This window comes from Peribacillus kribbensis DSM 17871, from assembly GCF_000430765.1.
Classification (GTDB): domain Bacteria; phylum Bacillota; class Bacilli; order Bacillales; family DSM-1321; genus Paraperibacillus; species Paraperibacillus kribbensis.
In genome coordinates this window covers 270,213-384,195 of record NZ_KE387240.1, presented here as the reverse complement: position 1 = coordinate 384,195, position 113,983 = coordinate 270,213, and the positions used below count along the sequence as shown (strand labels likewise).

The following is a 113,983-nucleotide window of genomic DNA, read 5'->3' as shown; positions in this document are numbered from 1 at the left end:
CCTCCAGCGTTTTAAACAGCGTTTAGGCTGTTCCTTTCCAATCATCTCTAAATCAAAACCCTGTTCAATAAAAATTTGAGAGGGAGTTTTCCCACTTTTGTATTCAGATACGGCCTTCATCTTAAATTCTGGACTGTAGGAGATGGATCGGTCAGACGCACTTAAAACATTCGGGTTTTTCTCCAATTCTTTGATTTCAAAATCATTATAGATCTTCCTATTCATACAAATCCTCCGCCCACATGTATTAAATCTATTGAAACACAAAAAACCCCGGATAGGGGCACTTTTTTATCAGTGTCCGCTATCCGGGGTATAGTTCAATTGGCCAGGCTTTCTTTTATTTATCGTCAATATTTCATGGCTTCCACTTTGTTTCTTACTTTTTCAATGCTCGCCATTTTGTTGTCCCAGCATTTTTGGCTTAAGTCAACAGGATATTCCTGCGGGTTCATGGTCCGCAGATACTCTTCCCATAAGTAATCCAGATTGCCGAGTGAGTATTCCTGGATCTCTTGGATATCCGGGAGATTGTATACAACTTCACCGTTTTTAAAGATATCGTGATGAAGCATCCTCGCTTCGAAGTTGTCTACATATTTTGAAATGTACGTATGAACCGGATGGAACATTTTGATCCTATTTTCTTCTGCAGGTTTTTCAGAGGTTAGGGTGATATAATCTCCTTCAGATTTACCGGTTTTTTTATTTATAATCCGGTAGACGTCTTTTATGCCAGGCGTCGTCACTTTTTCAGGGTTGGAGGAAATTTTGATGGTATCCTCCATTTCCCCATTGCTGCCTTCAATGGATACAAGCTTATAGACAGCTCCCAGTGCGGCCTGTTCATAGGCCGTAATCAGCTTGGTCCCGACTCCCCAAATGTCGATTTTAGCTCCCTGCTGCTTGAGGTTGATCATGGTATACTCGTCCAGATCGCTTGACGCTACGATTTTTGTTTCTGTAAAGCCGGCTTCGTCCAGCATTCTTCTGGCTTCCTTCGAAAGATAAGCCATATCTCCGCTGTCCAGTCTGATGGCCTTGAAATTTATTTTATCTCCCAGCTCTTTGGCCACTTTTATCGCATTGGGAACCCCCGAGCGGAGAGTATCATAGGTATCTACAAGGAAGACGCAGTCTTTATGTCTCTGAGCATATTTATAAAAGGCTGTATAGTCGTCCTGATAGGCCTGAACCATGGCATGGGCATGAGTACCGGAGATTGGCAGCCCAAACAGCTTTCCTGCCTTCACATTGCTCGTACCATGGAAGCCTCCAATGTATGCGGCCCTTGTCCCCCAAAGAGCGGCATCAAATTCATGTGCCCTCCTGGTCCCAAATTCAAGCAGCGTTCCATCTCCTGCGACATGTTTTATTCTGGCTGCTTTTGTCGCAATCAGGGTCTGGTAATTGACAATATTCAGCAGCGCCGTTTCAATCAGCTGGGCTTCCGCAAGTGGGGCTTCGACCCGCAGGATGGGCTCGTTCCCAAATACAAGCTCTCCCTCCCTCATGGATCTGAGGCAGCCGGTAAATCTTAACTCCTTTAGATACGCAAGGAAATCATCCTGATAGCCCTGGTTTTTCAGGTAATCGAGATCCCATTCAGAGAACTTAAAGTCCTTTAAATATTCAACGATCTTTTCCAATCCGGCGAAAACCCCAAATCCATTTTCAAAAGGAAGCTTTCTAAAATATAAATCAAACACTGCTCTTTTGTTATGGATTCCATCCGCCCAATAGGTCTCCGCCATATTAATCTGGTATAAGTCTGTATGTAATGCAAAGCTAGTATCCAAAACCAGTCACCACCAAAAAATTATTAGATTGTACTGCCTGCTTTATGTATCCAGGCATTTTTACTGTATCCTCTTTTTTCCCAGTAACCTGCATGCTTATGGTCAATCACTTCAATACGATTCAGCCATTTGACTCCTTTATAAGCATACATTTTGGGAACAATGAGCCTCACTGGCCCGCCAAAATCAGGAGAAATCGGCCTGCCATCCTGAAGGACGGCCACCATCACATCATCCAGCAGAGCCTGTCCTATGGATAGAGAATCTGTATAGACCCCATCTCCGGAATATAATTTCACCTGAACGGCTCCGCTTTTGATTCCGGCTTCCTGTAAAATATCCTTCAAGAGGATTCCCTCATACGTAATATCGAACACGCTCCAGCCTGTTATACAGTGAAAGTCGCTCACCTGGACCTTTCTTGGTATTTGTACAAATTGTTCCCAGTTATAGACCCTTGGATTCATGACGAGCCCATCAATTTTGAAACACCAGGTTTCTGACGTGAAGACCGGAATTTTTGTCACCGTATAGGGGCGGAAAACACCCTTCGCTCCGCCGCCGATTGGTTTTAGCGATTCTTTGGAAGGGACAGGTGCTGGAATCATTGCGCACTTCTTCCAGCCCATGTTCAAGTCCTCCCGGATTAAACCGACATTCCTATATTACTCTTATTACCTGCAGGAAAGAAACTGAATTGCTTACTTCATTTTTACCAACAAAAATACAGACTTATAAGGGATTCTGTTCCGCATAAAAGCATATGAATTCTGCCTTTATGGAGAGCAGTTCCCTTGTAAGCCTGCTTTTTACATATTATTCTAGCTGCCTGCGGTTTGTAAAGCGGTTGAGGACTCGAAACGGACTAAAACACTTTCTTGTTCCTCATCCTCTTGTAAAATCGTGAAGGTCCAGAGGCTTGTAATCATGGAGGATATTTCAGGAAGCCATTTTTTTTTCAATCGCACTCTATCAATATACGTTTGATGGAATTCCAGATCGGTCCCATTTCTCAAACCATATTTAAGTATAAGGAAGTTTTTTAGTCCCCTGATAGTCAAAAATTTGAAAGAGTATCCATCCCTTACAGCAGATAGGCATTCTTCTGGTTGACTTTCTGCATAATGGAAGAAATAAGAGAGATCGGTTTCATTGCCGCCTCTAAAAACAAGTTCATTGTACTGATTTTTTTTTAAACTCAAAATGAGTTCCTCTCTCGTAATTCCCTGGGACAGTATCGCCTCCAGCCGGAGACCCACTGGCAGCGGGAGCCTGGCAGCAGTCATTGTACACCTCTTTACCATATGATTCTATTATTATAGCAGACTATGGAAAATTATGTACGAACAATTACCCATCGAAACAGGGTTCCTTTTAGGAGGTATACCTAGCTCCGATGGGCCGGCTTGTTAAGTGCACCTAATAATCGCTGGCTGTTTTTCACAAGGCTATCCAGCTTTTGATCAGATGCGGCACGGGATAGTTTTTTTGGTGTTGATGCCACCAGGACGGACTTATTCTTTTTCAACATCCAACCCTCCAATTAAATCGGCTGCAAAATCCAGATATATTCTTTCTTTAAGTATAGCAGAAAAAATTTCTTCTTGTAGTGCAGCCACTTCATTTGAAGACCAAAATTCCTGAAAAGGAAAATGTGCACATAGGACCATCTCTCCAATCCTCTTCGTTAAATATAACTGATGCTTCTCTTCATTGAAAAATAGATATTCCACTTCTCCATTTAAGATATACGTTTTGGAAACATATGCTTCCTCATCAGTCAAAGAAAACTCTTCTTTTGGAGTGATGCTTCCGAAATGTGAGACGTACACCATTTTGTTTCCTTTTCTACGGTAAAGGGATATTGCGGTGCAGTCATTGAAGGAAGCGATTTCTTCTTTTACATAATACCCCTTTCGGTTATAAATATTCGCACCTTTTAAAACTTGTGCAAGCTCATTAAGGATAACCTGAAGATCAGGCACCCCATTTTTAAACGAACGGATGAGCTGAAAAGAATAGTCTTTATATTTTTTTAATTTCGGTGCCAGATTAAGGCTTTCTCTGGTTTCATCTTCATTCTTTAAATATTCTATGCCCTTGTGAAGGTAATTACTTAAATAAATATTGACAGTTTTGCACAGCTCATCAGCGTTCGCCAGAACAATGTCGTATAAAAACGGACAGCTTTGATCGACATCATATAAAAAGGCCCAGACAAAAGGGTCGATGTCTTTAATCCTCCGGTACAAATATTCACGGGTCTGCTCAATTTCTTTTACCAGCGGTTCCACTATATCATAAATATGTCCGGGAAATCTGTAGAATTTTGAACGGAATTTATAAAGTTCTTCTGTGATGAGCTGCTTCATATCGCTAAAATATATGCTTTTTATCCAGTCATTTACAAAAGGAAGGATCAGTTTCTTCTCTTTTTTGGCATAATGAAATTCAACATATGTGGCGGTCACACGAGGGTCTCTTTCTGTGAAGCTCCCGCTTTTCTCTGAAATGAAGAGCAGGAAGAGGTCGGATTCTTTTACTTTATTGATGCAGGTTTCTATTTTATCCTGGCCCCATACACCGAAATTCTCCTCAAATGCGAGCGGAAAATGGCCGGCCAGCTCCAACGACTCCATCAGCTTTTTCCGTAAGGGCTTTAGTTCATTCTCATAAGCAGAACTAATAAAGATCTTGGTACCTGTTTGCATTTCTACACCTCCAAAAAATTAGTCCTTGGACGGTCCGCAAAAGAAAGGTTGCAGCAGAAAGTGCATAGCTGGCCTTTACAGGATGTTTTGTTAATTTTTATTATTCTATTAAAGTTATGTATTTTCCTTTTAGAGCATGCCCCATTTAGCTGGCTTTCTTATAAAATGAGAGAAAACACCTAGTTTTATCAATGGCTTGAAGGCCGAATGGGAATGTATGTGCGCCTCAGGTCCTATTACCATTTTCTTCATAAAAACTTTTATGGCAAAAGTATTTAACTCGAGGATTTAGGGATATGCTGATGATGTATGATTCAAAGTGCCAAATTATGACTCTGTTAGAGCACAAGTAATTCATTGGATTGCCTATTACAATGCTGTACTCATCACATTATTACATTCACCATAAAAAAAAGGTCTGGATATAAATTCCAGACCCCTTTTTATAAATTTACCTGGAGGCTCCAGGCATTTACATACTATTTACCGCTGAATGTATCTTTTAAATCGCCAATTTTATCCTGCAGGCCGCCTTTGGCTTTATCCGCTTTCCCTTCTGCCTGCATATCGTGATTGTCTGTCGCATTTCCCAGCTGGTCCTTTACTTCGCCTTTTACTTTGCTAACGGTACTTTTAAATTTATCAGAGTTACTCATGTCAGCATCCTCCTCTTAGTGGTATACTGTATGTTTACCCTGTCAACCGGGATGCAAACGTCTTTTGCCTCCCCGGTCTGTAAGTACACTGCTGCCAAGTTTTCACAGCCACTTGACCGCCACAACGACAGTCCCGCGGCCGACTTCTGAATCAATGCTGAATTCATCCATAAGCCGTTTTACTCCTGGAACTCCTGCCCCAAGCCCTCCTGAAGTGGTATAACCGTCTTCCAATGCGAGCTTAATATTTTCAATGCCCGGGCCCTGATCGGCTGCAGTGATTTTTAGTCCATATTTATTATTCTCGTGAATTTCTTCTACTATAATATTTCCAGGCATGGCATATAAAAAAATATTTCTGGCCAATTCCGAGATCGCTGTAGTGATCCTGGCCTGGTCTACGGTTCCAAAGTTCATCTTTTTTGCAGCTTCTCGTCCTGCCTGCCTCGCAGCAACAATATCCCATTCACTGATGATAGGAATATTACTTTTTATGGTCATTGCACACCACTTTTGCCCAGTATTTCGATACCTTTTTCCAGATCGATGGCAGTATTGGCGTCATTCAAATAAATTCCAAGTTCGACAAGAGTAATGGCGACAGCAGGCTGTATTCCAGTAAGTACCACCTTGCTGCCCATCAGGCCTGACATGCTGACGATATCACCAAGTACCTTGGCAATAAAGGAATCAATCATATCCAAGGAAGTAAGATCTATTACAACACCGCCTGCACTCGTCTGATGGATTTTTTCCAGGAGATCTTCTTGCAGCTGCAAGGCGCTTTGGTCATCAAGTTCAATTTGTATTGAAACTAAAAGTAAATTATTCAGCTTTAGTATAGGAATTCTCATATATTTCCCCCTCGCTTACCTATAGAGTATTGTACTATACTTTTTGTAAGCTAAGTAAGATGGTACCAAAATTTCCTTGTGCGGTAAAGGAATCTTTCCTTTACCCTCTGAGAACTCTTGGTATGTTTTTGGATAAAGCAGGAGGGAGAGCGGGATATTATAAAAAAAGGAGTTCAGTGATGTGGGATTTTCCATTGATACAAACCAACTTCTGGGACGGAGTGGCGGCAGTTCCGATCATTCTTGCGTTTACGCAGCTCTTTAAGATCCTGGTGAGAGTGCCCAGGCATTATGTACCCTCAGTTGCCCTTATTTCAGGGCTTGCAGTATCCCTGTTTTTCAGTCATCCTCATAACTTCTGGGGAGCTTTGTTTATGGGTTATTTTTATGGATATGGAGCAATCGGATCTTATTCTTCCCTAAAATGTTCCCTGCAAGCACTTCGAAAGGATAAGCATATCTATTCCTCCAAGAGATAAAGATATCTATTATTTAATTGAATTATACTTTACCCAAATTCGGAATAATCCTTCTATAATATCATGGATCACTTCCTGGGAAGTAAAGTAACCGTTATGGGAGAGAGGATTCCAGCTTGTAAAAATAGTACCGCAATTTACCTCTTTGTCCTGGTCAACAGCTAGGGCATAGCTTGGACTGATGCTTTTTAGCGGAAACGAAAGGACATCATCCCGGTCATAAAAGTTGATCCATTCCCCTTTCATGTCAGGATGTTTCTGTTTCCATTCCGGGGATGGGATGGTGATGGGACGGTCAAAGTCATGATACCTAAGGCTCCAAAGCGGCATCGGTGTTCCCAGTGTATAAAACAGCGAAAGAGTCTCCCCTTTTTCCAAGGGGCTGGACGGGTTAACATCATCTGCAGCTTCTGTCTTAAACTGCAGATCATAAAAATAATTGCTCGCAATCACGGTTCCAAGACTGTGTGCGATCACACATAACGGGGAGTTGTCCCCTGCTTTCTCTGACAGTTGTTTAAGTCCGGAGGCGACCTTTTCATGCACTCTGTAATAATTATGTTTAGCCGTTTCAACCGGCTGATAGGCAATGGCATCTCCAAAGTATGAAATCACAAATTTCCTTAGCTGTTTGAAATTCAAATCATAACTTGCCACTGTTTGGTCGTATAATTCTTCCTCACCCTTTGAAAAAACATCTGCCCAAAAAATCGGTTTAATGATCAGCCCGGCTGACTGGTCCCCACATCTTTCTTTAAACCTTTTTTGGAGCGCCTCACTGAGCTTGAAAGCATAATCTTCGGGCTGGTTTCCCATACCATGAATAATGGCAACCGCTATTTTCTTCAATTTTTCCACCTGCCTTACTTTATTCCCTCCTGATTCATTCTCTTAAATGTCTCACTTTCCTTCTGCCTCTTTAACATTTTCATATTTCTTTTTTATGCAGTTATAGCTGTCTTCAGCCCATAATTTCATTTTCACCCGATTATTTTTGTTCATTACAAAGTATGCAGCTGTCCCGGCAGCCAATGCAGGCAATAGGAAATTCCGTTTACTCATTCATCCTTCCCCCTTTTTGCTTTTTCTTTTAAAGTAATTCCCCTGCTAGGGGAAATCAAACTTGCTAAAAAGATCAAGATTATATTCTTTTTCTTTTTTCTCCTAATGTGTACTATTAAGAAAACCGTATAAACTTTACCCCGTACTTTCAGAAAGGAGCAGGTGATTGTGTTCTCCCTTGACCATATTGTTCATTTAGCAAAAGATAAGGTGTCCGCACAAAAGCAATTCCATCAGGAGGGGTTTACTGTATTTCCTGGGGGAAAGCATGATACATGGGGAACAAGCAACTTCCTCTCTTACTTTGGGCCAAGTTATATTGAATTCATATCCGTCGATGAGCAGGAAAAAGTTCGGGTCAGCGATAATCCGCTTATCCAGCTTGTTCATAAAAATAACAGAAGAAATGGAATTATCCAAACTGCCATAAGAACGGATCATATAGAAGGAGATGCGGTAACCTTCAGCAAATTGGGACTCCATGTCACAGGCCCCATTGAGGGCACCAGGATCACAGAGCAGGGAAAACGTTTATCGTGGAAAATGCTGTTTGTACGCTCAGAACGATCTTCCTTTGAACTGCCGTTTTTTATAGAATGGAATCAGACTGTACCGGAAAGATTACAAGACCTCACGGATAGCGGCGTCCAGCTTGAACATCAAAATGGGGCCCAGGCAGTAAAGAATGTTTATTATGCAGTTAAAAATATCGATAACGTTTATACCCACTGGAAAAAATGGTTTAACTGTAAAAAAATTAAATCGTATGCAAATGATCAATGGAATGCTATATGTACAGAGATCAAGCTTGGAGAAGCATTTTTCACCTTTTTTGAACCAAAGGGAGAAGGACCCGTTAAAACGATTTTGCAGGAAAACGGAGAAGGCCCTTTCGGTGCAGAGCTGATCTGCAAGGGTTCAAGCGGCCATACCCTTTTAATCGATGGCGGTTATTATTCGGTAATCTCTCCGGATAATCCGGCATAAAAAATAGAAAGCCTACTGGAAGCTGAGATGCTTCCAGCAGGCTCCTTATATTGGCTATTCTTCCGTAAACCGGCTAAACAGCTGGTAAATCGCGGATAGGCCGATCAGCCAGTAAATGGTCTTCACTAAAGCAGGTACGGATCCAAATAATTCTGTAACTAAATTAAAATCAAAAGCTGTGAAAATCCAGTTCAGACCGCCGACGAACAGCAGAATCCAGGTAAGATTGTATAAAAATTTCATATAGCAGAGTCCCCTTTCCTCCGAAATGAAAGCGTTGTCTGTATACTATATTCTCCTTCATTAGAACGTGACAGCCCTTTTTGCAAATTTACCGGGGGGGAAAAGCACAAATCGCTTCAAAGCAAAATCCCCTAAAAGCCGGCTCTTAGATTGGGCTGACTCCAAATAAAAAGCATCCCTGAGGATGCTAAATAAGATTGACACGAATGAATACTGAGTCAGATTGTAAACCATGATCTCTAAGCTCAAGCTTGCCATCCACCTCTAGTTCTTTGGCTAGCTCTACTACTCGCTCACCTTCCCCGATGGAATCAATCGGCAAAATTAATGTAATACTGCTTTCCCCCATTTCGAGCAGCTGGTGATATAGGTTGTTTGTTTCCATAGAATCCTCCCCTTTTTCTAATGTTTTCTATAGATTCTTTCTATAAAAGGAAGGCATTTTCCTGTTTCCTGAAGGTTATTTCATCAATTTATTTAACCATCCTGTGAACGTCATTTTCTATAGCGCACAAAAAGGCTGTAGGTAAACCCTACCTCATGGTTTTGCCTGCAGCCAAAAGAATTTCGTTCTTTAATTATTCTTTCCATCTAATGACTTTGTGCTCTTCCTGATGATGATCTCCGTCGGAACCGTAATGCATTTAGGAGAGCTGTTTTCATCTTCAATCAATTCCACCACACTGCGGGCAGCCTCATAGCCCAGCTGATAGATATTCACTTCCACTGTTGTAAGGGGCGGGGAAGTGAACTCAGAAAAGAACAAGTTATTAAAGCTGACTACGTTCATTTCATTCGGAACGGAAATTCCTTTCTCATTCAGGGCATTCAGGATCCCAAGGGCTAAAACGTCATCCGTTACAAATATAGCGGTTGGAGGTTCTTTAAGGGATAAAAGATCATTTACCGACTTTTTCCCTCCGTCCATAATGAAATCGGTATGCTTGATATAAGTTTTCGGGACAGTGATCTTTGACAGAAGCAAAGTGTCCAAAAAGCCGGCCAGCCTGTTTTTGGTCACCAGCAGTTTTTCATGCCCTCCAATGAAGGCGATCCTTTTGTGGCCGAGGGAAATCAGAAAGCTGGTGAGTTCCCTTGATACTGCATAATTATCATTATCTACATAAGTGATATTCTTTATATCTTCGGGAGGCTTTCCTACAAGTACAAACGGAAAATTTTCATCGACCAAATACTCCATGACCGGATCATTATCACTGGAGTATAATAGGATAATTCCATCCACACGCCTGCCTTTTACCATTTTCATCACATCAGAGTAAATTTCCTCCTCAGCTTCCCCAGTTGTGATATAAAGAGAGTATTCCTCTGAATGGGCAAAGGCGCTAATTCCTTTGATTACATCCTGAAAGAAAGGATTTTGGAACGTAAGGTTTCCCTTGCGGACCGAAGCCGGCATAACGATCCCTATCGACTTAGTCGCCCGGTTAGCCAGATTCCTCGCATGGAAATTAGGATAATAGCCAAGCTGGTCCATGACTTTCCTTACTTTCTTCTTCGTTCTCTCTGTTATTTTGGGACTGTCGGCTATGACTCTTGACACAGTAGAAGGTGCAACCTTTGCTTCCCTGGCAATATCCTTGATTGTTACAGCCATACTACACCATTCCTAAGGTTCATTTTTATTGTACAGTTTATAACATCATATAATAGTTTCAAGATACAAAGCTAGTAGATTTTTCTATTAAATCCTTCTGGATACTTACTAAATATTCATATTACTGGAAGTTAATAGGTTTTATCCTAAATGTAATCGGGAAATGCTGTTTTATATCCTCTGTCCAGGTAGGATTCCTATCTTTAACAGAATTTTTTATTTTTGCAATTATATTTTTCTTAGTAACACGACTCTCCGAAGGTTTACAATTTTTCCATAGGTTTACAAAGATATTTTTCATTGGCCCTATTTAAAAGGAGGAACAGTCATTGTTTAAGGAAGCCATTTACCATCGTCCTAAGAATAACTTTGCGTATTCTTATGACAACCAGACACTTCATATTCGACTAAAAACAAAAAAAAATGATTTAGAGAGCGTGGACCTGATTCATGGGGATCCATATGTATGGAAGGATGGAAAGTGGTGCATTGAAAAAACTCCCATGAAAAAGAGCGGTTCGACCGACCTCTTTGATTACTGGTTCATTGCCATAAAACCTCCTTATAGGAGACTAAGATATGGATTTGAATTAAATGACGGAAAGGAAACAGCCATCTATACGGAGAAGGGGTATTTTAAAGAAGCTCCCCTCGATGACAATGCCTACTATTTTGTCTTCCCGTATCTTAATAACATAGATGTATTCACCTATCCAGAATGGGTTAAGGACATTGTCTGGTATCAAATCTTTCCTGAAAGATTTGCGAATGGAGATTCTTCCATTGACCCTGATGGGACGCTTCCATGGGGAAGCGCTGAGCCAGAGAAAGATAATTTCTTCGGAGGCGACTTTCAGGGCGTGATTGATCACCTGGATTATTTAGAGGAGCTTGGGGTTAATGGGATTTATTTCACCCCCATCTTTATGGCTTATTCCAATCATAAATACGATACCATCGATTACATGGAAATCGATCCCCAGTTTGGAGATAAGGAAACGTTGAAGCTGCTGATCGAGGAATGCCACAAGCGCGGAATAAGGGTGATGCTGGATGCTGTATTCAATCATTGCGGCTTCTATTTTCCAAAATGGCAGGATGTCTTGGAGAACGGCGAAAAATCCGCTTATAAGGAATGGTTCCATGTATGGGATTATCCAGTGGAGACAAAGCCTGCCCCAAATTATGATACATTTGGTTTCTTTCCGGAAATGCCTAAATTGAACACCGAAAATCCTGAAGTAAAGGAATACCTGCTGGGGGTTGGCAGGTACTGGGTGCAGGAATTCGGCATTGACGGCTGGAGGCTGGATGTTGCTAATGAAGTCGACCATGCTTTTTGGCGGGAATTCAGGAAGGAAATTAAGGCCATCAATCCAGATGTCTATATACTTGGAGAGATCTGGCATGACTCCATGCCATGGCTTCAGGGCGACCAGTTTGATGCCGTAATGAACTATCCTTTTACAAACTCGACCCTGAAATATATTGCCGAGGACAAGATGACTGCATCTGAATTTAAGACAGGCATTACAGAGCTTATTAATATGTATCCTCAGAATGTGAATGAGGCGGCCTTTAATCTGCTGGGCAGTCATGATACACCAAGAGTACTCACGACTTGCGGCGGAAATAAGGACAAGTTAAAGCTCCTGTACGTATTCCAGCTTTCGTTTACAGGGACTCCCTGTCTCTATTATGGGGATGAAATCGGATTAACCGGCGGCCAGGATCCAGGCTGCCGCAAATGCATGGAGTGGGATGAAGATAAACAGGATCGAAATCTATTTTCATTTATCTCCAGGCTGATTGCATTGCGTAAAACGAATCCCGCCTTTGGCAATCAGGGAGAATTTGAGTTTCTTGAGGCAAGTGATGAAACTAATTCGATTATCTATACAAAATCGTATGGAGAAGATAAATTATTATTTATTCTCAATAACTCCAAAGAATCTATCAACTTGACTCTGCCAGAGGAGTTTAGGGGCCGCAGGCTGTCAAATTTGCTGACAGAGGAAGCTGAAGAATTTGGAAATAACGAAATCCAAGTTCCTGCCGAAGGATTTTATATTTTAGGTTAAGAAAATAAAGGAAATGGGCATGCCCATTTCCTTTATTTTTTGCGGAATTCTCTATTTTTAGAAGGTGGTCCAGCTGCATCGGCAAGGGTATCAATCTTTCTCTTGTTTCCTGTTTCGTATTGTCCATCCATTTTAGCCTCTTCGTTTCGCTTGGCCATTTTACTGCCTCCTCGTTCCAATTTTGAAAGCAAAAAGAGATGTCCCATAATCCCAGGCGCGGGCCCTATGAGACACCTGCTTTAAAATGTGATTTTTAGCTCAGTCTGTCTTCAACATGACTGCAAACTTCCTCGGCCGAAAGCCCGTTTGCTTCAATCACAGATCCCTGTATAGAAGTGTCGGAAATTCCCATCATATTTGAATCCAATCCTGTAACAACACACGCATCACAATTTTGGGCATCTGATTCCTGCTTCAGTTCCACAACCTCATGGCCCCTGCTCCGTAATGCTTCAGAAACATTGGTCAAAGACTCTTCTACTCCAATTCTTGCCATGATCACACCTCCTTATTTATGTAAATTGTCCCGTAACCGCACTTTCTATTCCTTTTGAATTAAAACCTCCGCTTTTAGGAGAAAGTATGCCAAGGAGGTGAAATCTAAATTGAGTAAAATTAAACAAGACCCTTCCACAGCCGGACTGGGCTCTCCTAATGTTGAGGGACAGGGCACAACAAATAGAGAAACAGGCAGCTATCAAAAAGATTCTTCCCGAAAGAAACAAAAGCCTCATTCAAACTGAACAGGCAGGGCCCCCTCACCTTTATACACATATCCTTTGATTTCTGTGTATACTGGTATTACTTGTGGCTGGGGGGATTACATTGCCAAAAGAACATATCGATGATTATTTACAGCAGGGAATTCACGGGGTCAAAGAGATAAAACCGGAAGAAAAACGAAAATTTTTAGGGACTTTCCGAGAGAGAGTGATCCTGGCCCTAACAATCGGCCAGGTGAAAGAAAAACTGGTTTATCAGCAGGTTTTAGAAGAAGCAAAAAAATACCCAGGCGCCACCGTTTTATTGAATGGATCCATACCTTATACGTATCTCAGCAAATATTCCCATATGGCCAACAAAAATGGGATACCCTATAAAGTGGTTCATAACTTGGAACAGACTACAGACATTGGCCTTGTAGCTGCAGCAAAAGACGCTGTCGATAAGGAGAAAATTTACGTGATGGAAGAGACTGTCAAGAAGCCTCTCATGGCGGGCAGCCCTTCTAAGAAGAAGACATTCCCGCGGATGATCAGAAGAGTTTTTTCTTTTTGGAAAAAAAAAGAGCTTTGATTTTTTTCAAAGAAAAGGAAATAAGCATGGCGGACTATTTAATAATAGGTTGATCTATAGTCCAGGTGCAAAGACTCCTATTCTGCTGATTGACATATGACCCCTGGTTCATTGGCAATCAGCCAATGGGAAGGAAAAAGCAGGTGGAGAAACTTGAAAAGGTTTCTCCCCTGCTTTATTTTTAAGGACTGACAACCGTTTTACTATGCCTGGTTTATCAATACACTTACACCCATTTCAGCTTCACGCCTGAAGAGCCTTGAATAGACTCCATCCTCGGATTGGAGGAGCGTTTCATGAGCACCCTGATTGACCACGGTCCCATTTTCTATAACAATGATTCTATTGGCGGATAGGACGGTTGAAAGTCTGTGAGAGATAATAATGACGGTCTGCTGGGTCCTTCTCCTGGCAATGGCCTGGTTGATCTGTGTTTCCGTAATCGGATCCAATGCAGAGCTTGCTTCATCCAAAAGTAAAAATGGAGAATTTTTCACCAATGCCCTGGCTAGGGACAGCCTTTGCTTCTGCCCTCCTGAAAGCAGACTTCCTCTTTCACCAACGGAGGTTTCAAGTCCCTGCGGAAGATTTTCATAAAAGTCCTTTAGGCCGCTGTCATACAGGGCTTGTATCAGTTCCCCGTCAGACGCTTCAGCATTGGCTATCCTTAGATTTTCAGCCAGCGTCCCGTTCCTGAGCTGAATATCCTGGGAGACGATCGCAAACTGGGAACGCAGCCATGAAGTATCAAGGTCCTTAAAATTGATTCCATCCAGTAATATTTCCCCATGATCTGGTTCATACAGGCGAAGAATTAAATCCACGGTTGTGGATTTACCTGAACCGCTCGGCCCGACTAAGGCTATAGCTTCTCCTTTTGAAACAGAGAAAGAAATATTTTTCAAAACAGGATCTGTTTTTCCTGGATATGTGAACTTTACTCCCCTAAATTCCAGGCTTCCCGTAAATTCTTCCAATACAAGGCCTTTGGTGCTTTCTGCGTCTGAAGCATTCTCAGAAAGCAATTTCTCGGACCGGTCAAGTGCCGGCCCGGTTCTTCTTACTGACAGCCAGTTTCTTAGAAGTCTTTGAATTTCATTGGCTGCGATGGTCACAAGTCCGCCTGCTGTCAGCATCTGCCCTGTAGTCAGCTCTTTGTCCCAGATCAAAAACAGGCTGATGCTGTATACAGCCGCAAGCACAAAGCCGTTGAAACTCCCTATGACCACCACCGATTTCATTCTCGCAAACAATTCCTGTCGTGATTCTTTTACGAAGGACTGCCTGATTTCTGTGACACTGTCCACCTCAGAATCGGATACACCTAAAACTCTGGATAGGTGGATTCCTGTAACCGACTCCCTCAGCCGTTCCAGATATCTTGACGCTTCCTGCCTTGCATTTGCAGAGGCAGATCTCATTTTTGAACCAACGAAATTGGAAGCTAAATAGAAAAGTACACCGAGAACAACACTTGCTATCATCAGATAGGGGTGGATAAAGAACAGTACAATACTGTACAGGATAACACCCTGGACAGCCGCCATAAACGTAGACCCTTCCCATGCGAGAAAGTTATGGAGGGTGTCTGGATCATCAGAGACCCTTGCCAGAAGTTCACCTGTCTGGCTGTTATGAAAGAATGAAAACGGTAAAATCTGCAGATGCCGGAATAATCTAAGCTTCTGCCAGTTTGTAACCGTTTTGGCCACCTGATGGCAAAAATATTCATCGAGAACCATTAAAGATAAATCAATGACTGCAGATAAGACCAGCAGCCACATCAGTCCCCAAAGAAGACGGTGGGATTCGTTGGGAAGAATATGGTCAACGAGCCAGCTCAGCGCAAAGGTTGGAATCAGGGCTGAAAAAACCTGGCTTACGGCTATGACAAAGGAGTCGGCAAAGACCCATTTTTTATGGGGCTTTAAAAATTGGAGGACTCTCCTTCCGTCCCCGGATTTTTTGGAGGCTGTAACAGTCCGGCTGCTCATACGGCACTCTCCTTTTCCAGCTCACTGTACTGAGCCATGTACAATTGATAATACTGACCTCTCATAGCAAGAAGCTCTTCATGAGTTCCCTCTTCTGCCACGATTCCTTTATCCAATAGCAGAATTTTATCGGCCTTCCTGACGGTGACTAGTCTATGGGCGATTGTGATCGTAGTCCGCCCAGGAATCAGCTGTTCGAGCGAGGATTGAACACGTTCTTCTGTTTCTCCATCCAAGGAAGAAGTCGCTTCATCAAAGATCAATATCGGCGGGTGCCTTAAAATGGCACGTGCAAGGGCCACTCTTTGGCGCTGTCCGCCCGAGAGCTTCAAACCTCTTTCCCCTACGATCGTTTCATACCCATCCTGAAGTGAAGATATCAGGTCTGTCAGACCTGCAGCTTCGCATGCCCGGTTGAGTTCTTCCTGGCCTGCCTCCGGCTTACCGTACAGAAGGTTTTTCCTAAGAGTACTGTTCAGCAGGAAGGTTTCCTGTGAAACCACTCCCACCTGCTGACGGAAGGAATTCCGATTATAGGCATATAAGTCCCTGCCATCGATATGTATGCTGCCTTTATCCGCATCAAAAAGGCCCAGGAGAATCTGAATAAGCGTGCTTTTGCCTCCGCCGCTTGTTCCTACAATTCCTATGTGGCTTCCTGCTTCTAAATGAAGATCCACTCCCTTTAAAACATATTCTTCCGTTCCCGGATACTTAAACCAAATATTTTCCATACGGATATTCCCTGAAGTCTTCCCCATTACCGGCAGCTGTTCATCATGCTCAAGCGGAAGATCAAAGTATTCGTAAATCCTCTGCAGCGCAGGTATCGCCTGCTGAATCACCAAAGCATTCTCGGCAAGCGATCTGATCGGCTGGAACATAATGGGGATGAAGCTTAACGCCGCAACAAGGGTCCCTACCGAAATCTTCCCCTGCCAGACTGACAGGCCGCCGACCAGCATAACAACCCCCGGCGCTGCTATATTAAATAAATTTCCCAGCCGCCAATTCACCTTGCCTAAAAGGGCAAGCCTTATGGAAAATTCTTTCCACCTGGCCATCTTGCTGGTCTGCACCGCCATCTCCTGATCCTGAGTCTGAAAGGTTCTTACCAGTCTGATCGATTCAATGCTTTCCTGAAGGTGGCTATAAATGTCTGCGCTCATATCCCTTTGAATGGCACCCATTTTCCTCACTTTTTTTCCAAGTCTGAAAGATGGGTAAAGATAAACGGCAAATACTCCGGCCATCACGACTGCTGCCGGCCAGTATAGGGAAATAACCGCAGAAAAAGCGGCAATTGCACTGATCAGCTGCTGTATGAATCTAGGTATCACGGTATTATTTAAGTTTTGCACGGATTCCACATCATGAGTCAGCCGATAAAGCATATCCCCCCTGGGCGTGGTCGTAAAAAAAGACATAGGTGTCTTATGCAGCCGCCTGAACGCCCGCAGCTGCATATCAGTAATCACATCTAGACCAATTCTTACCTGGATAAGCTCCTGTAGAGACTCGAATACCGACTTGAATAAAAAGGACAGCATCACACCCAGGATCATGACAGCAATGACTTTTCCGCTGGAGCTTTTTACAATTCCGTCCACGATCCTCCCGGTCAATACCGGAGGAAGGATGGTGAAAAGCCCTCCGATCAGCGAGCAGCCGAATGCAAGAAGAAGTCCCTTCCAGTATGGCTTAAAATGCCTCAAAGTGATTTGTAAGATGTTCAAAAAATGGACCCCCTTTTCCACAACAGCCTATATTTTACATTAAATTTCAAAAATTATCACTATTGAAATAATCATCCGTACTATCTATGAAAAAAATTTAGAAACGCTTGGAAAATTGGACTATAATGGGAAGAAGAAAAAGAAGGGGGGAAATCTCATGAAAGGCATATCCGCGGACGATTTATACCAATTATATTCTGTTACTGATCCTCAATTGTCACCCGATGGAAACAAGACAGCATATGTCCAAACCATTGCGGAAAAAGAACTCCGTACATACATTTCAAATATTTATATCCTCAATATGGAAAGCAAAGAAACCAAACAATGGACATTCGGCAGGGATCGTACGTTTTCTCCCCGCTGGTCTCCTGATGGCAAAGGCCTTGCCTTTCTTTCAAAGAGAGACGGCAAAGCACAGCTCTATCTTTTAAAAACAGCAGGTGGAGAAGCCCGCTGCTTAACGGAGGTTCCCCATGGCATTGAAAAATTGATCTGGTCCCCCTGTTCCGGGAAGATTTTATTCTCAGCCCTTGTGGATTCAGCTGAAAATGGCAGCAGTGAAGAATCCCGTCTGAAATCTGGAATCTACAAATCACTTCGATTCAAATCAGATGCAAGAGGGTATCTGCAGGAACAGTATCTTCAGTTGTTTATTCACGATTTAAAAAAGAATGAAACAAAACAGCTTACACATGGAGACTATGACTGCACACCAGAAGACTGGTCAGCGGACGGCAGCTGGATTGCCTATACGGCAAGCGCAGATAAGGACCGCGACTTTCAAATAGTCTCAGATATCCATATTCTAAATCTGGAGAGCAAAGAAACGCAGATTATTACGGATGGTAAAGGTCTCTTTACAACAGCGAGCTGGTCCCCGGATCAGAAATACCTGCTTATTACCGGGCATCGCAAAGATTTCATGGGGGCAACTCTCTCAAAAATCTGGCTGTATGACATGGAACTGGCACAGCTTTCTTGCTTAACTGAAGAGTGGGATGTTTATGCAGGTGATGCAGCCATCGGGGATTTTCATGTCGGCGGCTCAAACGCCAGCCCTCAATGGACATCAGACAGCCAGGGTTTTTATTTTATTATGACCGACTATGGAAGTACAGGTTTGTATTATGGGAATATTGAAGGAGCCATGTATACTTCCAGGCAGGAGCAGGAGCATATTTATGGATTTTCCATCCATCCTTCAAGTCATACTGCTGTGGCTGCAGTCAGCTGTCCAGAGAATCCCGGTGATTTGTATGATCTGAATTTGATGAATGGTGAGTTCAACCGATTGACTTCTGTGAACGAAGAGGTCCTCAGTACGAGGAAAATAGCGGAGACCGAACCTATTTCCTGGACCGCACCTGACGGACTTACCCTTCATGGATGGATGATGAAGCCTGCAGACTTTGATCCTGGTCAATCCTATCCCCTCCTTTTGGAGATTCATGGCGGGCCGCATGCGATGTATGCCAATACCTATTATCATGAGTTCCAGGCTCTTGCAGCCCAAGGGTTCGTGATCCTTTATACCAATCCCAGAGGAAGCCATGGATATGGTCAAACGTTTGTGGATGCTGTCAGGGGTGATTATGGAGGGAAGGATTATCTCGATCTTTTATCAGGTGTCGATTACCTTCTTAACACATACCCCTATTTGGACCAAAGCCGGCTTGGGGTTACGGGAGGAAGCTATGGAGGGTTTATGACCAATTGGATCATCACGCATACAGACCGCTTTAAGGCGGCCGTTACCCAGCGCTGCATCAGCAACTGGATCAGCTTTTACGGAGTCAGCGATATTGGCTATTACTTTACAGAATGGGAGCTCTTAGGGGATGCCATCCATGATCCTGAAATTCTATGGAATCACTCGCCGTTAAAATATGTTTCTAATGTCAATACTCCTCTCCTTCTCCTTCACGGGGAAAAGGATTATCGCTGTCCCGTCCAGCAGGCAGAGGAATTTTATACAGCCTTAAGAAGGCAGAAAAAAGAGGCCGTACTCATTTCCTATGAAAATGAAAATCACGAGGTTACCAGAAGCGGAAGCCCAGCCTCCCGGATCGATCATATCAAGCAGATAAGAGACTGGTTCCTGAAATATGTAATGTAAGATAAAGAAACCACACGCCTCACACACCAGGCAGGTGGTTTTCTTTTTTTAATCTAATATAAAAACTCAGAAGGATTCAGGTTCAGCACCCTGCAGATATCCGATACCATCTGCTGTTCTTCGTAAGAAAAGTGGCCGTCTGCATAACCTACCGCAACACAATACCTCACGACCAATCGAGCCAGATCCGGCTTGCTTCTCAGCTTATGAAGCTTTCCAAGCGCTGCTTCCTTCCCCCGATACGGATCACGCGTGATAGTGGCCACCGCCGCTTCGAACTTAGATAGAGCCTGTCCAGGTCCAAAAGAATTCAACTCAGGGTTTTGAGTAATAAATTCCTGGACCTTCTGTCTTTCAGCAGGATCCAATACTCCGTCCGCCATTGCGGTCAGTGCAAGGCCTGCTGTGATGGCGTCCAGCGAATCAGATGTTTTGTATTTCTGAATCAGATTTTTGGCTTGGTTCTTCAGTGTGTCTGTAACACGGGAAATTTCAGATTGTCCCGGTTCCCATGAAAAGCTGCAGCTCACACATGTCAGCTTAAGCTTGTTTCCGCCAATAAAACCACCCAGGAGACCAATTGGCCCTAATACCAGTCCACCGATTGCAGCCTTTCCGAGCCCAAATCCCTTTTTACCCGTCATGATATTCTGCGAAGCGCAGCGGGGGCAGGTAAAGCCTGAGCTATGCTGTCCTGCTCCGCCAGGTACAGGGCTGCCCATGGGCTGTGCTGCCGGATAAGAAGGGGAATAGCTGGGCTGTGAGTAGCTTTGCTGTGCAGGCTGCCCGTAGCTTTGCGGATGCTGGGAGTAATTCTGCTGTACAGGCTGCCCGTAGCCTCCATTATTCTGCATGCTGTTCATTTGGTTTGCGCCAGCCGAAACAGGAGGGCTTTCTACTTCGATTCCAAAGTTATGGCACAGGGCTGCCAGTCCGCCGCTGAATCCGCTGCCGGTTGCAGAAAACTTCCATTCTCCTTTATGGCGGTATAATTCCGCAACTACAATAGCGGTTTCCACTGAGAAATCTCTGCCAAGGTCATAATGCACCTGGACCTGCCCGCCATTTTCATCAAGAACACGTACATATGCATTTTGGACTTGTCCAAAATTCTGCCTTTTAACCTCACCATCATGTATGGTAATCGAAAAGGCGATTCTATGTACATGCTGAGGAACCCTGCCAAGATCGATCCTGATCTGTTCATCATCCTGTACTCCCTGGCCGCTCCTGTTATCTCCGCTGTATATAACAGAGCCCTGGCCTCCCTGCGGGTTATTATAGAAGATAAAATCCTGTTCTCCCGTTACCTTTCCATTTTCACCAAGCAGAAAAACAGAGGCATCCAGATCCATACCTGCCACCGAAGGATCCCATCCAAGACCCACCAGCAGATTGTTCAATCCGGGATGGCCTTTTGTTAAATCGACCTTTTGGCCTTTGCTTAAAGAAACAGCCATATTTCCAGCTCCCTTTATAAATTCATATTTTCTACTTTACGTACCAGCCTTATAAAAGGTTTCATTTTTCATCTTAACTGCCATTCCAATATATGTCCCGGGTCCCTTCCATTAATAAATATCTTTTTTCGTAAATACAGTAAAGGAAACAATCATGGCCAGCAGCCACCACACCGCCAGGACCATTAATGAAAACGTCAGGGTCATTCCAGAGATAGGAGGCGGGCTTCCATTCAGGTAATCTGTCAGCCGGAGATTCAGCATGAACAGATATTTAGCCGACGTCCAGGAGGAAACCATATTGCTGAGAATAGCCCCAGCAATCAAGAGGGCAAGGATGATTCCCATACCGGCAGCGGTACTTCTTACAAGGACAGAAACCATAAACGAAAGTGTCCCTACTACCACTGCAGCAAACCAAACCACCCCAAAGTCCATCAATAAAAATCTCCACTGGGGAATCACATTAGCGGCGCTTGTATCAAAGCCCGTATCGGTGATTTTAAATCCAGCAAAGACAGGTGCTGTCCATCCCTTATAGCCAAATACAATCCCGGATATCAGATATGAAACCACTCCAAGCAGCGCAAGGATGACTGAGATGGCCAGCAGCAGGGTGATGTATTTGCTGAGAAGGATCTTCCAGCGCTTAACTGGCCTTGCAAGCAAGAGCTTGATAGAACCTATGCTGAATTCGGAGGAAACCAAATCACTTGCAATGACCATGATAAGCAGAGGAAGAAGCAGATCAATAGAGTTTTCAAGAAACTGCCTCGTGAAACTCGGGGCACCGGGAACAGCAGGATTAATATCATTATCCAAATAATATTGCTGCTGTTTTACACGCACTTCCAGCTCTTCCTTAAAATCATCCGGGATCCTGCTGTTCGTCATCCGGTTCTGGGCATCCACGATCTGCTGCTGAAGGGCTGTCCTCCAATCTGTTGTCCCGAGCTTTTTCAATTGAGTCTGGACTGTCTGAAATTGAGCGTAAGTAAATAAAATCACCAATACAGAGAGGATGATTCCCACTATAACCAGGCGTTTTCTCGCAAGAAGCTTCAGCATTTCATTTTGTACGAGGTTAATCAATAGAATCACCGCCTGTCAGTTCCAGGAATAAATCCTCCAGCGCAGGCAGCTTCCTGTTCATTCCAGTAACCCGAACTCCAAGGGAAACAAGCTCCCTGCACCATTCAGCCGCTTGGTCTTCATCAAATTCCGTGATGAGCGTTCCTTCTCCCCGGGTAACTTCTGTATATTTGGAAAGAATCTCCTCCCCCTTATCGATCGGATTGAGATTCCATATCATTTTTTCCTGGGAGGAAAGAAGGGCCTCCACCCTGTCGGTCTTAATGACCGTTCCCTTCGAGATAATGGCCACACGGTCACACAAAAGCTGGATTTCGCTCAAGAGATGGCTTGAAACAAGCACACTCAGCCCTTCCCTTTCGGCCAATTCTCTAATGAACTGTCTCATCTCACGAATACCGGCCGGATCGAGTCCATTTGTCGGCTCATCCAGGATCAACACCTTCGGGTTTCCAAGCAGGGCCTGGGCGATCCCCAGCCGCTGCCTCATTCCGAGTGAATAGGTCTTGACCTTATCATGGATCCGTTGATTCAGCCCTACGAGTGAAATGACTTCATTCATCCGATTATTTTCAAATCCAGGTATCATTCTCGCGAAATGAACCAGATTCTCATATCCTGTGAGGAATCCATACAATTCAGGATTTTCCACGATGCATCCCATATTCATCATCGCTTTAGTAAAGTCTTTTTTTAAGTCCCAGCCGCAAATGGAAATGCTTCCGGAAGTCGGTTTAATTAAACCGGTAAGCATTCGTATGGTCGTTGTTTTCCCTGCTCCATTGGGACCGAGAAAACCAAAGACTTCCCCATCATACAATTCAAAATTAATTCCCTTAATAATTTCTTTTTTCCCGATTCTTTTTCTTACGTCTTTGACAGCAAGTGTGATCATGAACTACCTCCTTACAAGGAAACTAAGCTTGCGACACGGTCGGCAATCAGCCGGTATCCTTCCGCATTTGGATGAAAATGGTCTGAGTAGAGATATTCATTGGTTTTAAATTCAAAAATATCAAAAGTAGGCACAAATAATAGATTTTTCCGTTTGGATGCTGCTTCAGCGCTCTTGAAATTCCATTCCCGGACAATCCTTGAGGTTTCTCCCCCATCCGCCATTTCAATAAAAGGATTATAGAGACCGACAAAAAAGATCATGGAGTCCGGGCTTGCTGACCTTATATACGAAAAAATCGAGTCCAGATTCTTAAGGTATTTTTGTTCGAGGGAACGGACAGAAGCGGCATCCAGATTCTCCAGCGTCTGGCCGCCCTGAAACAAATCATTTCCGCCAATTGTCATAAAAATATAATCTGCTTCTTTTAGCTCCCTTTTCACGGATGCACCCTGAAGCTGTGCCAAAAGACCTTCTGAACGCAGACCGCTGATTCCGAGATTTTGCATCACAATCTGCTTGTCGGTCTTTTTCTTTAACTGGTCCGATAGGTATCCGATATATCCTTTACCGGAATTATCTCCAACACCTCTAGTAAGGGAATCTCCTATAGCAAGCATTTTAATATCGCGTGTTTTCCCTTCCCGTTGAGAGTCATCTGCCATGCTTGGCCGTCTATCTTCCTGACTTTTTCCTGCAGGACGCAGGTTTGCATCCACAGCATAGACGAATCCTCCAAGCCAGACTAGCAATAGAAGCGACGAGACTACAATCATTGCATTTTGAATAGGCCTTTTCAGTGTAATCACTCCATTAGAGAATTTCCTTATCTCTTATTAAAGCACAAACTATAATAGGAAAAAAATTTAAGGTGAATGATGGGACAAAAAAAATTCGGAAAATAAAATTATTCCGAATTTCTTTTTTACAGAAGAATTAAAGGGATTTTACTCAAGATTCCCAACATTTCATTCTCCCGTATTATGCCTTTGCTTTTCTGCTGTTGAGGGCTTTCTTTACGATTGGGTAAACAATTGGGGCCCATTTAATTGCTGTCTTGATGAATTTTCCCATGGAAATGCCTCCTTCATTTTGACGAACAGCCTTTTGACAAAAAACAAGATGGCTTATTAAGGCTAATTCCCTTTTGGAAAACAAAACAAACTTGTTATTCACTCATGCCTTTTTTCTTCATCAGGGCAGCCACCTTTTCCTTTGGGACCCAGCAATTGAATTGATACTTGGGATGAGTCTCATAGCAAAGTCTTGAGCAATAATACTTCATACCTTTCTCTGCTTTTACAGCCCTAAAATGAATACAAGAGGCACAGCAATGAAATTTTTCCATTTTTTACTCTCTCCAATTACACGGTACTGTACTATATCATTCTCCGTGAAAAAGTGACGTGTATCAATAAAAAGTTTTTTCTAATCTTGACGATCAATTCAGCTTTTTTTTACATCCAAATGATTTAAACGAGATAATAAAACTGCAGACAACTCCATCATGAGCAGCCTGCAGCCTGAGAAATTTCGTTATTGAAAGGTTTTAATCCCTGTCATTCTCATTTTCAATGGTTCCGTCCTCATAATAATCGACAACCTGCTCATGAGTTTTGGCAAGTCCCTGATCGGTTTCATTCTTCTTATCCTTATTTTCGGGACTAAAGGTGGTTCCAGCAATCTGGCTGGATTTTGTTTCTTGGTTTTCTGCCATAAGAATCGCCTCCCTTTATGATATTCTTTATGTACCCTCTATATAGGAGGATAATCCTTCATGAGTACCAGATATCAGGAGCTGGACGAAATGACCCTGAAGTCCTGCCACAGTTCCGGTAGCATTGCCAGGTATTTCTTTGTCAGATATCTGTCATCTATCAATAGGATCCGCCCGCTGTCATTCTCTGAGCGTATCAGCCTGCCACCTGCCTGGAGTATTTTATTCATGCCTGGAAAGACATAGGCATAATCATAGCCGTTCCTTCCCTGTGCAGAAAAATAGTGTTTCATCAGATCCCGCTCCAGACTTATTCCGGGCAGTCCGACGCCTACGATCGCCACCCCGTTCAGCCTGTCTCCTTTTAAATCGATGCCCTCTGAAAAAATGCCGCCTAATACTGCAAACCCGGCAAGGCTTTCATCAGAAACCTCTTGAAATGATTCCAGAAAAGCTTCCCTTTCCTCCTCTGACATATCAGGATTTTGGACCAGGATCTTCCCCTCATAATGTTCAGCTGTTAGAACAGTCAGGACATCATTCATATATTTATAGGAAGGAAAGAAAATTAAATAATTTCCTTTTTTTGCACCAATAAAGCGGGTGATGCTGCTAGCTATGGGCTGAATGCTTTTTTCCCTGTCCAAAAACCTGGTGGAGACAGGATAAATGGATACTGCTGCCTGCTCCTTCGCAAAAGGAGATGGAATGGAAAGGATAAAGTCTTCTTCATTCATGCCTAGCATGGAAGTATAAAATTTCATAGGCTGCAAGGTTGCTGAAAAGAAGATCTTGGATTTAAAGTTTTTTCCCATTTTCATTAAGAGATCGGACGGATCCATGCATAGCAGCTTGACAAATGTGTCGCTTTTTTCTTTATAGCTAAGAAAAATAAAATCTTGGTTAAACAGCTTGGTTATACGAATAAAGTCCGCAGCAGAAAAATACGTCTGCAGCAATGCTTCATCAGGTTCTCCAGTTTGCCGGCCGGCCAGAACTGCTTCAGCCCTCTCCAGGAAGTCCTCCAGCAGGATAAGTAAATCATCATTCATTTCCTGCATGACCTGAAAACCGCTCTCAGGAAGCTCTTTTTTTATACGGATGAAAAAGTCATTGATATCCTTTGCGCTTTTATAGACAGAAGGATTCCGTTCTTTGTATTCCCTTTTGATCGATAAAAAATCAGATTTATTGATCTGTGCGGAGAACATGCTTCTGGCTCTTTCGACGAGATTATGTGCTTCGTCCACCAATAGGACCGTTTCCTTTTTCTGCTCATCCACCAGCCGCTTTAAGTTTACCTTTGGATCAAAAATATAATTGTAATCGCAGATGACTGCATCGCAAGCATATGCAAGATCGAGGGAAAACTCAAAAGGGCATACTTTATGTTTAAGGGCATACTCCTCAATGGTTTTACGGCCCATCCTGGTCTCGTTTTCCAATATATCTAATACGGCTCCATTAATCCGGTCATAATATCCATTCGCAAACTCACAGTTTTCTTTATTGCAGGAGAGTTTCTCATTCAGGCAGACTTTTTCTTTGGCCGTGATTGTGACCGCATAAAGTTTCAGTCCGCCCTTTTTCTCAAGAATGGCAAGGGCATCCTCTGCCGCCTGTCTGGTAATTGTTTTAGCAGTCAGATAAAAAAAACGCTTTGCCTGTCCTCCTCCCATTGCCTTTAGTGCAGGAAAAACAGTGGAAATGGTCTTTCCTATACCTGTAGGAGCATCCGCATATAAATTTTTCCCTTCTGCTATCGTTTTATAGACAGCCCCGGCAAAATGCCGCTGCCCCTTTCGATAGGATTCAAAAGGGAATTCCATTCTTCCAATGCTTCCATTCCTTTCTTCCGTATGCTCCAGTCTCAATCTCGCATAAGGCAGATAGGTTTTAATAACACTAAAAATAAACCCCTCAAGATCCGCCTTGCTGTATCGTTTCCTAAATACCCGCTGCTTTCCTTCAGGAAGCTGGACATAAGTCAACTGAACTATTATCCCGGGGAGCTCACGGTCTTTTGCATACATATACGCATAGCACTTTGCCTGCGCCCAGTGCACTTCATAGGCATCCTCCTCCAGCAGACCGATATCCTGCTTCGTGGACTTTATTTCATCTATAATGACGGTTCCATCCTCCTGCAGGATCCCGTCACACCTTCCATCCAGCTTAAATGAAATCCCTCCGCATTCGAGCTCGGTATGAAGATATACCTCTTTCCTATCCTGCTCCTGGTAATTTTTCTGAATCTGCTGATGGGCTTTCGTTCCTTCTGTCATGGAAGCAGATGAACGAAACCCCGTCTCTATACTGCCGGTTTTGAATACATATTCAACCAGCGGCCTCACCGAAATACGGACTTCATCAAGCATTTAATCACCGCCAAAATCTAAGGATGTTCCAGTGGATTACTCGATCACCTGAGGAGCAGGCTCACCGGACTTTTGCAACAATTCCATTATGGACTTTGATGTAACCGTGACGAAGGATGTCCAGACCATTTTCATAGCAATACAGACCCATTTGTTCAATGGTCATAAGCTCCCGGTAAGTATGATTCATGATATCAGCCATGATTTCATAATAAAGCTTGGAACGTAATTGTGCACGTGGCGTGGTCATAATAACATATCCCCCGGGCTTTAGAAATTTCCTGTGCCAATCAATAACTTCAGATTTCAACTCATCCGGAAAATGTTCGAGAAGCCCCACACTGAGCACAATATCGAACTCATGGCCAAAAGGAAGACTGCGGATATCGTCCACCACATATTCTATATGAAGATCGTTTTTGTAATAAATTTTCCCCCCTCCTGTGGCAGGACTTCCCCCCAGGAAGGGATAAGATTCCGGGAATTCCCCGAATCGGGTATCCCTGCAATATGCATCATAATCTACCAGGCAGATCTCACTGCCAGGATATAATGCTCCCAGCTGCATGGCTTCATAGCCTTCTGCCGCTCCAAGAAAAAGTACTCTTGGCTTTTGAACATCAAGTCCTTCAAACAATGCACGCTTTCCGCGCGGATCCCAAATGCCATCCTGTATTCTGTGAACATAATTCCAAAGATGGAGCCTTAAATACTCGCCGGCAAGCGCTTTCGCTTCTGGGAGTCTAAACGTCCTCAAGCTTTTAAAGAGAGCCTTTTTTGAATCTGACAGCTCCTGCGGAACATCCTTGATAAACCATTCGTGAAAGGATTTATTAAACAATTCCCATGACGTATGAACAGGGAGGTCCATCCCGTTCTCCATTTCCCAGTGTTTTTTTTCTTTTGCATAGGTTGTAACCTGATAGGGTCTTCCTACAGCTTTCCAATTCAGCATGGACCAGTCCCGTACGGGATTCAGACATACAAACTTATTGTATTCCTTTTCTGAAAACCTCCTAGTATCCACCCTAAAAGATGGCCCAACCATTGTTTCCTCTTTCACTTCATTCTGCCATTCCATCTCCATCATTAGACTGCCAGCTCCTTTTTTAGCCGCTATTCTTTTAGAGAAAAATAGATATACTTATAATTCCATACCGCAAGGAAAAAACCTTCATTCACTGCCGCTAAAAATGGAAAAAGGTGCTGCCCTGAATCAGGGAGCACCTTTTTTATACACGCTAGTTCATAGTAAATATTTAGGTGAGAGTAATCAACATTTCAAAACCTAAATATGAAAGCCCTACCTCTCTTCCATCCTGCGACTCCTAGGTCGCGCCAGTTGAAAAATAAGGTTTTGACTCTTTCAGCAAAATTTTATATATGCGGTAATACCGTCTAATTGTAATATTCGAAAGCTAAAAATTATAATTGATCATTATGCCTGTCTAGGAGCAATAGGTATTACCCCGGCTTAATAAGTGCGCAGCCAGCACCTGGGTTTCTATTAAGCGGAAATATCTTTCTTGTAATTAAAATTCTGCTATTTAATTACCCTCGATATTTCATTTAATATCGCAACAAATATAAATGAAACAGAAATTTATTATAACCTTTAGCTTATCATTTGTCAACACTAAATCTTTCTGAAAGAATGATTACCCTCTGTTAATTTGTTTGATAGTAATATGTTCCCCGCAGCTGCCTTGATTAAACCCGATAATTACTCATCCTTAGATTTTCAAATGTCTGTTCTTTCCTTTTAATATCTCAAAAAGTCCGTAAAGAATGAAGCCGGCTGAAATCATCGCAAGAAGAATCCTGCCATGAGGCTGCTCTAGAATTTTTTCCAGAGCACCGTCAAGACTTTTAGGATGATTCGGGTTTGCTTCAATGGCCATTTTCATAATGAAGAATCCCAGGACTCCAAATACTGCACCGCGTGAAAACAATCCAATTCTGCCTGAAGTTCTGGCAGCTGTTATTTCCTTCTCGCTCATGTCCGCCGTTTTAAATTGATCCATATATTTTTGCTTATACCCTGAATATATTTCGTGGATTCCGAAGAGGAGTATCCCGGCACCAATTCCTCCAATCAGCCATTGACCGGCCTGGTATTGCAAGATCCTGGCCGCCCACAGCTCCTTAGCACCGCCTGAATGCCCGCTATGAATGGCTAGGGACACCGCCTTTCCTGTCAGCACTATATAAATACAACACGATATGGAAGCGCTGCTCCTTTCCGTCCATTTCTTTCCCTTTTGCGGATGGAAACAGCGGATGATCTGCCACATACTGAAACATGCCAGGCCCAAAGCAATCATCCATAAAACGACTTCTCCAAATGGAGAAGAGGAAAGGGACGCAAACACACCATTTGTTCCCTTTGCTTTGTGCCCCACACCGAGGGACGCTAGGAAGGAAAATATTCCAACTAAGATGAACACACTTCCCTTGGCCATAAATCCCGCACGCGCAGACCTTTCAATCCAAGGTTTCACGTTTTCAGCTGCTTTATAGGCATGATCCTTCACTGACTGTCTGGTATTATAATCAATCACAAGAGGCGCTCCTCTCTTAGCATACTGCCTTCCATTTACCTTTCCCGTTTATGACTTAACAGAAACACAGTAGGGCAATGTGGCAATCTTTACATGCATTGGAGAAGATATTCACTGACATCAGGATAAAAAAAAAGGACTGGCATATCGCCAGTCCTCTGATCATTTATTTTATAACAGTTACCTTCACTGTTTTTGTACCCCAGGCAAGCGCATTTTGCTGGTCTGGGATAAACACGTCAATCCGGTTACCCTTGATTGCTCCTCCAGTATCATCTGCAGTGGCATATCCATAGCCTTCTACATATACTTTTGAGCCCAGCGGGATAACCTGCGGATCAACTGCAATTACCTTTGCCCCCGGATTATCCTTAATATTCACGCCTGTCGCTGTAACGCCTGAGCAGCCTTCGCAATTTGCTGTATATGCTGTAGCCTTCACACTGATCACCTTGGAATTTTCCTGTGATGCAGGCTGAGCGGCAGCGGTTCTGACTGCAGGTTTAGCTGCAGCAGGCTTTGCTGCTGCTTGCTTCTGCACTTCTTGTTTTGCAGGTGCCTGCTGCTGCGGTGCGCTATATGACCCTGAATTCACCTTAAGGCTTTGCCCCGGCTGGATGATATCAGAATGGAGATTGTTCCATCCTTTAATATTATAAACGGATACACCATATTCTTTTGCAATCTTCCAAAGTGTTTCACCTTTTTGAACCGTATGTCTTCGATCTGGAGAAACTGTTAAATGCTGCTCTGGATAAATAACATCACTTTTTAATTGATTCCATTCCTTAAGATCTGAAATGGAAGCTCCATGATTCTGTCCGATCCTCCAAAGGGTATCTCCCTTTTTCACTACTATTTCTTCCGCATGTGCGTTTGCTCCCACCGTACTCGTAAGCGCCGCCGCAGCGACTAATGAGAATAATGTCTTCTTCATATGTATTTTCCTCCCTAGTGCTTCTTTGTTCGCTCTTGTACTTTATGATAACAGAAAAAGTAGCGTTATAAAGAACAGGGAGATATTAATTCAATGACTTTATTAACATAAATATAACGAGAGTTTTACAAGCTGTTTGAATTTTCAGATATCTTAATTTGTTATTTTAATATGAAATTATCCTATTCTCCATTTATGAAATTGCTGATTTCAGACTGTTGAGGTTCGCTGGAACTGCAGTTGCAGCGGCTTTTAAGTTAGATGAAAGGATGTGCAGACCCTATGATCTGATACCGGCTGTAGACAGGTTTTTTTTGCCTAAACCTCCCAGGTGACAGTAAAGCCATATCCGTGTGCTTCAGAAGTCTTTATAAAAATAATATGTTAGTTTGGATTTACCTTCCTTCCCGGTTCATCAGCTGATTTTACATATAATTAAGAAGATAGTAGTCATATTTATAATAAATGAAAATAAAACAGTAAAGAGACAAGCCTGGTTGCCCTTATGTTCAACTATTCCGGAGGTGGAAGCATGAGACTGATTGCCATTAAAAAAGAATGGCTGATAACAGCACTGTTTATTGTTATTTTGTCATCACTTGCCCTTTATTACTTTGCTGCGGGAAGAGCGATGGATATTGAAACGGTCATGGGAAATCCTGAACAATTTACGATTCATATGGTAACAGGAGAGTTGAAATCCAATGTGGATGGAAAAGAAATCGAAGCCTACCGCTGGGATCCCGGTACGATTATCATTCCAAAAGGCAGGCAGGTTGCTTTATCCATCCGGGGAATAAATGGAATGGAGCATCCATTTTATATTGAAGGAACGAACATAACCGGAAACGTAAAAAAAGGAAAAGAGACTGTCATTCATTTCACAATGAAAAAGGAAGGAATCTATCGTCTTATCTGTAATTCCCATATGGACGCAGCCCATAACGGGCCGATGATTGCCTATCTTGTGGTGAAATAACCTTTAACACGAATGAAAGGAGGCCGATAAAATCAGCCTCCTTTCATTAGCTATACCCTGTTTCTTCCCCTGCCTGAAATCATTTTAATAATGAAAACCACAACAGCGACAATAAGGAGAATGTGTACAAGTCCGCCTGCAATTTTAAAAACCAAGCCAAGGACCCATAGCAAAAGCAAAATTCCAATAATTGCCCACAGCATACATGATCACCCTTTATTATTATTTATCTTACAAATCCTTTATTAATTTTCCCTGAATGTTCTTTTTATAAACTTGTTTTCAAAGTAATGAAAATGGAATGTCATAAAAGAAACAGAAGTACATACACTACCCCTATCAACGATTTTGAAAGCAGGCCGTAAAGTATCTGCTCTGCTGTAATGAAAGGAGTCCTTTATGGATACAATCAACCGGCAAGACCTGAAGTCCGGGGATGAAGTATTTGTGATCTATAATAATCCCCACGTTCCTTCCGTTTCCAATATCCGTCCTGCTGAAATCGTCCAGCACCCCCATAATCCAGGTGAACTGGCACTATTTTTGAATGAAACCTTCCATGTAATCGAGGATGATGATGCATTATTTTCGACCGAAGAATCTGCAAAAGCGGCTTATGATGAATTAATTGATGAAGAGCAGTTTTATTAAGACAGGGGCCCCCTGTCTTTTTCCATTATTTGCACTTGTGTAATTCTTCCTATTTTTCTTCCGCACTCTTGCAAGGAGAGAAGCGAAAGATTACAATCACTCGGTACTACAAAAAATGGATAGATTATACATGAGGGAGAGAATGCAGTAATTGAGCTTTACATCTAATGAAAAAGCCAGCCTATACAATGGGCTGGCACAGACCATTTCCACTAATACCGTCAATGGCTATATACCTTTACTGGCTCTTGGAGTCCTTGGGGCAAGCAATCAACAGATGGGATTGATCACTTCCCTTCCATCCATTATCGGCATGATCGCCTTGCTGCCTGGAGCCATCTGGCTCAACAGAGCCCGGAGCAAAAGGAATTTCACATTAGCCACTACCTTTGCCACACGCTTCTTATTTATGCTGATTTTTTTCGTCCCCTTCTTTTCAAATGCGGTATCAGCCTGGATCTTAGTTGGATTGATTGCCCTTCTTAACTTTCCGGGGGCACTCGCCAATCTTTCCTGGCAGACTATGATAGGAGAAATAATTCCTGAGCAGAGACGGGGAGATTTTTTCAGCACCCGTAACCGTGTAAATAACATCGCAGCCCTCATTGTCACCTTCGGAACAGGATTTTATTTGGAACAGTACAGCAAGCATGATGCGTTTCCCTACCAAGCCCTTCTTCTTGCCGGCTTCCTTTTTGCCCTGTTTGAGGTTTATTACCTGGCGAAGCATAAAGAGCCGGAAAGAATGGTAAAACCTGTACAGATTAAAAAAGTAAAAAGCAAATTATCCTTTGATGTTTTTAAGCACAAGCCTTATGTAACTTTTTTGGTGTGTGCTATCTTATATAATTTTTCTGCCCAAATGGCCTGGTCGCTTTTCAGCATCTACCAAATCAAGGATGCCCACGCGACTGCGCTCTGGCTCAGCATCTTTTCTGTCACCAGCCAGGCCGCTCAAATAATCAGCATTAAATGGTGGGCCAGACTTGCAGACAAATATGGAAATTCTATTGTATTATTTATTGCCGCCGCAGGGATGGCCACAGCACCGGCATTAAACATGCTTTCCACGAATTTATTTTATATGACGGGCATTAACTTTTGGACAGGATTTTTCGTATCAGGCACCAATCTGCTCCTGTTCAATCAGCTTCTGAAAGCTTCACCGGAAGCCAACAGAGCGAACTATATCGCCAATTATAACTTTATGCTATCGATCGTAGGTTTTGCCGCTCCCCAGCTGGGTGTCCTGATTCTAAACGGCTGCGGAATGCACGCCGCAATGAATATGATTTCCCTGATCCGGTTTGGGACTGCCTTTTCTTTTCTGGCAGTGGCCGTTACAATCGAGAAAAAGCGAATTCAGAACGTGTTTAATTTCAGATAACAATCTATCTTACCCTCCTTTCCAAAGGTATAAACTTATATTCTTTTAGGTATTCTAAAAAATAATCTGTCTTACTTGATTTGATTAGGAGGGTCAAAGATGAATCCGCAAAAAAATAATGAATTTTTAACTCAGGCACCTAAGAAAAAAGAATTTACCATTGAAACTCATGACACATTTCCAAATCCCAAAAATTACCCAGGTGATTCTGTGGAAGAACATAAGGAACTGGAACAGGCAAATTCGATCATCGCAGCAAAGGAAATCGGCCAGCAAAATGAGAATTTATGATAGGCCGCCATTCATGATGAGTGCCGATCAGGACCGTTTCACTTCCGCAGGAACCGATATTGAAGAAGTAAAAAAACTCAATGCCGAATCTGGCTTGACTTATAATGAAGTGGAAGAGCTGCTTGCCAGGCAATATCAGAAAGAAAAACTGGAGCAAAAACCAGATCTTTGACATTACCTTACTGCTGGATACAGAATCCTGTCTATCTGCATTTTAAGAAATGTAGAGAATTTAAATCATTCGTGGTAAAATAGAAGCTAGTATTTAGACTTTTAAATGAGGGATTGCCTTATGTGGGATAGTATTCTAGAACTTGATCACCATGTATTCCGGATGGCCATTCTCTTAGGTTTATTATTGACCATCGTCCTTCCTTATGCAGCCCTCTATTTTTCTTATAAATTGGACAAAAAGCTGGATTCCTGCCCTACAGTTTCCCTGCATGAGCAAGGAATTTCAGCTATAAAGCTTAAGATTTCACTCTGTAAATGTTTTATCACACAGATCATCAGCTTTATCCGAAGAAAATTAGATCCTGGGGATTCAGAGGAGCCAATTTCCTTACTCGTTAGCTCATAACCTAATAACGAGGAGGAAATAAATTGAATAAAAAATATTTGGGTTTACTAAGTTTGATTGTTGTCATCGGAGCTTTATTGACCGGGTGCCAATCACAATCCGGCGGAGGTTCGATTTTCCATAATCTCCTGATTGCACCCATGACTTCCGCGATTGAGTTTTTTGCCAGCATCACCGGCGGGAGCTATGGACTCAGCATCATTTGCATGACTTTACTGATCAGGCTAGTATTAATGCCGCTTTTCTTAAAGCAGTTGAAGACGCAGAATGCTATGAAGATGAAGATGGAAGCTTTCAAGCCAGAGATGGCTGTATTGCAGGAAAAAATGAAAAATGCTAAGGACCCGGCCAAGCAAAAGGAATATCAGCAGGAAATGATGCGGCTGTATCAAAAGCACGGCGTGAACCCGCTGAACATGGGGTGCCTGCCAGTACTCATCCAGATGCCGATCTTAATGGGCTTTTATTATGCGATAAAGAGTTCTCATCATATCGCTTCCCATACTTTCTTATGGTTCAGTCTTGGACATCCGGATCATATCCTTGCCATCGTCGCCGGAATCGTATACTTCCTGCAGTTTAAGGTTTCACAAAAGAACATGCCGAAAGAGCAGCAGAATACGATGAAATTCATGGGGCTGATGTCACCGCTCATGATCTTAATCTTTTCCTTCAATGCACCTGCAGCTCTGCCGCTGTATTGGTCAATCGGAGGATTATTCCTGATGCTTCAGACGGAAATCGGCCAGCGTATGGCTAAAAACCATGCTTCTGCTGATAAAGCGGAAAGCGTACCAGTAAAATAAGATATTTTTCAGAGGGTGTCTCGTGTCTGATATCCGGCCTGGAACTGTTTCCATATGAGGAACAGCTCCCAGCCTGGAAGGATGACCGAGGCGCTTTTTTCCTTTTCCAAAGTTCGTGAATCTTTAAGCAATTCCATTGACCTAAGTCATTAATCTACTATACAGTTGAGATGAATTACGTTTACAACAGAGTGGAGGATCAGCATGTCTAACTTAATCAATATTATAGAAGAAAGACGTTCGGTAAAAGTATACGACCCGAATGTAGAGATTTCCAGATCAGAACTATCCGAGTTGCTTGCACTTGCGGGAAGGGCGCCATCTGCATGGAACCTTCAGCACTGGCACTTTATGGTCTTCTCTTCTAAAGAATCCAAACAGAAATTATTTCCCCTCGCTTTTAATCAGGCCCAGATTGTTGAATCATCTGCCGTGATTGCTGTACTGGGTGACAAGGAAGTTCAAAAGAAAGTTGAACCTGTTTTCGGACCTGATGTGGAAGCTGGACGTATGAGCCCCGAAGTTAAGGATGTCCTTGCAGGACAAGTGAATCGTGCCTATCAAAACAAAGAGAAAGCCCTGACGGCTGCTTATCTCAATGCTTCCCTTGCCGCTATGCAGCTAATGCTGGCTGCAAAAGCTAAAGGCTGGGATACTTGTCCAATCGGCGGTTTTAATTCTTCAGGCCTTATTGAAGAATTCGAAATAGAATCCCGATACGAACCAATCATGCTTATTACGATTGGAAAGGCATTACAACCAGGAAGAGAGACTACACGGCTCGATGTAAAAACCATTTCCACCTGGCTATAATAGTAAAAAGGCTGTCTTTAGGAAGTCAGGTTTCGCTTTTGAATGAATCTATCTTTAGCAAATCAGACTTTAAAAGGCAGCCTCTTCATTTGAGAATACTTATATACTATCTGTTAACTTATGAAATGTTGGTTTCCGCTGTTCAAAGCTGGTAATATATTCAAATCCTGCCTTTTTTAGAAGGCTGTATCCTATCTCAAGATGTTTTCCTACAAAATGCCGGCTGTGTGCATCCGTTCCGACAGTAATAATCTCTCCTCCCGCTTCCTTATATAATTGAATAAATGGCAGATTAGGAAGAGGACTGTCAATCCGGTATCTGTATCCCGATAAATTCACTTCGATTCCCCTTGAAGTCTGGATTAACGCCTTAAAGGTATCCTCAATGATTTCGTAATAAAGGGACCAATCTACTTTTTCCCAATGAGAATTTACATAATGAAGATAGCGTTTAATAAGCGTTAAATGGCCAAGGACATTAAAATCCTGATACTCTTTAACATAGGTATTAATGGTAATAAAGTAGGTCTCAAGCGCCTCTTTGAGGCTTTTTCCTTTAAAATAATCTCCGTTATGCAAATCTAAATTATCGGCAATATGAACAGATCCAATGATAAAATCAAATTCATTTGTATCAGTGAATTTTTTACTTTGGAGGTAAGTATAAGGGTGTATGCCTATCTCCACGGCCTTCCGAATAGTTAATCTGGAGCCATACCGGCCTCTCAGCAGATCCACCATTCCTGAATACTCCCCATAATCGAATTCGAATGTCAAATCACAGTTAGGATAAAAATAATCCATATGCTCAGTGAAGGCAATTTCCTTCACTCCAGCTTCAATGGCAGTCTGGCAGGCCGTATCCATCGGCATCTTTGAATCGGCTGAAAAGCTCGTGTGTACATGATAGTCAAACATAACAAACCCTCTTTATCTAAATTTCCAGCTTGGATGTATTCATAATCTTCTCTATTATTTTGACACTCTCCCTGTTTTTTGGCAACTGGATGGTATTTTCCATACAAACATGCCTGATCTTTTAGATAATAAAAAAAGAACAGCCCTGGCTGTTCCTTTTGTCATTTGTATTGACCAATCAGTAAAAGTTATAGCTTTTTTTCATTTGCGGCAGTTCTCTTACTTCTTCTGACATATTGCTGCCGCATAGCGGACAGGTCAATGTATCAGAGACGAATTCTTTCCTCATCCAGCCATTGCAGGATTCCCCGATACAGGAGTAAACATCTGTACTTTCAATTATCGGTTCCAATTCCAGAGGCGCTTTTTTGCCATACATATAAATTCCTCCCAGAGAGTACCGGCAGCCGCTGCTTCTCCTGCCTGTATCAAATATTGCACTTAGGATATGTGAAACCTGTTTTTTTATACAGAAGAAAAAAATTGATGGCATAATAGAGAATGAAGAATGGAATTTTAAGGTATAAACTGCTTAAGGGATTTTATAGGGGGAGTGCGGAATGGAAGCAATCAGCAGATTAGTGATCAGGCACAGAAAGTGGCTGGCGGCCATATGGATTATTTTTTTACTGGGATTAAGCACATCAGCCCTTAAACTGCCTTCTCATCTAAAGGGTGATGGATTTGAAACAGATGGAGAGTTTAAACAGGTGGAGAAAGAGCTGAATCGGTATTTTGATTTTTCTATGACGACGATCCTGGTCGTATTTGAACGTCAAAAAGGACAGTCCGAAACAGAATTCAGGCAGACCATTTCAAGGCAATTGTCGAGGGCCGAAAACTTAAAAATTGATAACGGAATCCAATCGCCTCTTACCCAGCCGAAGCTCTTCAAAAAAAACCTTGCGTATGCCGTTATCCAGTTTAATAAGTCCAAAGATGAAGTGAAGGATGAAACAGACAAAATTAAAGATTTATATTCCGGAGTAAAAGGAATATCGATAACAGGAACGCCGGTGGTTGTTGAGGATATGAATAAGGCGAGTCAGGAAGATTTGAAAAGAGCAGAGCTGATCGGACTTCCGGTGGCATTGATTGTCCTCTTATTCGCTTTTGGCAGTCTGGCAGCATCCCTCATCCCCATTATTGTAGGCGGAATCACAGTTGTTATTTCCTTCGGTATTTTATCCCTGCTTGCAGGTGCCATGCAGCTATCCGTGTTTGTGTTAAATGTGATTCCCATGATCGGACTTTCCTTAAGCATTGATTTTGCTTTATTATTCATCAACCGTTTCAGGGAAGAATTAACAACAGGGGATAAGAACAGGGCGATAGAAATTACAATCAGAACGGCGGGAAAGTCGATCCTCTTTTCAGCATTATGCGTATTTATCGGCTTAGCTGCCATGATGGTGATTGATATTGCCATATTCAGGACAGTCGCAATCGGCGGAATGGTGGTTGTCGCAGTCGCAGTCTTATCGGCACTGACCCTTCTTCCTTCTCTAATGGTCCTGCTGGGTGAGAATATCAATAAATGGAATGTAATTAAAAACAGGCATACTCAATCTAAGTCTTGGAAACGCTTTTCAGCCATGATGATGAAGCATCCCCTGTTAAACAGTCTGCTTGCCCTGGCCGTGCTGCTTATTGGCATTGTGCCGGTCCGCGGGATTGTCCTAGCCATCCCTGAAGTCGATGCTCTTCCCGCTCATTATGATTCAAGGCAGGCGATGGAGAAACTCAATGACACTTTTCACTTAGACCGCGGCAGCACTGTGTATGTAACGGCTGACAAAAAAGGCGGATGGCTGGACAAGGAAGGGCTTGCTGAAATGAAGCATCTTACACAGGAACTTCAGGATGATCCCGCAGTTTCCTATGTAGAATCACTCTATTCTGTCTCGGGGATTGAGTCTCCGCCAAAACTCTTAGCTGCATTTCAGAGCCCGGAGTTTAAGAAACAGGCTGGACCTTATATAAACCAATTTATAAAAAATGACAGGATTCTTCTTACTGTCACACTAAAAGAGGAAGAAAAGTCAAAGACTGCGAAGGACTGGGTCAGGAAATGGAGTGAAAGAAAATGGGACTATCCTTTGCATTTTGGAGGAGGAGTTAAATTTTATCAGGAAATTTTTGATGAGATTTATGCCAAGGTGTGGATTGGTTTGGCCATTGTCCTGCTATCCACATTCTTCATCCTAATGGCTGCCTTCCGTTCCATTATTATTCCTTTTAAGGCCATAGCGATGAATATGATCGGTCTGACTTCCACCTTCGGAATTCTCGTCTGGATCTTTGAGGGAGGCCATTTCGGACTGGGCAGTGCGGATATCGCTTTAATGCTGCCTGTCTTTGTCTTCAGCCTGGTTTTCGGATTAAGCATGGATTATGAAGTATTCCTTATATCGCGGATTCAGGAGATTTACCTGGAAACTTCTGATAATGATCTTGCTACAGTGGAGGGGCTGGCTTCGACCAGTAAAATCATTACATCCGCAGCTCTAATCATGATTGTCATAACAGGGGCTTTCGCTTTTACAGGGGTTATGCCAGTAAAACAGATCGGTGTAGGAATTGCGATCGCCATTCTGATTGATGCCACAATCATCAGGCTTATTCTTGTGCCATCCTTAATGAAGCTTCTGGGTGATTGGAATTGGTGGCTGCCTTTTTCCTCCAGAAAAGGAATGAAGCAGAAAGGATAAACAAAAGCCCATCGCGCCTTTTTCAGGAGGAACGCGATGGGTTTTTTCCCCGCTTAATTTTGAACAGCCTCCTTAACTTCTGAGGAAGGATCAACCGACATTTCATTTTTATATTCCAGGCGCCCGATGTTGCAGCCCGGGCCAATCCGTACATCATTTCCCCTGACTGTGCCTGCGGATGTATATTCCAGGTATATCTGGTCTCCTTCGATACTATCAGAAGTAAGCATGCAGGATTTGGAGCTACCCAATAAGCTCAACAGCCTGCCCAGAATTGGAGCTGAGCTGTCTCTCCTCACTTCAATTTCTTCTCCTCCCATTTCTTTAATAAAGCTATCATCTATCAGCTTTATATCAATGGAATCGGCATTCAGCAGTTCACTGATATGAATCGTCCCCCTCGAGACAAAGTCTTCCGCTTCACAATTCCCCTCAATGACTGTTTTTCCCTTTGAGACGAAATCCTCCGCTGTCACATTCCCAAAAAGCTTAAGGTTCCCATTTACCTTTATATCTCCTGCTTCCAAGGCCCCTTTCACTTCCGCTTTTCCATTCACCTCTATTTCATCTGCCTTAACACTTCCCTTTATATCTGCTTTGCCATTAATGGTGATTTCTCCTGCTGCTTTTATATTACCAAGGACAGAGGAATGACCGTTGATATGAAAGGAATCACAATTTACATCACTCGTGATTTTTCCCGATCCATTGACATGCACATCTGTAAAGCTTCCCCCCGGGACAGTCATTGAACCATTGATTTTTAACGGATATTTTGTTTCTGTAACCATTCGATTCATCTCCTATTGAATTTTATTTTTGATGCTCTCTCCAAGCTTTTCCAGATCCACATTCACGACTATTTTTGTTTCGCTATCGGCCGCCATTGCTTCCGGATTCTTTATAAGAAAACACGAAGTTACACCCATTTTTCTTGAAAGGACAAGGCTGTATCTGCCCTCTTTTACCAGTTCCAAATGTCTGTCAAGGAATTCTACTGCCATTTTTCCTTCCTGGATATGAACATCTCCCGACAACAGTAGTTGATTCAGAATGGAAATAAACACGATATCAAAAAAGGAAAAGCTGGATTTCCCCGGCAGGAATTCTAGGTAACGCTGTACGCTTGCTTCAGATACCCAATTTCTCTTCAATAGCTCTTCAGGTAGGATAGCAAAGTCTGTCTGTCCGGGTGCCAATAAATCCGCAATATCATCCAGGGACAAATCTTCCTTCATATTTTGGATCTTAGAAATCCGGCCTAATATTTGGCTCTTTGGAAAAAAAGTCTCCTGTCCTGTAAAAGTGGATTTTCTCACAAACCAATCTTCTGGGATCAGATTTTTTCTTTTCCATCTGTACAACTGCCCATACGATATCCCGGTTAACTCAAGCAGATCCTTTTTGGAAATTAATTGTTCTTCCATGATTAATCCCCCTTCCTTTTTAATGTAACATAACACTGTTACGTTAAAAAGCTTTTTCTTGGAAAATTTTTAACAAATCAAAAAGGGCCTGAAATGAAGGCATTCATTTCAAACCCTTTTTACCTTGAATTGATCCGATTTCTAGTGTTCTAAGTCAGACCTTTTGGAAGGTTCCGGTCCATTGCCTGTACGGTTTCCAGTTGTAGCCGTATATCCCACACGATAATGAAAGTTCTTTTTTTCCCTTAATAGTTCAGGCATTCTATATTGTTTTAAATCGTCCTGCCCTTTTGTCATGGAATCAACTCCTGTCTTTATTTTGAAAGAATTTATTGCGGAGCCGGCTCCGGCCTTGTCATCGATTTGTTATTTTTTCCTTTTGGCTCTCTAGGTGACTCATCCTCTACCCTGATGAATTTTTTCACCAGGAACACCAATACCAGGGATCCAGCAGCTGATCCGATAAAGCCCCAGAATGGGCTTCCCTTCAAGAGAAAGGCCATGAAAGGAGGCCCGACCGCAACTCCGATAAATCTTGCCGAACTATAGAAGGACGTAATGGTGCCGCGTTCTTCTTTTTCTATGTTTTCGGTGATAAGCGCATCCAGTGTAGGTAGCAGCAGCCCGACTGATATACCAAATATACTGGTTGCTCCAAGCAGGAGATACATATTTTTAAATGTACTTGTGAAGGCGACTGAAACAGCAAGAATGACCAGCGCACCATAGATGATTTTCTTCATCAGCTTCTTGTCGCCTTTAATCTTTCTTCCTGTTATAAAGGAGGACAAGCAAAGAAAGGCAAGAGGGACAGCCAGAAGCAGGCCTTTTTTGATACCTTTTAAATCATATTTCGTTTCTAGCTCCTGAGATAAATAAAATTGGACGGCAAATAAAATAAACATGGCGAAACAGCCTGCAATGAATATGATATACAGCCATCTTCCTTCATTTTTGAATATTTTCTTCGTATTCGTTATGAATTCTTTCATGGCCTTGGGTTTTTCCATTTTCTTTGGGGCTTTAATGAAGAACAAAACCATGAGAATCGAGATCGCACTGAATATCGAGATTGAAAAGAAAGGCAGAAACCAGAACCAGGCTGCGAGCAAAGAACCTAAAATCGGGCTTAATACCTTTCCCGCTGTGTTGGATGTTTCAATAATTCCCAGGCAGGAGCTCGCGTCTTCTTCTTTTTTATATAAATCCCCAACAAGAGGCATGACAATTGGTGCAGCCCCGGCAGCTCCAATCCCCTGCAGGACCCTGCCGATGATGATGGTCCAGAATGGCGACGCCATTTTCCAGCAGGCCCAAGCAGAAACGAGGCCTCCTGCAAGAACGATAATAAGACTGGGAACGATAACCTTTTTCCTGCCGATTCGGTCCGATAGGTATCCAGCGACCGGAATTAAAAAGATCGATGCTAGTGAATAGCTGGTAATGATCAGACTGGATTGAAAAGGAGTGATATGGACTCTCTTTTCAAGGATTGGCAGAACAGGAATCAGCATCGAGTTGCCCAAAGTCATAATAAGGGGAATCGATGCCATGCTTATAAGGCACCAATTGCTGACCTTTTGTTTATCTTTTGTTTCCTTATTAGCCATACAAAAGCTCCTTTTCAAAAATCTCAGGATATTCCTGCCTGATATCCAAGCTGGTTACATTCCGTCTCCTTTAGTATGGCCTTCCTCTGATTTTTTCTTCTGGCAGCCCTTTAAATTTTTTCTTGTATTTTTTAGCAGGATGGGAAAGATATTACAAAATGAAATTTTGAGGGATTCCAATGATCAAACACATTTGCTTGGATGGAAAATATATGTATTACGAGGAAGAAGGAAAAGGAGTTCCTGTCCTTTTTATCCATCCTCCCGGCATGGGGAGAAAGATATTCCGTTATCAAACGCTGTACCTGAAGGATAAGTTTAGGATTCTGGCACCTGATTTGAGCGGGAGCGGGGACAGCCCATTAAGAGAAGATCCCCCTTCTATCCTGCGCAGGGCGGAAGAAATTGCTCAGTTCCTTGATCAGCTGAATCTTCAGCAGGTCCATTTAGCTTCTTTTTCCTCTGGCTGTGCGATCGCTTTGACCTTTGCCGTCCATTTTCCTGATAAGATTCTGTCCTTAATAATGCTTGACGGGTTTTCAAAGGTGGAAACAAAGCTGCAAAGATTCTTTTACCAGGCAAATATAAGGATTTTGAAAGAAAATGAAGAATTAGCCATACATTTGGCTGCTTCCCGTCTGACAAAGGACCCGCATATGAGGGAAGACCTAAAAAATCACTTTAGAAAATCAAACATCGCAAGCTGGATTTCGGATTATAAGGATATTCTCTTGTTTAATTTCACCTCCAGGATCAAAGATATCCGCTGCCCAGTACTGCTTCTTACGGGGACTCGTCATGCCAGTCAAATATATGAACCCTTCCGTTCCCTTCCTGACTGTAAAATTGTAAAACTAAAAAAAGCGGGAAATCCACCTTTGATAAAAGATTGGGACGAGGTCAATAGAGAATTAATTGCGTTTATAAAAAAACAGAAATTCAAAAATAGCAGGCACGAAAAAAGAGAGCCTCAATAGACTCTCTTCCTTTGGTTTCCCAAAAAAGCAGGTCCTTCGCCTGGTCCTGTAATATGCTGCAGGATTTCCTCCACTAGGAGCGAAAATCCTGGATGCACTCTCTGTCTCGGTCTTGGGAGGGGGATATATTGATCTAATTTAATGCTTCCCTCTTCGATTAGGATGACCCGGTCAGCAAGCGCTACTGCTTCCTCGACATCATGTGTGACCAATATAGAAGTGAATTTCTTTTCGCTCCAAAGCTGTTCAACCAATCTCTGCATTTCGAGCCGCGTTAGGGCATCCAGCGCACCAAGCGGCTCATCAAGAAGGAGGATGGCAGGATTATGCACCAAAGCCCTTGCAAGGGCAACCCGCTGCTTCTGGCCGCCCGAGAGCCTTGCCGGCCAATCGTTTGCCCTGTCTTTCAGACCAACCCTCTCGAGGGCATTCAGGGCTCTCAGCCGGTGGTCCCTTGGAAGACCCATACTGACATTCTCCATTACTTTCTTCCATGGAAGCAGCCTGCCGTCTTGAAACATCAGTCTCGCATTTTTATTTAAAGAATTAATTTCCTCACCGTCTACGAGAATGCTCCCTGTATCCAAAAACTCCAGCCCCGCTAGAAGGCGCAGCAGTGTGCTCTTGCCGCATCCGCTTCTTCCGACAATGGCTACAAATTCTCCCTGCCTGATGGTAAGATTTAATCCTTCCAGAACACTGCGGCTGTTATAGCCCTTCTTAATATTCTCAAGCTTGATATGAGGTATGCCTGCAGCCTCCATTCTCCACCCTCCTATTGATGATTATCGATTCCAGTTAAGCCACCTCTTCTCCAGCAGCTTCGCGATCATATCGGACAGCTTGCCAAAGAAAGCATAGAGCAAAATAGCGAGGACAATAACATCCATTTGCATAAATTCCCTTGCGTTCATCGCCATATAGCCTATTCCGGAATGGGCTGATATCGTTTCCGCTACGATCAGTGTCATCCACATTACACCGAGCGAAAAGCGGAAACCAACCAAAATGGAGGATAATGCCCCAGGAAAAATGACGGTTTTAAACAAATAAAATCCTCTTAAACCATACGCCTTTCCCATCTCGATCAGGCCTTTATCCACAGATTTAATTCCATGATAGGTGTTTACATAGACCGGAAAGAGCACTCCCAGTGCGACCATAAAAATTTTGGAGGTCTCGTCGATGCCAAACCAAAGAATGACCAAAGGAATCAGTGCTAAGTGAGGAATGGTCCTTAGCATTTGGATGGAGGTATCAAATAAAAGCTCCGATAGTTTAGACAACCCGTTGAACAATCCCAGCAGAAAACCAATGCTGCCCCCGATCACGAACCCGGATACGGCCCTTCCCAGGCTGACCATTATATGATCCTGCAGCTCACCAGTTTTTAAAAGGCCGACAGCTGCCTTACATACATCAAAAGGGGCAGGCAGAATTCTGGCGGGGATGGCACCAAGAGAGGCAAAAAGCTGCCAGCCAGCCAAAAGCAGAAAGGGAATGATCCATGGAATAGCGGTCTGGATGGCGTTGGTTTCTCCCTGTTTATCCATAGCAATCTCCCTTCATTATTTAATAAACTGGCTGCCATCAACAGCATCTTTTACCTTTATCTTTTTAGGGATGATCTTAAGATCAAAATACGTGTCTGCAATTTCCTGCTGTTCCTCAACAATGCTTGGGGTTATGGGCTCTATACCATACTCTCTTCGTTCAGCGGAAAGCAGCAGCGATTTTTCATCTATTTTTAATAGTGGGGATAGCATGGCTGCCAGCTCCTTATGATGAGCATTGGCCCAATTAGAAGATTTTTCGATTTCATTAAAAAGAATGGAAAGGACTTTCTTGTGTTTTTTGGCAAATTCCTTATTCGCCAGGAAAAAATCCCGGTCTGTCGTAAGATTCTTCCCATTTACCAGCATTCTGGCATTAGAATTAAGTTCTGTATCTGCCGTAAAGGGGTCCCAGATGGCCCATGCATCAATATTCCCCTTTTCAAAAGCTATCCGCGCATCTCCAGGCTGGAGAAAGCTTGGCTGGATATCCTTATAGGAAATTCCCGCCCTATTTAGAGCTTTTACAAGCAGATAATGGGAGCTTGATCCCTTGGCGAATCCTATTCTCTTTCCTTTCAGATCCGTAAGGCTCTTAATCGCTGAATCCTTTGGCACCAGTATCCCGCTTCCCTGATACTTGGTTTTTCCGGCTGCCACATACACAAAAGGAGTATCTGCGGCCTGGGCAAATATCGGAGGCGAATCGCCGGTTCTGCCAACATCGATGCTTCCTGCGTTCAATGCTTCAAGAAGTGCAGGCCCTGCCGTAAACTCTCTCCATTCTACGCTGTATCCCTTCTTTTTCAGGCTCTTTTCAAGAGTCCCAAGCGATTTCAATATGACCAGCGGACCGTTTTTTTGATAACCGATTGTAAGGGTCAAACGGCCCCTTTCATTTGAAGCAGAATTATTTGTGCTTTGGCTTGAGCAGGCACTAAGCAGCAGGACAGCTGATAGAGCACAAATCAAAACCATAAACATTCTTCTGTGAATTCGCATTCTCATCACCCTTTTTTCTTTCGCTTCTTCCCAGACTATGTCATCAAGGGGGCTTAGGTTCCTGCCCCTGCAAACAGGCTGGGGATCTCATCAAGATTTCTGTTTCAGCGGCCATTTTTATGTTAGAACAAAAACCGGGGTGCATATTTCGTCCGAGCTTAGCAAGAATACTAATAGATTAAAAAAAGGAGGATTAGCTACATGGGGATTTTAAACGGAAATCCAAAGGATGAGCCTCTGCACTCGGGTGAGGTTTATTATCTTTGGAACCATTTATTTGAAACGAAGGCATTCCTTGTATCACTGCAGGTGTTTATTAATCATACAGGGGACCACGATTTAAAGCTGTTTTTAGGGGATTTAAAGGATAATTGCCTTCAGCAGGGGGCCCAGCAAGTGGAAGTTATCTTGAAAGAGACGGGCATACGCCTTCCTCCTGCGCCGCCTGACCGTCCGAATGTCGAAGTGCAGGATATTCCTGCCGGTGCCAGATTTAATGATCCCGAAATTTCGGCGATGGTATTGAAGGAAGTTCATGCCGGTATGCTGACTGCCTCGTTGGTGATGGGTCTCTCGGTCCGTAAAGATATAACTGAAATGTACGGAGACCTGCACAACCAGCTGGCAGAATATGCTGCTAAGCTTTTGGATGTTAATAAAGATAAAGGGTGGATCGTTCCACCGCCTTTAATGGTGAAATAAAAAGAAACTAGAAGGGATGTGCAAAAGAATGTCCTCATCCAGCAAAGGCATGGCGGTAGCCGCAATCGGGTCAATCCCTTTAATCATGACGCTTGGGAATTCCATGCTCATACCCGTGCTCCCGGCTATGAAGTCCGCACTAGGGCTGACAGCCATGCAGGTCAGCCTTACCATTACAGTATTTTCCATTGCGGCAGCAATTTTCATTCCGGTCCTGGGATATCTCTCTGACCGGCTTTCGAGAAAGATAATCATCATCCCTTCCCTGATTATTTATGGCATAGGCGGTTTGCTGGCTGGATTTGCATCTGCCTCACTATCAAGTCCATATGTCCTGATCATGATCGGCAGGATTCTTCAGGGAATTGGAGCGGCAGGTACTGCACCGATTGCGATGGCATTGACCGGTGACCTTTTTAAGGGCGGGGAACAAAGCAGGGTGCTTGGGGTCGTTGAAGCATCGAATGGATTTGGAAAGGTCCTTTCTCCTATTTTGGGTTCTCTTTTTGGAATTCTTGTATGGTATGCACCTTTTTATGCTTTTCCGATTTTTTGTCTCCTTTCCATTCTGCTTACAGCCTTCTTTATCAAGGAAAAGAAAAACAAAAAAGCTCCCCCGCCCTTTGCCAAGTACGCACTGGGAATCAAAACGGTTTATAAAAAAGACTGGCGGTGGCTGCTTGCCACCTACCTTGCAGGCGCAACCTGCTTATTCACTTTATTTGGGATCCTCTTTTATTTGTCGGATGTATTGGAAAAAAGCTATAAAATTGATGGAGTTACAAAGGGGCTAATTCTTGCTATTCCTCTTTTAGTGCTCTGTACAACATCCTATATTACAGGAAGCAAGATTGCGAAAAACCTGGAACTGATGAAAAAGCTGATTGTAATCGGATTTTTATCCATGACCTTGTCCTATGGCCTGCTTGTCTTTTTTGAAAAAATCGTCCCCTTCTTATTTGTATTGGTGATCAGTTCATTTGGGACCGGTCTTATTCTCCCATGCGTGAACACCCTGATCACCGGTTCTGTGGGTATGGAATTCAGGGGATTTGTTACATCGGTCTATAGCTCGGTGCGTTTTTTGGGAGTGGCTATCGGCCCGCCTATTTTTACACGGCTCATTGAATGGTCCAGGACAGGGATGTTTGTCTCCCTTGCCATCCTTACCCTTGTGATTGGAATGGCCGCATTATTCATGATTCATGTAAAAGGAAAAGACGGTTCTCCCAATACAAAAACAGTGGTCCGGTATGATTATATCTAAGCTACTTTTTCCGCCAGGTAATGCTGTAGCTGTGATCATTATGAATTTTTCCCAGGAGGTCCACAATCAAGGTGGATACAAACTGGCTGAATAAGGCCTGAAGAATGATTTCCCATTTGATAATGGAAGCAGTCAGTATAAAGATACTTCCGTTTATGAGGAAAAGCGGTTTTCCAGGCAGGGTATTCCTTGCCTGTGAAATAATGAGGGCAATGACCCCTACCCCTCCGTTAGATACTCCTTCCCTCAGCAGGATGCCGACTCCGACTCCCAGGAAGATGGATCCGAGGCATACGTCTACCAGTACATTGCTGTCTGGAATATGAATGAGCGTCTGAAACAGGTAAATCGAAAGGGACGTAACTGTAATGGAAACTATGGTCCAGATCGTGCTGCTGCTTCCCAGGTAATTTACAGCCAAAAGCAGCATGATCAGGTTTACCATCCATAAAGCAAATCCCGTATTCAGGTGAAACCAATAATTGAGAAGTACAGCCAGTCCGCCTGCCCCTCCTGAAGGAATCGCGTGAGGAAACAAAAACACGCCCATCCCGAAACCCTGTATAGCGGCTCCTGAGACCACCAATCCGTTCTTCTTCCAAAATCTCCCCATTTAATCCTTCCTATCTATGTTTAACTTCATTAAATACCGGCATGTTTGTCCATCCCATACAGAGTATTCAGGTTCTGATCCATTTAGTACGCTTGTCCAGCAGTTGGCCAGCCTGTACTATTTTTATATTCTCGTTCATATACTGAGGGAGAATATTGTTCCTGGGAGGGTCAAATGGTTGTATTTATTGAAAAAGCGCTTCTTTCCATTATCATGCTTAGGCTACTATCCGGATCTATTGAAATTACAGCCGCTGTTTTAATGTTTAAATATAACAGCCTAGAAAAAGCATTTTATATCAATACCATTTTGGCATTAATCGGCCCTTCTGTTTTAATTTTGACCACTATAATCGGCCTGGCTGGTTTATCCGGAAAAATCTCATTTATTAAGGGACTTTGTATATTGATGGGGATTGGGTTTATTATTTTTGGATTAAAGAGCAAATAGAAAAGGGCTGACTCATGCCAGCCCCGGGGTCTATTTTCGATCCATGGAATAGGTCCAGCCTTCTTCCTGGTAGATCTTTTTATCTTTCATCAGCTTCCCAAGCGCCCGTTTAAAGGAAGCCTTGCTGAGTCCAAACTTTGCCTGAATATCCTCAGGCCTGCTTTTATCGCTGAAAGGCATCGCCCCTCCGCGGTCCATAAGGTATTCATAAAGAACCTCCGAATCATCATCCAGTCGATCCTGTTTACGGGGCAGGAAAGAAACATTCAAACTTCCATCCTCTTTTACATCAATAACCCTTCCATCGACCAACTGACCCAGGCGTGGTTCTTTTTTTCGTTCACTCTCATGAATGAATCCCTTGTAGCCTTCATCCGTTAAAATGAACGTACCTACCTTCAACAGGCGGTATACGGTGCCCTTCACATCCCTGTTTTTCATATTGAAAAGGGCTTTTTTGCTTATGCCTGCAATCACATCTTCTGTCGCAAGCTTTCCAAACAGCCTTCCCTGGCGGTCTGTTTTTAGAGAAATGTACAATTTGTCCCCAGGTGCCGGCCAGAGATTTTCCAATAACGGCAGGTCGTCAAGCGACACAAGTATATCCTTCGATATACCAATATTAACAAATACACCCAGATCGTATCTTACTTCAACCACTTCGGCCCAGGCGTATTTCCCAGCCTGCGCGTCCGGGATTTCCATTGTCGCAGCAAGGCGTCCCTGCTTGTCCTGATAAAGGAAAACCTCTACAGAATCGCCGAGCTGAATCTCACCTTTTATTTCTGATTTATGTAACAGGACACTTTCATCCTCCTCATTGGTCAAAAAGAATCCAAAAGACTCTTCTCTGTCAGCCCTTGCTTCTCTGTCTACCTGAAGAGATACTACTGTGCCAGCTTCTAATCTTTCCATATATTCCAGCCTCCTTACCCTTATTTTACACATTCGGCTATTTTTTGAACCCTCATTGCACCGTTTTTTAATCTATCATGTTTGAGGCTGGCTGTATAGCAGAACATTGTAAATGCCGCAAGAACGTAAGGCTGAATATAGGCCATTTATTGGATCTCTCATACTAATAGCACCCAAACCCCTGAATAAGCAGCCAGGGTATGCTTGTCATTTCTATTTCCCTGTCAGTCTAAGAACTTTGCAAGTGTCCGCATGACTTGTTCAGCCTCTGCGACCATCTTGCCCACGAATTCTGCCGCACTCAGCTGTTCCTTTAGAAGTCCGGCTGCCTGCCCGGCCCATAACGACATAAATTCAGGATTGCCGGTTCTTGCCGCTTCTTTTCTAATATCTCCTGTCAGGGTATTCTGAACAGGATATCGTAATGGAGCTGCGCCGCTCTGTTCAAAGTGTTCAATAAATTGATTTCTGATTCCTCTGGCCGGCCTGCCCGAAAAGCTCCTGGTTAGAACAGTGCTTTCTTCATTGCTTTTTAAAACTGCTTTTTTATAGGAAGGATGTGCCGCGCTTTCGCTGCAGCATAAAAATGCTGTTCCAAGCTGGACACCCTGGGCCCCCAAAGCAAACGCGGCTGCCACACCCCGGCCATCTGTAATTCCTCCCGCGGCGGCTACAGGTACGGAGACCGAATCAGCAATCTGCGGAACGAGAGAAAGAGTTCCGACATTGATTCCGTCCTGCTCAAGGGAGACGTCAAACGTCCCTCTATGGCCTCCTGCATCAGATCCCTGGGCTATGATGACATGAACCCCTTGTTCCTCTGCCAGCCTGGCTTCCTTTACACTAGTCACCATTGTGGTGAAAATGACTCCCTTTTCGAGGGCCGCTTTAAAATGGTCCTGCGGCAGAAGGCCAAAGGCCGTGCTGATAACAGGAACTCCTTCCTCCAGCAGGACTTGGAATTGATCATCAAAAAGATCCTGCGTGGAAGGAACTCTGTGTACTTCAGGAATCCCCAGCTTTTTTCTCATTACATTTAAGATATCATTTACCTCTAAGCTTCCTGTAAAATCTTCCGTAAACTTCGTACTGAACAAATTCACAGCAAAAGGCTTTGATGTTTGCTCTTTTATTTCCCTGACTGCTTCCCTTAAATCCAATGGCGCCATATATCCTCCGCCCAGGGTCCCAAGGCCCCCCGCCTCGCAGACAGCTGAAACGAGGGCTGGTCCTGCAGGACCCCCAGCCATGCCAGCCTGAATAATCGGCAGCTCAATTTCCAGCTGCCTGCACAATTCCGAATCCCACCTCATGCAAACCCTCCCTGTATGAACCTGCTTCCTTTGTTATACGACTGAAATTCTTTCTGTGTAATCAAGTACCAGCCCGTCTTGTTTAAAACAATTTTAAATTAAATTAATCTATCATTTTCATTGTTTTAGAGCAGCTCACCTTTTCCATCATTATACTCTAAAATTTTATAGTATTGACTTTTGATCAATCAATGAATACACTATTTTTAATTAGCAAATAAAGGCAATGAAGAGAAAAAGTAAAATGATCATGTTTTCCACAGAGAGCTTCGGGAGCTGAAAAGAAGCAAAAACATTCATTTGAACAATGGTCTCTGAGCTTCGTACCGAACGTGCCCCTGGTATCAGTAGGATACGGCGAGATTTGGCACTCGTTATCCTTGTCACAGTATAAGAGCATTCATTTTTGCTCCGTACTTGTTGAGGCGAATAGTGTGATCTATTTGCGAATTAAGGTGGTACCGCGTGGAATTCAAACCCCGCCCTTAACTATTACAGTTAAGGCGGGGTTTTTTATTTTAAAAGAATAATAAGAGGAGGTTTTTTCTGATGAGTATTTTTATCGGAGGAGCTTGGGCTTATGCGAATGGCTCCTTGCATTTAGGTCACATTTCCAGTTTACTGCCCGGTGATATCCTGGCAAGGTATTACCGTTTAAAAGGAGAACAAGTCCTGTATGTTTCTGGAAGCGATTGTAACGGGACACCGATTACTGTAAGGGCAAAACAAGAAAATGTTTCTCCCAAAGTGATTGCTGACCAGTATCACCAAGAATTCAAAGATTGTTTTGCTGGATTAGGGTTTTCCTATGATATTTATACACGAACGGACACAAGGCACCATCATCAAATCGTTCAAGAGATTTTTCTAAGCTTGCTTGAAAAGAAACTCATTTATAAAAAGGAAACGGAACAATCCTATTGCAATCATTGTCAGCAGTTTTTGCCTGATCGTTATGTTGAAGGTATTTGTCCTGTTTGCAGAGAGCCTGCCCGCGGCGACCAGTGCGATCATTGTTCTACCATATTGGAACCGCTGCAACTGCTTGAAAGAACATGTAAAATTTGCGGGAATGAACCTGCTTCAAAGTTTGCGGAGCATTTTTATTTTTCTCTAAGCTCTTTCCAAAATGTTTTGGAAAACTATACCCAGGAAGCTGAAGATAAGAATCTTTGGAGGAGAAATGCTATTTCGCTTACACAACGCTATTTGAAGGAAGGTTTGCAGGATCGGGCCGTCTCAAGGGAACTGCCTATCGGAGTAAGCGTTCCAGTTGAGGGATATGAAGACAAGAAAATTTACGTTTGGATTGAGGCTGTTTCTGGATATTACACAGCAAGTAAACTTTGGGCAAAAGAAACAAATCAAGATGATTCAGCTTTTTGGAATTCTTCGGCTCAATCTTATTACGTTCACGGAAAGGATAATATCCCATTCCATTCCATTATCTGGCCCGGGATTCTGGCTGGTCTTGAAAATGATGCATGGCCAACGCATATCGTATCAAATGAATATTTGACTTTAGAAAAAAAGAAATTGTCCACAAGTAAAAATTGGGCTGTCTGGGTACCAGATCTTCTGAAAAGGTATCATCCAGATTCCTTACGATACTTCTTAACGATCAACGCCCCAGAAAACCGGGATGCGGATTTTTCCTGGAAAGAATTCATTTATAGCCATAATGGCGAGCTCTTAGGGGCGTATGGGAACTTTGTAAACCGGACCTTAAAATTTATTGAAAAGTCATTCCATAGTGTATTACCTGAACAAGAAATAACTATGAATATCCAGAGTATGGTTAAACGATTATATAATGAAGTAGGGCATTGCATTGAAACCACTTCCTTTAAACAAGGATTGGAAAAAATATTCGAACTGGTTAGATTCTCGAACAAATACTTTGATTGCCAGCAGCCCTGGAAGCAAATAAAGGATACTCCTGTGTCCTGCAGACAAACTTTGGCAGATTGTGTTTATCTGCTTTCAAATTTAGCCCATATCCTTACCCCTTTCCTTCCATTTTCCAGCCAAAAAGTCAAGGATATGATTAACATATCAGCAGCAGAATGGAAACCATTTGTTGTTAAGTCCCTCCGATTATCCAAAGTAGAACCCTTGTTTGAGCGAATCGACCCTGTAAGAATTGAAGAAGAACTCAAAAGGCTGAATGAACAATTGGTAAAATAGAAAAGAGCCAATTAAAAATCTCATCGGCTTAGAAAAGTCCGATGAGATTTAATTGGATTACATCAAACCTGCACGTTCCTTCTTCTATAAATTGTATGTGGGTGACTTATACCAAATCGGATTGGATGTAAGCCAGCACAAGCGCCCCAGTATCGATAAGAGAGGAGATATGGGTCCTTTCATAGGCGTGGGAAGCATCGATTCCCGGCCCTATCAATCCATGTACGATATCATAGCCTGCCCTGATAGCTGCTGAAGCATCTGAGCTGTAATATGGATAAATATCCACTCTGTAATCAATATCATGGGTTTTGGACAGTTCCACCAGATGCTGTCTCAAGCGGTAATGATACGGGCCGCTCGAATCTTTTGCACAAATCGACACACTGTATTCATCCGTTGCCTGTCCGTCTCCAATCGCCCCCATATCCACCGCCAGATATTCGACGGTTTCCGGAGTAATATTGGAGTTTCCACCAAAGCCGATCTCCTCATTATTAGAAATTAGGAAATGGGTGGTATATGGCAGATCAATGCTGTTTTTCTTGACGACATCCATGATATGCAGCAGGATCCCGACACTTGCTTTATCATCCAGATGGCGGGATTTGATAAAGCCGCTTTCCGTAACTTCTGTTCTTGGGTTGAAAGAAACAAAGTCTCCTACCGATATGCCCAGATTCTCCGTCTCTTCCTTCGATTTTACCACTTCATCAATTCTTACCTCGATGGAATCTTCATCCCGTTTAACTTCCCCGGAATTACGGTATACATGGACGGCGGTCTGATGGAGCAGAATCGTTCCGGTATACGTTTTTCCTTCTGCGGTATGTATGGTACAGTATTCCCCTTCCACCGCATTCCAGTGGAAGCCTCCTACCATGGTCAGCTTCAGCCTTCCGCTTGATTTAATTTCTTTAACTATTGCACCTAAAGTATCCACATGTGCGGTCAACAGCCTGTGCCTGTTAGTATCCTTTCCCTGAATTGTTGCAATCAAGGCACCTTTATTCGCAATTTTGTACTCAACCCCTATTTCCTCCAAAAACCGTCCAGCATGCGCTATGGCTTCCTCCGCATACCCGGATGGGGAAGGAATCGCTGTCAAATCTTTAATATGGTTTAATAGTTCCTTTTCATTAAGCAGATTCTTCATTACAATTCTCCTTCTATATAGCTTCATTTTTAGTTTATAGCATTATTATGAAAATTAAAAATTGCTAGGTTCTAAGAAATAATAAATGTGTGATGCTGAATCCACAATTGGGTCGAAAGTCAGGTTTCCGTAATTGGGCGATTCATTAGCAATACCCGCATAAAAAGTAAACTTCTTACCTGACACACTTTCAAGTGTTGTACTTGCTGCAGTCGCTCTGCCGCCTTTCGTTTTTACAATGACTTTAGGCTTAGTTGGCTGCCAGCTATACTTATGATTTTTCTTCACTAGATTAGCCGTTCCCACACCCAGGTCCCCATCTGAGCGAAACTTATAGATAACAAATGTTTCCCCGTTCACTTTAGGTTTCCCTAAAATATCATCTGATTGTATATCTTCTTCCTTCACACCGTAGTTAATCGCCTGTTGCTCGGTTTCGAACCATTGAACGGAATCAGATTTTGAAGAGAATCCTATCCATCCAACGAGAAGTACCGCCGCTGCCAGAAAAACAAAGATCAAAGTCCTTTTCATATACACACCTCACCTTATTTTCATATTTAAAACCATTTCTATGAGTATTATATAAACTCCTGCTATGCGATGTTTGGGAAAAATCCATAAAAAATGTAAACAACTCCCATATACCTATTATGTTCATAGAACCCTTTTTCTTAGACCGGAGCACATATCCCAATATTGTAGTAAATCAAATTCTCTTCTGATATTCTAGGTGTAGATTGAACTATGAATGAAAAGAGGAATGAAATATCACAGTGAAATTATATTATACAAATCCGGAAGTATATGAATGGGATACAGTCATCACTGAAGTCGTCGAGGAGGGAGATCATTTCCTGGTTCAGCTGAAAGAAACCGCCTTTTATCCTGAAGGAGGAGGACAGCCTTCCGATCTTGGATATATAGGCGATTTGAGAATGCTGGATGCCACTGAGCGCGGCAATGCCGTTTATCATAAAGTTTTATCAAGGCCAAAGCAGATGGAGGTACACTGTAAAATAGATCCCGCCAGGCGTTTGGACCATACCCAGCACCATTCAGGACAGCATCTTCTTTCGGCTGTCTTTATGGAGCTATTCGATATACCAACTCTGAGTTTTCATCTGGGAGAGGAAACGGTAACGATTGACCTTGATACCCCGGGGCTTGGATCGGAGCAGCTCCTGCAGGTGGAAAACAGGGCTTATCAGCTCATCCAGGAAAACAGACGTATCACGACGTTTTATGTAAATGAAGAAGAGCTGAAGCAGCTGCCATTGAGAAAGCTTCCTAAAGTGACAGAAGATATCCGTATCGTGGATATGACGGGAATTGACGTTTCTGCCTGCTGCGGCACTCATGTGCAGGGAACCTCACAGATCGGCATGATCAAGATTGTGAAAACGGAGAAGTATAAGGGAAAAACGCGGGTATACTTTCTCTGTGGCAGAAGAGCATTTTCCTATTTTCAGGAACTCCATCAGGTTACAACAGGATTAGCTTCTAAATTCAGTACAAATATCCAGGGTATCGCAGGACGAACGGAAAAACTGGAAGAAGAATTAACCGTTCTCCGAGAACGCAGCGATGCACTGGTGAAGGAAAACCAGCACTATTTGATTGAACAAATCACCAAAGAACAGCAAGGGACTGTCATCGAGCTTGAAACGGAACTAAATCTAAAAGAAGCTCAGCAGCTCGGACGCTCCATAGCTGAAAAAATCAATAAACCAGTCATCTTAATCAATATTCCCGAACGAAGAACAGCAGCCGTCCTGCCATCTGGGCTCGATTTCCAAGCAGGAAAGTGGTTCAAAGCTTCTCTGTCCTCTCTTTCTGGCAAAGGCGGAGGCAGCGATATTCAGGCGCAGGCTACTTTTTCAGCCAAAGAGGATATGGAGGCCTTTATCTCCCAGCTGAGAGAAGCACTTTCAGAGGCAGCTCTTCTGAGGTAACGAAAACCCGTCCTTAGGTATTCCAAGGACGGGTTTTTCAACTGGACCTGCTAGTTTTCTGGTATATGGATCAGTCCCCGGGTTCCGTTTTCCTCTAAAGACTTCATAATGGTGGAAGAGAGCTGGCTAAGCTTATAAGGCTTTATTAGATAGTCCTTGGCACCATGTGATATCCCCTTTTCTTTCTCTTCAAGAGCCGAAGAAACAAATATCGGAATATCTGTATACGCGGAGTTCTTTTTTAGGGTTTTCATAAAAGTCCATCCATCGATGGAACCTTTCTCCAGCATAATATCCAGTACAATCGCATCAGGAATGTGTTCCCTTAATGCAGACAGCGCTGCTTCTCCGTTCGTAAAGCTCCGGACATTCATCCCTTTTTGGAGCAGTTCTTCTCTCAGCAGCTCAGCAAGGCTTTTGTCATCCTCGATCAGCATGACCTGTATTGTTTCTTTGGCGCTCTCTATATGTGTTCCGTCTTCCCCGGTATCTGATTCGCCGGCTGCAAGAGGGAGTGACACCCTGAACAGGCTGCCTCGCCCATATTCTGATTCCACACTGATTTCCCCTCGATGGGCTTTGACAATTTCATTTACAATAGCAAGGCCAAGGCCTGTACCGCCAATTTTTCTTCTATCACTATTATCTATCCGGTAAAATTTCTGGAACAGTTTATCAATGGCTTCTTCGGGAATTCCCAACCCTTCATCTTTAACCTCTATCACGAGCTTCTTCAAGTCCTGGTGGACAGAAACTGTAATCCTCCCTCCATTTGGACTGTATTTCACAGCATTGCTCAGTAAATTGGTGAAGACTTGTTCGATTTTTCCCGGATCACAAAATACTGCATGCTTTTTCACGCTGTCCAGCTCGAGAACAATATCAATCATGGAAGAAATGCCGATCTTTTGGTGTTCGATCACTTTCATCAGAATCGGATCAATTTCAGTATATTTCATTTCATAGGTTTGACTCCCGGACTCCATTCTCTGGACATCAAGGAAGTCATTAATTAGGGAGGTTAGCCGTTCTGCCTCTTGATAAATGGTTGTCAGGTATTTCTTCTGCCTCTCCGGCTTAAGAGTCCGATTTAACAGCAGCTCTGTAAAGCCAAGCACGCTCGCAAGCGGTGTCCGCAATTCATGGCTCACCGTACTGACAAATTCTGACTTCATCTTATCAATCTCAAATTCTCTTGTGATATCTCTGTGGACAAGGACCGTCCCTACTTTCATTCTGTTATGAAAGACATTTTCACAGTAAACCTTGATAACCTGACTGTTGTCTTTCACTCTATAAGTGAAGGAATTCCCCTCGTTTTCCCCTTGATTCTCGCATTTTAACGAATTTTGAAGGAATGCCAGAAAGCCGGGGAAGTCCTCGACTTCTGCTTCAAATAATTCCGTCCATTTTTCCCATAATAATCCCTCTTGCTCTGTTTTTGGGAAAAAGCGTTCTGCCAGCTGTCTATTGATTTGAACGATATTTCCCTTCTGATCGAGGAGCTGAATCCCTTCCTGTACAGAATCAATAATGTCCTGATTAAGACGCCGATCTTTCTCTGATTTTTCATATATATTGATTTTTTCCAGGGATAGACCAATCTGCTTGGCCAGAGCCGTAAACTCAGCCCGCTGTTCCTGGAGGAAGGGAGAGCCAAACCTGCTGAACACCATAATGGCCATCACGGTATTTTCTGAAGATATGACAGGAAGATATAAATCATAGATATAGAATATTTCATCGTGAAACCCTTTTTCAGCTGGCTCCTGTTCCCTCTTAATCGTATAGATTTCCCTTGAGGACAGAAGCCTGTCATTCAAGCCATTATAAATATTCTCCCTGAATTGACTGACGCCTCTATCCGAAACACCAAATGATGCATATTCACTTGAGTCAAGCAGAGTGATGATCCCCTTGTCTGCAGAAATTAATTGGCACATGGATTTCACAATGCTGCGGAGGACTTCCTCTTTATCCAGACTGTTGGATATCTGATGGATAAGCTGGTTGCGTCTGTTCAGGTTCATTTCATTCTGCCTTAAAATATCAAGTGTATGCTGCAGTTCATCCTGCTGGGCATGTAATTCATCCTGCTGGGCAGACAGTTCCTCATTCTGGGCAAGAAGATCCTTCTCTTTATCCTGAAGGGACAGTACCATTTTTTTAAAGGCGGCACTGAGAGCGCCTATTTCATCCTCTCTGTTCACAACAGAAAGCTCTGCTTCTCTGCCCGCAGCAATTTCATTAGCAGACTCAGCAAGAAAGGCAAGCGGCCTGCCCGCACTTTTAAACATGATGCGGAGAATAAGATACACTGCCAGAAGGACAATCACCATAAAAATGATAAAAACTACCTGAAGGTTTCTCTGGCTTGCCATAAGATCCTTAACTCGGTTATCCAGACGGTTATTCACATTTTTTTGATACTGGTCCAATGAATTCTGAAAGGAGTTTACTTTGGCTGTGCTTGTCGAAGCTGCCAGTTTTTTTACCAGATCCTTTCTCCCCAAGTTCACGTCCTTCACAACCTTGGGGAGGGTTTCCTTAAAATAATAGACGGAAAAATCATCAATAGAATGAGCCATACTATTATCCTCTGATGTTAAAGCCGCCTGCTTCACCTGCCGGGACAAGTTATGAATGATGGCTTCCTGTGCCTGCGCGCTCTGCAGCAGGGATTCATTATCCAGGGCAAGGTATCCCCTTACATCAAAGAAAGCTTTGTTAAACGCACGGTTGATTTCGACCGAGCGCTTTTCAAGATAAACCAGCTTATCTCGATCGGCATTGAAACGACTGTTCAAATAGCTTTGAAAAAAAAGCAGAAGGCTTGAGCCTGCAATGAAAAACGCTAAAAACCCCGCCATCAGAACGGCAAATTGGCGTGATAGACTCTTCTTAAAAGGATGCTTATGCTTCATCTGCAATTTCCTCTATTTTTTCAATCAGCTTTAATGGACTGAAGGGCTTGGCCATAAAATAATTTGCTCCTGCTTCAAGAATCCGTTCCTGCTCATACTGCTGGCTTTTTGCAGAAAGCATCATAATTTTCGTCTTGTCGTTTCTAAATTCCTTCCTGATCTTTTCGATGACCTCCAATCCGCTGTATACCGGCATCATATAATCCAGAATGACAAGATCATATTCGTTTATCTTAAATAGCCTCAGCGCCTCTCCTCCATCTGCTGCTTCATCGATCAAAAAATCTGAATCCTCAAGTGCATCAACAATTAGCATCCTCAGGACTTCTTCATCCTCTGCAAGCAAAATCCGTTTCATGCTGTTTCCCCTTCCTCTTTGTCTGTTATCTCTCTGAATAAGCTTCCTTCATGATATAGTAGGAATCCTTAAGCCGTTCATAATATGCCGGCTGTTCCCACTCATTCCAGCTATAAGAATAAAATGCTGGATTCACAGGGGATTCCCGCATATCAGGCTGTTGGGATGCGGCCGCTTCTGAGACTTTAATTTCTTTTATGGTCTTTTTTGCTGCCAGGCCATCTTTCCACATATCCCCCATCACTTCTTTCGTACTCGGATCCTTTACATTAAGCAAGGCCCAGGGAATCCTCATTTCTAAGAATTTCTTATCTCGGCTAATGTTGATATCGGTCAGGGAATCGAAATCTTTACTTGCAGGATTTCCGTTTCCGAATTGAAGCTTTCCCGCTTCGTAGGATTTAAACGGAACACGCAGATTTCGATCCGGGATCACTAATTCTTTATTTAAAGCAAGCCTGATTTTATGAAAGATCTCATTATCTTTTTGTCCTGCATAAGAAGCTTGAGGAATCATGTGCAAAAGATGGCCGTATTGGTAATAAAACGAGTCGTAATAGCTATCCACGAGTAAACGCGCCTCTCCCCCGCTGTCAATTTCAGCCATAAAATCCACTCCATTTACGGTGGTGCCCGTGCTATCCCCGAACCTTATCTTCGTCTTTCCCTGTCCAGGGATTGTATCGAAAAGGAAATAAAGCTTTTCCTTTTTAAAATTGATCGGCCTGCTCAATGTTTTGCCGATGTATAGATAGCCTTCATCTGAATACATCTGCAATGGTTCTTTGCGGCTGCCATATGTGCTGGCTTTCGGTCCGAGCCTCTGCCAATCTTCCCTGCTTCCATCTATATAAATGGAACTGTCCGGCGTACCCGGCTCAAAACCGAGGAGACCAAAATGCTGCTCATTGGTCTGGGCATTATTCCAGTACGGCCGCCGATCAGGATCATCCACATCCATCGTATTCCAGGTCCTTTTGAACCACTCGTCCTGCCAGGTGAAAACAAGTCCTCCCGCAGAGCCCGTCCTGATAATGGAGTTGAAAAGCCTCTTATCGATTTCTCCCTGCTCTTTTTCTGAATGATTTCCCTGATTCATGCCTTCTGCATTTTCATGGGTAAGCCCGCGCGAGGCCGGCACTCCGAATTCGGCCACAAGTACAGGCATGTTGTGCTTGGAGATTAGATCGGCCAGATATCCTTCGTAATTGTTTAAATTCCCATCCTTGTCCTTATAGGTCACGTATTTTTCTTCGTAATTCAAAAAATCCGGGTAGTAAGGATAAACATGATAAGACGCAAACATCCCGGCATTAAACTCGGGTTCCTTTACGATATGGTTGGGATCGACCGATACCATATCCTCTTTTTTGGACGGCTCCGCAGGGTGGTGGAGCAGGTCTGTAGTGACCCAGTTGGTAAAGCTTAGCGAATGCTGCCATTTATACTGTTTTTCTTCATAGTCCGCTGTATAATTCATCATCTGCGACATCCAGATTTCAAACGGGGATGCATTCCGGGAACTGAAGTATGTTCCTTTGAAATCCTTCATGCCGTGATTTTTTTGATTCGTTGAATGGACCGCATCAGGATCCCATTCAATTCCGAGGATATAGCCGATTACATACTTCGAAATATCATATTTGTATTCACCGGAAGCATGCCCGGCCCGCGGTGATATGCTGGCCCTTCCATGGACAGCGTCCATAATTTGACGGATATTTTCTTCGAATTGCCGGGTTTGCCCATCTGCGAAGATGTTCTGGGTCTTCACCAGCTTTTCTTCTTCTATCCAGATACCATGAAAGAGGTATAATGGTTTTTTGGCTCGCCTGTTATATTCATAAAAGGCTTCATAGAAAGCCGGCGGATGAAGAGTATACACCCGTATGGCATTGGCATTCATATTTCCGATCTGTTCAAACCAGCGGTAATATTCCGCTTTGGTTATTGCCGTCTCCCCCGGAAAGTAGCCTGGCTTAGCGATCCCCATATTTACTCCCTTTATGGTGATATTCTGCCATTTCCCAGATTTATAGATTTCAAGCTTTGAGGCGCCTGTTTTAGAATTGTATAACACGCCTTTCCTGCTGGCTGTCTCGACCGGCTCCTGCCCGGCTGTTTTTTTCAGTCCATTCTTTAATACAGCTTTCATAAAAGGGACGTAGGACTTCCAATAAAAGGAGCCTGCATTGCCGAAATGCATCCTCCAATCAGATATTCCCCTTGTCTGATAAATCTCAGGTATTTCTTTCTCATCCGCATAATCCCCCGCAAAGTAAAAAGAATTATAGCGGGCGTTTTGCTGCTGCACAATAGCAGGAAATTCTGCCGGGATATGATAGGCGTCCAATCGTTTTTTCGCACTTTCTTTAACGGGGAGAGAATACCCCGCCAGCTCCTTAGTACCTGCCCTTGGAGTGATGACATCAAACCAATACCCGTATTTAGACTTGAGGCTGCTGCCTGCCAGTTTTCTGCCTTCCTTGGAGAGACTGAAATTCAGGCCGCCTTTTTGAGTAAGCTCATTTTGTGTCAGGAGTAGAATCTTCCCGCTCGAATGAACAAAGACAAAGCCTTCACCTGTTCCCTTCCACTTCTTCTTTGTTTCCTGCTGATAGTTTGTCTTTACCCATGATGGCACCTCACGGCTGGAAAAATCACTGAAATATCTGCCGATCCAGCCGTTCCAATCGATTCCAAGCAGATTGGACATGCTCTCCCTGGCTTCCGGGTCAGTTGGACTGGCAAAGGTATTGAATTCAGCGATAAGAGTTTTATTATGTTCGTCCAGGGTATTTTCCAGCCGCTCTGTTTCAGCAGAGGTTAGGCCGCCATCCAGCAGCTTATTATTTTTTTGTTTTCTTCCGAAAAAATCATCGTCATATACACCATATTGATCGGCAAGATAAATCACATCATATTGATCCATTTTTTCCGGCAGTCCTGCAGTTTTATAGGTTTTTTTATCCTCAGGCTGAAATCCTCTGTAATCCTTTGAATAGTCATAAGGCTTTCCATCCGGCTTTACATACTTTTCATTATTCAAGACCCAGGTAAGCCCCTTATGCTCCCGATAGGATGAATCAGATACCGTTTTATCTAAAATCAAGACATTCAGCGGATGCGCTCTCTTGATCTGCCAAAGCCAAAAAGGACTGGAAGCCGCTATGAGGAATGCCAGAATGTATAAAAGTAAAATCAATGGCTTCCTGGATGTTCTTCTCATTGAGAAACCCCTTTCCTCTTCATTTCCCCCCAGCTCTCATCCCGCTTCAATAGCTGAATGATCCCCTCAAAACGCCAGAAGACTGTCAGCGGGCGGTACCAAAGGCTCTCAGTCAGCGAATATAGAAACAGTTTCAGAATGTCGGCTACTCTCGGGTATTTCCTTAAGCTCCATTCTTCCAGCAGAACAGACGCCATGGAAAAAATCGATCCATAGAGGCAGGACAGTAAAAATAGGAGAATGGCAATTTCGATATAGACACCGCCGAAGAATAAGGAAAGAATCATAAATAAATAGCCTGAGAGTTCCACAATCGGACCTAAGAATTCAACGATCCAAAAATAAGGAAATGATATGAACCCAATCGATCCATACTTTGGATTAAGAGTCAGCTTTCTATGCGTCCAGAGGCTTTCAAATAATCCCCTGTGCCAGCGGCTCCTCTGCCTTCTTAAATACTTCATTTCCTCAGGGACCTCCGTCCAGCACACTGGATCAGGTATATAAACAATTTTCTTTTTAAGTCCCCTCTCCCTTATCATTCGATGAAGCCGGACAACCAGCTCCATATCTTCCCCTACTGTATTTTTTTTATATCCGCCGGCTTCCAGGACCCAGCGCTTGGAAAACACACCAAAAGCTCCTGAAATAATCAGCAGCAGGTTATGCCTGGAGAGGCCGATCCTTCCCATCAAAAAAGCCCGAAGGTATTCGATAATCTGCATGATAGCCAATGGATTGCTTGAGATCCCGATTTTTTTAATATTTCCATTTTCAATTACACAGCCATTGGCGATGCGAATGCTTCCTCCAGAGGCAATCACTTCCTCCCCGGATTGGATAATGGGCTTCATTACCTTCCTGAAAGCATCTCTCTCAAGAATGGAATCTCCGTCGAGCGAACAAAAATACGGATAACTCGAAAAGTTCAGTCCCGCATTCAAGGCATCCGCCTTTCCTCCATTCACCTTATCAATTAAAAAAAGATGAGGCAGAGAGGCACTTTGATAGATACCTAAAACCTCATTTGAAGGTGCCTGCTGCCGTACGACCCTGTCAATTTTCTTCATCTCATAATGCTGAAGCATTTTCTCCAGAGTATCATCCTTGGATCCGTCATTTACAACAATGACTTCAAACAGCGGATAATCAATGCTCAGCAGTGACCGAACGCTCGGAATGATGCCGGCTTCCTCATTATAGGCTGGTACGATAATGGATACCGGCTTCGTAAAGTTTTCATCGGAAAACTCCTCATAAGCAAGGTCCGTATCCAGGTTATATTCTTTTCTGAGGTGTATCATGGAAATAAGTAAGATAATGGAATAAAATCCGATTACCAATACCATAAAAAATGCAATGAATAGACCAAACGAATAGCCGATGCCGGACCAGATTAATTCCAATTTACGTAACAGCTCCTTTATTCACCCATTCCCAGGCCATGTCTCTTGCGAATGGATCTTGGTCATGATGATATATACTGCTTAGTATTTCGTCTCCCTGCTTGAAGGATTTCAAGGACTTCCCTGCCTGATATCTCACCCACCAATTTTTATCACGCAATAATTCGACTAGCTGCGGCTTCAGCCTTTCTTCCTTCACAATGCCGAACAGCCTGGCTGCAAGCATCCTTTCCTGCCATTCCTCTGACTGAGCCAGATGAAGATAGGGAGAGATATCCTCTATAAGGCCGATACTGGCAATCGCCTTTAAAGCTCTAAGCCTGATTTCCCCCTTGTTTTTTTCAGCTGTATGTTCCAGGAAAAGAGCATAAGGCATTCTCTTTTGAAGACCCATACAATCTAATACAGCCAGCTTAAGAGAATCCGGACAGAGGTAAAAGCCCAGGACCATTTCATCAAATCTTTTTTCGGAAAAACGGTATAAGATCTTTCGATATTCAAATTCCGGCATTTCCCCGGCTTTTTTTAAGAGATCAATAATTCCCGGATAGTCTGCCGAAGCAAGGATGCGCATAGAATAGGAGGCTTCAGAAGAGGACTTATTTCTTCCTGCAAGCCTTATCAGTTCCTCCTCCAATTCAAATAATGAAAATTTATCCAGATGGTAAAGGGCATTCATTCTTGCACTCCAAAGCCTGCTCTTTAATTGCTTTTGATAAAACGGAATCAAAAACTTCCTGGCCGCTGCTGTAATTCGTCCGGCACTGTTTCCGGAAAGTACGGCAGAAAAACTGCTCAATATCTCTTCAAGAGCTATTTTTTGCGGCTTAGTATCTGCCTGAATATGCAGTTCTCTGTTTTCATCCAGTAGATAGCCGGCAAGCAGTGGTTCTAACCGCTTCTTGATGTCATCGATATTCTTCCTTTGATGGTTCTCATATGCCTTTCTACTAATAAGGTAGGAAAGCATTAAAAATAAGAAAATACTAATAAAACCAGCTGCGGATACAAGAATCCATATTTCGCGGTGGAGCATCTTAATCCATCCTTTTTAATAGTCTTTCTATTCTGGCCTGCAGCTCTGTGATGCTGAATGGTTTAGTCACATAATCATCTGCCCCGAGCTTTAAAGCCCTTGCAATGTCTGTTTCACTTTTTCTCCCTGTCAGCATCAAGACTGTCAGCCTTCCTATCACTCTTTCTTTTTTTACTTCTTGGATGACTTCAAGTCCGTCCATTGAGGGCATCATCCCATCCAGGATCAAAAAATGATGGCCCTCTTGTTTGAGCCTGCTTGAACTGATAAATTTCAGGCCATCCTCAAATGATTCGATATCTGCTTCATAGTTTGGGAAATCGGCTGCTTCCATCATCTTGACCAGCATGGTACGGATAATGGCATCGTCATCAATAATAGATACCAAAAGCCTTTTCTTCGGTAGTTCTTGCCGGCCATTTTCAGATACTTCTATCCTGGCCCTCCCATTTTTCTTTGCTTCATAAAGGGCACTGTCGGCATGTTGAAGAATGGACTTCTCTTCAAGTGAATGATCAGACACCGTATAAACCCCTGCTGAAAACGAAACAGTATAACCCTCTTCCCCAGAATGGAAGGTCTTCCTGCTGAAATCATGAAGAACGTTTTCCAAGCGCGTTTTAATCTCTCTCGAAGTTGAGTGTGGAAAAACGATGATGAATTCCTCTCCGCCGTATCTAGTTACAATATCAGAAGCACGGACACTTCTCTTTAAAAAGAAGGCGAATTCTTCCAGGACCTTATCCCCAGCAAGATGCCCATAGGAATCATTGATTCTTTTAAAATAATCTAGATCCACGATGGCCACGGTAAAGGATTCACTAGTCCGTTTAAGTTCTGCCAGGCTTCTCGCCAGTATTTTTGTGAGGAATCGGCGGTTGTAGACCTGTGTTAATTCATCGACAAGCACCATTTGATCGAACATTTGCTTTTTTCCAATCTGCCTTTCCACTCTAAGTAGGAACTCCTCCAAATCCAAGGGCTTTGAAATAAAATCATCTGCCCCAAGCATAAGGGCCTTTATTCTATTTTCTTTTGTATTTTCACTGCTGAGCATCATTTTCGGCAGGAAGTACTTCCCATTTTGTTCCCTGATATCTTTAAGTATCTGAAATCCGTCTTTTTCTGGCAGCTGTATATTCACAATCAAGCAATCTGGATTGAAATCGTAAAATTGGGCCATGGCTTTTCCAGGATCTGAATTGGCGATCACCATCCATCCTTTTTTCTCCATCTCATCTTTAAGCAGCATCAGCATGGAAATATCATTATCGATAAGATAGACAAGAGGAATGTTTTCTTTCTGAAGAACAGGCTCTAAATCTTCTTCTACCGAATACTCGGTTTCATAGGTTCTTCCTAAGAGCTCAAATAAAAATTCCCTTAACTCATTTGTGGTCCATGATTTTTTTCTTCCTTCGATTTTATCCATCAGGCTGCCTGCTGTAAGGGCAAGCTTTTCCAGCTCAAGTGTTCCTGCGGTCCCTTTGATGGAATGAAGAAATCGATAAACTTCTTCCGAGGGTATTTCATTTCCCCGCTCCTCTTCAAACCATGAGACGAGCTGAGCTTTCATATTTTTAAACAAGGCATGTTGATATTTTTCCAGATTCATGGCGCTCCCCTTTAAACGGCTGTCATTCATTTATCCTTAGTTAATTTGTAAAAAAAACAGCATGGGTGCCAAAGCATTGGCAGCTATGCTGTTTGAAACAAATACAAATCGTAAATAACTATGGTAAAGTATAGTCATTCTATAGTTAAAATTCAAACAAAATCGACAATAACTGGCAAAAAACAGGGCTAATTATTTACCTTTTTGGACATTATTCCCACTATTTTCCTAGTTCTCTATTAATTATCAGGCCCTCAACATGCTTCTTTTCCATAAGCTGCTCCGCTTTCCGATTTTCCTTTGAATCAAAAATGATTCTGAAATCGTAATCCTCTGGATATAGCTCCTCCGATTTAATATATAGCTTGATCCGTTTATGGTTTACGCTCCTTTTTTCTCCTTTTACCTGAATCGTATAATTCCCCAGAGAATCCGGGCCTTTGCAGACTATCCCATACTCTCCTGTGGATACGATTAACACGTTGTCACCCATTTCATAGTGGGTTGCATGGCCTAATGCCTTTTGCTGCAGCTCCTTTCCTCGATGCTTGTTAACGGCAATCTGCTTTTCCCAGTCCTTCTTCAGTCTGTCATCCGGGGCTTCCACGCTGTATTTTTTTTCATCTTTATACGTAATTTTATGAGCCATCTCTATCAGCTTAGGATGCATCCCGAGCTTAAGAGCAATGGTAAATGCCTGGCTTTCCCCTCCCTGTCCGATCAACAGCCGATATGTCGGCTTCAATGTATCAAGATCAAATTCCATCGATCCATTTATAAAGCCCTCCTGCTTATAGGCAGTATCTTTAATTTCGCTGTAATGTGTGGTTGCGATCACATAGGCTCCTTTTGAGTGAAGCTGATTTAAGATCATTGCCGCAAGGCCCATCCCTTCTCCGGGATCTGTTCCTGATCCCAGTTCATCCATTAGAACCAGACTTCTATCATTTGCTTCTTTTAAGATTTCAATGACACTTTTAATATGAGAGCTGAATGTGCTCAGGGATTGTTCAATGCTCTGGCCATCTCCGATATCGATCAGTACCTTATGGAAAATGGGCAGAACGCTGCTGCTGACTGCTGGAACATGAAACCCGCTTTGAGCCATTAAGGTGAGCAGTCCCACTGTTTTTAGAGCTACCGTTTTCCCTCCCGTGTTCGGCCCTGTAATGACAAGAACATTCGTCCCCCTGCCAAGCTCAATATCCAAAGGCACGGCATCCGGCCCAATCAGAGGATGTGTTGCCTGCTTCAGGAAGATCCATTTCTCTTCGCTCACCATAACTTCATTTCCTGAAATTGCCCTGCTGTAGCGAGCTTTTGCAAATAAAACGTCATAGTGGATCATCGTTTCAGCTGCCTGAATGATTTCTCTTTCATGCCTTTCCACAAGGCCAGTCAACACTTGCAGGATTTCCTCTACTTCTACTTCTTCCTGGCTTTTTAAGATGGACCATTCTTCCTGAAGATATTGAAGATCAGATGGTTCCATAAAAACGGTTGATCCGGAGGCACTTGTATCCAGTACCTCTCCCTTTATCTTATTTCGATACTCCCTTTTGACTGAAATTACGTACCTTCCGTTCCTTTCGCTGACATTCTGATCCTGAAGATAGGTTTTATACTTATTGGAACGGACTATGGACAGCAATTTCTCTTTAATCTTTTCCTGCTGGGCAGCAATCAGCCTTCTGACTTTGGTCAGGGCCCTGCTTGCATGATCATCGACCCGCCCGTTCCTGATGCAGCGCTGAATCTCTTTGGCCAGATCTGAAATATCCTCTATCGCCTCCGAGTAGGAAGCCACCCGCGGTGCTAAAAACTGTTTACCCTTCATAAACCGCTTCAACTTCTCACAGCTGTCCAGAAAGTCATATAACTTTGACAGTTGATCCTCTCGCAGTGAAACTCCCTTATTGAGGCCTTCGAGAAGACGGTATATTCCTCCCATGGAAGTAAGGGGCACACTGGAGCTTTTCTCAAGAATCGCCACTCCTTCGGTAATTTCCTGAAGCCATGCCTCAATCTGTTTTTTATTATAGGAAGGAACCAGTCTCCGTACCTTCTCTTTAGCCTCCTCTGACATGGCATATTGGGCTGCTTCTTCTTTAATCCTGGTAAAGCCTAAAAGATCAAAAGTCTTTTCATTCATTTTGGATTCTCCTTTTATGTTTTAGATATTAAATAAAGGTGGATGATTGGAAGGCAAGCTTCCCGCATTAGTCGGCTTCCAGCTCCGAACTGACATCCTCGAGTCATAAGCCATTCGCCATCAAAAGGCAACAACGGCCTTTCGCTGCCGCCCGTCTTATGCCTTTCAGGTGTCTACTTTTCAACAAGTTTGTAATCTCGATGAGATTGCAGATCATAGTGCTTAAATTAATTTAATTTGAAAAGCACCGTTCTCCGCTTTAGGCGGCTTCCAGCTGCAAGCTGAGACCCTCGAGTCATAAGCCGGACCGTCTATGGGAAGAAAAGCGCTTCCCACAGCCACCCCGTCTTATGCTTGTCGGGTCTCTGCCTTCTAACAAGTTGTCTTTGAACCAAATATTCTGATTCATAGTTCTCAAAATAGGTTTTGATTTGAAGGCACCGCTTTCCGCATTCGTAACAAAAAAGCCGCAATGAACAATGTTCATTGCGGCTTAAGTGTTAAACTTATTCCTTTCGCCTGATAAGAGGGTAGACTGGATTTTTATTAGGGTGCACTTTTTGGGTGCTTAAAATCTGTCTCCATATATCAAAAAAAGCTATGTCCTTGGACATAGCTTTTCACGAAAGGCTTGTGCCACTGGCATTATTCTTAACTTGCATTCAAGACATAATGAAAGAAACCCGGCATTGGGTTGAAATCTTGAATACCCGTATTAAATTACGGTTAGTTAAGAACGACACCAGACATAAAACAAACCCCTTTTTATCAGAAATAAGGTTATATAATTATAGTACCCTTTACTATATGTATTAGGATATATAATTGTTAAAAAATTGTCAAACAGGAAATGGGAGGATTTACCCTTCCTTCAATAAAAAGCTTTCTCTGCTGCTTCCAAAAAAGTAGAGGCGGTGGAGTGGCCTCGTCATGGTTACATATAATAGTTTAACATCCAGATCATTTTCCTTGTTGAATACTTCATCAATCGAGACTGCCAGGACCGCATCAAATTCTAATCCCTTTGATAAATACGAAGGCAGGATTACGGCCTGGTCCTTTGGAATGGATTCCTGCTCTTCCAGAAGTTTAACCGCATGTTCTCCGTCTTTCAAAAGGCTGTACAGCTTTTTACTGTCCTTCATGGTTTTGCAGATGAGTGCAAATGTTTTATAGCCTTCTTCTTTAAGCTGTGTAAGTTTTTCTGTTATTTTATCTCTGTATTCATTTTCATTTAAGACCTCTTGATATTCAGGAAGTTCCCCATGCCTGACGACAGGCTCGACCTGAGGAAAAGAATATGGAAGAAGTTCAAGCAGTCTATTTGCCTCATTCATGATCTCTACCGTGGTTCGATAGCTTTTTTGAAGCTCTGAGTATATAGCACGCGGAAACACCTTTTTCTGTATCGTCTGCCAGGAGTCAAGCCCCCGGTATGAATGGATTCCCTGTGCAAGATCGCCGACAAGGGTGAACATATCGGTATCATTTGCTGTTTTAAGTGACAGCAGCTGCATAAAGCTGTAATCCTGGGCTTCATCAATGACAATGTTCTTCGCCCGTTCTTCCTTTTCCACTCCATATAGCTTGGAATGGAGATATAAGATGGCCCCCAAATCTTCGAGCTCATGTGTTTTTTTCGAAAATAGAGCCTGATTATAACTGCAGATCATTTCTGCCTGCTGTAAGGAAATCTCTCCGCCGCTGTATGAGGAGAGGATTTCAGGCTTCTCAAATAAAGCATGATAGTACTGCAGCGTGCCTTTCTTTTCAAACTGCTTCATATACTCCTTTAAAGAGGTTTTAATGCTGTTCTGGATTTCAAGCAGGCGCGTTTGCTTTTTATCGAGGGCATTTGAAACAAGTTCTTTCCGCCTCTCAGAGTCAAGCCTGCTGTATAGTGCTCTTTCCAGCCGGTCATCATAGAATTTTTCAATTCCTTCTATCATGTGTTTTTTATTCGCACGGACCTGATTTTGAAGCAGATTCTTTAATTTATCCAGCCTGCTGTATAATGGCAGATACCAATACTCTTTGTTTAAGAGGTAATTAAACTTCTTCGCCGAATAAATTCGATATTTATCCACATAAAAATCGGATTTCGTATTAAATCCTTTAAAAATATCCAGTAAATAGGCGTCGAGAATTTTTTTGTATAGCGGAGAACCTTTTACCCCTGCGATAAAGGCTTCTTTCTGAACATTCTCGCCTTCAAGCTCAAGAAGGCGGACAAGCTTATCATCGGCTTTCATTTTGAGTTTTTTTCCAATCGCCCTCTGAACGTACTCGGCGAAGGTGAACTGTTTTACTTTTTCAACTCCGAGCTCAGGAAGGGCTTCAGATATGTAGTCGATAAATAATCGGCTTGGTGCAATGATCATCATATTCCTAGGGTCAAATTGATCTCTGTAATGGTAGATGAAATAGGAGATTCTATGAAGTGCGATGGTAGTCTTTCCGCTCCCGGCCGCTCCCTGTACAATGATCGGCTTATTCAAGTCTGCTCTTATAATGCGGTTTTGTTCTTCCTGAATGGTAGCGACAATCTCTGTAAGCCTGTTGCTTGAGCTTTTTGCCAAAGATTCCTGCAGGAGCTCATCTGTGGTCGTCAAGTCGATATCCCTTATATCCTCAAGCAGGCCTTCCTCAATCATCAGCTGCCTTTTAAGAGAAATATGTCCAGAAAACTCCTCTCCTTCAGCCTGGTAGCTGACATCGCCTATTCTGCCTTCATAATATAAATTGGCAATCGGAGATCTCCAGTCAACGATAATCTGTTCCTGATTTTCCCGCTGATAAAGAGAGGTCTTCCCAAAGTATAAGACCTCGGCTAGTGGGTGTCCTTCTCTTGTAAAGTCCACTCTGGCAAAATACGGCTTTGTTTTTGCTCTCCTCAGGCTTTCGAGCTCAGTCAGGGACATATCAAAAAAGCTTGCATTGGTAAGAATTTCGGAATATCCGCCGGCCTCAAGCCAGTCGGCATCCCCGAACACTTTTTCCATATTCTTTTTAAACTGATCTTTGCTGGTTTGGGCGGTTTCAATGACTACATCCATATATCTTTTTGTAAAGTCGAGGCGTTGAAGTTCTTTTTGAAAATCCGGATGCTGCTCCATTTTTCATTTTTCTCCCTTCAGGTGTGTTTCCCGCATGCGGAGAAAGGAACTTTATTGATGTAACGGTGAAATGGCGGAAATTAATAGTATCAGAAAAAAAAGCTCCGTGCAATTCTTTTCTGTAAACATTTCGAAATAGAGGTATAATTGAAAATATTCTAAATTCATAAGGGAGGAATCTGGATGCTGAAACAAATTATCGCATTAGGAGGAGGAGGGTTTTCGATGGAACCGGAAAATCCAGCCCTCGATACCTATATCCTGAACCAATGCTCAAAGAAGACGCCGAAAATCTGCTTTGTCGGTACCGCGAGCGGCGATGCAGAGAGTTATATAGAGCGTTTTTATCAGGCCTATAATGCCTTCGACTGCATCCCTTCCCACCTTTCCTTATTCAAGCCGCCGTCCGGTGATCTAGAAAGCTATGTCATGGACAAAGATATCATTTTTGTGGGAGGGGGAAGCACCAAGAATTTAGTGGCTTTATGGAAAGAATGGGGTTTGGACAAAATCCTTTATAAAGCATGGAATGAGGGCATCATCTTATCCGGCATCAGCGCAGGGTCGATTTGCTGGTTTGAAGAAGGTGTAACTGATTCTTACGGTGACCTGACAGACATTAAAGCATTGGGTTTCCTGCCCGGCAGCAACTGCCCCCATTATGATGGAGAAAAAGACAGGCGTCCCGTTTATACAAGGATGATAAAAGACCAAGTGCTGTCCCCTGGATATGCTGCGGATGACGGAGCAGCCCTTCACTTCATCGGGACAGACCTCCATGCAGCGGTTAGTTCAAGGCCAGATGCAAAGGCTTATTATGTCCGGCCGGCAGACGGCGGGTTTCAGGAAGAGGAAATTGCGATTAAAAATCTCCAGCCTTAATTTATTCTTATCCGAAAACATGATATAATGAGTGATATTGTCTTTTTGGAGGTATCCACATAAATGATCACTGTTAATAATGTCGGCTTGCGTTATGGAGACCGCAAGCTTTTTGAAGATGTTAATATAAAGTTCACTCCCGGAAACTGCTATGGTTTAATCGGTGCAAACGGTGCCGGAAAATCCACTTTCCTAAAAATTTTATCCGGCGAAATCGAGGCGCAGACTGGTGACATTCACCTTGGCCCTGGAGAACGGCTGGCTGTTCTTAAACAAAACCATTTTGAGTATGAAAATGAAGAGGTTCTGTCTGTAGTGATCCGCGGCCATCAGAGGCTGTACGAGATTATGCAGGAAAAAGATGCGATCTATATGAAAGCTGATTTCACTGATGAAGACGGCATCCGGGCTGCAGAGCTTGAAGGAGAATTTGCAGAGCTTAACGGATGGGAAGCTGAATCAGAAGCTGCCATCCTTCTAAAAGGCCTTGGAATTCCCGAGGAGCTTCATACAAAGAAGATGGCTGAGCTGACCGGGGGAGACAAAGTGAAGGTCCTTCTTGCCCAGGCCCTTTTTGGCCAGCCGGATGTCCTGCTGCTGGATGAGCCGACGAACCACCTTGATATCAAAGCGATTCAATGGCTGGAGGAGTTCTTGATCAATTTTGAGAACACCGTAATCGTCGTGTCCCACGACAGGCATTTCCTGAATAAAGTCTGCACGCACATTGCCGATTTAGACTTTTCCAAAATCCAGATCTATGTCGGGAACTACGATTTCTGGTATGAGTCCAGCCAGCTTGCTTCAAAGCTGACACAGGAATCCAACCAAAAGAAAGAAGAAAAAATCAAAGAGCTTCAGGCATTCATTGCCCGTTTCAGTGCCAATGCCTCAAAGTCCAAGCAGGCAACCTCAAGGAAGAAGCTGCTCGATAAGATTTCACTTGATGATATCAGGCCTTCTTCAAGGCGCTATCCGTATATTCACTTCACTCCTGAAAGAGAAATCGGCAACGATCTCCTTAGAGTTGAAGGACTGACAAAAACCATTGACGGCGTGAAAGTACTGGACAATATTTCCTTTATCATGAATAAAGGAGATAAAATCGCTCTTGTGGGAACAGATGAGATTGCAAAGACGGCTCTCTTCAAAATCCTTACCGGCGAAATGGAAGCAGACAGCGGGACGTTCAAATGGGGAGTTACTACCTCCCAGGCCTACTTCCCTAAAGATAACTCGGAATACTTTGAAGGCAATGAGCCGACTCTTGTAGAATGGCTCCGCCAGTTCTCACCGAACGATCAGAGCGAAAGCTTCCTGCGAGGTTTCTTGGGAAGAATGCTGTTCTCAGGTGAAGAAGTGCTGAAAAAACCAGGAGTGCTGTCAGGAGGAGAAAAGGTCCGCTGCATGTTATCCAAAATGATGCTGAGCGGCTCCAATGTCCTGCTTCTGGATGAACCTACCAACCACCTTGATTTGGAGTCCATTACGGCATTGAACAACGGATTGATCAATTTTAAAGGATCTCTTGTCTTCTCTTCTCATGACCATCAGTTCATTCAGACTATTGCCAACCGCATCATTGAGATTACACCTAAAGGCATAATCGATAAGCAGATGACATATGATGAATATCTTGAAAACGGGGATCTGCAAAAACAAGTCAAGGAAATGTACAGCTGATTATAAAAAACTGTGCCCAGCGGCCGGTTCATACTGCAGGCAGGCTCTTTGTGAAAAAACGGAGTTTGCCTGCAGTTTTTTTATTCCATTCAAGATCGTGAAGCAGATGCCGTTAATCTCGGGATAGCAAACCAAAAAAAGGATTTGGAATGAACTTTCATTCCAAATCCCTTGCTTTTGGCTAAATGGACAATGGATTAGATTAGTATGGGTATCCGAAACCAGGATAGCCATATCCATAGCCATAATACGGATAACCATATCCACCATAACCATACCAAGGATAAGCAAGCGAGCCCAGGGCAAGACCGCCTAGAAGTCCCGCACCAAGACCCCAGCCCCAGCCTCCTCCCCAGCCCCATGGGCGCCCAAAGCCCCAGCCGCCCCAGCCCCACGGGCGTCCGAACCCGAAGCCTGGTCTCCCAAAACCTCCAAAGCCAAAACCTGGCCTTCCAAAACCTCCAAAGCCAAAGCCCGGCCTTCCAAAACCAAAACCTGGCCTTCCAAAGCCAAAACCTGGCCTTCCAAAACGCTGGTCGTTTTCATTAATCTCATGGTCAAGTAAGTGCTGATTCAAAATAAAGCTCCTCCTCATTTTTTATCTTTTTACAGTTTTAAAATATGTATTTGCCCCTGCAGGTGTATAGGCCATTATCCAGGACTTAGTAAATTCAACCAAATAGCGAAAAGAAAAACCAGCCCATAAGGGGAAACTCCCCATAGAGGCTGGTCTGATACTTAAAGAATATATGGCCCTAATAAAAACATCAAAAACAAAACATCCATGACAGCGAAATAGAAAAATTTCCCCGGCGGGTTCACATCGTTTATTTTACTAAGCTTCAATATCCCCCATGAAAGCAAGGCGATCAATATAGGCCAAATTATAAAGCTGCCAGGGAAGGTCAAATATCCCGGAGCGACCACAAAATTCTCTGCTCGGAAGCTGGTATTGAAGGTATAAAGCTGTGAGACTGTCAGAAGAACGGCTGGAACCAGAACAATCCATTGCTTTGATTCGTCTTCAAATAAGTTTCCTTTGGAAAAGAAAAGCACGGCGAAATAAATTGTGGGAAGAATCACCCACATCATTGCAAACAACAGAAAGATAAAGCTTCCAAATAATACGGTCACCGTATTAGAAGCGGCATATTTCAGATCTTCCTTAGAAACCTGCCTGCTTTTTTCGATGGCCATTGGAAGGGTTGATGCTGCATGCAGGGTATATTCTTTGCCGGAAAATGCCGTCCAGACAGCGAGGTCATTTCCCAGCCAAGAGGAATTCACCGGCAGATCTCTGGTTGTGCTGATTCTCTCAGCTTCCCATTTGCCGTTTTTCTTAACCGCTTCATATAAATTGTAGCCTTCGTTTTTTGAAGTTCTTCTCCCATACTCTGAGAAAAGGATGTTTTCACCCTTCCCGGTTTGTCGGAAGTTTATATTTCTGGGATTGGGGTAGGCTTCATCAGTCTTGGCATCCCGCAGCTCAATCTTTTTCATCTGGACCGGCGCTTTCATATCAGCTGGGTTCATAACCATTTCATATAAATCATAATTCTTATTTCCCTGTGACATCCTCATCGTATTCAAGAGGATGTGCAATTCACTTCCTGAACGGAAATAATTCAACCCTTCCAGACTCTCATTATTTACTAAGGAAACCAGCGGAAGAGAAGTACTTTTGTACCCTTTCCCCTGTTTTTCAAAATAGTTGAACTGGAATTTGCCGCTGTCGACCGACGCCGTCATAAAGGAATGTTCTTCAATGGCTGTGTCCATGATGTTTTGATTGAATTTCTTTACAAGCTTAGATGTTTCTTTCACTGGATCAAAGACATAAAGTTCATTTTCCTTCCAAAAAACAATCCAATCCTTCTCTATTCTTGCACTTGTAATGCCTTTTTCTTTTTCCTCTGCCTTTTTTCCATCGAAGACATAAAGTGAATCATTGTCTTGATATATGACTTTTTGATCCTTCGCCCAAAACTCAGAATTTCCCGAAAGTGAAATCCCGGATATCTTATTTTTAGTGCATTTGAGAGTATCGCCACATTCGACTTTTGTGACCGAAGAGTCTCCAGCAAAATATATACTCGAATCTCGGACATAGGGCTTAACAGGATAAACAGCTTTTTCATTTAAATTGTAAGAGCGGCTCCAGCCAGGACTTGGCAGTTTTAATTCTTGGCGCAAGTTCTCGATGAAGAGCAAAACCAGCAAAACAAGTAAAATAAGAATGGGAAAAAAATAAGCTTTTTTAGTCAACATACATTCTCCTCTAGATGATCCATTTTACGGTTTCTCAAGGGTTCTGGTCGTTTCGCTGCGATTGATATGATAGTAGTTTCAGAGACCATATAGGAATTATTCTCTTGAATAGCTGTCAGCACAGTCCCCCGGAAAAGAACCTAACTACTATTTTATTCCTTTTTCTGGAGGGTGAATACCCCTAATTGGAAAAAAATGCATAAAAAAAGCCGCAGCTATACAGCTACAGCGAAAAATCTTTAAATTTAGCCTTTACCAGCCTGAAAGCCCGGATATTTTGTCATGCCTCCATCTACGTAAAGTGAAATTCCTGTTACATAACTAGATTCTGAGGAAGCCAGCCATGCAGCACATGCCGCAACTTCCTCAGGTTTCCCGATATACCCCATCGGGATTAGCTTTATAACCTCTTCCTTTTTGACCGGATCAGAGAGCTTCTCCGCATTGATAGGAGTATCAATGGCACCCGGGGAAATATTATTGACCCTGATTCTTTGTGGGGCATACTCTAAAGCCAGGGTTTCCGTCATCATCTTCACTCCGCCCTTACTTGCTGCATAGTGAACAAAGTGTGGCCATGGAATCTTGTCATGTACAGATGCCAGATTGATTATTGAACCTTTTATATCATTTTCTGACATATATCTTATAGCTTCCCTGCTCCCCAAAAACATGCCTGTCAGATTTACATTGATAACCTTATTCCAATCTTCCAGGGAAAGGTCTTTAGAAGGAACTTCATTTTCTATCCCGGCATTATTCACCATGATATCAAGGGAGCCAAAATGGTCAACGGCGGCGGCAACCAGCTTTTTCACGTCCTCTTCCTTGGTAACATCGCCTTGGACAGCGACCACACTGTCCCCGCGGGATTTCAACTCCTCTATAAATTCATTTAATTCGCTGCTTTCAGAGTGATAATTCACCACCACTTTGACTCCTTCATCAGCCAGACGTTCCGCAATGGCTTTCCCGATTCCCTTTGAAGCACCGGTTACAATGGCCACCTTATTCTTCAAATCCTGATACATATTCATTCTCCTTATCTTTTAACTCGATTTTCCTATTTAAAGGCTGTATTTTCATTCTCTCCCTTTACTCCCTGCTTAAACATCCAGCGAGAAAGGAAGCTCTTGAAACGGCCTAAATCCTTCAAGACGTTTTCTACTTTACCCCGGAATCTTAACATTGCAAACCTGTAAAATGATAGAGAAAAACACTTAATAAGGAAGATCATGAAAGGAACGGAAAAAGACCCCTTATTAGGAGCCTTATAAAGCAGCTGATTTTGTTATACATACATCTCTATAGAATGAAGCAGGGTTTTCCTGCTTTTAACCCGGTTTTCTACAGCGTCCAAAAAAGTCTTCTGCTGATTGCTCATGTTTAGGTGATCAAATTTTTTATATAATACCGATAGAAGGGTAATGTCTCTCAGCCGGAAAAACAATGGAATATTCTTGAGCAAATCTTTAGGAAGTGTGTTTTCGGACTGATATCCACTCAGAAAGTGTGCCAGAAAGGCCCGCAGGAAACCGCTCCTGTTATCCTTTGTTGAAAAATCCCGCTGCATGATCAAATAATATATGGGCATTGCGATGTCGCTGGCAAACCAGTGAAAAGAGCAATCGTCAAAATCAAAAATATTGATCCTTCCTCCCTCATATAAAAAGTTACCTGTATGAAGATCCGAATGAATCAAACCATATGTATCTGTGTTTTTTGGAAGGGACTTTAATTCAGCTATCATTTCTTCTCTATAACTGAGCAAATCAGGCTCAATATCAGGTTTGAATAGTTCGATTCTAAGCAGCTCCTCTTCTTCCCAATGCGGCCGCTTCATTTCTTTATCACTTTCATAAATCTTTGTGAGACGGTTTAATTGTCCGATCCCCTTTCCCCATGCGTAAGCGATATGGCTGTCTTGTTCAATATCCTCCCAGCTGATCGACTTGCCGGATAACTTTTCAAAACAGCTTGCATAAAAGCAGGTGCCATCCTCTGCAGGCAGTATTTCTACGAAGTTTTGATGAATTGAGAGAAAATGAGTATAGACAGAAGCCCCCTTCTCAGCCAAAAAACCCACCCAGTCCACTTCCGCCCGGATCAGCTCAAGGTTTCTATGGGAGGAGTGTACAAACCTGATGATCCGCGGTATCCCATGTACCTCCACTTCATAGATATAATTTTCAAAGTCTCCGATTTTTTTAAGACTCGAGATTTCACCTTTGAATAATTCCGCACCTTCCTCCACAATCTTCGAGGTAAATACTTTTTCAACACTTGCTTCCATCCTTTACTTCCCCCTTTTATCCGTCTCCTTTCATTGTATTTTTTTACAATGGAAAAATAAAGCAGAAATTTAACTGGATTTTCTGGATATTTTTTATGGAGGAATGAATATTTATTCATGCTGGAATAGAGAGCCTTCAGGCAGATAACAGCGAACCACCAAAATGGCAGCCGAATTTTAAAAGTAATTACTTATAACCCTTTTGTCAATCATTCATTCCTTTTCAAAACTGAAAGCTGGCCATTAGTTCCTAAAACTCCAACCTTTACTTCATTCAAATCAAATATTCATTGCTGGCCGTAGAGCAAGCTCTAATTCCACTCTTACCTATTATTTACTAATTACAACAAAGGTGTCTCCTTGCTTTTCCAGAGACCATCCAAGTATATCAACTGCAGACTGAAGAGGAATATAAAATAAAAATATTGGAGAATATACTACAATCTTCAATTCTTATAACAAAGAAAGAACCAAAAATTTGTTAGATCAGGAGAATTTTAATGCAAAACCTTAAGCTAATGCTTCAGAATGTTCCTTTATTAACCATTACTTCTTTAGGAGGCCTTCTTTTATACACTACAGGAATATCTATAGCCTGGCTGTTGGGAAGTTTGTTTACAGCAAGCATAATTTCGCTTTTTTTGAAACCTGGAGGAAAGGCTTCCAGGACAAACAAAGGCATACACCCCTATTGGAGGCAAATCGGACAAGCTATTTTGGGTATACAATTGGGACAAAACCTTCATTTTTCCAGTTTAAATATTTTTGAGGATCACTTCATCCTCATTTCCTTAATGTTACTGATGTCGATTGCTGTGGCACTACTCTCTGGAATGATGCTGTGGCACTTCAGCAAAGCAAGTATGATTACCTGCCTCTTTGGAACGACACCCGGGGGAATGTCCGCGATGCCAGCAATAGCTGAAGAGGCTGGCGCTAATGCTCTAGTTGTAAGCTTAATCCAGACCATCAGGATTTTATTTGTTATTGGAACCGTTCCTTTTATTGCAGGAAAAGTGAATAATCAACTACATATAAACCTGCCGGGTAGTAATCATTCATATCTTGAATTTTTTCCCTTGCTATGGACCTTTCTGTTAATTATAGGTTCAATTATAGGAGTTGAAATGGGAAAAAGATTAAAATTGCCTGCTCCCTGGCTCGTCGGAAGCATGATCGGAGCGTCAATATCCCAATTATTTATTACTTATTTTTATATGAATGACGCCTCCCCTTTCTGGCCGCATATTATAGTCATCCTGGCACAGGTTATGATCGGAGCCAGTATCGGCTTTCAGGTAAAAAAGGAAATGTTCAGGGGCTTAGGAAGGATTATTTATGGCGGGCTGGCAACTTCGTTCTTAATGGTTACAATCATGGGCAGCTGTTCTATATGGATTTCAAAGATAACTCAAATACCATTGGTTACCTGCATCTTAGCTTTTGCTCCTGGCGGGATAGCAGAAATGGCATCCACTTCTATGGCCCTCAATGCTGACTCTACTTTTGTGGTTACCGTCCAGTCCCTTAGATTAATTGCCGTTTTAATTATTATGCCCGCGATGTTAAAGTTTATCAGCCTTCAGGCCCCTATTAAAACAGATCAATAGATGATATGACCTTTTGCTTTTTTGTAAGAGCTAGGTAAAAAGGAAAAGTATGACGCTGGTAAATCCAACTAACAATTGATATTTTGTTTGTAATATATAATCAGTAAAATTCACATGATGATTCAGCGTGTACTATAAGAGTCGTAGTTGAATGGATAAAACAAAAAAGTTTTAGATATAGCAGTAAGTCGTTTTAGTTAGTAGAATATGTACAATAAAAAAACCAGTTCATACAGAACTGGTTTTTTTGTGGCTTCTGGCAAAAGGTGATTTATTGAAAATTATGAAATATTAGCGAATGATTGCTCCAGATAAAATATAATTAGGTGACACAAGTCTGCTGATTTCAGCGTCCAATCGGAAGCACGTAATATAGAACTGCAAAGAAATGGGCAGCCGTTCCACCAAGTACAAAAAGATGCCAGACTGCGTGATGGAAAGGAAAGCCTCTCCATACATAGAATACCGCCCCGAATGTATATAAAATTCCGCCGCCTGCAAGAAGCTGTATTCCTTCAGCCGGCAGAGCAGCTGTAAGAGGACCCCAGGCAACGACTATCAGCCAGCCCATGACGATGTATAATATGGTTGAGATAAATAAGAATTTCTTAACAAAGAACGTCTTAAATACTACTCCAACAACGGCGATTCCCCAAACGATGCTGAGAAGCGACCAGCCCATCGGCCCTTTAATTACAATTAATGTGAAAGGTGTATATGTTCCAGCTATAAACAAATAGATGGCCGAGTGGTCAAATATTTCAAAAAGATCTTTTGCCCTGCCTGCAGGAAAGCTGTGTACCAGGGTGGACGAAACATAGAGCAGCACCATGGTTACGCCAAAAACAATAAACGAGACTAAATGCCAAACCGTTCCCTTCGCCGCAGAATCAATAATTAAAAACACCAATGCTGCAAGACTCAGCAGTACACCTATTCCATGAGTGATTGCATTCAATAATTCTTCTTTCTTTGTAAATACATGGGTATCTGCCATTCAATTTCCCGCCTTCCATTTTCCCGTATCTCTACCTTAACAAAATAATATCGAAATACAAAGGAATGACTTGTGTTTTCATAATAATTAGACTATTGTCAAATTAGATAGTCATCAAACTAAAGGGGAATTTTTCATGCAGCTTAATAAATTGGTCCAGTTTAATAGGGCTCTCTCCGATCCAAACCGTGTCAGGATCTTAGCTATGCTTTCAAGCGGTCCTAAAAACGGCTTGGAAATAGCGGATGCTTTAGGCCTTACGCCGCCTACTGTCACCCACCACATCAAAAAACTTAGAGACATAAATCTTCTAACTGAGAAGAAAGAAAAAAACTGCATTTACTTCTATATAAAAGAATCTGTTCTAATGCATTATGCTAATTCTATTACATCGACAATATTGAAAGGCGGGATTAATACTATGGAAGAAGAAAAAAACTCTCTGGAAGCAAGAATCAAACATTTTTTTACTGCAGATGGCAGGCTGAAAAACCTTCCTTCCCAAAGGAAAAAGAAACTCTGGGTCCTCTATTTTTTGGCTGGAAAGTTTGTGCTAGGGGTAAAGTATTCAGAAAAAGAGGTGAATGAATCTATAAAAACCTTTCATGAAGATTATGCCACCATCAGGAGGGAATTTATCATTACAGGTATTATGCACAGGGAAAATGGGATTTATGAACTCAATCCTAAGGAAATATGGGAGGTTATTCAATAGATTTAAACACACCCTCAAGAAAAATAGGAAAAGGAGGATACTGAAAACGGCATCCCCCTAAACTTCTCGTTATGACATTAAGCCAGATAGGCTTCTCTTACTTCATTATTTTTTATTAAATCCTTCCCTAAGCCTTCCAGTTTAATGGAACCCGTCTGGATTACATAGCCTCTATCCGCAATTTGGAGTGCTTGATAGGCATTCTGCTCGACCAGCAGGATGGTAATGCCTGCTTGATTCAGTTCCTTAATAATTTCGAATATCTGTTCAACAATGATAGGAGCAAGTCCCATCGAAGGTTCGTCCAGCATAAGCAGCTCCGGCTTCATCATCATGGCCCGGCCAATGGCGAGCATCTGCTGTTCACCGCCGCTCATTGTCCCGCCTTTTTGATCCAGGCGTTCCTTGATTTTTGGAAAATACTGAAATACCTTGGACATGCGCTCATCAATTTCCCTTTTATCCTTAACCGAGAATGCCCCCATCAGCAAATTTTCCTTTACGGACAATTTGGGGAAAATCCTTCTTCCTTCAGGAACATGGGCGATACCGGACAGTGCCGTATCGTGCGGAGGCTTTTTGGTAATATCTTCATTTTTATATATGATACTGCCTTTTGCAGCCTTCACAAGCCCGCTGATGGATTTCAGGGCGGTGGATTTTCCAGCTCCATTGCTTCCAATCAGGGTGACAATTTCTCCTTTTTCAACATTTAGAGTAATGCCTTTTAAAGCTTGTATACCTCCATAAAAGGTTTCAATATTATTTAATGCCAGCATATGTTGGGAACTCCTTTCTATCCGGCATGGACTGCCCCAGATCCCAGGTAAGCTTCAATGACTTTGGGATTGCTGCGGATTTCCTCTGGAAGTCCTTCTGCGATTTTAACTCCGTGATCCAAGACGAAGATTTCCTCGGATATTTCCATGACGAGCTTCATATCATGTTCAATAAGAATGATGGTCAGGCCGAACGTCTCTCTCATATCCTGGATCAATGCGGTCAGCTCTCGTGTTTCCTTAGGGTTCATTCCTGCAGCTGGTTCGTCAAGAAGTATAATATCCGGCTTTGCGGCGAGCGCACGTGCAATTTCCAGCCTTCTTTGGGCTCCATAGCTCAAATTTGCAGCTTTTTCATTTAAAAGCGATTCAAGGCCCACATATTGAAGAAGTTTATAGGCTTTTTTTTCAGCTTCTCTTTCTTCCCTTCTTACTTTGGGAAGATTTAACAGGATGCCGAAGATATTTGCCCTTAGATGTGTATGCATGCCAACCAATACATTTTCGATAACAGACATCTCGCTGAACAGGCGGATATTCTGAAAGGTGCGTGATATCCCTTTCCGTGACACTTCATGAGGCTTCAGTCCCTGGATTTTCTCCCCCTTTAACAAGATAGATCCAGAAGTCGGCTGATACACACCTGTTATCATATTAAAAAAAGTGGTCTTCCCGGCCCCATTTGGCCCAATTACAGCTGTTATGGATCCCTGTTGAAAAGTCATGTTAATATCCTGGTTCGCGGTCAGCCCGCCAAACGTCTTTGTTAAGTTTTTAACTTCTAATATCGTCACGTCTACGAGCCTCCTTAACCTTCTGCACTCTGTTTTTTTTCTGTCAGCTGAATCACATTGCCCGAGCTTAGATCCTCCATCTTATAGACAGGATTTTTTGCTGGAATCAATCCCTTCGGCCTATAAAGGGCAAAGATGATTAACAATGCCCCAAACAGCAGACGCTGCATTTTAGCTGGAGAAACCGCATCTGGAATCACAAAGGTACCGGAAGTGCTTAATTCATTCAGCCAGTTTGTCAATTCTGTAAGCACCTGCAAATTCAAGATCGTCATGACTGCGGCGCCCAGGATAACACCTGGCACACTGCCCATCCCTCCCAGAATAACCATGACTAGAATTGTTATGGATTCTAAAAGCGTAAAGCTGGTCGGGTCTACGAAGGTTTGCTTGCCTGCAAAAACGACCCCCATCATTCCAGAGAAGGAAGCCCCCACTGCAAAGGCAACCAGCTTGGTACGGACAAGGGGTACTCCCATGGCCTGAGCAGCGATTTCATTTTCCCTGACAGCTTTCCAGGAACGGCCGATTTTAGAGTGCTCAAACCTTCTTACCGTAAATATAGTAAAGATAAGGATAACGAGGACCACATAATAAAATTGGCTGGCATTGACCAGATCGATCCCGAATATCCGCGGCGGAGTAATGGATGGAATCCCCATCGCCCCTCCTGTAATATTCACAGGCTTATCAAGGTTGTTGAAGATAATTCTTATAATTTCCCCAAACCCAAGAGTCACAATGGCCAGATAATCTCCTTTAACCCTTAATACCGGGATTCCCAGAATGATTCCAAATAAGGCTGCCGCAAAACAGCCAAGCAGGATGAACACCCAGAAGCTGTTCCCCGATAAAGGATAATGCCCGAATGGCATGAAATTTGCTGCTTGTCCGGTTGCAAATATTCCATAGGTATAAGCACCTACTGCAAAGAAAGCCACGAATCCCAGGTCAAGGAGACCAGCCATCCCTACAACAATATTCAAGCCCAGGGCCATGGATATATATATCCCTACCATAGTGGCAACTTCCATATAGGATTCATAGGCATCTCCTCCGCTGGCAGACAGAGGAAGCAAAACAACGAGGACCAAGAGGCCTGCGCTCCATTTGATGGCATTTGAAAATTTCGTATAATATAAAAGCAGAAGTGAAGTAAGCAGCAGCAGGAATGCCACAACAGACTTCTGGGCCAAATACAGGCTCAGAGAAGTAACCATAATAAATAACAGAAGGAATAGTCCCTGATATAATTTATTTTCCGAGTATTTTCTTAACCATATCTTCATCCTGTCCACCTACACTTTCTCTGCCACTGGTTTACCCAGCAATCCTTCAGGCTTGAAGATCAGAACGGCAATAAGGACAATAAATGCGAAAACATCCTTATATTCAGCACCAAAGACCCCGCCGGTCAGGAGTGACAAATTGGCTGATGCAAACATTTCCATTACTCCCAGGAGAAGGCCGCCGAGCATGGCTCCCCTGATATTTCCTATCCCGCCAAGTACCGCAGCAGTGAACGCCTTGAGCCCTAAAATAAAGCCGATGTACGGATCGATTGTTCCATATTGGACGGCGAACAGAACTCCTGTCGCACCTCCCAAGGCAGAACCAATGAAGAATGTAAGAGAAATCACTTTATTTACATTTACAGACATGAGTGAAGCTGTATCCCGATCCTGTGCTACCGCCCTCATTGCCATTCCCCAGCGAGTCTTGTTAACAAAAAAGTCCAGGACCACCATCATGATCACCGCAGATACCAATACAATGATAAATGAGGTTTTTATCGAAGCATCATTAAATATAGAAGAAATAGAAGATGTATGAATCTTGATTTGGTGAGTAAAAAGGCTTGGACCAGTAACTATGTAATTTCCCTTTTTCAACTCCGCTATGAATCGGACCAGATCCTGAAGCAAAAATGAAATCCCGATTGCTGTAATTAAGGGGATCAGCTTAGGCGCATTCCTCAGCGGCCTGTAGGCCACCCTTTCAATCCCCATTCCCAAAAGACCTGTTAAAAGGGCTGTTAAAAGCAGCACTGTGATCAAGAGGACGATGGCAGGAAGCGCGGAAACCCAGCCAAATCCCGTTAGTAAGAGCAGCATCGCCGTTCCGATGAATGCCCCTGTCATAAATATTTCTCCGTGTGCGAAGTTAATCAGCTCCAGTATTCCATAAACCATGGTGTATCCAAGCGCTATTACGGCATACACTGTTCCAAGCGTTAAGCCATCGATGGCAACCTGCGGAATGGATTCGAGTATATTGTTCAGCATTCATATTCTCCTTTCATATCTTGTTGTGAAAGAGGCAGGCACCAATGTCCTGCCTCCCCCCCGTTTTATTTTTTCGGGATTTCTGCGTCAAATACTGGAGGATATTTTGCATCATCAAACTTATACACGAAGAACTTTGCAAAATCATTGTCTCCCTTGCTGTCAAAGCTTACCTTCGTAACAGCACCCTGGAAGTCCTTTAGATTTCTGACAGCTTTCATAACCTGCTCGCGGGTAGGCTGTTTCTTTCCGTTTTCTTTAATCGCATCCTCAAGTCCCTTCAACACTACGCCCATGGAATCATATCCATAGACGGAGTAGGACTCGATGTTTTTATTGAATTTCTTCTTATAGTTTCCAGCGAATTTCTTACCGGTTTCTGTTCCTTCGGTATCGCCTGCAACAGAAGTGATAAATACATTCTTAACCGACTTGCCTGCGATTTCAACAAGGGTAGAGGAGTCAAGGCCGTCTCCGCCCATAAACGGAACATCAATCCCTTTTTCCCTTGCCTGCTTGATAATCAGGCCGCCCTCAGAATATAATCCCCCAAAGAATACAAGGTCAGGCTTTTTGGAAAGCACCTGGTTAATGACTCCGTTGAAGTCTTTTTCCCCTACAGTGATTCCTTCATAACCGACAATTTTTGCCCCTTTTTCTTCTGCAGACTTTTTAAAGGCATCTGCTAATCCAGTACCATATGCCGTTTTATCCTGGATGACAAAGATCTTTTTTGCTCCAAGTTTTCCAGTGGCATATTCTGCTCCCGCAGGGCCCTGGTAATCATCCCGGCCGCAAATCCTGTTTACCGATTGCAAATTGCGGTCCGTCACTTCCGTCGCTGTGTTGGCAGGTGAAACCATTGGAATCTTGTATTTTTCATAAATTTCAGAAGATGGAATGGCAACTCCTGAATTCAAATGGCCAACTACTCCGTATATCTGTTTGTCAGCACCGATCAGCTGTGCATTGGCTACCCCTTTTTTCGGGTCCCCCTGATCATCATAGGGCTGAAGCTTCAATTCATATCCTAGCTTCTTAAATTTATCCTTCTGCTCGTCAAGCTGCATTTGTGCTCCCAGCTTGATGGCCTCGCCAAGTGTGGCACTGCCGCCTGAAAGCGGAGTTTGTGTAGCAATCTTAATGACCTTTGAACCGTTTGATCCTTCACTTGAAGAACCGGACGAGCTTTTCCCGCATGCAGCTAACATGGTGAGCGCGAGCGACCCGCTCAAAAGTAATGACATGGACTTCCTCATTTTCATAAAACCTTGGCCCCCTAACCTTTTCTAAATATTCTGAATACTTTTTCGAGCTTTTTTACAATCTGTAAAACGCGTTAACGTTTGTTCAAGTATAATTTTAACAATGTGCCAGTACAGCAATTATGTAAGGATTTCTTACATACTTTTTTTGCAAGTTTGTCGAATTGTATATGAAAATGCATTATTTCTTTTATTGATAAATAGAAGACATCCTTATAAACTTTTAATATACGGAATATTGAAAACTCTCTAACGTTAAACAGGTGGTGAAAGATTTGAGCTGGAATGATTCAACCTTTAAGGATAAGAAAGTCATCACTATAGGAACCGTCAGCGAGTTAACCGGTTTATCAGAGAGACAGATTCGGTATTATGAAGAAAGGAAACTCATCTTCCCTTTAAGATCACAGAGTGGAATAAGGAAATACTCTTTTAATGACATAGAAGAACTTATAGAAATTGCCAACCATATCGAAGACGGGGTATGGACGAATGAAATTAAAAAGGAGATGCGCAGACGCGATGCTCTCCGTCCTTCATTGTAGTTCTCTTTGCTGCTGGAGTGGATTTTCTCAGTAATAGTGCTCTTTCCAGCCTGCTCACCAAAAAAAGCTGTCTATTAAAAGGAGAAAATCCCTTTCCAGACAGCTTTTTTCTATGTTTTTTTTATATCTGTGAAAAGTTTCCGGGAACTAACCTGTCCCTTTATTTTTTTCAAGGCATGGGGAGAAAAGCTCCAAGGCGGCGGTCCGCGCATTCCTCTTTCTTCCAGCAGTTAAATCTTCCTTTCAGCCATGGTATTTCCCCATTCTTCCCGAAGAATCCCCATGCGGAGGGAATCATAATACGTGCCGTTAAAATAGCGGCACTTCCGCATCCTGCCTTCCAGAATCATCCCGGCTTTTTCTGCACATCTAATCATTCCTTTGTTGCCAGACCAGCTTGTCAGGCCTACTCTTTCGATTTGGAGATGGCGGAATAAATATCCTGTAAATAATATCAGGGCTTCTGTTCCATATCCGCCGTTCCAATATTTACTGGAGAAAATGGTGATGCCAACTTCCAGCCATCTTGTGGCTTCATCCTCCCAATAGAAAACAATAGAACCGATGATTTTACCTTCCACAGTGATGAGGAGCTGGGATTCTGCTGAATGCTGACTGTCCAGCTTCCTTCTCTCCGCCAGCTGCTCCCTGAAGGCAGCCAATTCTACATGCTGCAATGGCCAATAGGGAGCATCCCACCTCTTCCATTCAGGATTGGCTGCGGAATATTTTAAGTTCCAGAGTGCCTCGGCATCGAGCTCCTCCAGGCTCCTCAATATAACTTTCTCTCCCTGTATCAAAACTGTCATCCAAAACCTCTATTCTTCTTTTAATATTTTGATATAATAATTTCTCGTTCTTGGGCCGTCCCATTCACAAAAATAGATGCCCTGCCATACCCCCAGAAGCAAATCCCCCTGCTCAATGATGACATATTGAGAGCTTCCCACAGCCACTGCCTTTAAATGGGCCGCTGTGTTGCCTTCCTCATGGAGGTCTGCACTGTTCGTCCATGGGTACAATTCGTCATATCGCCGGATCAAATCCTGCTTCACATCGGGATCAGCATTTTCGTTAATGGTAATTCCAGCCGTTGTATGCGGGCAGTAAATGACAACGGCCCCTCTTTCTACCCGCTGTTCCCGGATAAACTTCCTTACTTCCCTGGTAATCTCTATCATACTGTCACGCCTATCGGTATTTAAAGAGCATTTCTTTAGCAAAACTTAGTCCTCCTTTTAGATTGGATGATATAAAAATGATTGTAGAAAAGGCAGTTATGCCTGTTTCAAATGAGCGAGTTTCTTCATCTCCTGCCTGAATTCCTTTATCATGGCCTGATCGGCCATTTTTTCATGATATCGGACGGTACTGTAGGCTGCTATCAAAAACTCTTGATCGATTTTCTCTTCGCTTCCTTCACAGATTCTTGAAATCCACTGGGCAAAAGATTCTCCGCTATTCCGGCTTTTTGTTCCTTTAAGCTTCTTTTCCCAGGTAAACACACATTTTCTGATGGGATCCTGAGGAGGCCGCTGAGTCTTGACAAACCCGGTTCCTGCAAACTCTTGGATCTTCACATCTCCCATGTTTAAAGAGAGTCCCTTAAGCATACTTCTCTTCTTACCAATTTTATAGACAATAAATAAAATAAGAGCGGCAAAGAGAATACCTATAATATAGTAAAAGATCTGGTTTCCATCGGAGCCTGTATAATCCGTTACCTCAGGAGGCTTCCTTCCAAACACCTTCTTTATTCTTTCTTCTGCCCCTTTTGGGTCGGATAGGTGGATGAGACTGAATAAATACGCGAGCGGCCTTGCGATCATGTATCCTATACCTAAGGCGGCTAAGTGGAGGATACCTTTGAGGATACCTAAAATAAATGGGAGGCAATACACTCCCGCAAGTCCGGCTGCACCTACCCCCAGCACACCCATTACACGATGCATGCCAATTCGTCTGGTTTTGCTCGTATATAAAATGTGGACTATGATGACGAGACCCAGAAGAAGAAATTCAGGAAGAGTTGGAATCCTCATTCTAAAGTAGGAGGTTCCCAAGAATAACAGGCAGTAAAACACGAGATTCGGCACTTTTTTAAGCAAAAAAATAGATATAAGGTAATACCCGGTTATGATGCCTGCAAACCACAGGACATTATCCGTATTAAATAAAACAAAAAACGAAATGAACTGTACCGCAAGATCAGCTAATAGAGAGAACACGCTTTTCTCCTTCCTGGATTACACCGTCTTTATTCACAACCTTGCTGCTTCCCTTTTGCAAGTTTCCTTCCTTTTCTCCAATCCAAACCGTCATATTATCTGAAGCCCTCTTTGTTTGGATATATTCGTTGAAATATTCCTTGGTTAACAATCGGCGTTCCTCATTGATGAGGGACAGAGACTCAAGGCATCCAGCAAAGTGCTCCTCACCTTCATTTAAATACATATGGACTGGCTCATTCTGTCCATTGAGATTTATAAACAATTCATAGGGCATTTTTCTTTCGGTAAAGTATCTGCAGAGATAAGCTGCATATGAAATAAACTCTTCGATATGCGTATGGAAGTAAAAGGCTTTTTCAGCCGTAAGGTACAGGCAGAGTGTCACCCCTTTTTGGACAACCGGCTGATACCTCTTTGCAGCCATCTGTCCGCTCCTGGCTGAAGCTTTCCAGTGGATCTGCCGGAATCCTTCACCTTCATATGCCTTAATGCCCGAGATGGATAGTTCATCTCTGAAAAGAGAATACCCTGCAGCCGAATTTCCCTGCGCCATTTTATAAAGTTCCTCAACCCCGGCAACCGGCTTGAACATTGGATATACCAGGATTTCATGTTTAAGGCGCTTGATCGCTGGAAAATGAATCGAGGATGAGTTAAACAAGTCATAAAGGATTAATTCCACATTTTCCATATAGTAAATGCCTCTTTTTTGGGGGATTACGGAGCCTTCCCAGTATACAGTTTTACATTGTGGAAGGATCATGTAACGGGAAATTAGATTAAGATCGTTGGCGGTCTTTTGATCCTCTGAGAGTATAAGATTACGGTCAAGCGAAAGATTCAGCTTGGCCTGGGAAACCGGAAATTTTCCCTTATTGACAATTCCCACTCTTATCTGTGTTTCTTCTCCAGGAAATAACCGTACACTTCGGCTTTCATAGCACATCTCAACACTTCTCATAATCCTATTATTATAAAGTTTAAGAACTGCAGCGTATAAGTAATAGCACGTCAAAATAAAAAGGATTGGTGGAGATGGAAACAGCCAAATGACTGAAAGAGTTATAGGAACTGTTGCCGCAATGAATCCAGCCTGAAAGGGGTAAACCGTTTGGATTTCAGGCTGCTGTTTCATTTGAGAAGCTCCACGGGGGCATCTACTTCTTTTAATATTTCCTCGATAACTTCTGAAGGAGTGGTTCTAAGTGAGCCTTCCAGAGACAAAGCAATCCTGTGACGGGCGATATATGGGAAAGTAAAGCTGACATCCTCAGGGGTACAATAATCCATTCCTTTCAGAATCGAGCGTGCCTGCACACTCCTCATGAAGCCCAATGTGGCACGGGGGCTCATTCCCTGGCCGATCCAGCTATGGTTTCTTGTGGCAGAAACCAGGTGGAGGATATAATCCTCGATTGCTTCTGAAAGGTGAACATTCTTTGTTTTTTCCTGCAGTTCCAGCAGTTCCTCTGTGTTTATGCAGGATACCAGCTCATCGAGGGGCTGGGCATTCCTAAATTTCCTCATGATGATTTTCTCTTCCTCAAAGGATGGATATCCCATCGGGATGCACATCAGAAAGCGGTCAAGCTGTGCCTCCGGAAGAGGAAAGGTGCCCTGGGACTCAATCGGATTCTGGGTAGCAATTACAATAAAAGGTTCAGGAAGCGGATAGGTTTGTTTCTCAATTGTTATCTGCCTTTCTTCCATCGCTTCCAAAAGGCTGGACTGCGTTCTTGGCATTGCCCTGTTGATTTCATCGGCAAGTAAGATATTGGCTTGGATGGGACCAATCCTTGTTTCGAATTGGTTCGTCTTGGGATTATAATATTCAATGCCTGTCACATCGCCAGGAAGGACATCCGGAGTAAACTGGATCCTGGAGAATGAACCACCGATGCTCTTCGCTGCTGACTTCGCCAGTACCGTTTTTCCAGTTCCGGGAACATCCTCTAATAGCACATGTCCTCCGGCAAGGAGGGATTGGAGGATTAAATCAATAACTTCTCCCTTTCCTACTAGAACCTTTTCAATATTCTGTTTAAGACTCAAAAGCTTGTCCATAACATCCATCCTCTACAATATGTAATGGTACTCCTGTTCTCCTCCGGTTTACATGCTTTCATATACAGAGAGAACTTTACTATTACTTTACCATAATATTCTAATTACTTTGCAGTTTTTTATAAAGAGACAAAAATAGCCCGACAGTCCGCTAGCAGCGGATTGCCAGGCTATTTTTTATCAATCAGCCTTCTAAAAGAAGAGATTCTGGATCTTCCAGAAGGTCTTTCACTTTCACCAGGAAGCTTACGGCTTCTTTACCATCAACGATCCTGTGATCGTAAGATAATGCCAGATACATCATTGGGCGGTTTTCAATTGTTTCATTATCAATGGCCACTGGCCTTACCTGAATCTTATGCATTCCCAGGATACCTACTTGAGGAGCATTCAGAATAGGTGTAGAAAGAAGGGAACCAAATGTTCCGCCATTAGTAATCGTGAACGTTCCGCCAGTCAGATCAGATACAGCCAGCTTCTTGGTTCTGGCTTTATTCGCAAGATTGCCGATTTCTTTTTCAATCTCACCGAATGTCATTTTATCGGCATCTCTGACAACAGGTACTACTAATCCATCATCAGCCGAAACTGCAATTCCAATATCATAAAATTTCTTGATAACCAGCTCATCCCCTTGAATCTCGGCATTCAAAAGAGGGAATTGTTTTAATGCGCCCACGACTGCTTTTGTAAAGAACGACATGAAGCCCAGCTTAACATCGTTGTTCTTTAGGAAAGAATCCTTTCTGCGCTTTCTCAAGTCCATGATCGCGGTCATATCCACCTCATTAAAGGTAGTCAGCATGGCTGCCGTGTGCTGTACCTCAACCAGGCGTTTAGCGATGGTTTGTCTGCGGCGGGACATTTTTTCGCGTTCAACCGGCTTTGCTGGGTTTTCCTGGGGAGGCTGTGCCGCAGCTTGAGCTTTTGGAGCCGGCGCTGAAGCTGCTGACTTTGCTTCTGTCTGGCTGCTGCCGTCATAGGAAGCCACATCCTGAACTCTCACTCTGCCAAGAGGATCGACAGTAGGAACTGAATCAAGACTGATTCCTTTTTCACGGGCAAGCTTTCTTGCTGCCGGAGAGGCAATCGCCTTATGCTTGCCAGGTGTTTCTTCCAGTTCATTTTGTACCACTGGCTCAGTCTTCTGCTCTGCAGCCGGTTCAGCAGAAACAGGTGCAGGAGCTGCTTTTTCTGCTGCAGGTGCAGGGGCTTCTCCTCCCTCACCCACGACTGCAATCACTTCTCCAACTTTAACGGTATCTCCCTCTTCAAAAAGCTGCTGGGACAAAACTCCATCAAAATCAGAAATGATTTCTACATTTACTTTGTCTGTTTCAAGTTCAACGATGTATTCTCCCTTTTGAACCTGTTCTCCAGGCTGTTTCAGCCATTGGGCGATCGTGCCCTCTGAAATAGATTCTGCAAGTTCTGGAACGATAATCTCGGCCATGAATATTCTCCCCTTTAATGCTGATTAAAATCATTCATTTTATGAATCTGCTATTACCAGATTATTTGGATTGTGTAAGTGCTGTGTCAATGATCCTCTGCTGTTCTTTCTTGTGAACATTCGGGTCGCCCTCTGCCGGACTTGAACGGCGTTTGCGCCCGTTATAAGAAACCTTGGCTCCCGCAGGAGCAGCAGTAGCAAGGCGCGGCTCAACAAAGTTCCATGCCCCCATATTTTTAGGCTCTTCCTGTGTCCAAAGAATTTCCTTAAGATTAGGGAATCTTCCCAGGAATTCCTGTATTTCCTCAAATGGGAATGGATAGATTTCTTCAAGCCTTACGGCATGCAGCCAGTCCATTCCTTCTTTGTCCTTCAGGCTTTCCGCAATGTCGATTGCTATTTTGCCTGTACTGAAGGTAATCCGCTCTACAGCTTCAGGATTTTGACCAAGCAGCTCCTCTGGGATGAATGCTTTAAAGGAACCTTCTGCAAAATCTTTTGGTTCAGAGGATGTCAGCGGATTGCGAAGCAGGCTCTTTGGAGCCATGATCACAAGCGGACGAACCTCTTCCATTTTAAGAATGGCTGCCTGCCTTCTTAGGATATGGAAATATTGGGCTGCTGACGATAAATTGGCAACGGTCCAGTTATTTTCCGCTGCCAGCTGCAGGAATCTCTCGAGCCTGCCGCTCGAGTGCTCAGGCCCCTGGCCTTCATAACCGTGAGGCAGAAGCATTACGAGACCTGACTTTTGGCCCCATTTGGCCCTTCCTGCAGAAATAAACTGGTCAAAAATCACCTGGGCAACATTGGCAAAGTCGCCATATTGCGCTTCCCAAAGAACGAGTGTTTCAGGTGAGTAGATATTGTATCCGTACTCAAATCCTAAAACCGCTGTTTCAGTCAGCGGACTGTTACGGATATCAAAAGATGCTTGAGCCAGACTTAATGTATGAAGCGGAGAATGCTTGCTTCCGCTTTCATAATCATGAAGAACCAAATGACGGTGCGCAAAAGTTCCCCGTTCAGAATCCTGGCCGGTCAAACGGACTGGGGTTCCGTCTGCAAGAATGCTTGCGAAGGCCAGTGTTTCTGCCTGGGCCCAGTCAATCCTGCCGTTGTCTTTGAACGCGTCAAGTCTGCGCTTAAGGATTCTCTCCAATTTTTTCATCACTTTAAAGTTTTCTGGCCATTTCACCAGCTCATCATTAATTTTTTGCAGAGTTTTAAGTTCAACGGATGTATCAAGCTTTGGCAGTCCGTGCTCTACTGTTTCTGGAGGGTCCATTTCAGGCGAAGCATCTTTCTTATTCTTTGTATCTACCTTATCATATGCTTCTTTAAGCCTTGACTCTGTTCCTTCCTGGATGGATGAAAGTTTTTCTGCATCTGCAGCACCCGTTTGAACGAGCTTATTTCCGTATAATTCAACGATGGTTGGATGCTTATGAATCAGGTTGTACATAAGCGGATTTGTTACTAATGGCTCATCCATCTCATTGTGGCCGAAGCGTCTGTAACCGATCAAATCGATTAAGAAATCTTTTTTGAATTTCTTGCGGTACAGGTATGCTAACTCCACCGCGGCAATGCATGCCTCCGGGTCATCGGCATTTACATGCACAATCGGAATTTCGTATCCTTTGGCAAGATCGCTGGCATATCTGGTAGAACGGGAATCTTCACTTTCAGTAGTGAAGCCAATCATATTGTTTGTGATAATATGAACAGATCCACCTGTTTTATAGCCCTTTAAACCGCTAAGGTTAAGAGTCTCTGCAACGATACCTTCCCCTGGGAAAGCTGCGTCTCCATGAATAATGATGGCAAGGGATTTTTCATCATCCTGTTCCGGGTAGCCGGGATTAGAACGATCATCCTGTGCAGCCCTTGTGAAACCTTCCACAATTGAACCCGCAAATTCAAGGTGGCTCGGGTTATTTGCAAGGGTAATCCTTGCTTTAACCGTGCTTTCTTCTTTGATCTGGCGGTCAGCCCCCAGATGGTATTTTACGTCCCCGGTCCAGCCGAAGTTAATGCCGATGGATCCTTCTGAAGGTACAAGGTCCTTATTCGGCGCATGCTGGAATTCCGAGAAAATGATTTCATACGGCTTTCCTAAAACGTGGGCAAGTACGCTCAGCCTTCCCCTGTGGGCCATCGCAATATTGATGCTTTCTGTGCCGGACTGGACTGCTTCTGCTATGATCTGATCCAGAACGGGCACTAAAGTGTCAAGGCCTTCAATGGAGAAACGCTTTTGCCCGACAAAGGTCTTATGCAGGAATTTTTCAAAGCTGTCGACTTCGGTGAGCCTTTTGAATAATCCTACTTTTTCTTCATTGTTGAGCTCGTGGAAGATTTCCCCGGACTCAACCATTTCATTCAGCCAATACTTTTCTTCCAGATCGTTAACATGATGGAACTGGAAGGCAATTGTTTTAGAATAAGCTTCTTTTAAATACTGCACGGCGCTAAGACCATCTTTAATGTTAGACGGCAGGTAAGGACTCAGCAGTTCTGCCGGGATCGTTTTTAAATCATCTTCCTTCAAATCATAGTTCGATAATTTAATAACATCATTTTCTTTAGGAACTTCATTTAATGGATAAATATTCGCTGCCAGATGTCCATAGGCACGGATATTCTCCACCAGCTTCACAGCCGACATCACTTTTTTCATCATATCTGAGCTGAACGGCACTCCTGCTGTCCCAGTGCGGGCTGCAGGCAGTCTTTGGGCTGTATTGCTTTCAAGCTGAACAGCTTCCTCAGGTGAACCCCAGGTTTCGAATAATTCCTTAAGATCGGAACCAACAGAATCAGGATCTTCAATATATAGATCATATTGTTCCAAGACATAGCCCAGATTGGGTCCTGATAATCCTGTCCAAGGATTTGATTCCATTGATTTTTTGTTGGTCATTTTTTAAACCCCCAACCATTCCATTAAAGTTTATTTTTGCGCAATACCCTTGAAGAATGCATACCCATTAATGCTTTTTCCTAAAAAAAGTGCATGCTATATAGAAATAGTTTTGAATAAGTAATTATTCTTAAAATTCTAAGGATAAAACGGTTACAATGGTATTTTACACCTTTCGACATACAAACTCAAAGGAAAAAGTCATAAAATTATTGTTAATTTTACTATTATATTAAAATATGTTTCTCTTTACTAAATTATCAGAAAAAAGCAAGCATACAGGCCGCCCTTTTTGCTTGCTTAATCTCATATACAACTCAAAGCAAATCGATATATATCATTATTGGCATATAACAGTTTTATTCTGCCCCAGCACCTGCTTCAAGTCCACCTTCATCTTTCAGGATGAATGCGGAGGTTTCTTCTTTCAGCCACGCGGCGGCTTTCTCTATATCATAGGAGAAGATTCTGTCTTTTTGGATAGGAGGGATAAAACTTCGAACCTTTTCCAGCAGCTGTCTCGTCCTCGGAGCCATTTTTTCCGTTCCTCGATATTCGGCGGCCTGAATGGCACAGATTAATTCAATGGCCAGCACTCTTCTAGTATTCTGGATGATTTGATATGCGTGTCTTGAGGCTATAGTCCCCATGCTTACATGATCTTCTTGATTGGCTGAAGAAGGAATGGAATCGACGCTTGCAGGATGGGCAAGGGTTTTATTTTCAGAAACCAGGGATGCCGCTGCATACTGCATAATCATAGCACCTGACTGGAGTCCGGGCTCTGGACTCAAGAACGGAGGAAGGTCATTCAGCTGGGGATTTACAAGCCTTTCGATTCTTCGTTCTGAAATCGATGCCAGCTCGGCGGCTCCAAGCTTTAAAAAATCCATGGCAAATGCGATAGGCTGGCCATGAAAATTCCCTCCGGAAATCACCTTGTTTCCATTATCGAAAATCAGCGGATTGTCAGTCGCTGCATTCATTTCAATCAGCAATTTTTCCTTTACATAATCAAGCACCTGCCAAGCAGCCCCATGAACCTGCGGTATGCATCTCAGTGAATAGGCGTCCTGGACCCTGAATTCCCCCTGCCGTGTTGTCAGACTGCTGCCGGAAAGCCAGGACCTGATCCTTCCGGCAACCTCCACCTGCTGGCTGTACCCTCTTGCTAAATGAATGTCTTCGTCAAAGGCATCGATAATTCCGCGTAAACTTTCCATGGTGATGGCCGCAATTCCTTCCGACTGCCTTGCAAGCTCCTCCGCTTCAAGGTACGCAGCCACTCCCATGGCTGTCATGGCCTGAGTTCCATTAATCAGCGCAAGTCCTTCTTTTGCTTGCAGCGTTAAGGGCTGAATGCCATAATCTTCAAAAGCCTCATTCGTCCGGACTTTTCTTCCTTGTTCGAATACTTCTCCTTCCCCCATTAAAACAAGGGCCAGGTGTGACAGCGGGGCAAGGTCCCCGCTGGCCCCCAATGATCCCTGCTGGGGCACAACAGGGTGTATATGAAGATTTATGAGCTTTAAAAGAAATTCTATCACTGCCGGCCGTACACCTGAGTAACCTTTTAATAAGGCATTTGCCCTTAGCAGAAGCATCGCTCTTGATACAGCTTCAGGAAAAGGCTCTCCAATCCCGCAGGCGTGGGAATGAATCAGATTGGATTGGAGCTCCTCTACGTTTTGCCGATCAATCCACACTTCACTGAACTTACCAAATCCGGTAGTGATTCCATACACGATTCTTTGATTCATAACAATATTCTCAACCGCTTCCCGGCTTTTTGCCGCTTTATCCAAGGAGTTCTTGGACGCCGAAACCTCCTCCATACCAATTACCACTCTGTAAGCCTGTTCAAGGGTAAGTCCCTGCCCCTCCAAAATGACCATATACCTTCACTCCTTTAACAAAATAAAGGGGCTGTATCACGTTAAGTGATACAGCCCCTTTGACTCACTATGGACTGAATTTCAGTGCTTCTCCGGATTTTTCGTTTTTTAGGAGATTCCTTCATACATTCCACATTCTTTTCACTTGAATTTTTTGGTTATCCTACTTTCAGTGTATCGCGGTCAAAAATGTCCTGTCAAAGTATTTTTTCATCGATCGACGTTAAAATATCGAGCATCTTTATGTGAAACGACTAGGGCAGACACTGATGCTTCAGGCTCCATCATACATCCATCCGTCAGCCTTATGCCAATATCCCAGGGCTTAAGCAGACGGAATAATTTTTCCTGGTCTTCCAGGTTGGGACAGGCCGGATATCCAAAGGAGTATCTTTGTCCCTTATACTTTGCAGAAAAACGTTCTTTCATCGTCATATCCACGGAATCCGGGATTCCCCATGTATCTCTCATAACATGATGGATTCTCTCGGCCAAGGCTTCCGCCATTTCGAGTGCAGCTGCCTGAACAGCATGGCTCTTTAAAAAATCCCCCTGTTCCTTCCATTTTACTGACCTTTCTCTGATTCCTTTCCCTGCTGAGACAATAAAAAAGCCGATGTAATCCATTTCACCTGATTCAACACTTTTGATATAGTCTGCCAGACACAGGAACGGTTCTGTCTGCTGGCGGGGAAAATCGAATATCTCTAAAATGTCTTTACGATCGGCAGGATTGTAGATCAGGATCTTGCTGCCGCTGCTTTGTGCCGGAAAAAACTGATAAATGCCGTTCAATGTATAATCCGGGCTTTCGTCAAGCTCCCTTAAGAGGGTGTCTGCCAGATCATTTAAAAACAAGGTTTTTTCATCCCCGTTTTTAAGCAGCTGTTCTACCTTCCCTTTCACTCCCAGGTGATGCCCGATCAGCATCTGCTTATTCAGATAGGGAAGAACCTGCTTCATGGGATAATCCTTAAGTATATGCCGCTTTAGGTCTCTTGGAATCCTGACTGCATCTGCTTCCAGGACAGAGGATTTTCCCGGTTTAGGAGGCAGCTTAACCAGCGATGCTGCGGCTGCGGCATTTGCTTCTGCCTGCTGTCTTTTGGCATAGAGTTCCTCGAGGAACGCCTCTTTTTGTCCTTCATCATGCATCGAATTAGCCAGACTCAGGCCATCCATGGCATCTTTTGCATACAGAACATCTCCCTCGTATTCGGGAGCAATCTTAAAATCCGTGAATTTCCTGGATAAGGCTGCCCCTCCCACCATGATGGGAAGCTGGATGCCCGCTTGTTTTAAGTCCTGTGCAGTCAGCACCATCTGCTGGGCCGATTTCACCAACAGCCCTGAAAGTCCGATGATGCTTGGCGAATGCGCCCTTACCGCTTCAATGATCTGCTGGGAAGTCACTTTTATGCCTAAATCGACCACCTTATAGCCATTATTTGTAAGGATGATCTCGACAAGGTTTTTTCCGATATCATGAACATCCCCTTTTACAGTTGCAAGAATCACCTTTCCTTTGACGCTTGACTGCGCCTCTTTCTCCATTAATGGCTCCAGATGGGCAACAGCAGCCTTCATGGCTTCTGCGCTTTGAAGGACCTCTGCCACGATCAGCTGATTATCGTTGAAAAGTCTCCCTACTTCTGCCATCCCTTCCATTAACGGCCCATTAATAATATCAAGAGGTTCATCCCCTCTGACCAGGATCTCCTCAAGGTCTTCAATCAACCCTTCCTTCGTTCCTTCAATGATGTATCTTGATAAACGCTGGTCAACAGGAAGCTTTACCTGTTCCACTTTTTGTTCAGGTTTTTTGTCCCGGTAATACTCCACAAAATTCTGAAGCGTTTCTTTTGATGTCTGAAAAAGAAGATTTTCAGAGAGTTCAATCTCTTCTCTGGGTATTGAAGCAAACCGTTCAAGCTTTTCTGTATTCACAATTGCATAATCAAGTCCGGCTTTCGTGCAGTGATATAAGAAGACTGCATTCAGCACCTCCCGCCCTCTGGGTGGAAGCCCAAACGATACATTGCTGATTCCGAGAATGGTAAGTGTTTCAGGATAGGCTTCTTTGATCATTTTGATTCCCGAGACAGTTTCCGATGCTGCACCCATATATTGCTCGTCACCCGTCCCAACAGGAAAGACCAGGGGATCAAAGATGATATCGCTTGGGGCAATGTTATACTTCTGTGTAAGCAGACCATAAGTCCTTCCGGCAATTTCAAGCTTCCTTTCTGCATCTACAGCCATACCAAGCTCATCAATGGTCCCTGCAACGACGGCGCCGCCATATCTTTTGAGAAGAGGAAGCACTTTTTCCAGCCTTTCTTCTCCATCTTCCAAATTAATGGAGTTAATAATCGCTTTTCCCTGTGAATGCTTTAAGGCCGTTTCAATGACCTCTTCATCCGTTGAATCAATAACAAGCGGCACTTTTACCTTCTTTACCACTTCTTTTATGAACTGTTCCATATCTCCCAGTTCGTCCCCATCCGGATCCGCCAGGCAGATATCAATAACATGGGCTCCCTTCTTAACCTGTGCCCGCGCTATTTCGGATGCTTCTTCATACTTCTTATTACGGATCAGTTCTTTGAATTTACGGGAACCGATCACGTTTGAACGCTCCCCTACAAAAAGCGGCCGCATGGAGTCTTCATAGATCAATGGCTCTATTCCTGCTACTGCATGGCTCTTCAGCCCCTGGCCAAGCGGACGGGGACTTATATCCTTCAAGCTTTCCGCCATCGAGCGGATATGAGCCGGTGTGGTTCCGCAGCAGCCTCCTGCGATATTGATCCAACCTTTTGCGGCAAACTGCCTGATCTTTTCAGCCAGAGTTTCAGGGGACTCGTGATAATGCCCCTCTTCATCAGGAAGGCCGGCGTTTGGATAGCAGCTTACCGCAGAAGCGCAAACATCCGATAATGTCCGGAGATGATCCGTCATGAATTCTGGCCCTGTCGCACAGTTGAGTCCGACCGCAGCCGGCTTCATATGCCTGCAGGCCACATAAAATGCCTCTATAGACTGGCCGGCCAGAGTTGTACCCATTGGTTCGATCGTCCCTGATATGATGATGGGGAGTTTTTTGGCACAGCTTGAAAACGCAAGCTCGATCCCTGTAAAAGCTGCCTTAACATTCAGCATATCCTGAGAGGTTTCAACCAAAAGGAGATCGGCTCCTCCCTCTATAAGACCTCTTGCCTGTTCCTCATAGGCCTGAGAAAGTGCATCAAAAGAGACGCCTCCTGTTACGGATAATGTTTTGGTTGTCGGTCCCATGGCTCCTGCCACAAAGCGGGGCTTTTCCATCGTACTGAACTTGTCAGCCGCCCTCCGTGCAAGCTGTGCAGAAACCAGGTTAAGACGAAAGGCTTCAGGGGCAAGATCATATTCTTCAAGGACAATGCTTGTTGCCCCAAAGGTATTTGTTTCGATGATATCGGAACCTGCCTCAAGGTATGCTTCATGAATCCTTGTGATCGTGTCAGGGGATGTCAGGGATAGGTATTCATTACATCCGTCAAATTCCTCGCCTCCAAAAGCTTGTTGATCCAGATTTTCATTCTGGATCATCGTTCCCATGGCCCCATCCAAAATCAGGATCCGCTTTTTAAGCTCCCTGGTAAACTTACAGAGCATTCGCATTCACCTCTGCTTTCCTTGCCGTATCCACCTTGTCGACGAATTTTGTCAGTTCTTCGGTCAGTTCATATCTCATGAAAGGAGTAATGAGATAGATGCCATTAAATTTCTCCATTGCTTTTTCAACCAGGCCCTTTGCAATCGCAATTCCTTCCCGTGCAGCCTGAAGACGGTCATTGCCTGCCAGCGCCATCGCTTTTCTTACCGAGCCGGGAAGAGTAATTCCTGGAACCTCATGATGGATAAATTCAGCATTTTTGGTGCTGGTTAATGGCATAATTCCAATAAAGATCGGTGCATTAATATGACGGGTTGCTTCATATACTTCGTCGATTTGTTTTTCCGAGTAGATCGGCTGGGTCAGAAAGGATTGCGCACCAAACGTAATCTTCTTTTCCATACGTTCAACTGCTTTATGCAGATAGCGTACATTGGGATTGAAAGCAGCAGAAATGCTAAATCTGGTTTTCTGTCCCAGCGGCTGCCCTGAATATGACAGCCCCTCATTAAATTGTTTTATGAGTCCTATCAAATCAAAGGAAGATACATCATAAACCGATGTTGCTCCTGGAAAGTCCCCAATCTTCGAGGGGTCACCGGTAACCGCAAGGATTTCATTTAACCCAAGGGTCGCTAAACCCATTAGGTGGGATTGAAGCCCGATTAAGTTCCTGTCCCGGCAGGTGATATGGATCATCGGATTGATTCCGTTTGCCTTCAGCATCGTGCCAAGGGAGATATTGCTGATCCTCGGAGTTGCCAGTGAATTATCTGCCAGAGTCAGCGCATGCGCCCCAGCTTTTTTTAGAACTTCCGCTCCCTTCAAAAATGGGGAGATTCCCAGCTTTTTCGGCGGATCCAATTCTACTAAAATGGTTCTTTCTTTTTCAGCCTGCCGGGCTAATGGCATTTCTGCACTTGCACTTACCGGCTCCTGTTCCATCACTTCAATTTTCCGGGACTTTACTTTTTTCTCGCTAACCGGCTTCAGTCCGGCCAGAGATTTCTTAACCTGTTCTATGTGCAGGGGTGTAGTACCGCAGCAGCCTCCTATGATTCTTGCACCTTGCAGACGTAATTCAAGCGCCTTCTGGCCAAAGTATTCAGGATTCGCCTGGTAAACCAATCTCCCATCCTCATAATCAGGCAGACTTGCATTCGGATAAGCTGCCAGATATGAATGGGCAGGAAGAGGCACCTCTTCAAGTGCACGCACCATATGGTGGGGACCCAGACGGCAATTGATCCCGACTGCATCGGCCCCTTCACCCTCTAAGTGGCGGAGAGCTTCTGTAAGGTGCATCCCATTCTGCAGATATCCCAATTCATGAAGAGATACATTGGCAATCACGGGAAGTGAGGTTTCTTTCCTTGCCAATTTCAAGACTGCAGCAAGTTCCTCGAAATCGTAGTACGTTTCTAAAATCAATCCATCTGGATCTTCCAAAAGAAGACTATATAATTGTTCTCGAAAGCCCCGTTTAATTTCATCCAGAGTCAAATCTGATTTCCTAAAGCTGCGTGCTGCTCCAATGGTACCAAATACGAAACAGCCCTCTCCTGAAGCCTTCCTCGTTATTTGAATTCCTGCACGATTAATTTTACTGACTTCATCTTCGAGACCATACCGTTTTAGTTTAAAATAATTGGCTCCATACGTATTGGATTGAAGGATATCAGCTCCTGCTTCTGCATATGCTTTGTGTATTTTCTCTACCTGTTCCGGATTCATTAGATTTAATTCTTCATAACAAAAATCGATTCCATGTGAGTATAACAGGGTTCCCATGGCTCCTTCGCCAATCAGAATCCGTTTTTCCAATTCGTCTCTAAATCCCATACAAACCTCCTCTAAAACCGCCGAATAAAAAAAGCCTCTTATAATAAGAAGGCTTTTTAAAGACATCTCCTTATCTGCCAAGCGTGCGCTTGCTGGAATTAGCACCATGCCAGATTGGCTGGTTGCTGAGGCTTCTGCGGGCCAGTCCCTCCACCTCTCTTGATAAGATTATTTTCGGTTTTTTAATTATTCTAAATATTTATATAATATATAATATATTTGATTCAATAGCAATATGTTCAGTTGAAATATACGGATTTTTTCCGGTATTTCAAAATCTTTTTCTATTGTTTTTTATATTATTTCTTTTTGCTTTTGTTTGTGCTGTCCTGCGGTTCGACAATTACCCCGGCAGGAGCCTTACTCGGGTCTTTGCTATAATAATTGGGCACTTTTCCAGGAATGAAAATTCCGCCTATGCTAATTTTTTGTTCAACGAGAATTTTCTCCGAATTAGAGGGGATGACAATCTGGACGTTTATTTTAAAGTGGGCGAAAAGCTCAAGGTATGTATTATTAATCCCGGCATCTGTAAACTTCGTGATAAAATCAGGTTCAACATTCCCGATTACAGACATTTTCACAGGTATTTTCGGGCCCAGGTTCGCCAGCAGCGAGTTGTGGGTTACAACTCCCAGCGGGATATAGTACACTAAAGACTTAAAATTATCGGTATCCACATCCGAATTTGTTTTATAAAACTGCTGGTCTTCATTGATTCCCAGCTTGCTCTGGATATCCTTGGTTGTTGAGGATCGGATTCGGTTATACACTTTTGGATTGAAACTGATGGCGGGGGTGCTGTCTTCATTTTTATAATGGACAATGATTAAATCCTGCATGTTCTGCTTTGATATATTTTCATCAATTGAGTCATTTATCACCTCTGCAGAGACCCTCCTGATTTCACTTGAGGCAATATTAAGCAGGATAGGCTCTATCGCCCGGTCAATCAAAATCAGAGAAATTAAGCAGGTTATGATAAAAAGGATGAATGAGTACAGGAAAACAAGCCGCGGGGGAAGCGGTCCCTTCATCCTTGGCATCGTACGGCGGTATCTAAGCTGCATACAAAAAACCTCCTTTCCACTATAATTATGCTGATAAGGACAGCAGTATTATAGATAAAGGAAGCATAAATTCAAATCAAAACCACAAAGGAACGATCACAAGTGTTCCCCTTCTTTTTTAAGTCTGGCCGTAAGCCTTTTTTTCCAATCCTCCGCTAGTCCTTCTGCTGACAGGATAGCTTCAGTCCCTTTTCTTCCATCGATATTTTGAAGCATGACCCTATTTGCATACAGGATGGTGATCTCCTCCTGCCTGCGCTCTATCAGCTTGATCGTGGAAACCCCGCCTACAGCCCCCGGGCGAAGCACCCTGGCGAAGTATCCTGTATATCCTGTATCCAATATTCTCTTTAACAATAAGGGAACATTGTTCTGCATGGAGATGGTGGCACAAGGAATTCTTCCCTGTGTAATCTGGACCACCGCCTGCCCCAGTGAAAATATGTCACCTATAAACACATCCTTTTCCAGCATATTTTCCACTGTAATGTTTTCCCCAAAGGCCGGGACATCTAATTCTTTATCAAATTCTTTTTCCCAAAACGAATAATGCTCCAGCGGATAAAAGCATACGGCACGATCCGGGCCGCCATGAAATTTTAGATTTGCCACGCCGTCCCCGTTAAAGCCATCGTATCCAAGCTCGGCAGAAGGAGCAGGCTTTTTTGCTATGGCTGTATTCATGACCATATTGTTATACTTTCTTAATTCCGGTCTTCCTATATTAAGTGAAGAAATTGTCCCTATTTCCATTCCTTCCCCTCCATTTTTTTACTAGTCCCATCATACACCAACCAGCCCTTTCAGGTACACGGGGACCCTGACAGTTTACAAGCAGGAATTTAACTATGAAAAAAGAGTCTATCAAAAAAGGCCCCTCATACCAAGTATAGGAGCCATCCTTAAGTTGGATTAATTCCACCACTTTGTTGAAACACTGGAGGCAGAACCACTAAGCTTCTCTAGATAAAGTTCAGCCTTCCTGTCCGGTCCGTCAATAAAGCTGCTGATGTTATATATTACCTCATAAGTACCCGGAGAGTTCGGCAGCTTAAATGAGGCAATACAATCATCGGAAACAGGATCATCCTCCATGAGCCTGTATTTCCAGACTGTACCGGCTTGTGCTGAAGACTGGGTAATCCATATCCTGATCGTTCCCTCTCCAGAGGAAAATATTTTGGATTGTTTCTTAAATACCGCTGATCCCATAGCCGGACTAGCTGTAACCGGAGTGGAAGCTGATCTTACGGAAAAAATCTTGAAGATCTATTCTGCGAAACACTCCGATTCTGTAAAAATAAGAAATGATTCAAAAAGAATCCTTGCTTCGATAAATAAAAAGGATCTAAAAATAAAGGTGTTTCCAGGCGGAGAAGTTCATATTAGGAAAGTGACCAATGAAGAGATTGTGAATGAAAGGATCTTGAATGCGCTGAATTCTGGATTAACCCAAAAGAAAGAGTGGAAAGTAGAAAAAGCAGAATATGTACAAAACGCTCAAACCATCATTATCAAAACTTCTTTAACAGCAGGAAGAAAGCAAACAAAGATGGCAGCCAATAATATTGATAGAGATGTTCACGAATTTATCTCTTCTGAACAGTTTGCGGACAGAAAGCTGTCTTATCGATCGAAAAGGAAGAACATTAAAAAAGCATTCTGCAGGTAACTGAATCAGCGAAATACGTCTTTTTCCAGCTCATTCCTATAAAAGCTATTGTATACAACGAAATAATATGCTAGAATCATATCACCACATATAGACTGATTTTTTTATATTTGATCTATATGTAGTTCAACCTAGGCAGTCCTTTTTAAGTCGCCTTCCCAGTCAGGGGGGGCCTTTTTTATGCCATTATATACCTGTACTTCAGATTCCCGCCCCAACAAAAGGAATGGAAGGCAGTCTCAGTAGACAGCCTTCCACTTTTCAGAGAAGCCCTGCGCTTAAGAAGGAAGCACACTCTTCAAATCTTCCAGAAGATCTTCAATATTTTCAATTCCTACAGAAAGCCTTAACAGTTTATCGGTTACGCCTCTTGACTGTCTGATTTCCTCGGGAATATCGGCATGTGTCTGGGTATACGGATATGTAATTAGGCTTTCTACTCCTCCAAGGCTCTCCGCGAAGCTGATAATCTTCAGGTTTTTTAGAATAGCAGGAACTGTTTCCTTTTCTTTGACTGTAAAGGAAAGCATCGCCCCAAATCCTCTTGCCTGCCTTGAGGATATTTCATACTCCGGGTGGTCGTTGAGCCCTGGATAATAAACATGCTGAATGGCAGGATGATCTTTTAGCCATTCGGCAAGTCTCCCTGCATTTTCCTGCTGTCTTTCCAAGCGGACGCCAAGGGTTTTCATCCCCCGCAAAATCAGCCATGAATCCTGGGGACCCAGGATCGCTCCTGCTCCATTCTGCAGCTTCAGCACCTTTTCGGACAGTTCTTCCGATGCGGTAACGACCAATCCGGCCACCGAATCATTATGGCCGCCGAGATATTTAGTGGCACTGTGCATCACGATATCAGCTCCGTATGCAATCGGCTGCTGTAAATACGGCGTCATAAACGTATTGTCCACGATTGTCAACAAGCCATGTTCTTTTGCTGTTCCGATCATTAGTTCCAAATCCGTCACTTTCATCAGCGGATTAGTCGGAGTTTCAATAAACAAAGCCTTTGTCCGGCTTGTGATCGAGTTTCTGACATTTTCGACAGAAGAGGTATCCGTGTAAGATGCTGTGATTCCATAATGACCAAACACTTCCTCGAGGAGACGGTATGTACCCCCATAAAGATCATCAGAAACAATTAAATGATCACCGGGCTTAAATAAAAAAAGCAATGTCGTAATGGCCGCCATTCCGGAAGAAAAGGCGAATCCCTTATGTCCCTTTTCCAGCACTGCTATCGCTTCTTCAAGAGCGGCCCTGGTAGGATTTGCTGTCCTGGAGTAATCATAGCCTGTGCTTTTCCCAAGCTCCGGGTGGGCAAAAGTTGCACTCTGATAGATTGGAGTACTGATTGAGCCTGTTGCCGGATCCCTTTGTATCCCTGCTCTTACTAATAACGTATCAATTTTCATCCTTCATCGTCCTCACTTTACATAGTTCTGGCTGTCTGCTCCAAAATAAAAAGCGTCCTTCCGAAAGAGAAGAACGCTTTTGTACAAGCATTAATCTCTCATCGTTTAAATTTTACGATTTACTGGCATTAGCACCGTTCAAGCATTGCTTGATGGTTGCCGGGTTTCATCGGGCCAGTCCCTCCACCGCTCTAGATAAGAGTAAAGCTATTAAATTAAATTCATAAAAGAAATGATACCCTCCAATTGACTAATTGTCAATAAATTTAAAATATAAAAAATCTATAGTCAGTTGTTTCCTGTTCTTTTTAATAGCCTTTTTAACAAAAGTAAAACCTGGCTGATAGCCAGGCGGTGTGATTTTAAGCTTTTTTCTTCTCTTTTGCCGGTGAGGCTCTTTTCTTTTTGGCGGCAGGCTTTTTTGTTTCCACTTTTGTATTATCAATGGATGCCTGCAGTGCAGCCATGAGGTCCATCACATTGGTTTCAGGAACATCTCTTTCCTTTGGAGTGACTGTCCTGCCATTTTTCTTCGACTCTATAAGCTCCATAAGGGCTGTCCTATATGCATCATGATATTTGCCTGGTTCAAATTCAGTAGTGAGCTGATCGATCAGCATAACAGCCGTATCTAATTCTTTTTGTGTAATATTCTCCTCTGCAGGCACATTGGGAACATCTCCCGCAGAACGGACTTCATCAGGATAATAAATGGTTTCCATTACAAGTGTGTTCTGATATACCCTCACTACCGCAAGCTGCTCTTTAGAGCGGATCAGAATCTTGGCAATACCCACTTTCCTTGATTCCTCTAGGGCCTTTCTCAGCAGGCTATACGCCTTGCTTCCGCCTTCATTGGGAGATAGATAATAACTTTTAAGAAAATAAATCGGATCGATTTCCTCTATTTTCACAAAATCAACAATCTCCACTGCCCTGGCTTCATTTACCTTTTTTAACTCCTCGAGTTCTGAATCCTCGAGCACTACGAACTTTCCCTTTGTATACTCAAAAGCCTTGACAAGCTCATCCTTATCCAATGATTTATTGCAGACCGGACAGACTTTTTCATACTTGATGGGTGTATGGCACTCTTTATGAAGGGTACGAAGTGAAATATCTTTATCCTCCGTAGCGGAGTGAAGTCTGATTGGGATGTTCACCAGTCCAAAGCTTATGCTTCCTTTCCAAATTGTGTGCATATCTTCACCTGCATTTTTTAGTTATTAATGTGTACAACCTCGTTTTTATCATGCATGCAAGAAAATTTTTTTGTTTTTGGGAAACCATAAAAGCAGGCGATAAAGGAAATATTCCAAGAAAGGAAGAATCTGATGAAACCCATGCTAATTACTCCCGGTACGGAAATCCCACGCGGTCCGGAATGGTATTATGAAGTGAAGTATGACGGATTTAGGGCCCTCATGGATATAACGGAAACAGGCATTACCCTAACCAGCCGGAACGGAAAAGCCCTGGAATCACAGTTTCCAGAACTGGTTCGTTTTATTGAGAATCACAGGGGAGCGCTTCATCCCTTCCTTCCTTTGACTCTTGATGGAGAACTTGTCTGGCTGGAGAATGAAATGAAAAGTGACTTCAAAGCCATCCAGCTGAGAGGAAGGCTTAGAACGAATCCAAAGATTGAAAAACAAGCCCAAAGCTCCCCATGCCGTTTATTGGCTTTTGATATTCTCCTCAATAAAGGGAAAAGCCTGCTCACCGTTTCTTTTTTGGAAAGAAAGAAAATGCTTGACTCACTTTTCCAGACTCTTGGCTGGCCTCTCTCGCCCGATCCGCTTCTTGAGGAAGTCATTCAGCTGGTTCCAGCCCGCCAAAAATCTGCAGATCTTTGGGAAAACATCATCCTGCATAACGGGGAAGGTCTCATTGCCAAACATCGAGACAGCAGATATCTGCCTGCCAAAAGAAATCCGCAGTGGGTCAAAATCAAGAATAAAAAAACGGTGCATTGCTTTATTCTTTCTTTTCATAAGGCCAATCAGTATTTCACATTGGGATTATATAAAGATTCGTCAGTGATATCGATCGGATCGGTGAAGGATGGGTTTACTAAAGAGGAAAAGCAAACCCTAATATCCATCATCAAAAATAATTACACAAAGGAGGATCAAGATTTTTATTATTTGTCTCCCTCCATTTGTGTGGCAGTGAAATATCTTCATTTATATGAAAACGAACTGAGGGAGCCTCACTTTGACACTTTCCTGCTTCAGACGCATCCTGAAGAGTGCACCTGGCAGGCTTTTGTTGAACATTCCAATGTGTTTCCTGACAAAATAAAAATTTCCAATCCAGGAAAGCTTCTGTGGAATTCAAAGGAGATGACGGTTTCAAAGATTGAGTATTTGAATTATCTGCAGGAGGTTTCAGCACATCTGCTATTTTTTTGCAAAAGGAAGGCCATGACCGTCATCCGCTATCCTGATGGCATAGAAGGTGAACGTTTCTTTCAGAAAAACTGTCCTGACTATGCCCCTTCCTTTGTTGAGACGGTGACTATGGAGGATATTAATTATATCATTTGCAGCCGCCTTGATACGCTATTGTGGCTCGGCAACATGGCATCCATAGAATTTCATACGCCCTTCCAGGAAGCTGGAAGGGCCAATCCGGATGACCTGGTACTGGATTTAGATCCGCCTTCTCCCGGCCAGTTTCCATTGGCAGTAAAAGCCGCACTTGAAATAAAGAAAATAACGGATTCACTCCGTCTATTTTCGCTGATTAAAACTTCAGGAAACAGAGGTCTGCAGCTGCACCTGCCTTTGCCGAAGAACACTTTCACCTATAAAGACACCAGACTCTTTACCGACTTTTTAGGAAGTATGCTGACCCGCCTGTATCCGGATGAATTTACAACCGAACGAATGATCAAACAAAGAGAGTCCAGGCTTTATCTGGATTTCGTCCAGCATGCCCGGGGAAAAACCATTATCACCCCCTATTCGGCCAGGGCAAACAGCTTTGGCGGTGCTGCCACCCCTCTATTCTGGGAGGAAGTAAATGACAAACTCAGCCTTAAGGACTTTACCATTAAAACAGTACCCGGCAGGATCCGGGATTCCGGCTGTCCGTTCAAGGAATATGAAGGTATCAGAGAAAAACAGCCATTTAAACAGATTATCGACTATTTAAAACAAGGCGGGAAGATATAGCCTTCGATTTGTCAGGGTATGAAATGGACCCGGTCATTTAAATAGGAATCCTCAGAGTATGGCATGTTCGAAAGCTGTCCGATTGGGTACTGCTTTCGGACAGCTTCTTTCTTGTATCCCGGAAAGCTGTCCGAATAGAGAACCTCATGTCTATAAAAACAAGGAGCCCGAACATAAAACCCGGGCTCCTTTCATTTATTATAGTTCATTAAATGTATTCAAATACTGGACAACCGAATCCTGAAGCTGTAAGTAATTTTCCGCTTCAGCTGTAAACTCTGTTTTATCTTTCAAGGAAAATTTCTGGAAATCATCGTTTTCCAAATGGATAACTGCTTGATATTCATAGGTCGCGTTACCGATCAAATCTATTTTTGTCTCACCTTCCGACTGGTGGACAGCACATTTTACTTTCCCGCCGTTATTATAGACGGAAATTTCCTTCTCAGGTTCATTTCCTGCATATAGGCAGGTGACCAGGCTTGATGCTGACATAGCGGTACCGCATGCATTCGTAAAGCCAACACCTCTCTCAAAGGTTCTTACAAAAATATGATTTTTCTCAAGGAGTCTGACAAAGCTGACATTAACTCCATCAGGGAACAGATCATTTGGTTTATTAAAACCGATTGATAATTCCTCCTGAAGATCTGATTGAAGCACTTTTTGGTCAACCATCGCAATTAGATGGGGATTGGGCACAGCCACCGCGGTGAATTCCAGATCAGTATCATAATCCGGAATCTTTTCATTAAGCAGCACATCCTGTTCCAGCTGCATCGGAAGGTCCTTCAGCTGAAAAGAAACCGGGGAGATTTCAACTTTATAGGTCGGAATTCCCTCGAATACATCCTCTGCTCTTTCAACTTCCAGATCCGCCTTCATCGTTTCGATGACTAATTGGCTGCGGCCAAGCTTTTCGCAGGCATACCTTGCTACACATCGAAGTCCGTTCCCGCACATGGAAGCCTCTGATCCATCAGCATTGAAAACCCGCATTTTTGCATCGGCATGTTGGCTTTTCTGCACAAATAATATTCCGTCAGCACCTGCCTCGCTGTCCCGCGCACATAATGCCAATGCCATTTCCGCTCGTTCCTGGTCTGAAAAAGGAAGCCCCTGCCCCATTTCATCAATCAAAATAAAATCATTGCCCGACCCATGGCATTTCAACATCTCAATAATCATATTCATTCTCTCCCTGCATCATCATCTATTCAAAAGCATCATCGTTTACTTGTTGTTTATAGAATACTATTATAAAAGAAAAACGTCCCGGCGAAAAGGAAGTGTTACAATGAAGGTCTCCTCCACCTGGAAAAAAAATACGTATCTCTTTGACTTTTTCGTAGCTTCCGTAACAGCTTCTCAAAAAAATTCAGAAGAAAAAATGGCAGCTGTCACAACATCCGTCTACACACAAAACAAAACTCTTCTATGGAGCGGTGAAATCCGGGTAAAATTCAACCAATTCGGCATCTATCCCCTCCCAGAAGACCTATCAGCCATCAGCCTCCCTGAGTCTATCATAAAAATGCTCCTGGTAGAAATCAGAAGATATATCAAACCACAAAAAGCGTTTTTATAAATTAAAAAGCGGAAAGCGGTGCCTTCCAAACTATTTTCATTAGGGGCAGAATGTAGAGCAAAATTTATAGAAATCTTGTTACTGGACAGGAAGGCAGAGA

At 43.1% G+C, this 113,983-nt stretch carries 104 protein-coding genes, 1 pseudogene, 2 riboswitches and 1 other annotated feature; of the genes and pseudogenes, 29 read left to right on the top strand and 76 right to left on the bottom strand.

The annotated features are described in order from the left end of the window. The 9 genes from H539_RS0120230 to H539_RS0120190 all read right to left on the bottom strand — a co-directional run. Window positions 1–225 (bottom strand): HTH domain-containing protein (locus H539_RS0120230; RefSeq protein WP_026695033.1); only part of this gene is annotated, 225 nt, incomplete at its 3' end. 125 nt (window positions 226–350) lie between these two features. Beyond that, complete coding sequence (locus H539_RS0120225; RefSeq protein ID WP_026695032.1) at window positions 351–1,805, bottom strand: nicotinate phosphoribosyltransferase; 1,455 nt, start codon at window positions 1,803–1,805, stop codon at window positions 351–353. Between the two features lie 17 nt (window positions 1,806–1,822). After that, window positions 1,823–2,428, bottom strand: a complete 606-nt coding sequence (locus H539_RS29155; RefSeq protein ID WP_051348692.1) for a molybdopterin-dependent oxidoreductase — start codon at window positions 2,426–2,428, stop codon at window positions 1,823–1,825. Window positions 2,429–2,620: 192 nt separating this feature from the next. Next, window positions 2,621–3,085 (bottom strand): hypothetical protein, encoded by a 465-nt coding sequence (locus tag H539_RS0120215; protein WP_026695031.1) that lies wholly within the window; start codon window positions 3,083–3,085, stop codon window positions 2,621–2,623. A 101-nt stretch (window positions 3,086–3,186) separates the two neighbouring features. Continuing rightward, window positions 3,187–3,330, bottom strand: coding sequence for a hypothetical protein (locus tag H539_RS31710; protein WP_155890159.1), 144 nt, complete (start codon window positions 3,328–3,330; stop codon window positions 3,187–3,189). Beyond that, the gene (locus H539_RS0120205) at window positions 3,314–4,510 is read right to left on the bottom strand and encodes a DUF4062 domain-containing protein (RefSeq protein WP_026695030.1); all 1,197 of its coding nucleotides are present in this window, start codon (window positions 4,508–4,510) and stop codon (window positions 3,314–3,316) included. Before H539_RS0120205 ends, H539_RS31710 begins: the two co-directional genes overlap by 17 nt. 479 nt (window positions 4,511–4,989) lie before the next feature. Then, window positions 4,990–5,166 (bottom strand): CsbD family protein, encoded by a 177-nt coding sequence (locus tag H539_RS31015; protein WP_081415964.1) that lies wholly within the window; start codon window positions 5,164–5,166, stop codon window positions 4,990–4,992. A 102-nt stretch (window positions 5,167–5,268) separates the two neighbouring features. Next, a complete protein-coding gene (locus tag H539_RS0120195) occupies window positions 5,269–5,667 on the bottom strand; it encodes an anti-sigma regulatory factor (protein ID WP_026695029.1) in 399 nt (132 codons plus the stop codon). Further along, window positions 5,664–6,020: an STAS domain-containing protein gene (locus H539_RS0120190; RefSeq protein WP_026695028.1), complete on the bottom strand. Its 357-nt coding sequence runs from the start codon at window positions 6,018–6,020 to the stop codon at window positions 5,664–5,666. Before H539_RS0120190 ends, H539_RS0120195 begins: the two co-directional genes overlap by 4 nt. A 179-nt stretch (window positions 6,021–6,199) precedes the next feature. Here H539_RS0120190 and H539_RS0120185 point away from each other — a divergent pair, with 179 nt between their 5' ends. After that, window positions 6,200–6,499 (top strand): hypothetical protein, encoded by a 300-nt coding sequence (locus tag H539_RS0120185; RefSeq protein WP_026695027.1) that lies wholly within the window; start codon window positions 6,200–6,202, stop codon window positions 6,497–6,499. Between the two features lie 9 nt (window positions 6,500–6,508). Here H539_RS0120185 and H539_RS0120180 read toward each other — a convergent pair whose 3' ends face one another. Next, window positions 6,509–7,357, bottom strand: a complete 849-nt coding sequence (locus H539_RS0120180) for a chemotaxis protein (protein ID WP_245602225.1) — start codon at window positions 7,355–7,357, stop codon at window positions 6,509–6,511. Window positions 7,358–7,399: 42 nt separating this feature from the next. Then, entirely contained in the window at window positions 7,400–7,561 is a 162-nt protein-coding gene (locus tag H539_RS31705) for a hypothetical protein (protein WP_155890158.1), read from the bottom strand. A gap of 168 nt (window positions 7,562–7,729) precedes the next feature. Here H539_RS31705 and H539_RS29150 point away from each other — a divergent pair, with 168 nt between their 5' ends. Then, complete coding sequence (locus H539_RS29150; RefSeq protein ID WP_051348691.1) at window positions 7,730–8,548, top strand: VOC family protein; 819 nt, start codon at window positions 7,730–7,732, stop codon at window positions 8,546–8,548. A 54-nt stretch (window positions 8,549–8,602) separates the two neighbouring features. On the opposite strand, the gene H539_RS0120160 is transcribed toward H539_RS29150, so the two are convergent. The 3 genes from H539_RS0120160 to H539_RS0120150 form a co-directional block, all read right to left on the bottom strand. Next, entirely contained in the window at window positions 8,603–8,791 is a 189-nt protein-coding gene (locus H539_RS0120160; protein WP_026695025.1) for a DUF378 domain-containing protein, read from the bottom strand. Between the two features lie 187 nt (window positions 8,792–8,978). Further along, complete coding sequence (locus H539_RS0120155; RefSeq protein WP_026695024.1) at window positions 8,979–9,176, bottom strand: hypothetical protein; 198 nt, start codon at window positions 9,174–9,176, stop codon at window positions 8,979–8,981. A 189-nt stretch (window positions 9,177–9,365) separates the two neighbouring features. Then, window positions 9,366–10,409, bottom strand: coding sequence for a LacI family DNA-binding transcriptional regulator (locus H539_RS0120150; RefSeq protein ID WP_026695023.1), 1,044 nt, complete (start codon window positions 10,407–10,409; stop codon window positions 9,366–9,368). Window positions 10,410–10,738: 329 nt separating this feature from the next. Here H539_RS0120150 and H539_RS0120145 point away from each other — a divergent pair, with 329 nt between their 5' ends. Continuing rightward, on the top strand, window positions 10,739–12,490 hold the full coding sequence (locus H539_RS0120145) for a glycoside hydrolase family 13 protein (RefSeq protein WP_026695022.1): 1,752 nt from the start codon (window positions 10,739–10,741) through the stop codon (window positions 12,488–12,490). A gap of 32 nt (window positions 12,491–12,522) precedes the next feature. Here the strand turns inward: H539_RS0120145 and H539_RS33155 are convergent, their stop codons facing one another. Together H539_RS33155 and H539_RS0120135 are read right to left on the bottom strand one after the other, a co-directional pair. Further along, window positions 12,523–12,648, bottom strand: coding sequence for a hypothetical protein (locus tag H539_RS33155; protein WP_281171450.1), 126 nt, complete (start codon window positions 12,646–12,648; stop codon window positions 12,523–12,525). 95 nt (window positions 12,649–12,743) lie between these two features. Then, window positions 12,744–12,986, bottom strand: a complete 243-nt coding sequence (locus tag H539_RS0120135; protein ID WP_026695021.1) for a YkuS family protein — start codon at window positions 12,984–12,986, stop codon at window positions 12,744–12,746. 109 nt (window positions 12,987–13,095) lie between these two features. Here H539_RS0120135 and H539_RS31010 point away from each other — a divergent pair, with 109 nt between their 5' ends. Next, window positions 13,096–13,233, top strand: coding sequence for a YuzL family protein (locus tag H539_RS31010; protein WP_081415962.1), 138 nt, complete (start codon window positions 13,096–13,098; stop codon window positions 13,231–13,233). Window positions 13,234–13,315: 82 nt separating this feature from the next. Beyond that, a complete protein-coding gene (locus H539_RS0120125) occupies window positions 13,316–13,786 on the top strand; it encodes a YueI family protein (RefSeq protein ID WP_026695020.1) in 471 nt (156 codons plus the stop codon). 203 nt (window positions 13,787–13,989) lie between these two features. Here H539_RS0120125 and H539_RS0120120 read toward each other — a convergent pair whose 3' ends face one another. Together H539_RS0120120 and H539_RS0120115 are read right to left on the bottom strand one after the other, a co-directional pair. Beyond that, window positions 13,990–15,780 (bottom strand): ABC transporter ATP-binding protein, encoded by a 1,791-nt coding sequence (locus H539_RS0120120; RefSeq protein ID WP_026695019.1) that lies wholly within the window; start codon window positions 15,778–15,780, stop codon window positions 13,990–13,992. Next, the gene (locus tag H539_RS0120115) at window positions 15,777–17,516 is read right to left on the bottom strand and encodes an ABC transporter ATP-binding protein (protein WP_026695018.1); all 1,740 of its coding nucleotides are present in this window, start codon (window positions 17,514–17,516) and stop codon (window positions 15,777–15,779) included. The genes H539_RS0120120 and H539_RS0120115 overlap by 4 nt, the downstream gene beginning before the upstream one ends. Before the next feature lie 157 nt (window positions 17,517–17,673). Between H539_RS0120115 and H539_RS0120110 the strand changes: the two genes are divergently transcribed. Further along, window positions 17,674–19,635 (top strand): S9 family peptidase, encoded by a 1,962-nt coding sequence (locus H539_RS0120110; RefSeq protein WP_035323441.1) that lies wholly within the window; start codon window positions 17,674–17,676, stop codon window positions 19,633–19,635. Between the two features lie 53 nt (window positions 19,636–19,688). Here the strand turns inward: H539_RS0120110 and H539_RS33150 are convergent, their stop codons facing one another. The 10 genes and pseudogenes from H539_RS33150 to H539_RS0120055 all read right to left on the bottom strand — a co-directional run bounded on the left by H539_RS33150 (window position 19,689) and on the right by H539_RS0120055 (window position 30,675). Then, window positions 19,689–20,279, bottom strand: a complete 591-nt coding sequence (locus H539_RS33150; protein WP_281171452.1) for a tellurite resistance TerB family protein — start codon at window positions 20,277–20,279, stop codon at window positions 19,689–19,691. 249 nt (window positions 20,280–20,528) lie between these two features. Beyond that, window positions 20,529–21,095 (bottom strand): annotated as a pseudogene (locus H539_RS32885) (TerD family protein); the annotation flags it as partial. 111 nt (window positions 21,096–21,206) lie between these two features. Continuing rightward, the gene (locus tag H539_RS0120100; RefSeq protein ID WP_026695015.1) at window positions 21,207–22,187 is read right to left on the bottom strand and encodes an ABC transporter permease; all 981 of its coding nucleotides are present in this window, start codon (window positions 22,185–22,187) and stop codon (window positions 21,207–21,209) included. Further along, a complete protein-coding gene (locus H539_RS0120095; protein WP_026695014.1) occupies window positions 22,180–23,082 on the bottom strand; it encodes an ABC transporter ATP-binding protein in 903 nt (300 codons plus the stop codon). The genes H539_RS0120100 and H539_RS0120095 overlap by 8 nt, the downstream gene beginning before the upstream one ends. A gap of 11 nt (window positions 23,083–23,093) precedes the next feature. Continuing rightward, window positions 23,094–23,891, bottom strand: coding sequence for an SGNH/GDSL hydrolase family protein (locus H539_RS0120090; protein WP_051348690.1), 798 nt, complete (start codon window positions 23,889–23,891; stop codon window positions 23,094–23,096). Window positions 23,892–24,631: 740 nt separating this feature from the next. Beyond that, the gene (locus H539_RS31005; RefSeq protein ID WP_081415961.1) at window positions 24,632–24,799 is read right to left on the bottom strand and encodes a YozQ family protein; all 168 of its coding nucleotides are present in this window, start codon (window positions 24,797–24,799) and stop codon (window positions 24,632–24,634) included. Window positions 24,800–24,873: 74 nt separating this feature from the next. Next, the gene (locus tag H539_RS0120070; RefSeq protein WP_026695011.1) at window positions 24,874–27,177 is read right to left on the bottom strand and encodes a helicase C-terminal domain-containing protein; all 2,304 of its coding nucleotides are present in this window, start codon (window positions 27,175–27,177) and stop codon (window positions 24,874–24,876) included. A 61-nt stretch (window positions 27,178–27,238) separates the two neighbouring features. Then, window positions 27,239–28,267, bottom strand: a complete 1,029-nt coding sequence (locus H539_RS0120065; RefSeq protein WP_026695010.1) for a class I SAM-dependent methyltransferase — start codon at window positions 28,265–28,267, stop codon at window positions 27,239–27,241. A 643-nt stretch (window positions 28,268–28,910) separates the two neighbouring features. After that, on the bottom strand, window positions 28,911–29,738 hold the full coding sequence (locus tag H539_RS0120060; protein ID WP_051348689.1) for a DUF1206 domain-containing protein: 828 nt from the start codon (window positions 29,736–29,738) through the stop codon (window positions 28,911–28,913). Between the two features lie 166 nt (window positions 29,739–29,904). Beyond that, on the bottom strand, window positions 29,905–30,675 hold the full coding sequence (locus H539_RS0120055; RefSeq protein ID WP_026695008.1) for a 3D domain-containing protein: 771 nt from the start codon (window positions 30,673–30,675) through the stop codon (window positions 29,905–29,907). Window positions 30,676–31,207: 532 nt separating this feature from the next. Between H539_RS0120055 and H539_RS0120050 the strand changes: the two genes are divergently transcribed. After that, complete coding sequence (locus tag H539_RS0120050; protein WP_026695007.1) at window positions 31,208–31,654, top strand: cupredoxin domain-containing protein; 447 nt, start codon at window positions 31,208–31,210, stop codon at window positions 31,652–31,654. A 50-nt stretch (window positions 31,655–31,704) separates the two neighbouring features. On the opposite strand, the gene H539_RS31700 is transcribed toward H539_RS0120050, so the two are convergent. Further along, the gene (locus H539_RS31700; protein WP_155890157.1) at window positions 31,705–31,857 is read right to left on the bottom strand and encodes a lmo0937 family membrane protein; all 153 of its coding nucleotides are present in this window, start codon (window positions 31,855–31,857) and stop codon (window positions 31,705–31,707) included. Window positions 31,858–32,053: 196 nt separating this feature from the next. Between H539_RS31700 and H539_RS0120040 the strand changes: the two genes are divergently transcribed. The 7 genes from H539_RS0120040 to H539_RS0120005 all read left to right on the top strand — a co-directional run bounded on the left by H539_RS0120040 (window position 32,054) and on the right by H539_RS0120005 (window position 36,182). Next, entirely contained in the window at window positions 32,054–32,305 is a 252-nt protein-coding gene (locus tag H539_RS0120040) for a transcriptional regulator SplA domain-containing protein (protein WP_035323436.1), read from the top strand. Window positions 32,306–32,456: 151 nt separating this feature from the next. After that, a complete protein-coding gene (locus tag H539_RS0120035) occupies window positions 32,457–33,692 on the top strand; it encodes an MFS transporter (RefSeq protein ID WP_026695005.1) in 1,236 nt (411 codons plus the stop codon). A 99-nt stretch (window positions 33,693–33,791) separates the two neighbouring features. Beyond that, window positions 33,792–33,983: a hypothetical protein gene (locus H539_RS0120030; protein WP_026695004.1), complete on the top strand. Its 192-nt coding sequence runs from the start codon at window positions 33,792–33,794 to the stop codon at window positions 33,981–33,983. Beyond that, window positions 33,970–34,155 (top strand): hypothetical protein, encoded by a 186-nt coding sequence (locus H539_RS0120025; protein ID WP_081415960.1) that lies wholly within the window; start codon window positions 33,970–33,972, stop codon window positions 34,153–34,155. The genes H539_RS0120030 and H539_RS0120025 overlap by 14 nt, the downstream gene beginning before the upstream one ends. 120 nt (window positions 34,156–34,275) lie before the next feature. After that, window positions 34,276–34,563, top strand: a complete 288-nt coding sequence (locus H539_RS0120020) for a hypothetical protein (RefSeq protein ID WP_026695002.1) — start codon at window positions 34,276–34,278, stop codon at window positions 34,561–34,563. A 23-nt stretch (window positions 34,564–34,586) separates the two neighbouring features. After that, the gene (gene yidC, locus H539_RS0120015) at window positions 34,587–35,369 is read left to right on the top strand and encodes a membrane protein insertase YidC (protein WP_026695001.1); all 783 of its coding nucleotides are present in this window, start codon (window positions 34,587–34,589) and stop codon (window positions 35,367–35,369) included. Window positions 35,370–35,573: 204 nt separating this feature from the next. Further along, window positions 35,574–36,182 (top strand): nitroreductase family protein, encoded by a 609-nt coding sequence (locus tag H539_RS0120005; RefSeq protein WP_026695000.1) that lies wholly within the window; start codon window positions 35,574–35,576, stop codon window positions 36,180–36,182. 99 nt (window positions 36,183–36,281) lie between these two features. Here H539_RS0120005 and H539_RS0120000 read toward each other — a convergent pair whose 3' ends face one another. Both H539_RS0120000 and H539_RS0119995 read right to left on the bottom strand, forming a co-directional pair. Further along, window positions 36,282–37,100 (bottom strand): histidinol-phosphatase HisJ family protein, encoded by an 819-nt coding sequence (locus H539_RS0120000; RefSeq protein ID WP_026694999.1) that lies wholly within the window; start codon window positions 37,098–37,100, stop codon window positions 36,282–36,284. A gap of 178 nt (window positions 37,101–37,278) precedes the next feature. Beyond that, entirely contained in the window at window positions 37,279–37,479 is a 201-nt protein-coding gene (locus H539_RS0119995; RefSeq protein WP_026694998.1) for a cold-inducible protein YdjO-related protein, read from the bottom strand. Between the two features lie 181 nt (window positions 37,480–37,660). Here H539_RS0119995 and H539_RS0119990 point away from each other — a divergent pair, with 181 nt between their 5' ends. Further along, window positions 37,661–39,811, top strand: a complete 2,151-nt coding sequence (locus H539_RS0119990; protein ID WP_026694997.1) for an MMPL family transporter — start codon at window positions 37,661–37,663, stop codon at window positions 39,809–39,811. Window positions 39,812–39,864: 53 nt separating this feature from the next. Here H539_RS0119990 and H539_RS0119985 read toward each other — a convergent pair whose 3' ends face one another. The 4 genes from H539_RS0119985 to H539_RS29145 all read right to left on the bottom strand — a co-directional run bounded on the left by H539_RS0119985 (window position 39,865) and on the right by H539_RS29145 (window position 42,848). After that, window positions 39,865–40,602: a bactofilin family protein gene (locus H539_RS0119985; protein ID WP_026694996.1), complete on the bottom strand. Its 738-nt coding sequence runs from the start codon at window positions 40,600–40,602 to the stop codon at window positions 39,865–39,867. 12 nt (window positions 40,603–40,614) lie between these two features. Beyond that, window positions 40,615–41,238, bottom strand: coding sequence for a YhbD family protein (locus H539_RS0119980; RefSeq protein WP_026694995.1), 624 nt, complete (start codon window positions 41,236–41,238; stop codon window positions 40,615–40,617). Window positions 41,239–41,379: 141 nt separating this feature from the next. Beyond that, complete coding sequence (locus H539_RS32460) at window positions 41,380–41,535, bottom strand: hypothetical protein (protein WP_169816040.1); 156 nt, start codon at window positions 41,533–41,535, stop codon at window positions 41,380–41,382. Window positions 41,536–41,567: 32 nt separating this feature from the next. Then, window positions 41,568–42,848: an MFS transporter gene (locus H539_RS29145; protein ID WP_051348688.1), complete on the bottom strand. Its 1,281-nt coding sequence runs from the start codon at window positions 42,846–42,848 to the stop codon at window positions 41,568–41,570. 179 nt (window positions 42,849–43,027) lie between these two features. On the opposite strand from H539_RS29145, the gene H539_RS0119960 reads away from it, so the two are divergent. Further along, window positions 43,028–43,825, top strand: a complete 798-nt coding sequence (locus tag H539_RS0119960; protein ID WP_026694994.1) for an alpha/beta fold hydrolase — start codon at window positions 43,028–43,030, stop codon at window positions 43,823–43,825. Here H539_RS0119960 and H539_RS0119955 read toward each other — a convergent pair. From H539_RS0119955 to H539_RS0119945, 3 genes are read right to left on the bottom strand one after another with little or no spacing between them, the layout of a single operon-like run. Then, window positions 43,819–44,589 carry an ATP-binding cassette domain-containing protein gene (locus tag H539_RS0119955; RefSeq protein WP_026694993.1) on the bottom strand — a complete coding sequence of 257 codons (771 nt, stop codon included), beginning with the start codon at window positions 44,587–44,589 and terminating at the stop codon, window positions 43,819–43,821. The genes H539_RS0119960 and H539_RS0119955 overlap by 7 nt on opposite strands. A gap of 21 nt (window positions 44,590–44,610) precedes the next feature. Continuing rightward, a complete protein-coding gene (gene ssuC / locus H539_RS0119950) occupies window positions 44,611–45,378 on the bottom strand; it encodes an aliphatic sulfonate ABC transporter permease SsuC (protein WP_026694992.1) in 768 nt (255 codons plus the stop codon). Window positions 45,379–45,393: 15 nt separating this feature from the next. Further along, entirely contained in the window at window positions 45,394–46,380 is a 987-nt protein-coding gene (locus H539_RS0119945) for a sulfonate ABC transporter substrate-binding protein (RefSeq protein WP_026694991.1), read from the bottom strand. A gap of 201 nt (window positions 46,381–46,581) precedes the next feature. Between H539_RS0119945 and H539_RS0119940 the strand changes: the two genes are divergently transcribed. Then, window positions 46,582–47,082 carry a DUF3231 family protein gene (locus H539_RS0119940; protein WP_026694990.1) on the top strand — a complete coding sequence of 167 codons (501 nt, stop codon included), beginning with the start codon at window positions 46,582–46,584 and terminating at the stop codon, window positions 47,080–47,082. 28 nt (window positions 47,083–47,110) lie between these two features. Continuing rightward, complete coding sequence (locus H539_RS0119935) at window positions 47,111–48,349, top strand: MFS transporter (protein ID WP_026694989.1); 1,239 nt, start codon at window positions 47,111–47,113, stop codon at window positions 48,347–48,349. A 1-nt stretch (window position 48,350) separates the two neighbouring features. On the opposite strand, the gene H539_RS0119930 is transcribed toward H539_RS0119935, so the two are convergent. Next, window positions 48,351–48,962, bottom strand: a complete 612-nt coding sequence (locus H539_RS0119930; protein WP_026694988.1) for a YitT family protein — start codon at window positions 48,960–48,962, stop codon at window positions 48,351–48,353. A gap of 174 nt (window positions 48,963–49,136) precedes the next feature. Between H539_RS0119930 and H539_RS0119925 the strand changes: the two genes are divergently transcribed. Continuing rightward, window positions 49,137–49,412 (top strand): YqhV family protein, encoded by a 276-nt coding sequence (locus tag H539_RS0119925; protein ID WP_026694987.1) that lies wholly within the window; start codon window positions 49,137–49,139, stop codon window positions 49,410–49,412. Window positions 49,413–49,442: 30 nt separating this feature from the next. On the opposite strand, the gene H539_RS0119920 is transcribed toward H539_RS0119925, so the two are convergent. Continuing rightward, a complete protein-coding gene (locus H539_RS0119920) occupies window positions 49,443–50,327 on the bottom strand; it encodes a CvfB family protein (protein WP_035323422.1) in 885 nt (294 codons plus the stop codon). A gap of 224 nt (window positions 50,328–50,551) precedes the next feature. Further along, window positions 50,552–51,640, bottom strand: a complete 1,089-nt coding sequence (locus H539_RS0119910) for an NAD(P)H-dependent flavin oxidoreductase (protein WP_026694985.1) — start codon at window positions 51,638–51,640, stop codon at window positions 50,552–50,554. Window positions 51,641–51,857: 217 nt separating this feature from the next. Further along, window positions 51,858–52,130: a binding site (T-box leader), on the top strand. 59 nt (window positions 52,131–52,189) lie between these two features. Here H539_RS0119910 and metG point away from each other — a divergent pair. Continuing rightward, window positions 52,190–53,827 carry a methionine--tRNA ligase gene (metG, locus tag H539_RS0119905; RefSeq protein ID WP_026694984.1) on the top strand — a complete coding sequence of 546 codons (1,638 nt, stop codon included), beginning with the start codon at window positions 52,190–52,192 and terminating at the stop codon, window positions 53,825–53,827. A 106-nt stretch (window positions 53,828–53,933) separates the two neighbouring features. Here metG and H539_RS0119900 read toward each other — a convergent pair whose 3' ends face one another. After that, on the bottom strand, window positions 53,934–54,983 hold the full coding sequence (locus H539_RS0119900) for a M42 family metallopeptidase (RefSeq protein WP_035323418.1): 1,050 nt from the start codon (window positions 54,981–54,983) through the stop codon (window positions 53,934–53,936). Between the two features lie 54 nt (window positions 54,984–55,037). Then, entirely contained in the window at window positions 55,038–55,517 is a 480-nt protein-coding gene (locus tag H539_RS0119895; protein WP_026694982.1) for a hypothetical protein, read from the bottom strand. Between the two features lie 242 nt (window positions 55,518–55,759). Between H539_RS0119895 and H539_RS0119890 the strand changes: the two genes are divergently transcribed. Then, window positions 55,760–56,938 (top strand): alanyl-tRNA editing protein, encoded by a 1,179-nt coding sequence (locus H539_RS0119890; protein WP_051348687.1) that lies wholly within the window; start codon window positions 55,760–55,762, stop codon window positions 56,936–56,938. Window positions 56,939–56,988: 50 nt separating this feature from the next. Here H539_RS0119890 and H539_RS0119885 read toward each other — a convergent pair whose 3' ends face one another. From H539_RS0119885 to helD, 8 genes are all read right to left on the bottom strand, one after another. Then, window positions 56,989–59,862: an ATP-binding protein gene (locus H539_RS0119885; protein ID WP_026694980.1), complete on the bottom strand. Its 2,874-nt coding sequence runs from the start codon at window positions 59,860–59,862 to the stop codon at window positions 56,989–56,991. Further along, entirely contained in the window at window positions 59,852–60,220 is a 369-nt protein-coding gene (locus H539_RS0119880) for a response regulator transcription factor (RefSeq protein WP_026694979.1), read from the bottom strand. The genes H539_RS0119885 and H539_RS0119880 overlap by 11 nt, the downstream gene beginning before the upstream one ends. 25 nt (window positions 60,221–60,245) lie before the next feature. Further along, window positions 60,246–63,449, bottom strand: a complete 3,204-nt coding sequence (locus H539_RS0119875; protein WP_026694978.1) for a hypothetical protein — start codon at window positions 63,447–63,449, stop codon at window positions 60,246–60,248. Further along, on the bottom strand, window positions 63,446–64,798 hold the full coding sequence (locus tag H539_RS0119870; RefSeq protein ID WP_051348697.1) for a glycosyltransferase family 2 protein: 1,353 nt from the start codon (window positions 64,796–64,798) through the stop codon (window positions 63,446–63,448). Before H539_RS0119870 ends, H539_RS0119875 begins: the two co-directional genes overlap by 4 nt. A 58-nt stretch (window positions 64,799–64,856) precedes the next feature. Then, a complete protein-coding gene (locus H539_RS0119865) occupies window positions 64,857–65,891 on the bottom strand; it encodes a HEAT repeat domain-containing protein (protein ID WP_026694976.1) in 1,035 nt (344 codons plus the stop codon). Window position 65,892: 1 nt separating this feature from the next. Further along, complete coding sequence (locus tag H539_RS0119860) at window positions 65,893–67,506, bottom strand: GGDEF domain-containing response regulator (RefSeq protein ID WP_245602223.1); 1,614 nt, start codon at window positions 67,504–67,506, stop codon at window positions 65,893–65,895. A gap of 220 nt (window positions 67,507–67,726) precedes the next feature. Continuing rightward, window positions 67,727–69,658: an endonuclease MutS2 gene (locus H539_RS0119855; protein ID WP_026694974.1), complete on the bottom strand. Its 1,932-nt coding sequence runs from the start codon at window positions 69,656–69,658 to the stop codon at window positions 67,727–67,729. 860 nt (window positions 69,659–70,518) lie between these two features. Then, window positions 70,519–72,774, bottom strand: a complete 2,256-nt coding sequence (helD, locus tag H539_RS0119850; protein WP_026694973.1) for an RNA polymerase recycling motor HelD — start codon at window positions 72,772–72,774, stop codon at window positions 70,519–70,521. A gap of 186 nt (window positions 72,775–72,960) precedes the next feature. Here helD and H539_RS29140 point away from each other — a divergent pair, with 186 nt between their 5' ends. Together H539_RS29140 and H539_RS0119840 are read left to right on the top strand one after the other, a co-directional pair. After that, a complete protein-coding gene (locus tag H539_RS29140) occupies window positions 72,961–73,656 on the top strand; it encodes a Type 1 glutamine amidotransferase-like domain-containing protein (protein ID WP_051348696.1) in 696 nt (231 codons plus the stop codon). Window positions 73,657–73,719: 63 nt separating this feature from the next. After that, window positions 73,720–75,339: an ABC-F family ATP-binding cassette domain-containing protein gene (locus H539_RS0119840; RefSeq protein WP_026694972.1), complete on the top strand. Its 1,620-nt coding sequence runs from the start codon at window positions 73,720–73,722 to the stop codon at window positions 75,337–75,339. Between the two features lie 202 nt (window positions 75,340–75,541). On the opposite strand, the gene H539_RS0119835 is transcribed toward H539_RS0119840, so the two are convergent. The 4 genes from H539_RS0119835 to H539_RS0119815 form a co-directional block, all read right to left on the bottom strand. Next, a complete protein-coding gene (locus tag H539_RS0119835; protein WP_035323415.1) occupies window positions 75,542–75,934 on the bottom strand; it encodes a hypothetical protein in 393 nt (130 codons plus the stop codon). 143 nt (window positions 75,935–76,077) lie between these two features. Then, entirely contained in the window at window positions 76,078–77,607 is a 1,530-nt protein-coding gene (locus H539_RS0119830) for a hypothetical protein (protein WP_155890155.1), read from the bottom strand. Window positions 77,608–77,852: 245 nt separating this feature from the next. Then, window positions 77,853–78,638, bottom strand: a complete 786-nt coding sequence (locus tag H539_RS0119825; RefSeq protein ID WP_026694969.1) for a glucose-1-dehydrogenase — start codon at window positions 78,636–78,638, stop codon at window positions 77,853–77,855. 260 nt (window positions 78,639–78,898) lie between these two features. Beyond that, a complete protein-coding gene (locus H539_RS0119815) occupies window positions 78,899–79,900 on the bottom strand; it encodes a phosphotransferase enzyme family protein (RefSeq protein ID WP_026694968.1) in 1,002 nt (333 codons plus the stop codon). A 500-nt stretch (window positions 79,901–80,400) separates the two neighbouring features. On the opposite strand from H539_RS0119815, the gene H539_RS0119810 reads away from it, so the two are divergent. Continuing rightward, window positions 80,401–81,510 carry an AbrB family transcriptional regulator gene (locus H539_RS0119810; RefSeq protein ID WP_035323412.1) on the top strand — a complete coding sequence of 370 codons (1,110 nt, stop codon included), beginning with the start codon at window positions 80,401–80,403 and terminating at the stop codon, window positions 81,508–81,510. 346 nt (window positions 81,511–81,856) lie between these two features. Here the strand turns inward: H539_RS0119810 and trhA are convergent, their stop codons facing one another. Then, window positions 81,857–82,507, bottom strand: a complete 651-nt coding sequence (trhA, locus tag H539_RS0119805) for a PAQR family membrane homeostasis protein TrhA (protein WP_026694966.1) — start codon at window positions 82,505–82,507, stop codon at window positions 81,857–81,859. Window positions 82,508–82,643: 136 nt separating this feature from the next. Between trhA and H539_RS0119800 the strand changes: the two genes are divergently transcribed. Continuing rightward, window positions 82,644–83,222 (top strand): DUF2087 domain-containing protein, encoded by a 579-nt coding sequence (locus H539_RS0119800; protein ID WP_026694965.1) that lies wholly within the window; start codon window positions 82,644–82,646, stop codon window positions 83,220–83,222. A 77-nt stretch (window positions 83,223–83,299) separates the two neighbouring features. On the opposite strand, the gene H539_RS0119795 is transcribed toward H539_RS0119800, so the two are convergent. From H539_RS0119795 to H539_RS0119775, 5 genes are all read right to left on the bottom strand, one after another. Next, window positions 83,300–84,001, bottom strand: coding sequence for an ABC transporter ATP-binding protein (locus H539_RS0119795; protein WP_026694964.1), 702 nt, complete (start codon window positions 83,999–84,001; stop codon window positions 83,300–83,302). A 17-nt stretch (window positions 84,002–84,018) separates the two neighbouring features. After that, window positions 84,019–84,795 (bottom strand): ABC transporter ATP-binding protein, encoded by a 777-nt coding sequence (locus H539_RS0119790; RefSeq protein WP_026694963.1) that lies wholly within the window; start codon window positions 84,793–84,795, stop codon window positions 84,019–84,021. 14 nt (window positions 84,796–84,809) lie between these two features. After that, window positions 84,810–86,084, bottom strand: coding sequence for a branched-chain amino acid ABC transporter permease (locus H539_RS0119785; RefSeq protein WP_026694962.1), 1,275 nt, complete (start codon window positions 86,082–86,084; stop codon window positions 84,810–84,812). A 9-nt stretch (window positions 86,085–86,093) separates the two neighbouring features. Further along, a complete protein-coding gene (locus H539_RS0119780; protein ID WP_026694961.1) occupies window positions 86,094–87,080 on the bottom strand; it encodes a branched-chain amino acid ABC transporter permease in 987 nt (328 codons plus the stop codon). A 65-nt stretch (window positions 87,081–87,145) separates the two neighbouring features. Then, a complete protein-coding gene (locus tag H539_RS0119775) occupies window positions 87,146–88,345 on the bottom strand; it encodes a branched-chain amino acid ABC transporter substrate-binding protein (protein WP_026694960.1) in 1,200 nt (399 codons plus the stop codon). Between the two features lie 275 nt (window positions 88,346–88,620). On the opposite strand from H539_RS0119775, the gene H539_RS29135 reads away from it, so the two are divergent. Next, window positions 88,621–88,890: a MerR family transcriptional regulator gene (locus H539_RS29135; RefSeq protein ID WP_035323407.1), complete on the top strand. Its 270-nt coding sequence runs from the start codon at window positions 88,621–88,623 to the stop codon at window positions 88,888–88,890. Window positions 88,891–89,120: 230 nt separating this feature from the next. Here the strand turns inward: H539_RS29135 and H539_RS0119765 are convergent, their stop codons facing one another. The 12 genes from H539_RS0119765 to H539_RS0119710 form a co-directional block, all read right to left on the bottom strand. Continuing rightward, on the bottom strand, window positions 89,121–89,699 hold the full coding sequence (locus H539_RS0119765; protein ID WP_026694959.1) for a GNAT family N-acetyltransferase: 579 nt from the start codon (window positions 89,697–89,699) through the stop codon (window positions 89,121–89,123). A 9-nt stretch (window positions 89,700–89,708) separates the two neighbouring features. Then, window positions 89,709–90,113, bottom strand: coding sequence for a secondary thiamine-phosphate synthase enzyme YjbQ (locus H539_RS0119760; protein ID WP_026694958.1), 405 nt, complete (start codon window positions 90,111–90,113; stop codon window positions 89,709–89,711). Between the two features lie 54 nt (window positions 90,114–90,167). Then, window positions 90,168–91,118, bottom strand: a complete 951-nt coding sequence (locus H539_RS0119755; RefSeq protein WP_026694957.1) for a DUF4018 domain-containing protein — start codon at window positions 91,116–91,118, stop codon at window positions 90,168–90,170. Continuing rightward, a complete protein-coding gene (locus tag H539_RS0119750; protein ID WP_026694956.1) occupies window positions 91,099–92,256 on the bottom strand; it encodes a DUF58 domain-containing protein in 1,158 nt (385 codons plus the stop codon). The genes H539_RS0119755 and H539_RS0119750 overlap by 20 nt, the downstream gene beginning before the upstream one ends. Next, window positions 92,253–93,185 (bottom strand): AAA family ATPase, encoded by a 933-nt coding sequence (locus H539_RS0119745; protein ID WP_155890154.1) that lies wholly within the window; start codon window positions 93,183–93,185, stop codon window positions 92,253–92,255. The genes H539_RS0119750 and H539_RS0119745 overlap by 4 nt, the downstream gene beginning before the upstream one ends. A gap of 184 nt (window positions 93,186–93,369) precedes the next feature. Beyond that, window positions 93,370–94,638, bottom strand: coding sequence for a 2-oxoglutarate dehydrogenase complex dihydrolipoyllysine-residue succinyltransferase (odhB, locus tag H539_RS0119740; RefSeq protein ID WP_026694954.1), 1,269 nt, complete (start codon window positions 94,636–94,638; stop codon window positions 93,370–93,372). A gap of 61 nt (window positions 94,639–94,699) precedes the next feature. Further along, window positions 94,700–97,564 (bottom strand): 2-oxoglutarate dehydrogenase E1 component, encoded by a 2,865-nt coding sequence (sucA, locus tag H539_RS0119735; protein ID WP_026694953.1) that lies wholly within the window; start codon window positions 97,562–97,564, stop codon window positions 94,700–94,702. 359 nt (window positions 97,565–97,923) lie between these two features. After that, window positions 97,924–99,459, bottom strand: a complete 1,536-nt coding sequence (gene hutH, locus H539_RS29130) for a histidine ammonia-lyase (protein WP_051348685.1) — start codon at window positions 99,457–99,459, stop codon at window positions 97,924–97,926. 210 nt (window positions 99,460–99,669) lie between these two features. Next, window positions 99,670–103,116, bottom strand: coding sequence for a methionine synthase (gene metH / locus H539_RS0119725; protein WP_026694952.1), 3,447 nt, complete (start codon window positions 103,114–103,116; stop codon window positions 99,670–99,672). After that, window positions 103,106–104,959, bottom strand: coding sequence for a bifunctional homocysteine S-methyltransferase/methylenetetrahydrofolate reductase (locus tag H539_RS0119720; protein ID WP_026694951.1), 1,854 nt, complete (start codon window positions 104,957–104,959; stop codon window positions 103,106–103,108). The genes metH and H539_RS0119720 overlap by 11 nt, the downstream gene beginning before the upstream one ends. Window positions 104,960–105,026: 67 nt before the next feature. Continuing rightward, a riboswitch (SAM riboswitch) is annotated at window positions 105,027–105,128 on the bottom strand. Between the two features lie 130 nt (window positions 105,129–105,258). Then, window positions 105,259–106,029, bottom strand: coding sequence for a sporulation protein YunB (gene yunB, locus H539_RS0119715; protein ID WP_026694950.1), 771 nt, complete (start codon window positions 106,027–106,029; stop codon window positions 105,259–105,261). 96 nt (window positions 106,030–106,125) lie between these two features. Then, window positions 106,126–106,782 carry an MOSC domain-containing protein gene (locus H539_RS0119710; protein ID WP_026694949.1) on the bottom strand — a complete coding sequence of 219 codons (657 nt, stop codon included), beginning with the start codon at window positions 106,780–106,782 and terminating at the stop codon, window positions 106,126–106,128. 340 nt (window positions 106,783–107,122) lie between these two features. On the opposite strand from H539_RS0119710, the gene H539_RS0119700 reads away from it, so the two are divergent. Beyond that, window positions 107,123–107,701: a hypothetical protein gene (locus tag H539_RS0119700; protein WP_026694947.1), complete on the top strand. Its 579-nt coding sequence runs from the start codon at window positions 107,123–107,125 to the stop codon at window positions 107,699–107,701. A gap of 278 nt (window positions 107,702–107,979) precedes the next feature. On the opposite strand, the gene H539_RS0119695 is transcribed toward H539_RS0119700, so the two are convergent. Both H539_RS0119695 and ku read right to left on the bottom strand, forming a co-directional pair. After that, entirely contained in the window at window positions 107,980–109,116 is a 1,137-nt protein-coding gene (locus H539_RS0119695) for a trans-sulfuration enzyme family protein (RefSeq protein ID WP_026694946.1), read from the bottom strand. Between the two features lie 95 nt (window positions 109,117–109,211). Then, window positions 109,212–109,318, bottom strand: a riboswitch (SAM riboswitch). A gap of 160 nt (window positions 109,319–109,478) precedes the next feature. After that, the gene (gene ku, locus H539_RS0119690; RefSeq protein WP_026694945.1) at window positions 109,479–110,318 is read right to left on the bottom strand and encodes a non-homologous end joining protein Ku; all 840 of its coding nucleotides are present in this window, start codon (window positions 110,316–110,318) and stop codon (window positions 109,479–109,481) included. Between the two features lie 132 nt (window positions 110,319–110,450). Here ku and H539_RS0119680 point away from each other — a divergent pair, with 132 nt between their 5' ends. Beyond that, on the top strand, window positions 110,451–112,295 hold the full coding sequence (locus H539_RS0119680; protein ID WP_026694944.1) for a DNA ligase D: 1,845 nt from the start codon (window positions 110,451–110,453) through the stop codon (window positions 112,293–112,295). A gap of 198 nt (window positions 112,296–112,493) precedes the next feature. Here H539_RS0119680 and dapF read toward each other — a convergent pair whose 3' ends face one another. Further along, entirely contained in the window at window positions 112,494–113,483 is a 990-nt protein-coding gene (gene dapF, locus H539_RS0119675) for a diaminopimelate epimerase (RefSeq protein WP_035323386.1), read from the bottom strand. A gap of 109 nt (window positions 113,484–113,592) precedes the next feature. On the opposite strand from dapF, the gene H539_RS29120 reads away from it, so the two are divergent. Next, complete coding sequence (locus H539_RS29120; protein ID WP_051348684.1) at window positions 113,593–113,883, top strand: hypothetical protein; 291 nt, start codon at window positions 113,593–113,595, stop codon at window positions 113,881–113,883. Window positions 113,884–113,983: the final 100 nt, after the last annotated feature.

What these genes read in the sequence shown, in the direction of transcription:
- H539_RS29155 (WP_051348692.1), bottom strand. Translation starts at nt 2,428, where the DNA reads ATGGGCTGGAAGAAGTGCGCAATGATTCCAGCACCTGTCCCTTCCAAA.
- H539_RS0120215 (WP_026695031.1), bottom strand. Translation starts at nt 3,085, where the DNA reads ATGACTGCTGCCAGGCTCCCGCTGCCAGTGGGTCTCCGGCTGGAGGCG.
- H539_RS31710 (WP_155890159.1), bottom strand. Translation starts at nt 3,330, where the DNA reads ATGTTGAAAAAGAATAAGTCCGTCCTGGTGGCATCAACACCAAAAAAA.
- H539_RS0120205 (WP_026695030.1), bottom strand. Translation starts at nt 4,510, where the DNA reads ATGCAAACAGGTACCAAGATCTTTATTAGTTCTGCTTATGAGAATGAA.
- H539_RS31015 (WP_081415964.1), bottom strand. Translation starts at nt 5,166, where the DNA reads ATGAGTAACTCTGATAAATTTAAAAGTACCGTTAGCAAAGTAAAAGGC.
- H539_RS0120195 (WP_026695029.1), bottom strand. Translation starts at nt 5,667, where the DNA reads ATGACCATAAAAAGTAATATTCCTATCATCAGTGAATGGGATATTGTT.
- H539_RS0120190 (WP_026695028.1), bottom strand. Translation starts at nt 6,020, where the DNA reads ATGAGAATTCCTATACTAAAGCTGAATAATTTACTTTTAGTTTCAATA.
- H539_RS0120185 (WP_026695027.1), top strand. Translation starts at nt 6,200, where the DNA reads ATGTGGGATTTTCCATTGATACAAACCAACTTCTGGGACGGAGTGGCG.
- H539_RS31705 (WP_155890158.1), bottom strand. Translation starts at nt 7,561, where the DNA reads ATGAGTAAACGGAATTTCCTATTGCCTGCATTGGCTGCCGGGACAGCT.
- H539_RS0120160 (WP_026695025.1), bottom strand. Translation starts at nt 8,791, where the DNA reads ATGAAATTTTTATACAATCTTACCTGGATTCTGCTGTTCGTCGGCGGT.
- H539_RS0120155 (WP_026695024.1), bottom strand. Translation starts at nt 9,176, where the DNA reads ATGGAAACAAACAACCTATATCACCAGCTGCTCGAAATGGGGGAAAGC.
- H539_RS0120150 (WP_026695023.1), bottom strand. Translation starts at nt 10,409, where the DNA reads ATGGCTGTAACAATCAAGGATATTGCCAGGGAAGCAAAGGTTGCACCT.
- H539_RS33155 (WP_281171450.1), bottom strand. Translation starts at nt 12,648, where the DNA reads ATGGCCAAGCGAAACGAAGAGGCTAAAATGGATGGACAATACGAAACA.
- H539_RS0120135 (WP_026695021.1), bottom strand. Translation starts at nt 12,986, where the DNA reads ATGGCAAGAATTGGAGTAGAAGAGTCTTTGACCAATGTTTCTGAAGCA.
- H539_RS0120120 (WP_026695019.1), bottom strand. Translation starts at nt 15,780, where the DNA reads ATGAGCAGCCGGACTGTTACAGCCTCCAAAAAATCCGGGGACGGAAGG.
- H539_RS0120110 (WP_035323441.1), top strand. Translation starts at nt 17,674, where the DNA reads ATGAAAGGCATATCCGCGGACGATTTATACCAATTATATTCTGTTACT.
- H539_RS33150 (WP_281171452.1), bottom strand. Translation starts at nt 20,279, where the DNA reads ATGACGGGTAAAAAGGGATTTGGGCTCGGAAAGGCTGCAATCGGTGGA.
- H539_RS0120095 (WP_026695014.1), bottom strand. Translation starts at nt 23,082, where the DNA reads ATGATCACACTTGCTGTCAAAGACGTAAGAAAAAGAATCGGGAAAAAA.
- H539_RS31005 (WP_081415961.1), bottom strand. Translation starts at nt 24,799, where the DNA reads ATGGCAGAAAACCAAGAAACAAAATCCAGCCAGATTGCTGGAACCACC.
- H539_RS0120070 (WP_026695011.1), bottom strand. Translation starts at nt 27,177, where the DNA reads ATGCTTGATGAAGTCCGTATTTCGGTGAGGCCGCTGGTTGAATATGTA.
- H539_RS0120065 (WP_026695010.1), bottom strand. Translation starts at nt 28,267, where the DNA reads ATGATGGAGATGGAATGGCAGAATGAAGTGAAAGAGGAAACAATGGTT.
- H539_RS0120055 (WP_026695008.1), bottom strand. Translation starts at nt 30,675, where the DNA reads ATGAAGAAGACATTATTCTCATTAGTCGCTGCGGCGGCGCTTACGAGT.
- H539_RS0120050 (WP_026695007.1), top strand. Translation starts at nt 31,208, where the DNA reads ATGAGACTGATTGCCATTAAAAAAGAATGGCTGATAACAGCACTGTTT.
- H539_RS31700 (WP_155890157.1), bottom strand. Translation starts at nt 31,857, where the DNA reads ATGCTGTGGGCAATTATTGGAATTTTGCTTTTGCTATGGGTCCTTGGC.
- H539_RS0120040 (WP_035323436.1), top strand. Translation starts at nt 32,054, where the DNA reads ATGGATACAATCAACCGGCAAGACCTGAAGTCCGGGGATGAAGTATTT.
- H539_RS0120030 (WP_026695004.1), top strand. Translation starts at nt 33,792, where the DNA reads ATGAATCCGCAAAAAAATAATGAATTTTTAACTCAGGCACCTAAGAAA.
- H539_RS0120025 (WP_081415960.1), top strand. Translation starts at nt 33,970, where the DNA reads ATGAGAATTTATGATAGGCCGCCATTCATGATGAGTGCCGATCAGGAC.
- H539_RS0120020 (WP_026695002.1), top strand. Translation starts at nt 34,276, where the DNA reads ATGTGGGATAGTATTCTAGAACTTGATCACCATGTATTCCGGATGGCC.
- H539_RS0120005 (WP_026695000.1), top strand. Translation starts at nt 35,574, where the DNA reads ATGTCTAACTTAATCAATATTATAGAAGAAAGACGTTCGGTAAAAGTA.
- H539_RS0120000 (WP_026694999.1), bottom strand. Translation starts at nt 37,100, where the DNA reads ATGTTTGACTATCATGTACACACGAGCTTTTCAGCCGATTCAAAGATG.
- H539_RS0119995 (WP_026694998.1), bottom strand. Translation starts at nt 37,479, where the DNA reads ATGTATGGCAAAAAAGCGCCTCTGGAATTGGAACCGATAATTGAAAGT.
- H539_RS0119990 (WP_026694997.1), top strand. Translation starts at nt 37,661, where the DNA reads ATGGAAGCAATCAGCAGATTAGTGATCAGGCACAGAAAGTGGCTGGCG.
- H539_RS0119985 (WP_026694996.1), bottom strand. Translation starts at nt 40,602, where the DNA reads ATGGTTACAGAAACAAAATATCCGTTAAAAATCAATGGTTCAATGACT.
- H539_RS0119980 (WP_026694995.1), bottom strand. Translation starts at nt 41,238, where the DNA reads ATGGAAGAACAATTAATTTCCAAAAAGGATCTGCTTGAGTTAACCGGG.
- H539_RS32460 (WP_169816040.1), bottom strand. Translation starts at nt 41,535, where the DNA reads ATGACAAAAGGGCAGGACGATTTAAAACAATATAGAATGCCTGAACTA.
- H539_RS29145 (WP_051348688.1), bottom strand. Translation starts at nt 42,848, where the DNA reads ATGGCTAATAAGGAAACAAAAGATAAACAAAAGGTCAGCAATTGGTGC.
- H539_RS0119960 (WP_026694994.1), top strand. Translation starts at nt 43,028, where the DNA reads ATGATCAAACACATTTGCTTGGATGGAAAATATATGTATTACGAGGAA.
- H539_RS0119955 (WP_026694993.1), bottom strand. Translation starts at nt 44,589, where the DNA reads ATGGAGGCTGCAGGCATACCTCATATCAAGCTTGAGAATATTAAGAAG.
- ssuC (WP_026694992.1), bottom strand. Translation starts at nt 45,378, where the DNA reads ATGGATAAACAGGGAGAAACCAACGCCATCCAGACCGCTATTCCATGG.
- H539_RS0119945 (WP_026694991.1), bottom strand. Translation starts at nt 46,380, where the DNA reads ATGCGAATTCACAGAAGAATGTTTATGGTTTTGATTTGTGCTCTATCA.
- H539_RS0119940 (WP_026694990.1), top strand. Translation starts at nt 46,582, where the DNA reads ATGGGGATTTTAAACGGAAATCCAAAGGATGAGCCTCTGCACTCGGGT.
- H539_RS0119935 (WP_026694989.1), top strand. Translation starts at nt 47,111, where the DNA reads ATGTCCTCATCCAGCAAAGGCATGGCGGTAGCCGCAATCGGGTCAATC.
- H539_RS0119930 (WP_026694988.1), bottom strand. Translation starts at nt 48,962, where the DNA reads ATGGGGAGATTTTGGAAGAAGAACGGATTGGTGGTCTCAGGAGCCGCT.
- H539_RS0119925 (WP_026694987.1), top strand. Translation starts at nt 49,137, where the DNA reads ATGGTTGTATTTATTGAAAAAGCGCTTCTTTCCATTATCATGCTTAGG.
- H539_RS0119920 (WP_035323422.1), bottom strand. Translation starts at nt 50,327, where the DNA reads ATGGAAAGATTAGAAGCTGGCACAGTAGTATCTCTTCAGGTAGACAGA.
- H539_RS0119910 (WP_026694985.1), bottom strand. Translation starts at nt 51,640, where the DNA reads ATGAGGTGGGATTCGGAATTGTGCAGGCAGCTGGAAATTGAGCTGCCG.
- metG (WP_026694984.1), top strand. Translation starts at nt 52,190, where the DNA reads ATGAGTATTTTTATCGGAGGAGCTTGGGCTTATGCGAATGGCTCCTTG.
- H539_RS0119900 (WP_035323418.1), bottom strand. Translation starts at nt 54,983, where the DNA reads ATGAAGAATCTGCTTAATGAAAAGGAACTATTAAACCATATTAAAGAT.
- H539_RS0119895 (WP_026694982.1), bottom strand. Translation starts at nt 55,517, where the DNA reads ATGAAAAGGACTTTGATCTTTGTTTTTCTGGCAGCGGCGGTACTTCTC.
- H539_RS0119885 (WP_026694980.1), bottom strand. Translation starts at nt 59,862, where the DNA reads ATGAAGCATAAGCATCCTTTTAAGAAGAGTCTATCACGCCAATTTGCC.
- H539_RS0119880 (WP_026694979.1), bottom strand. Translation starts at nt 60,220, where the DNA reads ATGAAACGGATTTTGCTTGCAGAGGATGAAGAAGTCCTGAGGATGCTA.
- H539_RS0119875 (WP_026694978.1), bottom strand. Translation starts at nt 63,449, where the DNA reads ATGAGAAGAACATCCAGGAAGCCATTGATTTTACTTTTATACATTCTG.
- H539_RS0119870 (WP_051348697.1), bottom strand. Translation starts at nt 64,798, where the DNA reads ATGGTATTGGTAATCGGATTTTATTCCATTATCTTACTTATTTCCATG.
- H539_RS0119865 (WP_026694976.1), bottom strand. Translation starts at nt 65,891, where the DNA reads ATGCTCCACCGCGAAATATGGATTCTTGTATCCGCAGCTGGTTTTATT.
- H539_RS0119860 (WP_245602223.1), bottom strand. Translation starts at nt 67,506, where the DNA reads ATGAATCTGGAAAAATATCAACATGCCTTGTTTAAAAATATGAAAGCT.
- H539_RS0119855 (WP_026694974.1), bottom strand. Translation starts at nt 69,658, where the DNA reads ATGAATGAAAAGACTTTTGATCTTTTAGGCTTTACCAGGATTAAAGAA.
- helD (WP_026694973.1), bottom strand. Translation starts at nt 72,774, where the DNA reads ATGGAGCAGCATCCGGATTTTCAAAAAGAACTTCAACGCCTCGACTTT.
- H539_RS0119840 (WP_026694972.1), top strand. Translation starts at nt 73,720, where the DNA reads ATGATCACTGTTAATAATGTCGGCTTGCGTTATGGAGACCGCAAGCTT.
- H539_RS0119835 (WP_035323415.1), bottom strand. Translation starts at nt 75,934, where the DNA reads ATGAGGAGGAGCTTTATTTTGAATCAGCACTTACTTGACCATGAGATT.
- H539_RS0119830 (WP_155890155.1), bottom strand. Translation starts at nt 77,607, where the DNA reads ATGTTGACTAAAAAAGCTTATTTTTTTCCCATTCTTATTTTACTTGTT.
- H539_RS0119825 (WP_026694969.1), bottom strand. Translation starts at nt 78,638, where the DNA reads ATGTATCAGGATTTGAAGAATAAGGTGGCCATTGTAACCGGTGCTTCA.
- H539_RS0119815 (WP_026694968.1), bottom strand. Translation starts at nt 79,900, where the DNA reads ATGGAAGCAAGTGTTGAAAAAGTATTTACCTCGAAGATTGTGGAGGAA.
- H539_RS0119810 (WP_035323412.1), top strand. Translation starts at nt 80,401, where the DNA reads ATGCAAAACCTTAAGCTAATGCTTCAGAATGTTCCTTTATTAACCATT.
- trhA (WP_026694966.1), bottom strand. Translation starts at nt 82,507, where the DNA reads ATGGCAGATACCCATGTATTTACAAAGAAAGAAGAATTATTGAATGCA.
- H539_RS0119800 (WP_026694965.1), top strand. Translation starts at nt 82,644, where the DNA reads ATGCAGCTTAATAAATTGGTCCAGTTTAATAGGGCTCTCTCCGATCCA.
- H539_RS0119795 (WP_026694964.1), bottom strand. Translation starts at nt 84,001, where the DNA reads ATGCTGGCATTAAATAATATTGAAACCTTTTATGGAGGTATACAAGCT.
- H539_RS0119785 (WP_026694962.1), bottom strand. Translation starts at nt 86,084, where the DNA reads ATGAAGATATGGTTAAGAAAATACTCGGAAAATAAATTATATCAGGGA.
- H539_RS0119780 (WP_026694961.1), bottom strand. Translation starts at nt 87,080, where the DNA reads ATGCTGAACAATATACTCGAATCCATTCCGCAGGTTGCCATCGATGGC.
- H539_RS0119775 (WP_026694960.1), bottom strand. Translation starts at nt 88,345, where the DNA reads ATGAAAATGAGGAAGTCCATGTCATTACTTTTGAGCGGGTCGCTCGCG.
- H539_RS0119765 (WP_026694959.1), bottom strand. Translation starts at nt 89,699, where the DNA reads ATGACAGTTTTGATACAGGGAGAGAAAGTTATATTGAGGAGCCTGGAG.
- H539_RS0119750 (WP_026694956.1), bottom strand. Translation starts at nt 92,256, where the DNA reads ATGAAACAGCAGCCTGAAATCCAAACGGTTTACCCCTTTCAGGCTGGA.
- H539_RS0119745 (WP_155890154.1), bottom strand. Translation starts at nt 93,185, where the DNA reads ATGGACAAGCTTTTGAGTCTTAAACAGAATATTGAAAAGGTTCTAGTA.
- odhB (WP_026694954.1), bottom strand. Translation starts at nt 94,638, where the DNA reads ATGGCCGAGATTATCGTTCCAGAACTTGCAGAATCTATTTCAGAGGGC.
- sucA (WP_026694953.1), bottom strand. Translation starts at nt 97,564, where the DNA reads ATGACCAACAAAAAATCAATGGAATCAAATCCTTGGACAGGATTATCA.
- hutH (WP_051348685.1), bottom strand. Translation starts at nt 99,459, where the DNA reads ATGGTCATTTTGGAGGGGCAGGGACTTACCCTTGAACAGGCTTACAGA.
- metH (WP_026694952.1), bottom strand. Translation starts at nt 103,116, where the DNA reads ATGCTCTGTAAGTTTACCAGGGAGCTTAAAAAGCGGATCCTGATTTTG.
- H539_RS0119720 (WP_026694951.1), bottom strand. Translation starts at nt 104,959, where the DNA reads ATGGGATTTAGAGACGAATTGGAAAAACGGATTCTGATTGGCGAAGGA.
- yunB (WP_026694950.1), bottom strand. Translation starts at nt 106,029, where the DNA reads ATGCAGCTTAGATACCGCCGTACGATGCCAAGGATGAAGGGACCGCTT.
- H539_RS0119710 (WP_026694949.1), bottom strand. Translation starts at nt 106,782, where the DNA reads ATGGAAATAGGGACAATTTCTTCACTTAATATAGGAAGACCGGAATTA.
- H539_RS0119700 (WP_026694947.1), top strand. Translation starts at nt 107,123, where the DNA reads ATGAGCCTGTATTTCCAGACTGTACCGGCTTGTGCTGAAGACTGGGTA.
- H539_RS0119695 (WP_026694946.1), bottom strand. Translation starts at nt 109,116, where the DNA reads ATGAAAATTGATACGTTATTAGTAAGAGCAGGGATACAAAGGGATCCG.
- ku (WP_026694945.1), bottom strand. Translation starts at nt 110,318, where the DNA reads ATGCACACAATTTGGAAAGGAAGCATAAGCTTTGGACTGGTGAACATC.
- H539_RS0119680 (WP_026694944.1), top strand. Translation starts at nt 110,451, where the DNA reads ATGAAACCCATGCTAATTACTCCCGGTACGGAAATCCCACGCGGTCCG.
- dapF (WP_035323386.1), bottom strand. Translation starts at nt 113,483, where the DNA reads ATGATTATTGAGATGTTGAAATGCCATGGGTCGGGCAATGATTTTATT.
- H539_RS29120 (WP_051348684.1), top strand. Translation starts at nt 113,593, where the DNA reads ATGAAGGTCTCCTCCACCTGGAAAAAAAATACGTATCTCTTTGACTTT.